74 protein-coding genes, 1 pseudogene and 1 riboswitch are annotated in these 80960 nt (G+C 67.7%); of the genes and pseudogenes, 42 read left to right on the forward strand and 33 right to left on the reverse strand.

The annotated features are described in order from the left end of the window. Positions 1–157: 157 nt before the first annotated feature. On the forward strand, positions 158–1285 hold the full coding sequence (locus tag Q4P07_RS02750; protein WP_303373363.1) for an NADH:flavin oxidoreductase/NADH oxidase: 1128 nt from the start codon (positions 158–160) through the stop codon (positions 1283–1285). A 70-nt stretch (positions 1286–1355) separates the two neighbouring features. After that, the gene (gene pulA / locus Q4P07_RS02755) at positions 1356–4082 is read left to right on the forward strand and encodes a pullulanase-type alpha-1,6-glucosidase (protein ID WP_303373364.1); all 2727 of its coding nucleotides are present in this window, start codon (positions 1356–1358) and stop codon (positions 4080–4082) included. A 15-nt stretch (positions 4083–4097) separates the two neighbouring features. On the opposite strand, the gene Q4P07_RS02760 is transcribed toward pulA, so the two are convergent. Both Q4P07_RS02760 and Q4P07_RS02765 read right to left on the reverse strand, forming a co-directional pair. Further along, complete coding sequence (locus Q4P07_RS02760; protein ID WP_303373365.1) at positions 4098–4664, reverse strand: helix-turn-helix transcriptional regulator; 567 nt, start codon at positions 4662–4664, stop codon at positions 4098–4100. Positions 4665–4685: 21 nt separating this feature from the next. Beyond that, positions 4686–5885 (reverse strand): AI-2E family transporter, encoded by a 1200-nt coding sequence (locus Q4P07_RS02765; RefSeq protein ID WP_303373366.1) that lies wholly within the window; start codon positions 5883–5885, stop codon positions 4686–4688. 211 nt (positions 5886–6096) lie between these two features. On the opposite strand from Q4P07_RS02765, the gene rplM reads away from it, so the two are divergent. The 3 genes from rplM (at position 6097) to glmM (ending at position 8558) form a co-directional block, all read left to right on the forward strand. Next, entirely contained in the window at positions 6097–6540 is a 444-nt protein-coding gene (gene rplM, locus Q4P07_RS02770; RefSeq protein WP_303373367.1) for a 50S ribosomal protein L13, read from the forward strand. Between the two features lie 15 nt (positions 6541–6555). Beyond that, entirely contained in the window at positions 6556–7056 is a 501-nt protein-coding gene (gene rpsI / locus Q4P07_RS02775) for a 30S ribosomal protein S9 (RefSeq protein WP_303373368.1), read from the forward strand. A 155-nt stretch (positions 7057–7211) separates the two neighbouring features. Next, positions 7212–8558 (forward strand): phosphoglucosamine mutase, encoded by a 1347-nt coding sequence (glmM, locus tag Q4P07_RS02780; protein ID WP_303373369.1) that lies wholly within the window; start codon positions 7212–7214, stop codon positions 8556–8558. Positions 8559–8628: 70 nt separating this feature from the next. Here the strand turns inward: glmM and Q4P07_RS02785 are convergent, their stop codons facing one another. From Q4P07_RS02785 to glpX, 4 genes are all read right to left on the reverse strand, one after another. After that, complete coding sequence (locus Q4P07_RS02785) at positions 8629–9663, reverse strand: MauE/DoxX family redox-associated membrane protein (protein WP_303373370.1); 1035 nt, start codon at positions 9661–9663, stop codon at positions 8629–8631. 41 nt (positions 9664–9704) lie between these two features. After that, positions 9705–10238, reverse strand: a complete 534-nt coding sequence (locus tag Q4P07_RS02790; protein ID WP_303373371.1) for a carbonic anhydrase — start codon at positions 10236–10238, stop codon at positions 9705–9707. Positions 10239–10324: 86 nt separating this feature from the next. Continuing rightward, on the reverse strand, positions 10325–11260 hold the full coding sequence (locus Q4P07_RS02795) for a carbohydrate kinase (protein ID WP_303373372.1): 936 nt from the start codon (positions 11258–11260) through the stop codon (positions 10325–10327). A 19-nt stretch (positions 11261–11279) separates the two neighbouring features. Then, positions 11280–12311 (reverse strand): class II fructose-bisphosphatase, encoded by a 1032-nt coding sequence (gene glpX / locus Q4P07_RS02800; RefSeq protein ID WP_303373373.1) that lies wholly within the window; start codon positions 12309–12311, stop codon positions 11280–11282. A 92-nt stretch (positions 12312–12403) separates the two neighbouring features. On the opposite strand from glpX, the gene Q4P07_RS02805 reads away from it, so the two are divergent. After that, complete coding sequence (locus Q4P07_RS02805; protein WP_303373374.1) at positions 12404–13015, forward strand: DUF4245 family protein; 612 nt, start codon at positions 12404–12406, stop codon at positions 13013–13015. 24 nt (positions 13016–13039) lie between these two features. Here the strand turns inward: Q4P07_RS02805 and Q4P07_RS14335 are convergent, their stop codons facing one another. Both Q4P07_RS14335 and xseA read right to left on the reverse strand, forming a co-directional pair. Further along, a complete protein-coding gene (locus tag Q4P07_RS14335) occupies positions 13040–13414 on the reverse strand; it encodes an exodeoxyribonuclease VII small subunit (RefSeq protein ID WP_368660240.1) in 375 nt (124 codons plus the stop codon). A 63-nt stretch (positions 13415–13477) separates the two neighbouring features. Beyond that, positions 13478–14707, reverse strand: a complete 1230-nt coding sequence (xseA, locus tag Q4P07_RS02815; protein ID WP_303373432.1) for an exodeoxyribonuclease VII large subunit — start codon at positions 14705–14707, stop codon at positions 13478–13480. A 24-nt stretch (positions 14708–14731) separates the two neighbouring features. Here xseA and Q4P07_RS02820 point away from each other — a divergent pair, with 24 nt between their 5' ends. The 6 genes from Q4P07_RS02820 to Q4P07_RS02845 all read left to right on the forward strand — a co-directional run bounded on the left by Q4P07_RS02820 (position 14732) and on the right by Q4P07_RS02845 (position 20680). Next, positions 14732–15493: an alpha/beta fold hydrolase gene (locus Q4P07_RS02820; protein ID WP_303373375.1), complete on the forward strand. Its 762-nt coding sequence runs from the start codon at positions 14732–14734 to the stop codon at positions 15491–15493. 32 nt (positions 15494–15525) lie between these two features. Continuing rightward, positions 15526–16554 (forward strand): 4-hydroxy-3-methylbut-2-enyl diphosphate reductase, encoded by a 1029-nt coding sequence (locus Q4P07_RS02825; RefSeq protein WP_303373433.1) that lies wholly within the window; start codon positions 15526–15528, stop codon positions 16552–16554. Positions 16555–16764: 210 nt separating this feature from the next. Continuing rightward, on the forward strand, positions 16765–17595 hold the full coding sequence (locus Q4P07_RS02830) for a transporter substrate-binding domain-containing protein (RefSeq protein ID WP_303373376.1): 831 nt from the start codon (positions 16765–16767) through the stop codon (positions 17593–17595). A gap of 12 nt (positions 17596–17607) precedes the next feature. Further along, on the forward strand, positions 17608–18276 hold the full coding sequence (locus tag Q4P07_RS02835; protein WP_303373377.1) for an amino acid ABC transporter permease: 669 nt from the start codon (positions 17608–17610) through the stop codon (positions 18274–18276). Then, the gene (locus Q4P07_RS02840) at positions 18273–19013 is read left to right on the forward strand and encodes an amino acid ABC transporter ATP-binding protein (protein ID WP_303373378.1); all 741 of its coding nucleotides are present in this window, start codon (positions 18273–18275) and stop codon (positions 19011–19013) included. Before Q4P07_RS02835 ends, Q4P07_RS02840 begins: the two co-directional genes overlap by 4 nt. A gap of 143 nt (positions 19014–19156) precedes the next feature. Continuing rightward, positions 19157–20680: a nucleobase:cation symporter-2 family protein gene (locus Q4P07_RS02845; RefSeq protein ID WP_303373379.1), complete on the forward strand. Its 1524-nt coding sequence runs from the start codon at positions 19157–19159 to the stop codon at positions 20678–20680. Positions 20681–20742: 62 nt separating this feature from the next. On the opposite strand, the gene Q4P07_RS02850 is transcribed toward Q4P07_RS02845, so the two are convergent. Then, positions 20743–21978, reverse strand: coding sequence for a DNA recombination protein RmuC (locus Q4P07_RS02850; RefSeq protein ID WP_303373380.1), 1236 nt, complete (start codon positions 21976–21978; stop codon positions 20743–20745). 232 nt (positions 21979–22210) lie between these two features. Here Q4P07_RS02850 and ychF point away from each other — a divergent pair, with 232 nt between their 5' ends. The 4 genes and pseudogenes from ychF to Q4P07_RS02870 all read left to right on the forward strand — a co-directional run bounded on the left by ychF (position 22211) and on the right by Q4P07_RS02870 (position 25427). Beyond that, positions 22211–23296, forward strand: coding sequence for a redox-regulated ATPase YchF (gene ychF, locus Q4P07_RS02855; RefSeq protein ID WP_303373381.1), 1086 nt, complete (start codon positions 22211–22213; stop codon positions 23294–23296). A 168-nt stretch (positions 23297–23464) separates the two neighbouring features. Continuing rightward, a pseudogene (locus tag Q4P07_RS02860) lies at positions 23465–23623 on the forward strand (transcriptional regulator); the annotation flags it as partial. Continuing rightward, entirely contained in the window at positions 23620–23877 is a 258-nt protein-coding gene (locus tag Q4P07_RS02865) for a GNAT family N-acetyltransferase (protein WP_303373382.1), read from the forward strand. The pseudogene Q4P07_RS02860 and the gene Q4P07_RS02865, both read left to right, overlap by 4 nt. A gap of 896 nt (positions 23878–24773) precedes the next feature. Further along, positions 24774–25427, forward strand: coding sequence for an SDR family oxidoreductase (locus Q4P07_RS02870; RefSeq protein ID WP_303373383.1), 654 nt, complete (start codon positions 24774–24776; stop codon positions 25425–25427). Positions 25428–25448: 21 nt separating this feature from the next. Here the strand turns inward: Q4P07_RS02870 and Q4P07_RS02875 are convergent, their stop codons facing one another. Next, on the reverse strand, positions 25449–25784 hold the full coding sequence (locus tag Q4P07_RS02875; protein WP_303373384.1) for a YdeI family protein: 336 nt from the start codon (positions 25782–25784) through the stop codon (positions 25449–25451). A 59-nt stretch (positions 25785–25843) separates the two neighbouring features. Between Q4P07_RS02875 and Q4P07_RS02880 the strand changes: the two genes are divergently transcribed. Together Q4P07_RS02880 and Q4P07_RS02885 are read left to right on the forward strand one after the other, a co-directional pair. Further along, on the forward strand, positions 25844–26461 hold the full coding sequence (locus Q4P07_RS02880; protein ID WP_303373385.1) for a bifunctional 2-polyprenyl-6-hydroxyphenol methylase/3-demethylubiquinol 3-O-methyltransferase UbiG: 618 nt from the start codon (positions 25844–25846) through the stop codon (positions 26459–26461). A gap of 62 nt (positions 26462–26523) precedes the next feature. Then, positions 26524–27225, forward strand: coding sequence for a hypothetical protein (locus Q4P07_RS02885; protein ID WP_303373386.1), 702 nt, complete (start codon positions 26524–26526; stop codon positions 27223–27225). Here Q4P07_RS02885 and Q4P07_RS02890 read toward each other — a convergent pair. After that, the gene (locus Q4P07_RS02890; RefSeq protein WP_303373387.1) at positions 27216–28460 is read right to left on the reverse strand and encodes an MFS transporter; all 1245 of its coding nucleotides are present in this window, start codon (positions 28458–28460) and stop codon (positions 27216–27218) included. The two genes, Q4P07_RS02885 and Q4P07_RS02890, sit on opposite strands and share 10 nt — an antisense overlap. Before the next feature lie 31 nt (positions 28461–28491). After that, positions 28492–28554, forward strand: a riboswitch (guanidine-III (ykkC-III) riboswitch). Between the two features lie 12 nt (positions 28555–28566). Between Q4P07_RS02890 and Q4P07_RS02895 the strand changes: the two genes are divergently transcribed. After that, positions 28567–28881: a multidrug efflux SMR transporter gene (locus tag Q4P07_RS02895; protein WP_303373388.1), complete on the forward strand. Its 315-nt coding sequence runs from the start codon at positions 28567–28569 to the stop codon at positions 28879–28881. A 28-nt stretch (positions 28882–28909) separates the two neighbouring features. Here the strand turns inward: Q4P07_RS02895 and Q4P07_RS02900 are convergent, their stop codons facing one another. After that, complete coding sequence (locus Q4P07_RS02900; RefSeq protein ID WP_303373389.1) at positions 28910–31129, reverse strand: NADP-dependent isocitrate dehydrogenase; 2220 nt, start codon at positions 31127–31129, stop codon at positions 28910–28912. A gap of 123 nt (positions 31130–31252) precedes the next feature. On the opposite strand from Q4P07_RS02900, the gene Q4P07_RS02905 reads away from it, so the two are divergent. Then, positions 31253–32164 (forward strand): universal stress protein, encoded by a 912-nt coding sequence (locus Q4P07_RS02905; RefSeq protein ID WP_303373390.1) that lies wholly within the window; start codon positions 31253–31255, stop codon positions 32162–32164. An 18-nt stretch (positions 32165–32182) separates the two neighbouring features. Here Q4P07_RS02905 and Q4P07_RS02910 read toward each other — a convergent pair whose 3' ends face one another. From Q4P07_RS02910 to Q4P07_RS02940, 7 genes are all read right to left on the reverse strand, one after another. After that, positions 32183–33769, reverse strand: a complete 1587-nt coding sequence (locus tag Q4P07_RS02910) for a cation:proton antiporter (protein WP_303373391.1) — start codon at positions 33767–33769, stop codon at positions 32183–32185. A 67-nt stretch (positions 33770–33836) separates the two neighbouring features. Continuing rightward, a complete protein-coding gene (locus Q4P07_RS02915) occupies positions 33837–34541 on the reverse strand; it encodes a type 1 glutamine amidotransferase (RefSeq protein WP_303373392.1) in 705 nt (234 codons plus the stop codon). Positions 34542–34597: 56 nt separating this feature from the next. Beyond that, positions 34598–35773, reverse strand: coding sequence for an ABC transporter ATP-binding protein (locus Q4P07_RS02920; protein ID WP_303373393.1), 1176 nt, complete (start codon positions 35771–35773; stop codon positions 34598–34600). 3 nt (positions 35774–35776) lie between these two features. Then, positions 35777–36910 carry an ABC transporter ATP-binding protein gene (locus tag Q4P07_RS02925; RefSeq protein ID WP_303373394.1) on the reverse strand — a complete coding sequence of 378 codons (1134 nt, stop codon included), beginning with the start codon at positions 36908–36910 and terminating at the stop codon, positions 35777–35779. Positions 36911–36920: 10 nt separating this feature from the next. Continuing rightward, positions 36921–37907 carry an ABC transporter permease gene (locus Q4P07_RS02930; RefSeq protein WP_303373395.1) on the reverse strand — a complete coding sequence of 329 codons (987 nt, stop codon included), beginning with the start codon at positions 37905–37907 and terminating at the stop codon, positions 36921–36923. Between the two features lie 10 nt (positions 37908–37917). Next, a complete protein-coding gene (locus tag Q4P07_RS02935) occupies positions 37918–38925 on the reverse strand; it encodes an ABC transporter permease (protein WP_303373396.1) in 1008 nt (335 codons plus the stop codon). Between the two features lie 195 nt (positions 38926–39120). Continuing rightward, positions 39121–40827, reverse strand: coding sequence for an ABC transporter substrate-binding protein (locus Q4P07_RS02940; protein WP_303373397.1), 1707 nt, complete (start codon positions 40825–40827; stop codon positions 39121–39123). A 181-nt stretch (positions 40828–41008) separates the two neighbouring features. Between Q4P07_RS02940 and Q4P07_RS02945 the strand changes: the two genes are divergently transcribed. From Q4P07_RS02945 to Q4P07_RS02975, 7 genes are read left to right on the forward strand one after another with little or no spacing between them, the layout of a single operon-like run. After that, a complete protein-coding gene (locus Q4P07_RS02945; RefSeq protein ID WP_303373398.1) occupies positions 41009–41434 on the forward strand; it encodes a (deoxy)nucleoside triphosphate pyrophosphohydrolase in 426 nt (141 codons plus the stop codon). Between the two features lie 47 nt (positions 41435–41481). Continuing rightward, positions 41482–43392, forward strand: coding sequence for a translational GTPase TypA (gene typA / locus Q4P07_RS02950; protein WP_303373399.1), 1911 nt, complete (start codon positions 41482–41484; stop codon positions 43390–43392). After that, positions 43389–44282 carry an N-acetyl-1-D-myo-inositol-2-amino-2-deoxy-alpha-D-glucopyranoside deacetylase gene (gene mshB, locus Q4P07_RS02955; RefSeq protein WP_303373400.1) on the forward strand — a complete coding sequence of 298 codons (894 nt, stop codon included), beginning with the start codon at positions 43389–43391 and terminating at the stop codon, positions 44280–44282. Before typA ends, mshB begins: the two co-directional genes overlap by 4 nt. Continuing rightward, complete coding sequence (locus Q4P07_RS02960) at positions 44279–44806, forward strand: flavin reductase family protein (RefSeq protein WP_303373401.1); 528 nt, start codon at positions 44279–44281, stop codon at positions 44804–44806. The genes mshB and Q4P07_RS02960 overlap by 4 nt, the downstream gene beginning before the upstream one ends. 60 nt (positions 44807–44866) lie before the next feature. Next, positions 44867–46660 carry a VanW family protein gene (locus tag Q4P07_RS02965; protein WP_303373402.1) on the forward strand — a complete coding sequence of 598 codons (1794 nt, stop codon included), beginning with the start codon at positions 44867–44869 and terminating at the stop codon, positions 46658–46660. Between the two features lie 44 nt (positions 46661–46704). Then, complete coding sequence (fdxA, locus tag Q4P07_RS02970) at positions 46705–47031, forward strand: ferredoxin (RefSeq protein WP_303373403.1); 327 nt, start codon at positions 46705–46707, stop codon at positions 47029–47031. Between the two features lie 46 nt (positions 47032–47077). Next, positions 47078–48376 carry a citrate synthase gene (locus Q4P07_RS02975; RefSeq protein WP_303373404.1) on the forward strand — a complete coding sequence of 433 codons (1299 nt, stop codon included), beginning with the start codon at positions 47078–47080 and terminating at the stop codon, positions 48374–48376. Between the two features lie 94 nt (positions 48377–48470). Here Q4P07_RS02975 and Q4P07_RS02980 read toward each other — a convergent pair whose 3' ends face one another. Next, the gene (locus Q4P07_RS02980; protein ID WP_303373405.1) at positions 48471–49340 is read right to left on the reverse strand and encodes a hypothetical protein; all 870 of its coding nucleotides are present in this window, start codon (positions 49338–49340) and stop codon (positions 48471–48473) included. A gap of 61 nt (positions 49341–49401) precedes the next feature. On the opposite strand from Q4P07_RS02980, the gene Q4P07_RS02985 reads away from it, so the two are divergent. Genes Q4P07_RS02985 through Q4P07_RS03000 form a run of 4 tightly spaced genes read left to right on the forward strand, consistent with a single transcriptional unit; the run spans position 49402 to position 52465 of the window. Then, entirely contained in the window at positions 49402–50166 is a 765-nt protein-coding gene (locus tag Q4P07_RS02985; RefSeq protein WP_303373406.1) for a TIGR00730 family Rossman fold protein, read from the forward strand. Between the two features lie 18 nt (positions 50167–50184). Beyond that, complete coding sequence (locus Q4P07_RS02990) at positions 50185–50577, forward strand: DivIVA domain-containing protein (protein ID WP_303373407.1); 393 nt, start codon at positions 50185–50187, stop codon at positions 50575–50577. Next, on the forward strand, positions 50574–51215 hold the full coding sequence (locus Q4P07_RS02995; RefSeq protein WP_303373408.1) for a DNA-3-methyladenine glycosylase I: 642 nt from the start codon (positions 50574–50576) through the stop codon (positions 51213–51215). The genes Q4P07_RS02990 and Q4P07_RS02995 overlap by 4 nt, the downstream gene beginning before the upstream one ends. 2 nt (positions 51216–51217) lie before the next feature. Beyond that, positions 51218–52465, forward strand: coding sequence for a hypothetical protein (locus Q4P07_RS03000; RefSeq protein WP_303373409.1), 1248 nt, complete (start codon positions 51218–51220; stop codon positions 52463–52465). A 3-nt stretch (positions 52466–52468) separates the two neighbouring features. Here Q4P07_RS03000 and Q4P07_RS03005 read toward each other — a convergent pair whose 3' ends face one another. Together Q4P07_RS03005 and Q4P07_RS03010 are read right to left on the reverse strand one after the other, a co-directional pair. Next, positions 52469–53284, reverse strand: a complete 816-nt coding sequence (locus Q4P07_RS03005) for an enoyl-CoA hydratase/isomerase family protein (protein ID WP_303373410.1) — start codon at positions 53282–53284, stop codon at positions 52469–52471. Between the two features lie 5 nt (positions 53285–53289). Further along, positions 53290–54168 carry a PaaX family transcriptional regulator C-terminal domain-containing protein gene (locus Q4P07_RS03010; RefSeq protein ID WP_303373411.1) on the reverse strand — a complete coding sequence of 293 codons (879 nt, stop codon included), beginning with the start codon at positions 54166–54168 and terminating at the stop codon, positions 53290–53292. A 211-nt stretch (positions 54169–54379) separates the two neighbouring features. Between Q4P07_RS03010 and Q4P07_RS03015 the strand changes: the two genes are divergently transcribed. Beyond that, positions 54380–54547, forward strand: coding sequence for a DUF3117 domain-containing protein (locus Q4P07_RS03015; RefSeq protein ID WP_303373412.1), 168 nt, complete (start codon positions 54380–54382; stop codon positions 54545–54547). 63 nt (positions 54548–54610) lie between these two features. Here the strand turns inward: Q4P07_RS03015 and Q4P07_RS03020 are convergent, their stop codons facing one another. After that, positions 54611–55243, reverse strand: a complete 633-nt coding sequence (locus tag Q4P07_RS03020; protein WP_303373413.1) for an O-methyltransferase — start codon at positions 55241–55243, stop codon at positions 54611–54613. Positions 55244–55306: 63 nt separating this feature from the next. Here Q4P07_RS03020 and sigE point away from each other — a divergent pair, with 63 nt between their 5' ends. From sigE to Q4P07_RS03035, 3 genes are all read left to right on the forward strand, one after another. Beyond that, entirely contained in the window at positions 55307–55933 is a 627-nt protein-coding gene (gene sigE, locus Q4P07_RS03025; protein WP_303373414.1) for an RNA polymerase sigma factor SigE, read from the forward strand. Positions 55934–56012: 79 nt separating this feature from the next. Next, entirely contained in the window at positions 56013–57161 is a 1149-nt protein-coding gene (locus Q4P07_RS03030; RefSeq protein WP_303373415.1) for a S1C family serine protease, read from the forward strand. 41 nt (positions 57162–57202) lie between these two features. Beyond that, on the forward strand, positions 57203–57592 hold the full coding sequence (locus tag Q4P07_RS03035; RefSeq protein ID WP_303373416.1) for a Sec-independent protein translocase TatB: 390 nt from the start codon (positions 57203–57205) through the stop codon (positions 57590–57592). Between the two features lie 4 nt (positions 57593–57596). Here the strand turns inward: Q4P07_RS03035 and Q4P07_RS03040 are convergent, their stop codons facing one another. The 3 genes from Q4P07_RS03040 to Q4P07_RS03050 all read right to left on the reverse strand — a co-directional run bounded on the left by Q4P07_RS03040 (position 57597) and on the right by Q4P07_RS03050 (position 60699). Beyond that, positions 57597–58739 carry an Mrp/NBP35 family ATP-binding protein gene (locus tag Q4P07_RS03040; RefSeq protein WP_303373417.1) on the reverse strand — a complete coding sequence of 381 codons (1143 nt, stop codon included), beginning with the start codon at positions 58737–58739 and terminating at the stop codon, positions 57597–57599. A 36-nt stretch (positions 58740–58775) separates the two neighbouring features. Beyond that, the gene (locus Q4P07_RS03045) at positions 58776–59267 is read right to left on the reverse strand and encodes a DUF1003 domain-containing protein (protein ID WP_303373434.1); all 492 of its coding nucleotides are present in this window, start codon (positions 59265–59267) and stop codon (positions 58776–58778) included. Positions 59268–59409: 142 nt separating this feature from the next. Next, positions 59410–60699 (reverse strand): CBS domain-containing protein, encoded by a 1290-nt coding sequence (locus tag Q4P07_RS03050; RefSeq protein ID WP_303373418.1) that lies wholly within the window; start codon positions 60697–60699, stop codon positions 59410–59412. A 380-nt stretch (positions 60700–61079) separates the two neighbouring features. Here Q4P07_RS03050 and Q4P07_RS03055 point away from each other — a divergent pair, with 380 nt between their 5' ends. After that, entirely contained in the window at positions 61080–61595 is a 516-nt protein-coding gene (locus Q4P07_RS03055; protein ID WP_303373419.1) for a general stress protein, read from the forward strand. Positions 61596–61634: 39 nt separating this feature from the next. On the opposite strand, the gene Q4P07_RS03060 is transcribed toward Q4P07_RS03055, so the two are convergent. Further along, positions 61635–63173 carry an aminopeptidase P family protein gene (locus Q4P07_RS03060; RefSeq protein WP_303373420.1) on the reverse strand — a complete coding sequence of 513 codons (1539 nt, stop codon included), beginning with the start codon at positions 63171–63173 and terminating at the stop codon, positions 61635–61637. Positions 63174–63236: 63 nt separating this feature from the next. On the opposite strand from Q4P07_RS03060, the gene Q4P07_RS03065 reads away from it, so the two are divergent. Further along, on the forward strand, positions 63237–64751 hold the full coding sequence (locus Q4P07_RS03065) for a threonine/serine exporter ThrE family protein (RefSeq protein ID WP_303373421.1): 1515 nt from the start codon (positions 63237–63239) through the stop codon (positions 64749–64751). Between the two features lie 52 nt (positions 64752–64803). On the opposite strand, the gene Q4P07_RS03070 is transcribed toward Q4P07_RS03065, so the two are convergent. Continuing rightward, positions 64804–65493, reverse strand: a complete 690-nt coding sequence (locus Q4P07_RS03070; protein WP_303373422.1) for a hypothetical protein — start codon at positions 65491–65493, stop codon at positions 64804–64806. Positions 65494–65586: 93 nt separating this feature from the next. Here Q4P07_RS03070 and Q4P07_RS03075 point away from each other — a divergent pair, with 93 nt between their 5' ends. Further along, the gene (locus tag Q4P07_RS03075; protein WP_303373423.1) at positions 65587–66459 is read left to right on the forward strand and encodes a PHP domain-containing protein; all 873 of its coding nucleotides are present in this window, start codon (positions 65587–65589) and stop codon (positions 66457–66459) included. 37 nt (positions 66460–66496) lie between these two features. On the opposite strand, the gene Q4P07_RS03080 is transcribed toward Q4P07_RS03075, so the two are convergent. The 4 genes from Q4P07_RS03080 to Q4P07_RS03095 all read right to left on the reverse strand — a co-directional run bounded on the left by Q4P07_RS03080 (position 66497) and on the right by Q4P07_RS03095 (position 69635). Then, on the reverse strand, positions 66497–67993 hold the full coding sequence (locus tag Q4P07_RS03080; protein ID WP_368660241.1) for a DEAD/DEAH box helicase: 1497 nt from the start codon (positions 67991–67993) through the stop codon (positions 66497–66499). 253 nt (positions 67994–68246) lie between these two features. Continuing rightward, entirely contained in the window at positions 68247–68519 is a 273-nt protein-coding gene (locus Q4P07_RS03085; RefSeq protein WP_303373424.1) for a GlsB/YeaQ/YmgE family stress response membrane protein, read from the reverse strand. A 178-nt stretch (positions 68520–68697) separates the two neighbouring features. Next, entirely contained in the window at positions 68698–68925 is a 228-nt protein-coding gene (locus tag Q4P07_RS03090; protein ID WP_303373425.1) for a DUF3107 domain-containing protein, read from the reverse strand. Positions 68926–68963: 38 nt separating this feature from the next. Continuing rightward, on the reverse strand, positions 68964–69635 hold the full coding sequence (locus Q4P07_RS03095) for a TetR/AcrR family transcriptional regulator (protein WP_303373426.1): 672 nt from the start codon (positions 69633–69635) through the stop codon (positions 68964–68966). A gap of 113 nt (positions 69636–69748) precedes the next feature. On the opposite strand from Q4P07_RS03095, the gene Q4P07_RS03100 reads away from it, so the two are divergent. Beyond that, positions 69749–72979, forward strand: coding sequence for an ATP-dependent DNA helicase (locus tag Q4P07_RS03100; protein ID WP_303373427.1), 3231 nt, complete (start codon positions 69749–69751; stop codon positions 72977–72979). Continuing rightward, positions 72976–76341, forward strand: a complete 3366-nt coding sequence (locus tag Q4P07_RS03105) for an ATP-dependent DNA helicase (RefSeq protein ID WP_303373428.1) — start codon at positions 72976–72978, stop codon at positions 76339–76341. Before Q4P07_RS03100 ends, Q4P07_RS03105 begins: the two co-directional genes overlap by 4 nt. Before the next feature lie 11 nt (positions 76342–76352). On the opposite strand, the gene Q4P07_RS03110 is transcribed toward Q4P07_RS03105, so the two are convergent. Further along, the gene (locus Q4P07_RS03110; RefSeq protein WP_303373429.1) at positions 76353–77999 is read right to left on the reverse strand and encodes a phosphotransferase; all 1647 of its coding nucleotides are present in this window, start codon (positions 77997–77999) and stop codon (positions 76353–76355) included. A gap of 93 nt (positions 78000–78092) precedes the next feature. On the opposite strand from Q4P07_RS03110, the gene nudC reads away from it, so the two are divergent. Together nudC and Q4P07_RS03120 are read left to right on the forward strand one after the other, a co-directional pair. Beyond that, on the forward strand, positions 78093–79049 hold the full coding sequence (gene nudC, locus Q4P07_RS03115) for an NAD(+) diphosphatase (RefSeq protein WP_303373430.1): 957 nt from the start codon (positions 78093–78095) through the stop codon (positions 79047–79049). Further along, positions 79046–80960 (forward strand): ATP-dependent helicase (locus Q4P07_RS03120; protein WP_303373431.1); only part of this gene is annotated, 1915 nt, incomplete at its 3' end. The genes nudC and Q4P07_RS03120, both read left to right, overlap by 4 nt.

Consider the following 80960-nt stretch of genomic DNA (forward strand, 5'->3'; position numbering starts at 1 on the left):
GATGGTACTGCACTGGAGACGGTGTGGGAGAGTAGGACACCGCCGGACCTCACTTCGCAAAGGCCCTTGACTGGGATTACTGGTCAAGGGCCTTTGTCATGCCCCGTACTTCTGGGGGTGCGCTAAGAAGGTAGGGCGGCCGTGGCAGACTAGGCAGATGTCTGCTTCGGTGTTTGATCCCATCACGATTGGTGCGTTGACCCTGCCTGGCCGGGTGTGGGTGTCGCCGATGTGTCAGTACTCGTGCCGGCCGAGTGAGCCGGGTTATGTCACTGACTGGCATCTGGTGCACCTCATGTCCTTCGCGGTAGGCGGGGCGCCGTTGATCTTTACCGAGGCCACCGCGGTCAAGGGCAAGGGCAGGATCTCGCCCTGGGACGCCGGCCTCTGGCAGAATCTGCAGATCTCAGCGTGGCATCGGATCATCGAGCACGTCCACGAGCTCGGCTCCAAGATGGGGGTTCAACTCTCACACGCTGGGCGCAAGGGATCGGTCTTCGCGCCCTTTCACGAGGAGAGCGGCTCAGTGCCCAGGGAGACGGGTGGGTGGACGACGGTTGGGCCCTCGGCAGCACCCTTCGGAAGCTATGCCCCACCCCGACGCCTCTCGGTGGAGAAGATCGCGGAGATCGTGCAGGCTTTCGTCGCTGCCGCCCATCGCGCGGTGCTGGCCGGTTTCGACGTGGTGGAGATCCACGCCGCCCATGGCTATCTGCTTGCGCAGTTCCTCAGCCCTCTGGTCAATGATCGCGATGATGAGTACGGCGGCTCTGACGCGGGCCGAGCTCGGATGCTGTTCGAGGTCACCGAGGCGGTGCGAAAGATCCTGCCCGCACGAATTCCGCTGTTGGTGCGGGTCTCTGCCACCGACTGGTCGGAGCAGGCTCCCGGGGGGGTGGAGGGTGACCTGGCCCGGACGATCGAGGTCGCGAAGGGGCTTCAGGAGCGGGGCGCAGACCTCGTTGACGTCTCGACGGGAGGCAACCTTCCCTCTCCCAAGATCCTGGTCGGTCCTGGCTATCAGGTCCGGTTCGCCGAGGCTATTCGCCGGGAGATCTCCATACCGGTCAGCACCGTCGGGATGATCACCACCCCTGGTCAGGCGCAGGAGATCCTCGCGGCGGGTCGCGCGGACGTCGTGATGCTTGCCAGGGCTGCGCTCGCAGATCCGCACTGGTGGCATCGGGCTGCCCATCAGCTCGGACACGAGCTGGCCTGGCCGCCGCAGTACTCCCGGATCCTGGACCGCCACGTCTATGCCGCGGGCTCAGACCTCGGCGCGTAGCCGCCGGCAGTCTTCGACATCACCGTGAGGCCTCCCGGCGTGGTCGCGGAGGACAGGCAAGGATGGGCAGATGCTCGCGCCGCACTCAGTCGACCTTGTCGCCGCCCGGGCACATTGGGTGCGTCGTGGTCTGATCGCCATCCCTGGCACGGCCCTTCCCCGTGGGGTCGCGGTGGCGGATCTAAGGTGGCGGTTGGAGCACTCCGTCGAGGGTGGGCTCGAGATCCGCGAGGAGCCGGGACCCGGTTTCGATCTCGAGACGGATCTCCTCGGGCTTCCGGAGGACGTGCTGGAGTCGGCGAGGCACCTGGCCGGCTGCCTTGCGCTGAGGCTGCCTGACGCCGGCGCCGCGTGCGCCGAAGAACTGCTCCGTGGCCCGATCGCGCTGGTGGCCCGCCACTGCGCCGGCGGTGGCGATGGTGGGGGCGTCCGAGCGCCGAACGGGCGGGTCCTGCTGGCGACCTCCCTGCAGATCCCGTACGTCCTGGACGACATCTACGGTGCCGAGGCCGTCACGCGTGACTACGGAGTCAGCTGGGCTGGAAGTCACTCCGGCCCCAGGCCGGGACGGGTGCCCATCCTCACGGTCTGGGCACCAACTGCTCGCCAGGTCACTCTGCTGCTGTGGGATGGTGTCCCTCCGATCGGGCACACCCGCGCCTGGTCGCCACGGGGCGTGCCGGCGCGCTATCCGATGAACCGCGATCCCGACGGCGCCTGGTCGATCATCGGCGAGCCGGGGTGGCGGGACCGGTGCTATCAGTTCGAAGTCACCGTCTACGTGCCCGGGCAGGGCCGGGTCGCGACAGTGCGCAGCACGGACCCGTGGTCGGTCGGTCTGGCCATCGACTCCACTCACTCGGTTCTTGTGGACCTCACGGATCCGGCCTGGACCCCTGCGGTATGGCGCTCGGCCGTGGCGCCAAAGCTGCGCCGAGCTGTTGACCAAACCATTTATGAGCTGCACGTTCGCGACTTCTCCCGTGACGACCCGGAGGTGCCGGAGCAGGTTCGCGGCAGTTATCTTGCGTTCGGTGAAGGGGGCAACGGTCGCCGTCATCTGCGGATGCTGGCGGAGGCAGGGCTCAACACCGTGCACCTGCTCCCCGTCTTCGACTTCACGTCGATCGAGGAGGACCCCGCCCTCCAGGAGATGCCCGATCCCGGCTACCTGGCAGCACTCTCGGCACGCGAGCCCGCGGGCGAGCAGCAACAGCAACTGGTCTACGCGGCCTCTAGGCGTGGCGCCTTCAATTGGGGCTATGACCCGTGGCACTTCATGACGCCCGAGGGGTCATACGCGCGCCCCGCCGCAGCCGCTCACGGGGGGCAACGGGTCGCGCAATGCCGCGAGATGATCGGCGCCTTGCACGCGACCGGCCTGCGCGTCGTCCTCGATCAGGTCTATAACCACACCACCGACTCAGCCTTGTTCCGCTCCTCGGTCCTGGACCGCATCGTGCCTGGCTACTACCACCGGCTCGGTCCGTCGGGTGGCGTCGAGACTTCCACCTGTTGCCAGAACCTAGCGACCGAGCACCTGATGACCGAGAAGTTGATGGTGGATTCCTGCGTGCTCTGGGTGCGGCACTACCGCGTCGATGGCTTCCGGTTCGATCTCATGGGCCACCACAGCCGACACAACCTCGAACGGGTCCGGGCGGCCCTCGACGAGCTGAGACCGGAGACCGACGGCGTCGATGGCCGTGCGGTCACTCTTTACGGTGAGGGCTGGAACTTTGGCGAGGTCGCCGGCAATGCGCGTTTCTTCCAGGCGGTGCAGGGCCAGCTCGACGGCACCGGGATCGGGACCTTCAACGACCGGCTCAGGGACGCCGTTCGCGGCGGGAGCGTCCAGGACGACGATCCGCGCGACGAGGGCGGGTTCGCGACCGGGGGAGCCGACCCTCTTCATACCGATCAGCTCCAGGTCGGACTCGCCGGCGGGCTGTCCGATATCGCCTTCCGATCTGCGGTGGATGGGCGCCCAGTCACCGGTCACAGCGTGCCCTACGGCGGATCACCTACGGGCTACGCCACCGAGCCCGACGAGGTCGTCAACTACGTCGACGCCCACGACAACGAAACGTTGTGGGACACGCTCGTGCTCAAGCTCGCCCCGGACACGCCGATGGCAGCGCGCATCCGTCGCAACACCCTCGCCCTGGCCACCGTCACCCTCTCGCAGGGCATTTCGTTCTGGCACGCTGGCGCGGAACTGCTGCGGAGCAAGAGTCTGGACCGCAACAGCTATGCCTCGGGGGACTGGTTCAACCATCTTGACTACACCCAGCGTGACAACGGGTTCGCCCGCGGTCTGCCGCCGAAGCCGGACAACGGTCGTCGCTGGTCCGCGATGGTTCCGCTCCTGTCGGACCCAACCCTGCGCCCTTCCCCGGCTGACATCGGCCTGGCGAGCGGCTGCGCCCTCGACCTGCTGCGACTGCGTCGGGACCTCCCGCTGCTGCGGCTCGGGCGCGCCGAGCAGATCTTGTCCAAAGTCACGTTCCCGTGCTCGGGGACCTCAGGCGGGCGCCGCGACGTCGTCGTCATGCTCATCGACGACGCGTCCGACCAGCAGATCGACCCTGACCATTCGGGGGTGCTCGTGGTCCTCAACGCCTCGACAGACAGCGTCAGGCAGGAGGTGCCAGGGCTGGCCGGCCAGTCCTGGACGCTCAGCGACGTGCAGCAGGAGGGGGTTGACCCGGTCACTCGAGACACTCGCTGGGACCGGGCCGCCGGCACGGTGACCGTGCCGGGTCTGACCGCTGCCGTTTTGGTGCGCTACCGCTGAAGGTCGCGGGAGGACTCAGCGTCGGGGGCGACGGTCCACCGGGAGCGCGCACGTGTAGACGACGACCCGCTTGGCCTGGGGGTTGCCCTGCCCCACGCGGCGGTAGCGGTCCATGACCTCCATCAGCTCGGCCCGCATCGCGGTGGCCTGCTCGGCCGTGACCTGCACCGCGTGGTCCTCGAGCCCGCAGACCTCGCGCCAGGTCTGATCCCACCGGTCCCGCTCGTGAACCCACGCCTGGGCGCGCTCGCCGAAGTGGGCGAGGTAGTCCATCGCCAACCAGTCGGCGGCCAGCGCGTCGTCGTCGTCGAGCGGCGCGTCGTCGGAGAAGCCGGACCTGGTGACGCGGTCAGGTGTCACGGCGGCGCGCCATACCCGTCGCCGGCCGGTGCCAGCACCGGTGTCCTCGACCAGGCCCACTGCCTCCAGGCGACGCAGGTGGTATGACGTGGCGCCCGTGTGGGTGGACAGCGCCACCGCGAGCTCGGTCCCGGTGGCATCGCCGTGCACCCGCAGCTCAGCCAGCAGACGGCTGCGCAAAGGGTGGGCGAGCATGCGCAGCGCCCCGGACTCGGTGCTCACCTGATCACATCCTCACGATGCTCATGCCCTCTTCGACTCCGAAGAGGTCGACAGCGCAGAGTCTCGCGTGTCTTCGGCTCGGGCAGTCTCTGGATTAGAGGCGAGGAAGGCGTTGAGCCAGCGCGCCTGCGGGTCGGCATCGACGAGGATCGCCTTGACGAGCAAGGTGGCCGGCAGCGCAAGGAGTGCTCCGATGGGTCCGAGGACCCAGGCCCACACGATCAACGACAGGAAGGTCACGGTGGGCCCGACACCGACGGCGTCGCCGGTGAACTTGGGCTGGATGATCGTCTGGATGCCGAAATTGAGGACGGTGTAGGCGATGAGCGTGAACAACGCATTCATCGGTCCGTTGGCCAACAGGGCCATGAGGGTCGGTGGGACCAGGCCGATGACGAAGCCGACATTGGGGATGTAGTTGGTGATGAAGGCGAGCACGCCCCACGCCAGTGCCAGGGGAACGCCGAGCCAGATCAGCGCGACCACGTCCAGGACCGCGACGATGAGGCCGAAGATCGTGGTGACGACCCAGTAGCGGCGGACGCCCTGGCCGAACGCGGTCAGCGCGGTCGCGAGGCGCGGATGCTGCTCGCGGACCAGCTGCAGCCGGCGCGTAGCGCTCAGGGAGTCGACCATGAGGAAAAAGAGCACGATGGCGGCGGTGCCGAGCAGACCGAGGATGCCGCCCACATTGCCCAGGATGCCGCCCAACGCACCGATGATGGCCTGCGGGTTGAGCGCGTCGCGGAGCTGGCTGATGATCGCGTCTTCCTTGATCCCGAAGCGGGACAACAGATCTAGTCCTTGGTTGTAAAGACTTTCGAACTCGGCCTGATAGGCGGGCAGTTCCTGCACCATCTGCGCGATCGACCACCCCAGTGCCCAGAAGAAGGCGACCAGGAAGGCGAAGACCGCAGTGCCGGTGATGAAGGCGGCCAGGGGTCCCGGAAGGCCCTTGCGAGACAGGGCCACCTGCAGGGGCGCCGCGGCCACCACGAGGTTCAGCGCCAGAAAGACCGGCCCGATGTAGTTTCGTAACTCGTGCAAGCCAAGCAAGACGGCGAAGGCCAGCGCGAGACCGAGGAGCACGAGGATCGCGCGCGGGGTTCGGGCCGGTGTGGCGCCACTTGGTGACGCGGTCGCGACGTCGGTCCGGGGGCTGGGGCTCGCTGGTGCGCGACGCTGGGCTCGGCGGTGGCGCAGGCGTGGGATGACGGGCATGCAGGCTCCCCTTGGATCGGACTCATCGGTGCTCGACAAGGCTAGAGCATCGCCTTCCTATGCACAATCATTGTGCATGAGGCGGGCCAACGAGCGGGCGCACACTCCTCCATACCGTCTCTGACCTGCACTGATCTCAGATTTGGGAGCGTGCTGCGGCCTCGGTAAACTAGAACAGTTGCCTACCCATCCACCTACGAAGGTTTGCATCGTGCGTACGTACACCCCTAAGCCCGGCGATATCACTCGCGCCTGGCACGTCATCGACGCGACGGACATCGTCCTCGGCCGACTGGCGTCCCAGACTGCGATCCTCCTGCGCGGCAAGCACAAGACCATCTATGCCCCGCACATGGACACCGGTGATTTCGTCATCATCATCAACGCCGAGAAGGTCGCCCTCACCGGCGCCAAGCTCGAGAAGAAGAAGGCCTACCGCCACTCCGGTTACCCGGGTGGTCTGCGAGCCACCAGTTATGAGGAGCTGCTCGAGAAGCACCCCACCCGTGCGGTGGAGAAGGCCATCACGGGCATGCTCCCCAAGAACTCGCTCGGTCGCGCGCAGCTGCGCAAGTTGAAGGTCTACGCGGGTGGAGATCACCCGCACGCTGCTCAGCAGCCTGTCCCGTTCGAGATCTCCCAGGTCGCGCAGTAAGGAAGGTTCGCGCAGATGACTGACACCAACACCGACGTGGAGACCGTGGAGTTCGACGAGAACTCCGTCTCCGAATACACCACCGAGTCCGAGACCCCGGTCGAGGCGGCCGCACGGCCGACCGCGTCCGCCCCAGGTGCCGCCACCGGTCGCCGCAAGCAGGCCGTGGCCCGCGTGCGCATCGTCCCCGGCACCGGCGAGTGGAAGATCAACGGCCGCACCCTGGAGGACTACTTCCCCAACCGGGTGCACCAGCAGATCTGCAACGAGCCGTTGACGGTCCTCGAGCTGGACGGCGCGTATGACGTGCTTGTCCGCGTGCACGGCGGCGGTCCTTCCGGCCAGGCCGGTGCGATCCGCCTGGGCGTGGCCCGCTCGCTCAACGGGATCGACCCGGAGCTGAACCGCCCCAGCCTGAAGAAGGCTGGCCTGCTGACCCGCGATGCTCGCGTCCCGGAGCGCAAGAAGGCCGGTCTGAAGAAGGCACGTAAGGCGCCGCAGTACAGCAAGCGCTGATCGGTTGACGGTCGGCTCGACCGCGAAGGCCTGGTGGGTGCTGCCCGCCGGGCCTTCGTCGTCCCAGGGTGTGGAGCACGAGCGGCGGGCCCGCCTCGTAGGCGCCGGTGAGGCATAATCACGGTGGCCCTATCGGCAGGACGAGGAGAAGTGAGATGGCACGACTTTTTGGCACCGACGGGGTGCGAGGCCTCGCGAACAAGGACATCACCGCCGAGCTGGCGTTGAACTTGAGTGTGGCGGTGGCGCATGAGCTCCAGGGGCAGGGCAAGTTCGGTGGGCACCGGGCTACGGCCGTGGTCGGTCGTGACCCCCGTGCCTCTGGGGAGTTCCTCTCGGCGGCGGTGATGGCCGGCCTGGCTTCCGCGGGCGTCGACGTGCTCGATGCTGGGGTGCTGCCGACGCCGGCCATTGCCTATCTGACCCGGCGGATGAACGCCGAGATGGGGGCCATGCTCTCGGCTTCGCACAACGAGATGCCTGACAACGGCCTCAAGTTCTTCGCTCGCGGCGGGCACAAGTTGGCCGACGAGATCGAGGACCGGATTTCTGGCCGGGTCGGCAATGACTGGGACCGTCCCACCGGCGCAGCGGTCGGCCGCATCCGCCCCTTCTCGCGCGGGGCAGAGTTCTACATCGACCACTTGCTCCGGGCGGTGCCCGGAAGGCTCGATGGTCTGCGGATCGTTATCGACGCCGCCCATGGCGCGGCGTCCGTGGTCGGCCCGGAAGCGTTCCGTCGTGCGGGAGCCACCGTCGACGTCATCGGCGGTGCCCCGGACGGGCTCAACATCAACGAGGACGCGGGCTCGACCCACCTGGGCAACCTGCAGGAGGCCGTGCGGCTCCGTGGCGCCGACATGGGGGTGGCCTTCGACGGCGACGCCGACCGCTGCCTGGCGGTCGATGCGCAGGGGGAGCAGGTCGACGGAGACCAGATCATGGCGATCCTCGCGGTAGCGCTGCACGAGACCGGCAAGCTCAATAACGACACTTTGGTCGCCACCGTGATGAGCAACCTCGGCCTGATCAAGGCGATGGAGCGTGAGGGGATCCACGTCGTGCAGACCGCGGTGGGTGACCGTTACGTACTTGAGGAGATGCGAGGCCACGACTTCTCACTCGGTGGTGAGCAGTCCGGTCACGTCATCATGCTCGACCACGGCACCACCGGCGACGGCGTGCTGACCGCGCTGGCCCTGGCGGCGCGTGTCGTATCCTCTGGCACGCCCCTCAGTGACCTGGCCGGGGTCATGGCGCGCCTCCCGCAGGTGTTGATCAATGTCACCGGCGTGGACAAGCATCGCGTCGAGTCCGATGAGGTCCTCGCAGCTGAGCTCGCCAGGGTCACTGCTGAGCTCGGCGCTGAAGGACGGGTGCTCCTGCGCAAGTCCGGGACCGAGGCGCTGGTGCGTGTCATGGTCGAGGCGGACACGGAGTCGCGCGCCCTCGGGTATGCCGACCACCTCGCTGAAGTCGTCGCTCAACGTCTGGCGCTCTGAGCGAGCCCGGTCACTGGCACCAGGCGGACTGGCGGTTCTGAGAGTCGTTGATCTCACGCCTTTTGCGGGCTCAAAGCGTGCTTGTCGCTGCGCTCTCCTGCGCCTGGGAGGCCTCCTGCAACTGCTCTTCGATCTGGTCGAGGAGATCCTCGACGGCCTCGAGCCCGTCGACCGGGCCACCGGCCAGCAGTCCGTCCGCGCCGAGCACGACTGCGCTGGGGCTGGAGCCCGCCGCCAAGGCCTGGTAGGCCCGGGCGCCTGGATCCCACCAGACGTCCGCCAGCCCGTCCAACTGGGGAGCGCTGAAGGGCGAGTCGGTGGCGAAGATCAGGTGGACGCGAAGCTGGGGGAGTCGTTCCCGCCACGCGGGCAGGCGGTCGATGCTGGACAGGGTCGTCCCGCACCAGCAGTTCACCAGCACCAGAAGCTGCGCACCGGTGCGGGCAAGATGGCGCAGGTTGACGACCTTGTTGTCCCTGTCCAGCAGCACGGCGTCGGGGATACTCACCCGGACGTAGTCGTCTTCGTCCAACTCCATCGCCTCGTCGATCTGCGGGGAGTGCTGTCGTCGGCTGGTCGGGGTGGATCCACTGGAGCCGAGGATCATCACCGCGACCGCGGCCAGAGCCAGCGCGAGCACCGACCACAGGAGGTCGTTGCGGGTAAAGTCCAGGACGAGCGCCCCCGCGGCCGGTCCGAGCACCGCCAGCGTGGCCGCCACGACGGCCAGGGCCACGAGCAGGGTGTTGCGCGCCACCGTGCGACCGTTGATCCGGTGGTCACCAATCTGCCCGAAGCAACCGCAGGTGGGGCGAGGGTCAAAGCCCATCGCCCGGACGACTACCACCCAAAATCCGATGAAGAGCGCGAGCGCGAGAAGCGCGCCGGCACGGTAGGTGGCCAGCCACGGGGTGAGGAGGAGCGCCGCTGTCACGAACTCGCCGGCGATGAGCAGGCGCGCCGCCCCGCGGGACTGCAGGAATGCTGGGAGGCGGAGCATCCGCATGACGGCGTGGGTCGAGTCCAGGCTCTGGGATTTGGCTATCCCGCTGAGGATCAGGACGGCCGCCAACGTGAGGGGCGCGAGCGCAAGAGCAGTGGGCATGATGCCCAGAATACGTGACGTGTCAGGTCAGTCGGACGTCCTCAGATGACCTGAGTCAGGAGACCGTTGTCGACGTCGTACATGAACCCGCCGGCCTGGGCGCGGCCGGCGATCAACGGGTGGCTGGTCACGCGGCGGACATCCTCCATCAAGGTCGCACGCTGGTCGGCCACCACGTGGAAGTGCTGCCACCATGCGGGCTGGCCGGAGAGTTCGGACACCTTCTCGCGGAGCTGGTTCTCCGTCATCTGGGACATCGCGCACTTGGTGTGCGGGACGACCAGGATCCTGCTCACGTTCAGGAGGTGCACGCCCAGCACCAACGCCTCCAGCGCTGCCTCAGTGACGCGGCCACCAGGGTTGCGGAAGATCTTCGCGTCACCATGAGTCAGACCGATCATGTGCAGCGGCTCGATCCGTGAGTCCATGCAGGTCACGATGGCGACCCCGGCTTTGGCGATGCCGTCGAAGCCGGACAGATCGTGGTGCGCGGCGTAGTTGACATTGGCCTGGAGCAGATCGGCAAACTCGGCGCCCTGCGGGGTGGACTCGGGTGCGGTGCTGGACGTGGTCATCTCAACTTCCTCAGGGAGGGGGGCCAGGCTCCTGGTAGTGGTCCAGGACGCGGCAGGTGATGAGGCCAGGGTAGACCTGTGCCCGGTCAGGCTAGTTCGGCCCTCGTGGGTGCTGCTGCCCCGGCACGGCCGACCGTGTAGGCGGCGGTGGCGCAGGCTCGCTGCAGCGCCGGCGCGATGTCTTCCAGGTCGGCTCGCTGCAGACGCTCCCGGGCCTGTGGTGAGCCGAGGAGTTCCGCGTCCAGCAGCCCGGACAGCAGCCCTGCCATAAAGGAGTCACCCGCCCCGACGGTGTCCACGACCGACACCGTGGTCGGCTCCAGCTCGATGGTTACCGCTGCTCTGCTCAGGTGCACCACCGCGCCTTTTTCACCGCGGGTCACGATGACGAGCTCGGGACCGAGCCGCCCCCAGAGGTAGACGACGTCTGCCACCCCGGCATCGCCATACAGCCACTCCACGTCCTCCAGGCTGGCCTTGACCACGTCGCTGCGGCCGATGCAGTCCTCGATCCGCCCACGGCTGTCCTCTGGTCGGCCCATGATCGTGGGCCGGCAGTTGGGATCGTAGGAGACGGTCGCGCAAGCGCGCGCCTGGGCCATCAGATCGACGATGACGCTGCCTCCGGGCTCCAGGGTGGCGGCGATCGAGCCCGTGTGGAGATGGCCGATCCCGCGCAGGTCTTGCGGCCCGACCTCCCAGGCCAGGTCGAAGTCGTAGGTGGCGATGCCGTCGGCATCCAGGTGCGCTGTCGCCGTCGAGGTGCTCGGGGCCTGGGTGGACCCGGGCGTCAGCACGACGTCGGCATCGAGCAGGTGCTCTCGCACCCGCACCCCGAGCTCGTCCTGCGCGAGGTAGGCCGTGAGGCGGCTGTCGTGGTCCAGCGCGGCCAGCCCGATGGCGACATTGGCGGGGGAGCCGCCGACGTGCGAGGTCGGCTCGCCCTCCCCGTGCGGCACGACGATATCGACGAGCACCTCACCGATCGTCAGGACGGAATGCTGCTCGCTGGGGTGCGTCATGCCAAGGCTCCTGGGCGCCTCAGTGCTGGCCTTCGGGGGAGAGCGCGTCAGCGATCTGCGCCACTTTGTCGAGGCGGTGGTGGGAGGTGATCTCACGGATCGTGCCGGACTTGGAGCGCATGACCAAGGAGTTGGTGACAGCCGTGCCCGAGCCATAGCGCACGCCGCGCAACAGCTCACCGGTGGTGATGCCAGTCGCCACGAAGAAGCAGTTGTCGCCGGTGACCAAGTCGTCGGTGGACAACACCCGATCCAGGTCGTGCCCCGCATCGATCGCGCGCTGCCGCTCGTCGTCATCCTTGGGCCACAGCTTGCCTTGGATCACGCCGCCCATCGCCTTCATGGCACACGCCGTGATGATCCCCTCGGGGGTGCCGCCGATGCCGATGAGCATGTCGACGGAGGACTCTTCGCGCGCCGCCGCGATAGCGCCAGCGATATCACCGTCAGTGATGAAACGCAGCCGCGCCCCCGCCGCGCGCACTTCCTCGGTGTAGGCCTGGTGCCGCGGGCGGTCCAGCATGATGACCGTGAGGTCCTCGATGTAACGCTTCTTGGCGCGCGCGATGCGGCGGAGGTTCTCTTTGATCGGGAGGCGGATGTCCACCCGGTCGGCGACGTCCTGACCCACAACCAACTTGTCCATGTAGAACACGGCGGAAGGGTCATACATGGTGCCGCGCTCCGAGACCGCCATCACGGCGATGGAGTTGTCCATGCCCTTGGCAGTCGGGGTGGTGCCATCGATGGGGTCAACCGCCACGTCCACCTGCGGACCGGTGCCGTCACCGACCTGCTCGCCGTTGTAGAGCATCGGCGCTTCGTCCTTCTCGCCTTCGCCGATGACGACGATGCCGTCCATCGACACCTGGGAGATGACCTTGCGCATCGCCTCGACAGCAGCATTGTCCGCGAGGTTCTTGTCTCCACGACCGACCCAACGGCCAGCGGCCAACGCAGCAGCCTCGGTGACGCGGACGAGTTCCATCGCCAAGTTGCGATCGGGGATGACCTGCTCGGTGCTGGGGCGGGTGGGCCTGTCCGTGGCCATGCGGGACTCCTTGGTTCGCAGGTAGAAGCGATTGACGGTCAGCCTAGCGGTCAACGGAACAGGGAGGTCGGAAGGGATGCGACGATAGAGCGGTGACAAGCGCATCTTCGGACCGCATCCCCCCGCCCTCCGCGCCGGAGCCGGTGGAGGACAAGAGGAGCAAGCGGCTGGCCTCCTACACGGTGCGCAACATGGTCTTCTCCGTTCTCGCCGTCCTGGCCCTCGTTCTCGCGTGGTGGGCGCTGACCTTCAACCCGGCGGAATCCCAGCGTCGCCCACCGGAGGTGACGCAATCGGCGACCTATGCCGTGGACGAGGCACCCTGGCCCGTGTGGGTTCCGGAGCCAGGGGAGAGTTGGACGCCCACTGTCGTCTGGTATGAGCCTTTCGAAGGAGCCCAGACGTGGCACATCTCCTACGTTTCCCCAGACGGTGAGTATGTGGCGCTCCACCAGGCTGCCGACGTCACGTCCGCATGGAAGGGCGAAGTGCTCAAGGGAGCCGAAGAGGTCGGCACGCTGACCATGAGCGGCCCGGACGGCGCGCAGACCTGGACGGAGTGGAAGGGTGCACCGCAGAGCAACGCCGAACGCGGCTACGTCCTGGGTCCGCAGGCTACGGGTGGCACGACCGTCGTGCTGCACGGCACGGCATCGCAGAGTGAGTTCGAGGAGTTCTTGGCGACGGTGCTCGCCCGCGACTGAGCGGCACCTCCTGCCCCCGCCCCCTCAGTCCTCGATGTCGCTGGAGCCCTTCTCCTGCCCAGCTGACCCGGCCGAGTCAGCAACGTCGGCGTCCGAGTCTCCATTGAAGTCCCCGTCCACGTCGTTGACCAAATCGCTGGCTGGGTCCTCCTCACCCACCGCACGCTCGTCTACCTCCGATTTGGCGCTCACCCGGTCCAAGCGTTGCTGCGCGACGTCGAGTTTGTCCTGGCAGTGCCGGGCGAGTTCCTCGCCTCTCTCCCACAGGAGCATAGATTCCTCGAGCGGCACCTTTCCAGATTCGATCCGCGCCACGACGGACACCAGTTCATCGCGTGCGGCCTCATAGCTCAGGTCAGTGACCGGAGTCGGCTGGTCGGTGGGGCTGGTCTGGCTCATCCGGCCAGCCTAACGGCCAGCTCTCTTCGAGCCGGGTCGCCGGCACGGGGAGCGGCTGAACGCTCAGGCGGAGACGGGGCGGACCGCAAAGTCGCCGCGCGCCACGGTGACGCGCAACAGTTCGGTGGTCTCGACGTCCGCACGGTCCCGCACGATGGCGCCATCGGCGTGCCGGATCACGGCGTAGCCGCGCTCCAGCGTGTGCGCAGGAGAGACGGCGCGCAGGTGGCGAAGGAGACCGTCAGTCCGATCCACCTCACGGAGCACGAGGTCAGCGAGCCGGTCCCGCCCTCGGCGGGACAGGTCGTGCACGTCAGCGCGGTGCTGCGCGACGATCCCGGCGCGGTCGGCCATGACAGGGCGACTCATCAGCGCCTGGAGGCGCTCCCGCTCCCTACCGATGCGGCGCGTCAGCGCGACCCGTGCGCGCTGGCCAGCCGTGGCCAGCCCACGGAGCTCGGCGGCGATCTCCGGCACGATGGCAGCAGCCGCGTGGGTAGGGGTGGAGGCGCGCAGATCTGCGACGAAGTCGATCAACGGGTTGTCGGTTTCGTGCCCTATCGCTGAGACCACCGGGGTCTGGGTCGCCGCGACCGCTCGCACGAGGGTTTCGTTACTGAACGGCAGCAGATCCTCAAAGGCGCCACCTCCGCGGGCGATGACGATGACCTCGACGTGCGGGAGGGCATCGAGCTCGCGAAGGGCGCCGGTGACACCCCGGACGGTGTCGGCTCCCTGCACCGCGACCGCCCTGATCTCAAAGGCTGCGGCTGGCCAACGTCGGCGGACGCCGGCGAGCACGTCGCGCTCGGCCGCAGTGTTGCGACCGACGATGAGGCCGATGCACCGCGGCAAGAAGGGCAGCGGGCGTTTGCGGGCAGGGTCAAAGAGACCCTCGCTGCGCAGCACAGACTTTAGGTGCTCCAACCGCGCGAGGAGCTCACCGACGCCGACGTGGCGCATCTGGCGGGCCTCGAGCTGGAGACTGCCCCGCTTGGTCCAGAAGGTGGGTTTGGCGTGCACGACCACCCGCGCCCCCGGCGCCGGCGGGCTGGGCATCGCGTCCAGGGCGCCGACCGGGATCGCCACCGACAGCGACATGTCGACGTCGGTGTCGCGCAGCGTCAAGAATGCGGTGGTCAGCCCCGGTCGGCGGTTGAGCTGGACGATCTGGCCTTCGACCCACAGCGGTGACATCTTGGCGACATAGTCGCTCATCTTCATCGAGAGCGTACGCACGGGCCAGGGCGAGGACGCCGTGGTGTCCCGAGCGGTGGGCGGCAACGAGGGCATGGTCACCGCACTAGCCTAGGCACGGTGAACGACAGCCCTGTGCTACCGCGCCTCGTGCTGGTCCACGGGACGCGGATGAACAGCGCACAGTGGGACCCTTATCGCACCTTGATGCACGATGCCGAGGTGGTGGCGATAGACCTGCCTGGGCACGGCGTCAGGGTCGGCGAAGAGTTCACCACAGACGGGGCGGTCGCCGCGATCTCGGCTGCGGTGGACGGGCGGGCACCCGACCAGCCGGTTGTCCTCGCCGGACACAGCCTCGGCGGCTACATGGCGAGCGTGTATGCCGCGCGCCATCCGGACGTCCTCGACGTGCTCGTGCTGATCGGCGCCACCGCAGACCCGGTCGGACCGCTGACCGCCGTCTACCGGGGGTTCGCCGCGATCCTGCCCCGCGTTGGCCCCGAGCGCATGGCGCGCGTGGCCAATGCCGTCATGCGTGGCCTAGGAGCCAAGGGCCAGGCGGCTGACGTGCTGCCGGACGGTTCGGCCTATGCGGCTCTTCCGGCCGCCTGGGAGGCGGTGATCGCAGACTGTGGACCCGGCCTGCTGCAGGGGGTGCGGTGCCCGGTCTTCCTGGTCAACGGTCAGTGGGACCAGATGCGGGTGCACGTGCGTCGGTATGCCGCCCTCACGCCATACCCGAGGGTGGTGACCGTCCCGCATGCCACCCATCTGATGCCCAGCACCCACGCGCCCCAGGTCGCGGCGCTCCTGCAGGAGGCAGTCGGCCTCGCTTCCTTCAGGGGCCGTCCAGCCCCGCGGCCTACGATGGAGGGGTGACCACGACAACTCCTGACCACCGTCCGACCGAGATGAGTGCACCCGCTCCCGGCCAGCCGGGAGCCAAAAGAGTGCTGTTGGCAGCGCCTCGCGGCTACTGCGCCGGGGTCGACCGCGCTGTCATCACCGTCGAGAAGGCGCTCGAGTTGTACGGCCCGCCGGTCTACGTACGCAAGGAGATTGTGCACAACAAGCATGTCGTGGTGACCCTGGAGAAGCGTGGCGCGATCTTCGTCGACGAGACTGATGAGGTGCCCGAGGGGGCCCGCGTCATCTTCTCCGCGCACGGGGTGAGTCCGGCGGTGCACGAGGAGGCCCGTGTGCTCAACTTGCGGACCATCGATGCGACCTGCCCGCTGGTGACCAAGGTGCACCGCGAGGCGGTCCGCTTCGCGGACGACGATTACGACATCCTGCTCGTCGGCCACGAGGGCCATGAAGAGGTCGAGGGCACGACGGGTGAAGCGCCGGAGCACATCACCCTCGTCGAGAGCCCGGCCGACGTCGAGAAGGTCCAGGTGCGGGACCCGGCGAAGGTCGTGTGGCTCTCGCAGACCACGCTGTCCGTCGATGAGACCATGGAGACTGTCCGCCGGCTGCGGGAGAAGTTCCCGCTGTTGCAGGACCCGCCCAGCGACGACATCTGCTATGCCACTCAGAACCGCCAGGTAGCCGTGAAGAAGATGGCCGCCGAGTGCGACCTGATGATCGTGGTCGGATCGCAGAATTCCTCCAACTCCAAGCGCCTGGTCGAAGTCGCACTGGAGTACGGCACTCGCGAAGGGCACCTCGTGGATTACGCCGACGAGATCGACGCGGCCTGGCTCGACGGGGTGACCACGGTCGGGGTGACGAGCGGGGCGAGCGTGCCGGAGGTGCTGGTGCGGGACGTGCTCGACTGGCTCGCCGAGCGCGGTTTTGAGGACGTCCAGGCCGTCACGGCCGCCGAGGAGTCCATCATCTTCTCCTTGCCCAGCGAGCTCCGACGAGACCTCAAGGCTGCGGGGCACGACACCAAGGTGCGCTACGACCCGGGCTCGGTGCCGGCCGCCCTCCACTGAGGCGCACCGGAGCGCCACATGGTCACGATGTGGTCAAGTCACGGTTAGATAACGATCCTGTCTCGCACCTCGATGGACGGCGTCAAACCCAACGCGTGCCCGCGCGTAGCACACGAGCCTGGGTAGGGGTCGCTGCCGCTTGATCTCCGTTCGGGGCGTGCCTAAGTTCGGCTGGACAGTGAAACCCACATCTCTTTGGGAGGCACGACCATGCTGACAACGAACCACCGCACCCGCCTCATCGCCGTCATCGCGGCGGCCGGGCTCGCCCTGACTGCGTGCGGCGGCGGCGACGCTGACGCTGATGCCGACGGCCTTGGCCTGATCGACGACGACACCCTGGTCGTGGCCATGAGCGGGGAGTTTCAGCCGTTCAGCTACCGCGACGGGAATGACCTGACCGGCTTCGACCACGACATCGGCGCTGCCGTTGCCAAGGAGATGGGGCTGGAGTACAAGACCGAGACCGGCGCGTTCGATACTCTGATCGGTGGGCTCAAGGCGCATCGGTACGACGTCTTGATCGCCTCGATGACGCCCACCCCGGAGCGATCCGAGCAGGTCGTCTTCACTGACGGCTATTACACCTCAGGCGCGCAGGCCTTCGTGGCGGAGGGCGTGGAGTGCAGCGCGCCGCAGGACCTGGACTCCCCTTCGATCGGGGTCGCGGCGGGCACGACCTACAACGATTTCCTCGCGGACGAGGACTGGGTCGGCGAAATTCGCACCTTCTCCTCCGACATCACCGCGTTGCAGGACGTCGCCACCGGCCGGCTGGACCTCGGGATGACCGATCGTCTCGTGGGGCTGCACCAGATCAACGAGGCGGGGCTGCCCCTCGTGCAGTGCGGAGACCCGCTCTACACCGAGGAGCCGGCCTTTGCGGTCAACCTCGACCAGGGTGCACTCAAGGATGAGCTCAACGTCGCGCTGGCCGCGATCAAGGCGGACGGCACTTACGCGGAGATCAGCCAGAAGTACTTCGGCGTCGACATTTCGGGTAAGGCCGACGCCGACGATGAAGCTGCGACGACGGACTAGGGCAGGTCGGCCGTGAGCGACTTCCTGGCCATCTTTACCCAGTACGCACCTTTGTTCCTCGAGGCGTCCTGGGTGACGCTGCGGCTCAGCGCCGCAGCCATCGTCATGGCGATGTTCCTCGGCTCTCTCATCGCCGCGATGGCGATGGGCCGGGTCCGGGCGCTGCGCTGGATCGCCACCGCGTATATCGGTCTGGTCCGCGGGACCCCGCTGATCACCCAGATCTTCATCATCTACTTCGGCCTGGTGGCCATCGTGGCGCTGCCCGCGTTCTGGGCTGGCGCACTGGCCCTGGCGTTCCACAACTCCGCCTATATCGCCGAGATCATCAGGTCTGGCTTCCAGGCCGTGCCCAGCGGTCTGACCGAGGCGGCCCGGTCTTTAGGTATGTCACGGACCAAAACCCTCAAGCGGGTGCAGGCGCCGCTGGCCCTGCGCACCACCTTGCCGGTGCTCGGCAACCAATACATCATCGCGATCAAGGACTCCTCGCTGGTGTCATTCATCGGAATGACCGAGCTTTTTCAGACCTCCCGCAATGTGGCGTCCTCCACCTATCAGGAATTGACGGCATACATCATCGTGGCTCTCTACTACCTGGTCATCGTGCTGGCTCTCACCGCAGTGGTGAACTGGCTCGAACACCGTCTTAGCGCGCACCGGAGGCCGGCGACATCATGAGCGAACCCATCGTGGAAATGCGCGACATCGTCAAGCGCTTCGGCAGCACCGTCGTCCTGGACGGCGTCGACCTGGAGGTCGACGAAGGCGAGGTGGTGACCCTGATCGGTCCCTCGGGTGCAGGCAAGAGCACGCTCTTGCGCTGCGTGAACGGGCTGGAGCGGATCTCGGAAGGCTCGATCAAGGTCGCGGGCGAGGAGTTGCGGTATGACGAGCGACACCTCAACCGCGTCCGCTCGAGGATCGGGATGGTCTTCCAGGCGTTCAACCTCTTCCCGCACGTCACCGTCCAGGAAAATGTCTCGATGGCCCAGCGTGAGGTGCTGGGCCGCGGCAAGGCAGAGGCCCGCGAGCGCACCCAGCAGTTGTTGGAGCGGGTCGGGCTGGGCGCGAAGGCGAGCAGCTATCCCGGGAACCTATCCGGTGGCCAGCAGCAACGGGTGGCGATCGCGCGGGCACTGGCCATGGACCCCGCGGTGATGCTCTTCGACGAGCCCACTTCCGCCCTTGACCCTGAACTCGTGGGGGAGGTGCTTCAGGTCATGCGGCAGCTCGCCGACGAGGGAATGACGATGATGGTCGTCACCCACGAGATGAAGTTTGCCCGGCAGGCGGCTGACCGGGTCGTTCTCCTCGCCGATGGAGGAATCGCCGAGCAAGGCCCACCCGCGCAGGTCCTGGACGATCCCAGCACGGATCGAGGACGTGCCTTCATGGGCCTGCTGGCCGAGAGCTGACGCTGGGCGGCAGCATCCGGAGGGCGCGAGGAAGATAATCGTAGGGAGGGCTTGACATCAGCCCGGCTCACCGCCACACTTCTGGCTAGCGGAAGTTCCCTTCCGCATCGTGAAAGATTTACGCAAAGATGCGAAGGAGAACCATGGCAGACGCACGTGCCGACGTCACGCTTGCCGGGACGCACCCGGTCGACGAGGTCCTACCCCTTACTCAGATGACGGTCTTCGGACTGCAGCACGTCCTGTCGATGTATGCGGGCGTGGTCGCCGTCCCGCTCATCGTGGGTGGTGCGCTGGGCCTGGACCTGAAGGACATGACCTATCTGGTCTCGGCTGCACTCTTCCTGGCCGGGCTCGCCACGCTCCTGCAGAGCATCGGCGTGTGGAAGATCGGTGCCCGCCAGCCGATCGTGCAGGGCACCTCCTTCGTCGCAGTCACCTCGATGATTGCCATCGGCCAGGCCGCTGGTGGAGGAGTCGACGGGATGCGCGCCATCTCTGGCGCGATCATCGTGGCTGGCGTGATCTGCTTCTTCCTCGCGCCGGTCTTCACCATGCTGCTGCGTTACTTCCCAGAGGTGGTGACGGGCACCGTCATCACGGTGATCGGCCTGGCGCTGCTGCCGGTCGGCATCAACTGGTCCGCTGGAGGCGTCGGGTCCGATGACTACGGCTCGATGAAGAACATCGGGATGGCTGGCGCCACCCTGCTGATCATCGTGCTCGTCTACCGCTTCCTGCCCGGCTTCTTCTCCCGGATCGCGATTCTGCTTGGTCTGTTGCTCGGCACGCTGCTGGCGATCCCCTTCGGGATGGTCGACTTCAGCCGACTGACCGGCGCGGGCTTCTTCCAACTCACCACGCCGTTCCACTTCGGCCTGCCGACCTTCCAGCTCAGCTCGATCATCGCAATGACCATCGTGATGCTCGTGATCATGACCGAGACGGTTGCCGACATCCTCGCCATCGGTGAGGTCATCGACAAGCCGGCTGACCGCGACACGGTCACGGGCGGCGTGCGCGCCGACATGCTCTCCAGCGCGGTCGCCGGAGTCTTCAACGTCTTCCCCATCAGCGCCTTCGCGCAGAATGTCGGCCTGGTGGCCATCACCGGGATCCGCAGCCGCTTCGTGGTCGCCGTCGGCGGTGTCATCCTGATCATCCTGGGCCTGGTCCCGGTCTTGGGGGCCGCCGTGGCTGCCGTCCCGCTGTCTGTCCTCGGTGGCGCTGGCATCGCGCTGTTTGGCACCGTCGCTGCCAGTGGCATCCGGACCTTGGCGAGCGTCGACTACGACGGCAACTCCAACCTGGTCATCGTGGCGGTCTCCATCGCGATGGGCATCATCCCGATCGCCGTCCCGACCTTCTGGGATGCGTTCCCCGAGTGGTTCGGCACGATCTTCCACTCTGGCATCACCTCCGCGGCGATCGCCGCCGTCGTGCTCAACGCGGTCTTCAACGTGTGGGGCAACAAGGAGGTTGACCGGGAAGGCCCGATCTTTGCCGAGGCACCGCCGCAGGGCGCGATCAACGTGCGCGATGAGGAGCGCATGGTGGGGCGTCGCTTCGACAGTGCCGACGGTGGACAGGGACGGGACGTCAACTTCCGCTCACGCCACTCGCACATCGAGCACCCTGACGAGAACGGCGACGGCCACCAGGGCTGAGGCAGCCCCGCCTACCCTGCTGCTCGCCCCGCACGTGCCGGCTGACCCACCGCCATGGTGGATCAGCCGGCGCGTGCGTCGTTCGGCGATGGCCTGGCGTCGTCAGCGTCGAGCACGGTCCCGTGCTCGATGGTCGGCAACGGTGAGCGCTGAGGGGTGAGAGAGTCCAGCTCCTCACCCAGGAGCTCGGCGCTGGTCAGCGGCCGTGGGGTGACGTCGAGGCCAGGCGTCGGGTCGAGGCGGTCCTGGGCGAGGCCGAGCTCTTCCATGCGGCGCGCCGTCACCAAGACCCTCGACTCGATGCTACCCACCAGCTGGTTGTAAGAATCAACCGAGCGGCGCAGCGCACCGCCCATCGAGCTCAGGTGTCGCCCCACTGTGCCGAGCCGCTGATGCAGCTCCGAGCCGAGTCGGAGCAGCTCAGCGGCGTTGGTCGAGAGGCTGTCCTGCTGCCAGGTCAACGCGGTGGCCCGGAGCATCGCCAGCAGAGTGCCGGGAGAGGTCAGCACCACCTTGCGGGACTGCGCATCGTCGTAGAGATCTGGCTCCGCTCGAAGGGCGGCGGCGAGGACGGCGTCACTGGGGACGAAGCAGATAACCAGCTCGGGGCAGGCATCAAAGGCGCTCCAGTAGTCCTTGCTCGCCAACCCCTCGACGTGGCCACGCAGTGCCGTTGCGTGTGCGCGCAACAGCTGGCCAACCTCGTGCGGGGGCAGATCATCACTCTGTGCCCGAAGGAAGGACGTCAGCGGCGCCTTGCTGTCGATGACCAGGCTCTTGCCGCCGGGGAGGTGGACCACCGCGTCGGGGCGCACTCGGACGTCGTGCCTGCTCACCCCGCTCACCTGCTCGTCGAAGTCACAGTGCTCGAGCATGCCGGGATGCTCGAGCACCCGGCGCAGCTGCACCTCGCCCCAGGTGCCGCGCACGCCGGAGGAGTTGAGGGCGCCGGAGAGCGCGGCCGTCTGGCGGTGCAGGGCCCGGGTCTGCTCGGCGACGTCAGCGAGCTGGACCCCGACCTCGCCGAACTGCTGCACCCGGTCACGCTCGAGCGTGCGCACCTGTTCCTCGACCCGGCGCAGGGTCTGGCCTAGCGGTGCTAGCTGCTGGGCCGCTTGCCGGTCCTCGTCCACAGTGTCGAGGAGGGCCTGCACCTGTTGCTCCAGCCCGTCTCGCTGCGCTTCTGACCGGGCTAGGTCGGCGGCCGCCGCCGAGCGCGCGAGCACCCAGCCCAGCGAGATCCCACCGAGGGTCGTGATCAGTGCGAGGGCTGCCGCCTGCCACCAAAGAAGCTCCATCACCGCAGCGTGCCAGCACACTCTGACACACCCTGGGGCACCCTCCTGCGCTGCTCGTGCTCGATCCCGTGCACCATCATGCCGCCCAAGCGATTGCACGCGGCGGGAGGCGGGCGGCCCAACCAGACCGGACGGGCGGTGTGGCCAGACCGGACGGGCGATGGTGTCCGCAGGAGAGTGACCTGCGCCCGAGGCGAGAAGCACTCCATACCGCCATTAGACTGTTGACCTCGTGGCACTCACCATCGGAATCGTCGGTCTCCCCAATGTCGGCAAGTCGACTCTTTTCAACGCGCTGACCAAGAACTCTGTGCTCGCTGCGAACTATCCGTTCGCGACGATCGAGCCCAACATCGGCGTGGTCCCGCTGCGCGACGTGCGCCTAGGTCGGCTGGCGGAGATCTTCGGCAGCACCAAGATCCTGCCCGCGACCGTGAGCTTCGTGGACATCGCCGGGATCGTGCGCGGCGCCAGCGAGGGGGAGGGGCTGGGCAACAAGTTCCTCGCCACCATCCGTGAGGCGGACGCGATCTGCCAGGTGGTGCGATCCTTCCGCGACGACGACGTGATCCACGTCGAGGGGAAGGTCAGCCCGCACGACGATATCGAGACCGTTAACACCGAGCTGGTGCTCGCAGATCTGCAGACGCTGGAGAACGCGGTGCCGCGGATGGAGAAGGACCTCAAGGCCAAGAAGATCGACAAGGCGCTGCTGGACACCGCTCTGGCTGCCCAAGCAGTGCTGGAGGCGGGGGACACCTTGTATGCAGCGGGCGCGGCAGCGGGTGTGGACCCGACCCTGGTCAAGAATCTCGGACTCCTGACGACAAAGCCCTTCCTCTACGTCTTCAACCTCGACGAGGATGGGCTGACTGACGTGGCGCTGCACGAGGAGCTAGCGGCATTGGTCGCACCGGCCGAGGCGATCTATCTCAACGCAAAGCTCGAGTCCGACCTGGCCGACCTCGACGAGGAAGAGGCACGTGAGCTGCTGGAGTCGGTCGGCGTCGACGAGCCCGGCCTGGATCAGCTGGCCCGGATCGGCTTCCACACGCTCGGCCTGCAGACCTACCTGACGGCTGGCCCCAAGGAGTCCCGTGCCTGGACGATCCGCAAGGGGTGGACCGCACCACAGGCGGCCGGGGTGATCCATACCGACTTCGAGCGCGGCTTCATCAAGGCCGAGGTTGTCTCCTTCGCCGACCTGGACGGGCTCGGATCGATGGCCGAGGCTAAGGCCGCCGGCAAGGTGCGGATCGAGGGCAAGGAGTACGTCATGGCCGACGGGGACGTGGTGGAGTTTCGATTTAACGTCTAGCGTTAATGATGCGCTCCGTTACACTCGCCTCGTGATCAGATCGTTCGGCAGCTCGGAAGCTCGGGCTGATTCATGCGGCGATGAGTGTCGAGGATCTCCGGATCCCTCCGGGGAACCGCATGGAGCGAGTCATCGGTGATCGCCGCGGACAGCACAGCATCCGAGTGAAAGCGGGGCATCCCCGCTGATACGGCGATCCGCTTGGCGCGATACTTCGGGACGTCCGAGGAACTCTGGATGAACCTGCAGTCGAACTACGAGCTGCGGCTCGAGCGCCGGGTGCTGCGTGACACGGTTGCCGCGATCACTCCGTTACAGGTCGCGTGAATGCCCGAGAGGTCGGGGAGGGCGAACTCCTGGTAGCGTTCGCCGACGTGATCGTCGGTTGGCCCAACCCCTCGACCGCACACATCGGTCTGTTGATGACAGATGGCGCGCGAGTGGGGCGAGGCCTCGGACGCGCGTTGCACACGGCCGTGGTGGAGAAACTCATCGCTGTCGACGACACTGTTCCGGATTCGGACACCGTCGCGTTCGTATGCACGATCGCCAACGGCGCTGCTTCACCAGCGGCGACGTAACCCATCTTTATCCAGAAGGGTTCCGCCAAAAATAGGTACCTACCGTACAACCGGGCAGTAACGGGCCCACGCAAGTTCTCCTGGGATCGGTGGCGGGAAGTCCTCATTTAGGCAATCGTCTGGAGTAAGTTAAATCCAAGCCCCTGATGCAGAAAGACTCGAAGGCTATGCACCACCCCACCCGAGCAATCCTTGCCACCGTAGCTATCGCCGCATTCACACTTCCGTTGACCGCCTGCGACAGGTGGAGTTCCAAGTGCGACACGAAGAGCACGTGCTCAATCACGATCCAAGGCGATCAATTCCACAACTTCCCACGGCCCTATGACAGCGACCACGGATTGCGCTCGGTGGACCGTATCCGCCTAGTGTCGGCAGTGACGAACGGCGAGGCGCACTTCCAGGCCGGCGGGGTAGAACCAACCTGCACCCAAGGCAGTAGCTTCACGATCGTCGACACGACGATCACCTGTGACGTAGTAGGAGATGACCGGGTCGAACTGACGACAGTTCGCCAGGATAGATAGCTACCCTGTGGCTCAGCCTCTTGCAGGAAGTTCTTCGCTTCCACGGGGAGCGAACTCCGGCTTCGAATCCCATGGAGTCGTACATGCCAGCGAACTCGAAGGCTGCTCTGCCATCGTTAGACGGGCAGTCTCTGGCGAAGTCGTGCATCGCGGCGACGCCTTTCATCACGATCGAAAGCGTCGAACTGCGTCCAGAGTTCGGCCACGGCCGGCTCCCATTGATCGATTGTTGCCGTCATGGCACTCCTTATACCGGGTGGCCAAGCCTCCTCGAACAGCGTTGAAGCGTGTGAGTTGTGCGTCGCCGTCGCAGGACAGCAAACCGACTCGCGCTGGGCCTCCTGCCCGCACGTGACCTAGGGTTCATCCATGACGAATCTTCAGGGTGCGGTTGTTTTGGTCGTTGGCGCGACCGGCGGGCTCGGCTCGCGCATCGCCGCTCTGCTGGAGCAGAACGGCGCCATCGTTGCCCGATCGTCCAAGTCTGCTGGGCACGATCTGCGCGCCCCCTCTGTGATTGCGGAGGTGCTTGATGCCACGAAGGCGGAGCACGGACGTCTTGACGGCCTCGTGGTCGCGTCGGGGGTGGTCGCCTTCGGCGCCGCATCAGATCTTGCCCCCGTCACGGTCGACGAACTCTTCGCGGTGAACGCGACCAGCGCGATCCAACTCATCGCCCAGAGCGAGCCCTACCTCGCGGCCTCGGCGGTTGCTGGCCGAGAGCCCTTTGTCGTCACTCTGAGCGGCGTGGTCGCTGAGACACCCGTCGCCGGTCTGGCAGCCTATTCCGCGTCGAAAGCGGCGCTCGCCGCCTTCGTTGTCGCAGCGGCGCGCGAGTATCGACGCAACGGCATCCGCATCGTGGATGCTCGCCCAGGCCACACTGCCACCTCGCTGTCAGAGCATCCGATCGCCGGCTCAGCGCCGCGATTCGCAGCGGCGCTGGACCCAGACGTCGTGGCAGCGCGGATCATCACCGCGATCGTCGATGGGGAGAAGGATCTGCCCAGCACCGCCTTCTAGGCGAGGCCGAGGTGCCGAGACTCACCACCCGAGGGCATGCAGGCCCGCCTCGGTCATCCTCCCCTCCGCCATGAGCCGCTCCGCGATGACGACGTTGCGAGCCGAAGACGTGCCGCCTTGGCGCCGCGGGGTGAACTTCTGAAGATACGAGGTGCGGTCGTACGCACGACGAGTGCTCTCGCTCCACCCGTACGCGATGCCGGCCTCAAGGAGGTCGTGAAAAGCCACGGATGGGCGGTCACTGGAGGCCTTCTCAAGGCGTACCCACGTCCCCGGATGGCGAGCATGGTGCTGCGCGATCCACTCCCACAATTCCGGTACGGTCGCGAAGGCGATCACGTCGAATTCGTCTGACATGACGTCATCATGTCTGGAGACACCGACACCAGTTCCGCGGCTCTGGTTAGGGTTGTCTCGTGGCGACTGATGAAGTCCGGGACGCGTACGGCGCACGAGCAGAAGACGTTGCAGGGCTGCTCGGCACCGAGGTGTCTGCCACAGACCCTGACCGCGCCGTCATCGAGCCGTGGGCCGACACGGTCAAAGGCCGGATCTTGGACGTGGGCTCGGGCACCGGCCGCTGGGCCGGCCACCTGGCGAGTCTGGGCCACGAGGTCGAGGGGCTGGAGCCTGTCGAACGGTTCGTCAATATCGCGCGCAAGGCCTACCCGACCGTGGGATTCCGGCTCGGCGCCATCGAGGATCTCACTGACTCAGATGAGCGTTGGGCAGGCATCCTTGCCTGGTACTCACTCATTCATCTGGGTCCAGACGACCTTCCGCACGCACTGGCAACTCTCCGTTCGTTGCTGAAGGACGACGGCACCATGCTCATGTCCTTCCTCTCAGGCTCGAGCACCGAGTCGTTTGAGCACCCAGTGGCGACCGCATTTCGATGGCCGTTGCCGGAGATGGCCGCTGCCCTGGACCAAGCGGGATTCGTGGTGATTGCCGAACAATGGGACGGACGGACTCCGCACGCCCTCATGCTGGTGCGAGCAGGCCCGCAGCGACCCCTTCGCGCAGGGCGGTGACCTTGATAGCCTCCGCTTCCCAGATCGATGGTCCCAGCTCCGACGTCCAGCCCCGTCGGCGGATGATCGCCTGGGCGCCCGGGACTGACACCCTGATCGCGGTGGGCACGCTCCTTGGGTTCTGGGGTTGCTATTGGGCCGGGGCAGCCATCAACGAGTGGTTCCTTCTAGTCGGTGTCGTGGTCCTGGGCACAGCCATCCCCGCGCTGACCGTGCTACGGCAACGAGGAGAAGGCCTGAGAGGTCTCGGCATCCGACGCCGGTTCCTTTTCCTGTCGCTCGTCATCTCGGCGGTGCTCGGGGCGGGATCTGCCTACCAGCTGATCTACCTGGCTGCGGAGCAAGGCGTGCCGGTCGTGCCGCATCTCATGGCGAACCTCGTGGTCTTGTGGGAGCCATTCTTCGTCTTTGGCTGGTTGTTCCTCCGCTGGGAGCGCGCTTTCGGTTGGCTGCCGGCGATCCTGCTGTCCGGAATCGGCTTTGCGCTGCAGCACGTCGGTTCGGTGCCGTTAGAGGTTGCGCTCGGCTTCGGCATGTTTGCGGTGCTGTTTGGGATCCTGTTCGCGCTAGTGCGAAACCTCGCGATCCTGTGGCCGCTGTTTTATCCCGTCGCGAGTGGCATCGGGACGCTGCAAGCGGGCTTCGTGATGGGCTGGTCGGACGTTGTCTTGGGCCTCGTGCTGCTCGTGGTGCAGGTCGCGGTGCTCGCAGTGCTGAGTAAGAGCGCCCGCCCGAGGAGTGCCCACCGAGCACGTCAAGACTGAGGTCGGTCGACCAGTTCGTCGTCGACGAAGACAGGGCGTGCGACGCGCAGGCCGATGAGGGCGAGTGCGACGCCGCTGGCCATGAGCAGGGAGAGCACGATCGTCCACCCCCCGGTCGCGCCATAGATCATGCCGACCACCATCGGGCCGATGGCCGCCATGATGTAGCCGACCGGCTGCACGAACCCGGACAGTCGAGCAGTCACCTGCGCGTCCCTGGTGCGCGCCGTGATCAGCGCGATCGTCGTCGGGAAGGCAAAGCCAGCCAGCCCGAGGAGGACCGCCCACAGCCACGGCAGCGTGGCGGGCGCGAGGAGGAGACCCAGGTAGCCGCTGACGCTCAGTGCGCCCATGGTCACCAGCCAGGGGCCAAGGTTGTCGGACCGGTCGATCACCGTCGGCATGACCAGCCCGCCGACGATCCCCAAGCTCGTGAGCAGCGCAACCAGCGCCCCAGCGTGCACTGCGGACAGTCCGGCGTCGCGGTAGATCTGCGGCAGCCAGCCGAACTGCACGTAGGCGTTCATCGACTGGATCCCGAAGAGCAGCATGAGGGCGACCGCGGTCGGGGAGGCGACCAGTCGTCCGACCTGCGTGGGTCGGGCGCGGGAGAGCCCTCGGCGGGAACGGCGCTCGCCACCCAGCATCGGCACCCAGGGCAAGAGCGCGATGAGCGCCACCACTCCCCATACCCCCAATGCCGCTCGCCACCCGTAGGACGACGCGTCGCCGATCGGCGCTGCCAACAGCGAGCCGAGGGCACCGCCCAGGGTCAGCCCCGCGCCATAGAAAGTCATCAGGAGCACACCGCCATCGCGGCTGTGCAGTTTGATCCAGGCGGGGACGAGGACGTTGCAGACCGCCATCCCGGCGAGCGCCAGCGCAGTGAGGACCAGGAACAGCCCGACTGAACCGGTCAGGACCCGCAAAGAGAGTCCAAGGATGAGGGCGACGATCGACAGCACGATCCCGGCAGTCAGACCGATACGCCGAGCGAGCCCGACCGCCAACAGGCCGAAGGCCCCGAAGCACAGCCCTGGCAGTGCGGTGACGACGCCGGCCGTCGCCCCACCCATGCCGAGCGCGGACCGCAGCTCCTCCAGGACCGGGCCGAGGGAAGATGCGCCCGGGCGCAGGTTGACCGACAAGATGATGATGGCCAGCACCGCGAGCCACGGAGCGACGACGTGCGAAGGATTCCGAGTGCTACCGGGATCCGACGGGCGAGTGCTCACCCAGGAGGTTTATCACGCTTGCTAGCATCGTGGCGAACCCCCCAGGTTTCCGGACGAGGGTGGTCGTACCCGGCGAGCGACAAGACGACCTCGGAAGGGGTATGTCATGTCCTGGCTGATCCTGGTGGTCTCCGCGCTCTTCGAGGCGGTCTGGGCGACCGCGCTCTCACGGCTCACCTCCTGGACCGACTTCGGTGCTATCGCTCTGCTCGTCGGCGGTATGACCGTCTCGCTCGCCGGGCTCGCCTGGGCGATGCGCGAGATCCCGGTGGGGACCGCGTATGCCGTGTGGGTCGGGATCGGGGCGGCCACCACCGCAGGTTATGCCTGGCACAGTGGGGCGCAACCGTTCAGCATCGTCCAGGCTTTCCTCATCCTGGGCATCGTCGCCTGCGTGATCGGGCTGCGCCTCACCCAGTGAGTGGGAGCCCGATCATGCAGACGGCTGGTCAGCCGCGCAGTGCGTCGATCACCGCATTGAGGGTGGCCGAGGGACGCATCACGGCATTCGTCTTGGCCTCGTCGGGGTGGTAGTAGCCGCCAAGGTCGACGGGGGAGCCCTGCGCGTCGAGCAGTTCCTGGGAGATCTGGGACTCCTTCTGCGCCAGTTCTTCTGCGACAGGGGCAAAACGCTGGGCCAATTCCGGGTCCTGCGTCTGCTGCGCCAGCTCCTGGGCCCAGTAGAGCGCCAGATAGAAGTGACTGCCGCGATTGTCGATCTGACCGAGCTTGCGGGCTGGGGAGCGGTCCTGCGAAAGCACCCGCTCGGTCGCCCGGTCCAGGGCGTCACCCAGGACGGCGGCCTTGGCGTTGTCGTCGGTGGTCGCCAGGTGGCGCAGCGACTCAGCGATCGCCAGGAACTCACCCAGGCTGTCCCACCGCAGGTAGTTCTCCGACTGCAGCTGCTTGACGTGCTTGGGCGCCGAGCCGCCGGCACCGGTCTCGAACAGGCCGCCACCGTTCATCAACGGGACCACCGAGAGCATCTTGGCGCTGGTGCCCAGCTCGAGGATCGGGAAGAGGTCGGTGTTGTAGTCGCGCAGGACGTTGCCGGTCACCGAGATGGTGTCCAGGCCCTTGCGGATGCGTTCCACCGACACCCTCGCGGCGTCGATGGGGGACATGATCTGCAGGTCCAGTCCGTCGGTGTCGTGATCCTTGAGGTAGGTCGTGACCTTGGCGATGAGGTTGGCGTCGTGGGCGCGGTGCTCGTCGAGCCAGAAGATGGCAGGGTCTGCGGTGGCGCGGGCGCGGGTCACTGCCAGCTTGACCCAGTCGCGGACGGGCTTGTCCTGGGTCTGGCAGGCGCGCCAGATGTCACCCGCCTTCACCTCGTGGGACATGAGCACGGTTCCGGAGGAGTCGACGACCTCGACGGTGCCGTCTGCCCCGATCTCAAACGTCTTGTCGTGGGAGCCGTACTCCTCCGCCTTCTTGGCCATCAGCCCCACGTTGGGCACGGAGCCCATCGTGGTCGGGTCGTAGGCGCCGTGCGCCTTGCAGTCGTCGATGACAGCCTGGTAGATGCCAGCGTAGGCAGAGTCTGGGATCACCGCTAGCGTGTCGGACTCCTCGCCCTGGGGGCCCCAGAGCTTGCCGCCGTTGCGGATCATCGCCGGCATGGATGCGTCGACGATGACGTCGCTGGGGACGTGCAGGTTGGTGATGCCCTTGTCCGAGTCGACCATCGACAGGCGGGGCTGCGCGGACAGTCGGGCCGCGATGGCGCTGCGAATCTGCCCAGCGTCCTCACCGACCGCGTCGAGCCCATCGAGGATCCTGCCGAGGCCGTCGTTGGCCGAGAGGCCCGCAGCGGCGAGCTCGTCGCCATACCGCTGGAAGACCGCGGCGAAGAAAGTCTCGACGGCGTGACCGAAGATGATGGGGTCGGAGACCTTCATCATGGTGGCCTTCAAGTGCAGGCTGTAGAGGACGTTCTCGGCTGCGGCCGCGTCGATCTGCTCGGTGAGGAAGTCGCGCAGTGCCGCGACGTCCATGAAGGTCGCGTCCACGACCTCGCCCTCCAGCACCGCCAGACCGTCCTTGAGCACCGTGGTGGTGCCGTCGGCGGCGACGAGCCGGATGCTCAAGGTGTCATCCTGCTCAAGGATGACCGACTGCTCGTTGGTAGCGAAGTCGTGGGCACCCATCGTGGCCACGCGGGTGCGGCTGTCCGGGGACCAGGCGGCCATCGAGTGTGGGCGGCTCTTGGCGTAGTTCTTCACCGCAGCGGGGGCTCGACGGTCGGAGTTGCCCTCCCGCAGGACCGGGTTCACGGCCGAGCCTTTGACCTTGTCGTAGCGGTCTCGAACGTCATGCTCCTCATCGGTGGCCGGCGCCTCGGGGTAGTCAGGGAGGGCGTAGCCCTGTGCCTGGAGCTCGGCGATCGCGGCCTTCAGCTGGGGGACCGAGGCCGAGATGTTCGGCAGCTTGATGATGTTGGCCTCAGGCGAGGTCGCCAGCGTTCCCAGCTCAGTGAGTGCGTCGTCGACCCGCTGCTCCGGGGTGAGGTGGTCGGGGAAGAGGGTCAGGATGCGGTTGGCCAGCGAGATGTCCCGGGTCGCCACCTCTATCCCGGCGGCGCCAGCGAAGGCCTCCAGGATCGGCTTGAGCGAGTAGGTGGCGAACAGCGGAGCCTCGTCGGTACGGGTATAGATGATCGTAGACATCCGGGGCAGAACTCCTGTGTCGCTGGGGTGGGTAGACAGCCCCACGCTACTCGACGGAGGTTAGGATGATCCCGACGGATCCTTTGCGCGACCTGCGCAGACGATTGGCTGCTGGGAGGCATGATGGCGACGCACGCTGGTCCGATCGTGGTGGGGGCCGATGGCGGCCTCACCGACAGTTCCGCGGTCCGCTGGGCCGCTGTGCTTGCCCAACGCACCGGTCTGCCCCTGATCGTGGTCCACGCGAGCGAGCCAGAAGCGCTCGCTGCCCGGGCAGCAGTGGCTGGCGCCACCGACATCACCCTCTTGCTGGAGGCGGAGGAAGAAGGCAACCAGCAGTTGTCCGAGCAGGTCGACGCGATGGGTAACAACCTGGGCATCGACGTCACCTATGTCACCAGGCGAGGGTCTGCGGGCAAGGCGCTCCTGGAGTATCAGCACGAAGCCTCCGTCATCGTCGTCGGCACCGGACGCAAGGGCTTGATCTCCGAATTCGTCCTGGGGACGACCTCGCTCGCGGTCGCTGCGCATGCCCACTGCCCCGTCGCGGTGATCAACCCGGAGGTCAAGGTCGAGGCCCTGACCCACCACCGCATCGGGGTGGGGATCGACGGCAGCCGTGACAGTCAGGCGGCGGCCACGGCCGCCCTGCAGTTCGCCGAGACCGTCGACGCCGGCGTCGTCGCGGTCAGCACGTGGTACATCGAAACTGTCGACGGCTATCTGGTCACCGAGCCGGACAGCCCCGAGTGGCATCAGCTCCAGGAGAGCAAGCGCTCGACCCTGGAGCGTGCGCTCGCGCCTGCTCGAGAGGCCCACCCGCAGGTTCCGGTAGAGCTTGAGGTCCGCCGCGGGCCGGTGATCGGCACGCTGCTAGAGATGTCCAAGGACTGGGACCTAGTGGTCGTGGGCAGTCGGGGGCTCGGTGGGATTCAGGGCCGTCTGCTCGGCTCGGTCAGCCAGCGGCTGATGCGGGCCGCGAGCGTGCCCGTCCTGGTCTGCACGTTGCCGAAAGATGTCGCCGTCGACGCCTAGCGGCAGGGTCACCGATCCTTAGTCGCGGTCGGCGAGCGCCTCGGCCGCCTGCTCGGCGATCTTCAGGCCGGCGCCTTCGTAAAGGTGGATGATGACGTCGGCCCCCATCTGCTGGTACTCCCGCGCGTCGTCGTCGTACTGCGCCACGACGGCGACCACACCCACGTAGTTGCTTTTGCTGAGCTCGGCGAGCGCCAACCGGTTGGCGCCATGGAAGGGCATGGCCAGGACGACGATATCGACCTGTCCCGTCGACTCCAGACGTGCCCAGAAGTCATCGTCCGCGGCGTCCGCCTCGACGATGTCCATCCCTTCTGCGCGCAGGTCCGCGACCCGAGAGGGCAGGTTCTCCACGCCGAGCACCGGGAGCCCGTAGACCCCTGACAGCTCGACGTAGGCGGCCTTGCCGATCCGTCCCATCCCCATGACGATGGCTCGTGCCGTGCCGAAAGAAAACGGCTTCTCGTGCTCGTGGACGTCGTCCGACGGATGCATCCGCATCCTGCGTCGCGCCCACGCCAGGATCGCGTCGGAGTTGATGTTGACGACGGCGGCGACGACGAAGCTGCCGGCGACCGCGACCGACATCACTACGAGCCAGTCTTCCTCGAGCAGCGACGCCGAGACGGCGACGGCTGCGACGATGAGACCGAACTCAGAGAAGTTGCCGAGGATCAGGCCGGCCTTGACCGAGGTCCGCCGTCGCAGCTTGTGGCGGTCCAGCAGCCAGATGTAGATGATGACCTGCACCGGCAGGAGCAGCAGCAACGTCAGGCCGAGCATGACGGCATCCAGAGTCGGCCATCCTCCGAAGCCGATCGAGATGAAGAAGCCGACGAGCAGCAGATCCTTGAGCAGGAACAACTGGTGGCTCAGCTCACTGGCAGCCTTGTCGCCGGCGAGGATCATGCCCATGACGAGTGCGCCCAGGTCGCCCTCCAGCCCAACTGCCTCGAACGCCGCATACCCGGGTCCGAGCGCGAGAGCCAGGCCGAAGAGGCCCTGCATCTCTCCGTGGGGGACGTGGTCCCACAGTCGTCGGCTCACCCAGCCGAGCGGTGCCAGCGCCGCCAGCAGCGGGACCGCCCAGAGGCTGGGCACTTGTCCGCCAGCCGCGCTCATGAAGATGACGGCGGCGAGGTCCTGCATGACCAGGATGCCAATGGCGGTCCGGCCGTAGAAGGACTGCAGCTCGGCGTGCTCCTCGAGCACCTTGATCACGAACACCGTTGAGGAGAACGACAGCGCGAAGCCGATCAGAGCCAGAGAGCCAAGCCCGAGCCCCGCGACGAGGGGGTAGCCGATCAGCGCGAGCACCCACAGGAAACCGGTCCCGACGGCGACGGACAGCGCGAGGTGGCCGGCGGTGGTGACCCAGACTTCGCGCGCGAGCAGGCTGCGGACGTCCAGCTTCAGTCCGATGCCGAAGAGCAGGAGCGCGACACCGAGGTCGGCGATGGAGTCGAGGAAGGGGAGCTCTTGGACCCCGAACCCGTTGAGCACGAAACCGATGGCGAGGAAGCCGAGCAGTGCCGGCAGCCGCATCAGGGACATGACAAGGCCGGCCGCGAAGGTGGCCGCGAGGAAGAAGGCCACGTCGCTCATCATCGGAAGGGGTCTCCTCTCGATCGCGGCGTAGGTGCTGGTGGGTTGATCCTCCCACCTCCGCGCCTCAGTCGGACCGGGCGATCCTGGCGAATCTGCGGATCAATGATTCCCAGCTGCGGTGCAGCTCGTGCCGCCGGTGCTCAAGCTCGGCGATGACCTTGGCTTCATGCTCGGGATCAGGACCTGGTTGCCAACGGGCGACGATGTCTGCATCGACCTCGGGGTGGAACTGCACACCCCAGGCCCGAGGGCCGAAGCGCGCGGCCTGGACGGTCCCGTCCGGGGATTGCGCCAGGCGTACCGCCCGCGGTGGCAGGGTGGTTACGACGTCGTTGTTCCAGTGCAGCACGGTGGCGTGACGGGGGAGCGCGGACAGAAGGGTGTCGCTCCGTGCGGCCTGGTCCGGACCGAAAGGGGCCAGTGCTTGGAACGGGCCGTGGCTGTTGCGTTCCACCTGCCCACCGAGGGCGACCGCAGCCAGCTGGTGGCCTAGGCACACCCCCAGGAACGGCCAGCCCCCAGCGACCGTGATCGCGATCAGTGCCTTGGTCGGGACCAGCCAACGGTGCTGAGCGTCGTCGTTGGCACCCATGCTGCCACCGAGCACGATCAGGGCGATGTGGTCGCCGAGTGAGGCGGGCAGGGCCCGTCCACGGTGGGCCTGGAGCACGTCGCAATCGATCCCGGCACGATGCAGCCAAGGCTCGATCATTCCGACCGGGCAGTCGTCCTCGTGCTGGACCACGAGCACGCGCGGTCGGGTTGGCATAGGGGCAGAGTACCCAGGACCACGCCCGGCGCACCTGTCGGGAGGTCCGAGGACCCTCAGCCCGTCGCGTCGGTGACTCCCTTGGCGCCGAGTGCGGCGTCGTCGCTGCCCGACTGGACCAGTGTCTGGTCGGTGACGTCCTGGGCGACGACCTCGCGCGGCTTCAGCTCGCCGCTGGCAATCTGCTCTGCCCAGTGGCAGGCGACCCGATGCGTGGCTGGAGTGCCCTCGACCTGGAGGAGTCGCAGCTCGGGGCGCTCGGTGTCGCAGCGCGTCTCCTGCCGCCATGGGCAGCGGGTGTGGAAACGGCACCCGGACGGCGGGTTGGCGGGGGAGGGCAGGTCTCCGGGCAGCAGGATCTGCTCCCGCGTGTCCTCGATGATGGGGTCAGGGACGGGCACTGCCGACAGCAGTGCTCGCGTGTAAGGGTGCAACGGCTGCGCGTAGAGGTCGTCGGCGGCGGCCTCCTCGACGAGGGCGCCGAGATACATGACCCCAATCCGGTCGCTGATGTGGCGCACGACGGCGAGGTCGTGCGCAATGACCAAGTATGTGAGCCCGAACTCGTTCTGCAGGTCCTCAAGCAGGTTGATGACCTGTGCCTGAACCGAGACGTCGAGGGCGCTGACCGGCTCGTCGGCGACGATCAGCTGCGGATCGACGGAGAGGGCGCGCGCGATCCCTACGCGCTGTCGCTGACCGCCGGAGAACTCGTGCGGATACTTGGTCAACGCGTTCTTGGGCAGGCCGACAGCGTGGAGAAGCTCCACCAGTCGGGTGTGGGCGGCCTTGGCGTCCTTGGCGAGCCCGTGCGCCCGCATCCCCTCCAGGAGGAGCTGCTCGACGGTCTGGCGGGGGTCGAGGCTGCCGAGGGGGTCCTGGAAGACCATCTGCATGTGGCGGCGCTGGGTGCGCAGCTTCTCACCCTTGAGGGAGGCCAGGTCGAGGCCGCCAAAATGCACCTCGCCCTCGGTGACGTCCTCGAGCTGGAGCAGGGCGCGACCAAAAGTCGACTTGCCGCAGCCGGACTCGCCGACCAGGCCATAGGTCTCTCCCCGGTTGATCTGCAAGCTCATGCCGTCCACGGCATAGACATAGCCGACCGTCCGGTCGAAAATCACGCCCTTCTTGATCGGGAAGTGCACCTTCAGGTCCACGACGTCGACGAGGACCTCGCTCTCGCGCTGGCCGGGCGGCTCTGCGGCGGGGGTCGGCTGAGTGACGGTACTCATACCTCAGGCCTCCTCGGTGGTGTCAATATGGCTGTCGTCTCGGTTGCGGCCGCTGCTGTCGTTGAGCGGGTTGGACTCCAGCGGGTGGTGGCAGCGCAGCAAGCGGTCTGGGCCGAGCTCGAGACGGTCGGTGACCAGCTCCGGAGGCTGCTCGAAGCACACGTCGGTGGCCGAGGCGCAGCGTGGCGCGAAGGCGCACCCCTGCGCCCAGTCGATGTTGTCGGCGACCGAGCCGGGCACCGGCGTGAGGCGCCGGCCGCGTTCCTCGGTCAGCCTCGGGATGGAGGACAGCAGCCCGCCGGTGTAGGGGTGTCGCGGGGTGGCGAAGAGGTCGTGCCGCTGCGCGCGCTCGACGACCTTCCCGGCATACAGCACGTTCACCTCGTCACACAGCCCGGCGATCACGCCGAGATCATGGGTGATCATGACCAACGCGGTGCCCGAGTCCTGGACGAGCTCGCGCAGCAATGCCAGGATCTGGGCCTGGATGGTCACGTCCAGCGCGGTCGTCGGCTCGTCGGCGATGAGCAGCCTCGGCTCGCAGGCCAGCGCCATCGCGATCAACGCGCGCTGCCGCATCCCGCCGGAGAGCTGGTGGGCATACTCGCGCAGCCGACGTTGTGGGTCGGGGATGCCGACCTTGTTGAGCAACTCGACCGACCTCTCCATGGCTGGTCCACGCTTCATTCCCTTGTGCCGTTCGAGCACCTCTGCCACCTGGATGCCTAGCGGCACCACGGGGTTGAGGGAGGACAGCGGGTCCTGGAAGATCATCGCGACATCGCTGCCGCGGCGGTCCCGCATCTGGGTGTCGCTGAGCGTGAGCAGATCCTGGCCGTCGAAGGTCACGCTTCCGGTCACGGTGTTGCCGCGGGAGGGCAGCAGCCGCATGATCGCCAGCGAGGTGACCGACTTGCCGCAGCCGGACTCGCCGACCAGGCCGACCGTCTGACCGGGGGCCACGTCGAAGTTGACGTGGTCGACGGCGGTGAAAGCCTTGTCGCCCCGCCCGAAGGTGACGGTGAGATCCTGGACGGACAGCAGGGGGGCGGTGCGCCCGACAGTGGCAGTCCCGCTCGTGCTGCGCTGGCCGGTCGAGTCCTGCGGGTATGACGTGGTGCTGGGTTGCTCGGTCATCCTTGCCTCCTCAGCGACGTGACTTGGGATCGAGGGCCTCGCGCAGCGACTCGCCCATCAAGGTGAAGCCGAGCGCGACGATGATGATGCAGATCGCGGGGTACACCGCGACTTCGGGATGGGTGTTGAAGTAGACCTGAGCGCGTCCCAGCATCTGGCCCCATTCGGGCAGGGTGTCGTCGGGGTTGCCCAACCCGAGGAAGGACAGCGCTGCAGCGTCGATGATCGCGACCGCCAGGACGAGCGTGGCCTGGACGATGACTGGCCCCAGGGAGTTGGGCAGCATGTGCCGGAAGACGATGGCTGGTCGGCGGACGCCGAGCGCCCGCGCGGCGAGCACATGGTCGCTGTGGCGTTGGGCCATCATCGACCCGCGCAGCAGCCGGGCGAAGATCGGGATCTGGATGATGCCGATAGCGGCGATCACCGTCCACTGGCTCGGCTTGGAAAACATCGCGGCGATCGAGAAGGCCATCAGCAGCGACGGGATCGAGAGCAGGACGTCCACGATGCGCATGACACCGGCGTCCACCCAACCGCCGATACCGCCGGCCAGAGTCCCGAGGAAGAGGCCACCGCTCAGGCCCAGCAAGGTCGCGACCACACCGACGATGAGCGTCTGCCGGGAGCCGGCGATGAGGCGCGACAACATGTCGCGTCCAGCGTCGTCGGCGCCCAGGGGAAAGCCGGGCTGCGGTCCCGGGATCGGGTTGCTGGGGCTGCGCTGGTCGATGAGGAGGCGCGCAGCCGGGTCGTGCGGCGTGATCCACTGGGAGGTGAGCGCCACCACGACGAAAACGGCCACGATGGCGAGGCCGATCAGAAACACAGGGTCGCGGCGCAACCGTTGCCAGGCGCTGCGCCAGAGGCTGATGCCCTCCTCGGAGGACAGGGATCCAGCCTGCGCGAGCTCGTCGATCCGGCGCTTCTTGCGGTCGCCCAGGGCGCCCACCGTGGCCAGTGATCCCTGCGATGGACCGGAGGTCGGTTGCGACATAGGTGACTCCTCAGGTCCGGACACGGGGGTCGATGACGGCGTAGGCGATGTCGACCAATAGGTTGACGAAGATGTAGATGAGCGCGGCCATCATGATCAGCACCTGGAGGACCGGGTAGTCGCGCAGGGTGAACCCGATGGCGAGGGCCTCACCGATGCCCTGGAAGGCGAAGACCTTCTCGGTCAGGATGGCGCCTGCGAGCAGGGCTCCTGTCTGCAGGCCGATGATCGTCACGACCGGGATGAGAGCGTTGCGCATGATGTGCCGGGTGCGCACCACTCGGGTGGTGAGCCCCTTGGAGCGGGCGGTCCGCACGTAATCTTCGTCGAGGACCTCTATGACGGCTGCGCGGGTGATCCGGAAGATGATCGCGAACGGGATCGACGACAGCGCGAGCGCCGGCAGGATGAGGTGCTTGAAGGCGTCCCACGCAGCATCCCACTCCCTGGTGATGATGCCGTCCACAACGTAGAACCCGGTGATATGGGTCGCGTCGATCCCGACGCTCGACCGTCCTGACGGCGGCAGAATGTGGTATTTCACCGCGAAGTAGTACTTCAGGACGTAGGCCAGGAAGAAGACCGGGACGGCAACTCCGACCAGGGAGAAGATCACGCTGCCGGTGTCCAAGAATCCTCCGGCGCGACGCGCTGCGACATATCCCAGAGGGACCGCGACGAAGACTGCCAGCATGAGGGCCAGCGCGCTCAGCTCCAGCGTCGCCGGAAAACGCTCCAGGAAAACGGAGAAGGCGTCGTGGCCGCGGTAGACGCCGTTGGAGACGCCAAAGTCGCCGGTCGCCGCGCGCTTGAGGAACTTCCAGTACTGGACATAGAGCGGCTGATCCAGTCCCATCGCCTTGGCCAGTCGGGCCGCAGACTCAGGGGTCGCGCGTTCGCCCAGGAGGGCGCCGATGGCGCCGCCGGGAAGCGAGCGCAACCACGCAAACAGCAGCAGGCTGAGCACAAAAAGTGCCAGCACCGCCTGGAAGAGGCGGCGGACGATGAATCTCAGCACTGAGTCCTCCGGTGGGCGAGCAAGGGAATCTGGCGTGATTCCCGGACGGCTGGTGACAGGGTATGTCGTCGGCGCGGGGGATGGATGACACCGCGCTCATGAGTCGGCGGGCCGGACCGCTCGGTCCGACCCGCCGACTCATGGTGCGTGCTGGCCTGCAGGGTCAAGTGACCCGACCGTCCAGCACGCCATCAATCACTCCGTGAGCGTGATGGTCGAGAAGTCCTCGGCCGTCAGCGGGCTGGGGACCAGCCCCTTCACGTTGCCGCCGACCACGATGGCGGGCGGGCTGTGTGACAGCGGCAGACCGGGCAGCCACTCCTCGCTCATGATCTTGGCGTTGAGGTCCTCGTACAGCGCGATGCGCTTGGCCTCGTCCGGCTCGGCGTCCGCAGCCGTGATCGCCTTCTGCATCTCGTCGTTCCAGTCGTAGGCGACGGTGCCGAACTGGTTGGTGTCGCCGCAGAAGAAGGCGCAGAGGAAGTTGTCCGCCGAGTTGAGGTCACCGGTCCAACCCAGGAAGTAGGCAGGAGCCTTGGACGTGGTGGCGTCGGCGATGTAGCCGCCGTTCCACGGCTTGGTGATCGCGTTGACCGTGATGCCGGCCGCTTCCCAGTCCGCCTTCACCGCGTCGAAGATGCGCTGCGGGTCCGGCATGTAGGGGCGAGTGACTTCGGTCGGGTACCAGAGGTCGATCTTCAGGTCGGACTTGCCGGCCTCCTCCAGCAGCGCCTTCGTCTTCTCGACGTCGTAGTCGTAGGCAGCGATGTCGGCGTTCCAGCCGCTCACGGTGTCCGGCATGAACTGCGTCGCCACCGACGCACCCTTGGGCAGCTGGGTCTTGACCAACTGGTCGCGGTTGATGGCGTGGTAGAGGGCCGCGCGGACGAGCGGGTCCTCGAGCTGGGGGTCGGCGACCGGGTTCAACGCCAGGTAGAGGATGTTGAACGGATCGCGGATCAGCACCTGCTGACCGGCGTCGGTGAGAGCCTGCCAGTCGATCGGGTTGGGCAGGTCATAGCCGTTGATGGTGCCTGCCTCCAGCTCCTGACGGCGGGCGTTCTCGTCCGGGATGATCTTGAAGACCAGGGTGGCAACGCCAGCCTTGTCACCCCAGAAGTCGTCGTTGCGGTTCAACGTCACGGTGCCGCCAGCGTTGTCATAGGAATCGAAGACGAACGGGCCGGTGCCGGTCGGGTGCTCGCTGGCGTACTCGGGGTAGACGAACGCCTCGCCGTCGAGCTTGATGTCGTTGGCCTTGTACTTATCCATCGCGGTCGGCGACTGGATGCCGTAGGAAGCCTGGGACAGCACCATCGGGAACTTACCCGTGGTGCGCGTGACCTTGACCTGGGCGTTCAGCGCTTCGGTCGCGGTGCACGACTCGAAGAGCGTGTCGTCGCCGAAGCCGAAGTCGTTGCCGTAGTAGTACGCCGCTGCCTCGCTCTGGCCAGCCTCGTTCTGGTCGGCCCAACGGTCGAAGTTGGCGCAGACCGCCTCCGCGTCGAGGTCGGTCCCATCGTGGAACTTGACACCCTCCTGGAGCTTGAAGTCCCAGGTCAGGCCGTCCTCGCTCGGGGTCCACTCGGTGGCGAGCTCTGGGACGGCCTCCGTGCCGCCCGCCTCGATCCCGATCAGGTTCTGGAAGACCTGGCGGCTGATGCGGAAGGTTTCACCATCGCTGGCGTAGAAGGGGTCGAAGGTCGCGGGAGCACCTGCCGCGCCGAAGACGAAGGTGGCATCGCTGGCGCCGTCACCAGCGGCGCCCGCGTCTTGGGATCCGGTGGCCTTGTCGCCACTGTCGCCGTCGCTGGGAGTCTCACGGTCCGATTGAGCACAGGACGTGAGGAGCAGGGCCAGCGCGGCGGTACTCGCCAACGCTGCGACCGAGCGGTTCTTCATCGTGCCTCCTACTAGGGTCTTCCGGACACGACAGTGACCGGTTCTTGCCGACCTCACCACATCAGTGGGTCCTTTGGGAAGGATGTGCGGCCATTCGTAACGTGACCGTGACCTGTGTCGGGCCCTTGCCTCTTGCTCTGATCATTGGCTTCACCACTACCCGACGGGATTAGATGAGGGTATGGAGAGCACGTCGCGCGTCATCGTCGCGGCCGTCGCGATCGTCGACGACCTGGACCGGCCGAGCCGGTTCCTCGCCGCACGTCGCACCGAGCCGCCGGCGCTCGCCGGCTGCTGGGAATTTCCCGGCGGCAAGGCAGAGGTGGGGGAGACCTCCAGGGAGGCCGCCGTGCGCGAGGTCCGCGAGGAGCTAGGTATGTCGGTGCGACTGGGTGCTCGAATCGGTGGGGACTGGCCGCTCGGCGACACCCATACCCTCCATCTCTACTGGGCGGTGGCGTTGCCGGGGGAGCCAGCGCCACGGCCCCTGGAGGACCATGACGACCTGCGGTGGCTGACCGGCTCAGACGTCGACGACATCCCCTGGTTGGCCAACGACCTCCCGATGGTCGCCCACCTCGCCAGGCTGCTCCATACCCCTGGATGAGCCGTCCGTGCACGGAGCAGCCTGGAAATGCTGCGAGAATATGACCTATGCCCTTCACTGACACCGGCTCTGGCGTGCGCGCAGACATCCGTAACGTCGCGATCGTCGCCCACGTCGATCACGGCAAGACCACCCTGGTGGACGCCATGCTCACCCAGGGCGGCGCGTTCGCCGCGATGCGCGGCGAGCATGAGGTCCGGGTCATGGATTCCGGTGACCTGGAGCGCGAGAAGGGGATCACGATCCTCGCCAAGAACACCGCCATCCGCTACACGGGGGCGGCGGCACCCCAGGGCGGGATGACGATCAACATCATCGACACGCCAGGTCACGCAGACTTCGGTGGCGAGGTCGAGCGGGGGTTGTCGATGGTTGACGGAGTCGTCCTGCTCGTGGATGCGAGCGAGGGACCCCTGCCGCAGACTCGTTTCGTGCTGCGCAAGGCCCTGGCCGCACAGCTGCCCGTCGTCCTGTGCATCAACAAGGTGGACCGCCCTGACAGCCGCATCGCCGAGGTCGTCGACGAGGTCTATGCCCTCTTCATGGACCTGCTCGACGACACTGACCCGGCGACCGTGGAGCGGGCCCTCGATTTTCCCGTGGTCTACGCCTCCGCCAAGGCCGGCCGCGCCTCGCTGACTGCGCCTGCCAACGGTCAGATGCCTGACAGCCCAGACCTGGAGCCGCTGTTCGCGACCATCCTGGAGACGGTCCCAGCGCCGACCTACACGCCGGGTGCACCGCTGCAGGCGCACGTGACCAACCTCGACTCCAGCCAGTTCTTGGGTCGTCTGGCGCTGTGCCGGGTGCATGAAGGCGTGATCCGCAAGGGCCAGCAGGTGGCCTGGTGCCACCACGACGGCAGCATCGACAAGGTGAAGATCACCGAGTTGCTGCTGACGGATGGACTGGACCGTTTGCCCGCAGACGAGGCAGGCCCCGGGGACATCATCGCGATCGCTGGCATCCCGGAGATCACCATCGGCGAGACCCTCGCGGACGTCGACAACCCGGTGCCGCTGCCCCTGATCACCGTCGATGAGCCGGCGATCTCGATGACGATCGGCACCAACACCAGCCCACTGGCCGGCCGGCTCAAGGGCACCAAGGTCACCGCTCGATTGGTCAAGGACCGTCTCGACAAGGAGCTTGTGGGCAACGTTTCACTGCGGATCCTGCCGACCGAGCGCCCGGACACGTGGGAGGTGCAGGGTCGCGGAGAGCTGGCGCTGGCGATCCTGGTGGAGCAGATGCGCCGCGAGGGCTATGAGCTGACGGTCGGCAAGCCGCAGGTCGTCACGAGGGAGATCGACGGCAAGCTGCACGAGCCGGTTGAGCGACTGACCATCGACAGCCCCGAAGAGCACCTCGGCACGATCACCCAGCTCATGGCCGCGCGCAAGGGGCGCATGGAGCAGATGACCAACCACGGCAGCGGTTGGGTCCGGATGGAGTATGTCGTTCCTGCCCGCGGGCTGATCGGCTTCCGGACCGAGTTCCTCACCGAGACCCGTGGCACCGGCATCGCCAACCACGTCTTCGAGGGCTACGCCCCGTGGTTCGGGGAGATCCGCACGCGCCAGTCTGGCTCTCTGGTCTCGGACCGCGCGGGCGTCGCGACGACCTACGCGATGTTCAACCTCCAGGAGCGCGGGACCATGTTCCTGCCGCCCACCACGGAGGTCTACGAGGGCATGGTCGTCGGGGAGAACTCCCGAGTCGAGGACATGGACGTCAACATCACCAAGGAACGCAAGCTGACCAACGTCCGGGCTGCGAGCGCGGACGTCCTGGAGCGGCTTATCCCGCCGCGCGTCCTGTCCCTGGAGCAGTCGCTGGAGTTCTGCCGCGAAGACGAGTGCGTAGAGGTGACCCCCGAGGCGGTCCGCGTCCGCAAGGTCGTCCTCGACGGCAACCTCCGGGCCCGGTCGGCGGCGAAGGCCCGGAACCACCCATGACAGGGTCGTCGGAGGTCGGGAGCGCTGCTCGGCGTGACCTGCGCGACGGCATCCCCGCCGACCTTCGACGACCGCTGCGCCTGCTCGCCGTGCACGCGCACCCCGACGACGAGACGCTCGCTACCGGGCTGACCCTGGCCCACCATGCTTCTGCCGGCGACGAGGTGCACGTGCTTACCTGCACCCTCGGTGAGGAGGGTGAGGTCATCACGCCGGAGCTCTCCGGCCTGGAGGGGACTGAGGAGCTGGGCCCGCACCGCGCTCTCGAGGTTGCGCGCGCGACCTCGATCCTGGGAGTGACCCACCACTGGCTCGGCGGTGACCCGCCACGCTGGCGCGACTCGGGAATGGCGGGGTCGGCGGCGGCGGCGCACCCGCGCGCCTTCGTCAACGCCGACGTCCAGCAGGCGGCCCAGATGATGGCTGAGCAGATCCGGGCGCTCCGCCCCGACGTCGTGGTGACCTACGACCCCGAGGGCGGCTACGGGCATCCCGACCATATCCACACGCACCGCGTGACAATGGCGGCCGTGGGCTTGCTGTCGGCCCCGGAGCGGCCCGTGACCTATGTGGTGCTCATCCCGCGCGCGTGGGCCGAGCAGGACCGCGCCTGGCTCGCCGAGCACGTGCCGTCGGGGACCCGCAGCCCGGCCGGGGGAGTGGCCCGAGTACCGGCCCCGGAGGAGCCCTACGCCGTCGGTGTCGTGGACGATGACAAGGTGACCCATGCCGTGCAGGACCCCGCTGCGGCCGTGATCCAGGCGAGCGCCCTGCGAGAGCATGGCACGCAGGTGACGGTGCACGAGGGGTGGTACACGCTGAGCAACGATGTTGCGGCCAGGATCTCCGGCCGCGAAGGGTTCGCGAGGTGGGAGACGGGGCAATGGTGAGCGAGGAGTCAGTGCCACCACCCGTCGAGCCCACCCAGCCGGTCGACTCGGCGCGCTTCCGGCAGGCCATGGGCAGGTTCGCCTCCGGAGTCAGCGTCGTGACGTCTTCTCACCGGGGACACGACGTGGCGCTGACCGTCGACGCCCTCGCCAGTGTCTCCCTGGACCCGGTGCTGCTCCTGGTATGCCTCCACGCGGAGGCGCGGGTGCTCGAGGGGATCGAGGAGGGCGCACCGTTCGGGATCAGTGTGCTGCAGGCCCACCACCGTGGGCTTGCCACCTGGCTCGGGGAGCCCGGTCGTCCGCTGCACGAGCAACTCACCCGCATCCCGCACAACCGCGGGCGGGCCACCGGCGTAGCCCTGATCGATGGAGCGTCGGCCACCTTCGAGTGCCGTACCTTCGCCGTCCATCCGGCCGGCGACCACTCGATCGTGGTCGGTGAGGTCGTCGGTCTGCAGGCGCGTCCAACCGACGAGCCCGCCCTGGTCCACTACCGTGGGGCGCTGGGAGAGTTGCGCTGAGGCTGAGGCTTGGGGGACCTTGGCGTGACACCCCTGCCACCGATCGCGGAAGGACAACTGATGGATGAACGGACTCCGGCCGGCACGGGGCTCCAGGCGGAGGATGAGCGGCGTCCGGGGCAGGAATGGCGTGCCGTTCTGCTGCGCGGACTGGTGGCCGTCCTCGTCCTTGGCGGCGTCTATGTCGGGGGAGCGCTCTACTTCCAGGACCGCCCACCTGCCGGGCTGAGTGTCGCAGGCGTGGAGATCGGCTCCCTCACCCACGACGAGGTCCTCTCCCATCTGCAGCGTCAACTCGCCGATGAAGCGGCTGAGCCGGTCGTGGTCACCGTGCGGACCGACGGCGACCAGGACACTGAGACCGAGATCACGCTAGATCCCGCCGAGGCTGGACTGAGCTACGACCTCGAGCGGTCCATCGACGGAGTCACCGGCTTCAGCCTCGACCCCCGCGTCCTGTGGGCGCACGTGGCGCGGACCGAGCGCCAGCTACCCCTCCTGGGCGCCGTCGATAGCAGTGCCCTGACGACTGCGGTGCAGGCGGCCGCGAAGGACTATGACACCGAGGCGGTCGAGGGAGACGTTTCCCTCGAGGACGGCAAGGTCGAGGTCGTCGACGCTGCAGAAGGACGCCAGCTGGACGTGGCGGCCACGGTGGAGACCATCGCGGCGGCCTGGCCTGACCAGAAGAAGGTCGAGGGGACCGCGATCACCATCGGCCCCGTGCTGACGCAGGCGAAGATCCAGCAGTTCACCGCAGAGGAGGTGGAGCCAGTGCTCGCGGCACCGCTGAAAGTCACCGCCAAGCGGGGCAGCGGCGATAAAGCGAAGACCTCGGTGGCGCAGGTCCAGCCGCGAGAGATCGCAGCAATGCTGTCGATCGATCAGGACAAGGACCACAGTCTGAGCCTGAAGCTGGATGAGAAGGCGATGCTGGGCAGGCTGCGCCAGGACCTGGGACAACTCGAACGCGGCCCGGTCGATGCGACCGTCCGCCTGGTCTCGGGCAAGGTCGAGGTGGTGCCGGCCCGGACCGGGGCGAGCCTGGACGAGCCGGCGATCATGGAGTCAGTCCGTAAGGCGATCCGCGCCGAGGGCAAGGAGCGCAACTTCACCACGAAACTGAAGGTCCTCGAGCCGCAGATCCCCACCTCGGTGTCCAAGGAGTGGAAGTTCGCCAAGATGGGGTCCTTCTCTTCGGTCTTCCCCACGGGACGTGACAACGAGGCCCGCACCCACAACCTGCACACGGGCATCGAGCACGTCAACGGCACCGTCGTCATGCCCGGTGAGCAGTTCTCGTTGGGGGCGGTGCTGTCGCCAATCACCGAAGCCGAGGGTTATCAGCAGGCTCCGATCATCATCGAGGGGCGACTGGTGATGGGCATTGGCGGTGGCCTCTCGCAGGTGTCGACGACAGTCTTCAACACGGCGTGGTTCTCCGGCGTCCAGCTCGACGCGCACACCCCGCATTCCTTCTATATCCCGCGCTATCCCGCGGGGCGCGAGGCGACGATCGCCATCCCTGGCCTCGACAACCTGTGGACCAACGACACGAGCAACCCGATCGTCATCCGATCCTGGATCACGGGGGACCAGATCTTCATGGAGTTCCTCGGTCAGCGGCAGTACCAGGTCGAGACGGTGGAGGGCCCTCGCACCGAGGTGCAGGAGCCCGATCGGATCGTCGATGACTCACCCTCATGCGTCCCACAGCAACCCTCGCCCGGTTTCGTCATCTCTGTCTCGCGCACCCTGAGCCAGGACGGGGTGGTGGCGCACCGTGACGACTTCACCACTCGTTATGTGCCCGAGGACGAGGTGGTCTGCACTCACCCTGATGCGGGGTACTGACGACCCGTGCCCTACCTATGCGGCGGACGGATTACCCTGTAGCCATGACGTATGTGATCGCTCAGCCGTGCGTGGACCTCAAGGACAAGTCTTGTGTCGAGGAGTGTCCCGTCGACTGCATCTATGAGGGCGAACGTTCCCTCTACATTCACCCCGACGAGTGCGTCGACTGTGGTGCCTGCGAGCCGGTCTGTCCGGTGGAGGCGATCTACTATGAAGATGATGTCCCGCAAGAGTGGGCGGACTACTACAAGGCGAATGTTGAGTTCTTCGACGACCTTGGCAGTCCTGGTGGGGCAGCCAAGATGGGTCTGATCGCCAAAGATCACCCGTTGATCGCTGCTCTGCCGCCGCAGTCGCACGACGAGTGATCTCCTCCGCCCGCGCCCTTTTGTCGACTTACCCCAGGGAGTACTGATGACTGAATCCACGACGGCCCAGGCGGCGACGCTGCAGCACGGAGAGCATGAGTTGTCCCTGCCGGTGGTGACCGCGACCGAGGGCAACAACGGCCTCGACATCGCTGACCTCATGAAGACGACCGGTGACACGACCCTGGACGTGGGGTATGTCAACACCGCCTCCTGCGAGTCCGCTATCACCTTCATCGACGGCGGCAAGGGCATCCTTCGCTACCGCGGCTATCCGATAGAGCAGCTCGCCGAGCACTCCTCGTTCCTGGAGACGTCCTACCTGCTGATCTACGGCGAGCTCCCCACGGCCTCCCAACTGGAGGAGTTTGACCAGAAACTGCGCCGGCACACGCTGCTGGTTGAGCCGATGAAGAACTTCTTCGACGGCTTCCCCCGTGACGCGCACCCGATGTCGGTTCTCTCTTCCTCGGTGTCCGCGCTGGGGACCTTCTATCAGGACAGCCACGACCCGCATGACCCCGAGCAGGTCGAGATCTCCACGATCCGCCTGCTCGCCAAGCTGCCGACGATCGCGTCCTACGCCTTCCGCAAGAGCCAGGGCAAGTCCTTGCTCTACCCGGACAACAATTACAGCCTGGTCGAGAACTTCCTGTGGATGACCTTCGGTCAGCCCACCGAGGCGTTTGAGCTCGACCCGGAGATCGCGGAGGCGCTGGATCTGCTCTTCGTGCTGCACGCCGACCACGAGCAGAACTGCTCCGCGTCCACGGTGCGGATGGTGGGTTCCTCGGAGGCCAACCTGTTTGCGTCCATCTCCGCGGGCATCCATGCACTCTCTGGGCCGCTGCACGGTGGTGCCAACTCAGCGGTGCTGGCCATGCTCGAGCAGATCAAGGCGGAGGGCGGCGACGTCGCGGACTTCGTGCGCAAGGTCAAAGACAAGGAGGACGGCGTCCGGCTCATGGGCTTTGGACACCGGGTCTACAAGAACTACGACCCCCGCGCCGCCATCGTCAAGAAGACGGCCGACCATTTGCTCGCTAAAGCGGGCGACAACGAGCTGCTCGACCTGGCGATGCAGCTGGAGCAGACGGCGTTGAGCGACGACTACTTCGTCGAGCGCAAGCTCTACCCCAACGTCGACTTCTACACTGGCCTGATCTACGAGTCAATGGGCTTCCCCAGCGACATGTTTACGGTGCTCTTCGCGATCGGCCGCCTCCCGGGCTGGATCGCGCAGTACCGCGAAATGATCAACGACCCCGCCACCAAGATCGGCCGTCCGCGCCAGATCTACATCGGCGAGGCTGCGAGAGACTACGTGGCTACGGACCAGCGCTGAGCCGACGCGACAGGCGCAAGACGCTGAAACGGACAAAGGGCCCCCACCGCACGGTGGGGGCCCTTTGTCGTGGTGTCGGCTGTGGGTGCGCTGCTCAGTTCAGCTCGACCACGACGGTCGTCCTACCTGAGGGCTGTGAGTCTGCGGCATCAGCCGCGGCGTGCTGGGCGGGACGCCAGGTCAGAGGAGACCGGTCACGGTCCCAACGTTGGTCGGCGACCTGGACACTGACGACCTGCTCGGCCTCGGCATGGCTGACCAGCCAGGTCGCGACGGCCCAGGCGTGGTCCCCATCGTCCAGCGCCAAGGTGAGCGTGCCAGCATCCGAGCCCGCGTCCACTATGTCCGCAACCCCAAGCTGTTGCCGGAGCTTGGTGGCAAGGTTTTCTGCGGAGCCGGCGGCGGTCGGCGCGTCCAGGTCGCAGCCCATCTGGGTCGCAGAGCCCTCCTGCCCGGTGAGCACGGAGGCCAGGACGCGACCTTCCCACTCGTGATCGGCATACGCGTCGGGAAAAGCGCTGCGTTGCACTTCCTGCGCCACCACGGTGACCACGCCGTCCTGCCAGCCGGGGACGCGCTCCAGCGCGTCGTAGAAGGCGTTGCTGGCATAGACCGGCTCGGTGACCTGCTCGACGGTGCCCCAGCCCTGGCTCGGACGCTGTTGGAAGAGCCCCTGGCTGTCGGCGTGGCCGTAGCGCAGGTTGCGCAGCTTGCTCTCCTGGATGGCTGTCGTGAGCCCGATGGTGGCGGCGCGCGGTGGCAGACCGCGTTGCACGCTGACCGCGGCGATGGTGGCTGCGTTGGCAGCCTGCTCGGGGGTCAAGGACACTGACTGACCGGCCGCCACGAACACGCACTCGGGGGTGGAGAGCCGATCGACAAGCCACCTGGCGCCGAACACCCCTGCTAGGGCACATGCAGTGATGACGAGCAGGCCCACGAGGAGGCGTCTGGACCTGAGCACAGACCGATTCTAGATGCCCGGGGCCGATGGTCCGGGCACGCCACTGGCGTAGGGTCGGCACGTGACTGCAACTCGAGGGGTGCATGTGAAGGGACCGGTGACGCTGCGCGGGGAACGGGTCCCACAGACGACGACCGACCAACGGCTCCTCGAGGGTCGTGAGCCGACGGAATGGGTGCACACGGACCCGTGGCGGGTGATGCGGATCCAGGCGGAGTTCGTCGAAGGTTTCGGAGCGCTCGCCGAGCTGGGGCCCTCCGTTGCGGTCTTCGGCTCGGCGCGAACCGGACCGGGTCACCCTGCCTACGAGCTTGCTGAGAAGATCGGTGCCGAGCTCGTCCGGGCCGGCTTCGGGGTGATCACCGGGGGAGGGCCGGGGACGATGGAAGGGGCCAACAAGGGTGCGGCTGAGGCGGACGGTACTTCTGTGGGGCTCGGGATCGAGCTGCCCTGGGAGAGCGGCCTCAACCCGTACGTCAACCTAGGGGTCAACTTCCGCTACTTCTTCGTCCGGAAGACCATGTTTGTCAAGTACTCCGAGGGGTTCATCGTGCTGCCGGGCGGCGTCGGCACGCTGGACGAGATGTTCGAAGCGCTGACCCTGATCCAGACCGGGAAGGTCACCAACTTCCCGATCGTGCTGCTCGGGACCAAGTTTTGGGCGCCTCTGCTGGATTGGCTACGCGACACCGTGGTGGCAGAGAAGATGATCTCGCCGCAAGACCTGGACCTGCTCCGGCTCACCGATGACGTGGCCCAGGCCGTCGAGTGGATCGTCGAGGCACACCAGGACCGTAGTGGGGCGGAGTTCTCAAGCGGGCGGTGACGTGCGAGGATTTATGTCGTGATCATTGTCGCGGTCGTTGTCGCGGTCTTCGCGCTCGGTGCGGTCGCGATCTGGGCAATGGCTAGGTTCGACGTCCCTGGCCTGAGCGAGCCGGTGACGACGGAGAGCGCGACGCCACTGCCGCTGGGGTCGATCGGCGCGGGTGACGTCGCAGACGTACGCTTCGATCAGGCGATCCGAGGCTACCGGATGGGGCAGGTCGACCTCGCGCTCTCCCGACTGGCCCAGGAGTTGGCGGACCGGGACCAGGAGATCACGCGATTGCGTCTTCGGACCAGCACCGCGGGCCAGCCGCAAGGTCCTGACCGGCTGGGGGAAGCCACCGTGCGTCATCTACAGTCTCAGGAAGGCGTGGATCACACCCAGCAGACCGGAGGGCAGGACCGATGACCGTCACCGCACCGCACCCCGATCTCGTCGTCGGACCCGATGGGGTCATCCGGTGCGGCTGGCCCGGGATGGGGCACGCCGACTACCGTGACTACCACGACCGAGAATGGGGCAAGCCGGTTCACGGTGAGACGGCGCTGCTCGAGCGGCTCTGCCTCGAAGGTTTCCAGAGTGGATTGTCCTGGCTGACGATCCTGCGCAAGCGGCCTGCCTTCCGCGTCGCCTTCGCCAGCTTCGACGCAGATGCCATCGCTGACTTCTCCGAGGCGGACGTCGAGCGTTTGTTGGCCGATGAGTCCATCGTCCGCAACCGTCGCAAGATCGAGGCCACGATCACCAACGCCCGGGCCACCGTCGCGCTGCGCGAGACCGGTGGCCTCGAAGAGCTGCTGTGGACCCATGCGCCGGAGCCGACACCTCGCCCGCGTCGCTTTGTCGATGTCCCGAGCCAGACGTCTGAGTCGGAGCTGTTGACCAAGCGTCTGCGCAAGGTCGGCTTTGTCCAGCTCGGTCCGACGACGGTCTATGCGGCAATGCAGGCCTGCGGCCTGGTCGACGACCATCTCGTGGGCTGCTTCCGAGCCGGAGCTTCTCGGTCCGGCTCCCGGCTCACCGGTGGGATGCGCGTCAGCTCATGACTGTGGCCGCAGCCCCACTGCGGCGTCTGCTCGACCGGCGGTTCGTGCTGGCTGTCGTCGTGATCTGGACGTTGTGTCGGGCGATCACCACGGTGATCCTGATCTATCTGGCCGACCAGAGCCAGGACCCGGTCGTCTACGACGACTCGGGAGTGCCGCGCTACTTCCAGTTCGCCACGCTCTGGGACGGCGCGTGGTACGAAAGGATCGCCACCGACGGTTATCCGCAGGAACTCCCTCGTGCAGCCGACGGCATGGTCAGGCAGAACCCCTGGGCGTTCTACCCGATCTTCCCCTTCTTGTCGCGAGGTCTCACGGCGCTGACCGGCCTACCTTTCGCCGTCACGGGCACCATCATTGCCACCCTCCTGGGGTATGCCGCAGCGATCGTCGTCGCTGGCCTGCTGCGGGAGAAGGTGGGCCGGGCCGCGGCACTGAGCGCTACGGTGCTGCTTGGCACCTACCCGAGTGCACCTACCTTCCAGGTCGCCTACACCGAGTCCCTGGCGCTGCTGCTCCTGGCCGCAGTCCTCTGGCTGCTCGTCCGACGAGCGTGGTGGGCTGCGGCGGCCGTCGCCCTGCTCACCGGGTTGGCGCGCCCCATCGCGCTGCCCCTGGGCCTGGTTGCGCTCGTCGCGGTCATCGTGCGGTGGCGTCGTCGTCAGGAGCACCCGATCACTCGCGGCGAGTACGCGGGCATGAGCGCTGCGCTCATCGGTTGCGGGCTGGCCGGCCTCATCTGGCCCATGGTCGCCTGGTGGGGGACCGGTGAACGGGCCGCCTATGCGCTGACGATGTCTTCTTGGCGCGGCGGAGAGGAGATCACGCCGTTCCTGCCGACCCTCGAGCGGGTGCAGTGGCTCTGGGGAGAGGTGACCGGCTTGGTCATCCTGGCCGCCGGCCTGGCGCTGCTGCTGGTCGCAGTGCTCGGGCCGTGGGCTAAGGGACTGGGGGTTGAGTTGCGCACCTGGTGCCTCGGCTATGTCCTGTACCTGTTCGCCGCGTTGGATCCGTGGACGAGCATCTTCCGCTACCTGGTGCTGCTCTTCCCGCTGTTCGTGCTCCTGGTGGGCGGAGGCCGAGGCAGAGATCGTGGCTCAAGCGCATCGCCGACCACGGGCCGGCCGCCGCAACCCACCTGGCTGCTGGTGGTGCGCTGCGTCGTCATCGCGCTGATCTTCGTGGTGCTTCAGGCGTGGTGGTCCTGGGAGCTCTTCCGCTTCGTCCCGCCTACCGACGACCCGCCGTGACTCTCAGCGGCCGCTGAAGCGAGGCTTTTCCTTGGCCAGGAAAGCGGCCACTGCGGCGCGGTGGTCCTCGCTGGTGCCGGTCCGGGTCATCTGCTGGTCCTCGTAGTCCAGGGACTCGGTGAGGGGGTGCCCGGCCGAGAAGTTCACTGCGCGACGGACGGCCCCGTAAGCGAGCGTCGGACCGGCAGCCAGGGTGTGCGCGACCTCCGCGACCTTGCCCGCCAGCTCCTCGTCCGGGACGACCTCGGTTGCCAGTCCGAGGGCGAGGCACTCCTGCGCGTCGATGGTGCGCGGGAAGTAGAGCAGCTCCTTGGCCTTGGCAGCGCCCACCAGGCGGGGCAGCGTCCAGGAGGTGCCGGAATCGCACGAGAGCGCGATCCCGGTGAAGGCGAGGTTGAACCCGGCCGACGCCGCGACATACCGAAGATCGGCGGCGAACGCGAAAGCGGCGCCTGCCCCCGCAGCGACCCCGTTCAGAGCGGCGATCACCGGCTTGTCCATGGTGGCCAGCAGCTCGACGACGGGGTTGTAGTGCCGGGCGACCGTGGTCCATAGCTGCTGCGGGTCCTCGGCCAGCAGAGCGACGTGCTCATTGAGGTCCTGACCCACGCAGAAGGCGCGCCCTGTGCCGGTCAGCACGACGCACCGCACGGACTCGTCCGCCGCAGCACCCTGCAGGGCGCCCAGCAGGGCCTCTTTGGTGGCCACGTCCAGCGAGTTCATCGCGTCCGGGCGGTTCAGGGTCACGGTGCACACCCCCTCGGAGTGCGTCACCAGGACGGGGCCCTGCGGGGCGGTGGAAGCATCAGGCTGGCTCATGAGGATCAATCTACGGCGTCCCTATCCACGGCCCAGAGGGTCTGCGTAAGGAACTGCTCAGCAGCCGGGCGCAGGCCAGCCGCGATGTCCAGGAAGCGCTCCCGGGCGTGCTGACCCGGCCATGAGCGGGGGAGCACCTCTGCCGGAAGGCCAGGGTCGGCGAAGAGGAACTTGCGCCACTCGTGCACCAGGTGCGCCCGCACGGGGTAAGCAGCCTTCGGGGGCAGATCACGGACGTCAGCGGGGTGGGGGAGCCCGTCCGCGAAGCTCTGGTATGCCGTGCCGAGAGCATCGAGGTCCCACACCTTTGCGGCGAGGCGGGCTGCGCGGGTGCTGTCACCAGTGAGTTTTCCGGTGCTTTCCAGAGTGCCGACAGTGTGGTTGGCGGCGTCGTCGATGCGGCCGCGGGAGTGACCGTCCAGCGGCCCGACGACTCCTGACCAGGTCGCGCCGTGCTCGGCCAGCACCAGCGCCAGCTCCGGGCTCGGTCTCGGGCTGATCCACGTCGATGCGGCTAGGCGGCCGTAGCCCAGGTAGCCGAGCGAGGCCGCGACGTGGTCACGGCGGCGACGATTGGCGCCGTGGTCGACGACCACGACGTGCCACGAGCCCGGCCAGGGAGCGGGTCCAGAAGCGTAGATCCGGCGGTAGGCGCGGGCTAGCCGGTTCTGGGCCAGCGGCGTCGCGGCATACCCGCGAGCTCCGTCGCGGGCCTCCGCGACGAGCCAACCCTCGCGGACGAGTCGGGACACCGCCGTCCGGGTAGCCGCGGGCTGCACACCGCAGGACTGCGCCAGCGCGACGACCCCGGCGACAGGACCCCACCATCCATGCTCGCGCAGGTGGTCACCGTAGACATCGACGACGGCGGAGCGGGCATGCACGCTCCCAGTATTCCAGCAACCTGATCGCCAGCACGTCGTCGCAGGTCGGCGCCCTGCCCACGCCGTCGCAGGGGTGTCACCGTCGGGCGCGCCCGAAGGTCCTTCGATTAGGCGGGTCGAGGAGCAAGGGGGATAATAGGAAGCAGAATTCATACCCGGCGCACCGGCGCCGGGATGCGGTATCTGGCCGCGTCACAAGGAAGGGCAACCCATGGCAGCAATGAAGCCTCGCACCGGCGACGGCCCCCTGGAAGTCACCAAGGAGGGACGCGGCATCGTCCTGCGGATGCCGCTCGAGGGCGGTGGACGCCTGGTGGTGGAGATGAACGCTACCGAGGCGACCGCACTGGGCGACGCCATCAAGGAGTGCGTGGGCTGAGTCCCCCCTCGCTAAGAAGCCCCCGGATCATCACGCTCCGGGGGCTTCTTCGTGTGTGGTGGGTCAGCGTCGGACGGCCACCAAGAGACCGTCGCCGACGGGCAGGAGCGCCGACAGGAGCCGATCATCCTGGCGCAGCTTCTTACCGAGATCGCGCAGCAGGGTGGTGACGTCGTCACGGGCCGCCGGGTCAGCGACAAGATCCCCGCCGAGCATGTTGTTGACCACCAAGACGCCGCCCTGTCGCAGGAGGCGAAGAGCTTCCTCGACGTAGGCCGGGTAGCTGTCGCGGTCGGCGTCGACGAGCACGAGGTCGTAGGCGCTGTCGGTCAGGCGGCGGAGGACCTGGCCAGCATCCCCACTGATGACCCTTGTGCGCTGTGGGGGGATCCCTGCCTCGGCATAAGCCTCCTTGGCGGCCTGCTGGTGCTCCGGTTCGTTGTCGATCGAGGTCAGGATGCCGTCGTGCGGCATGCCCTGCAGCAACCACAGGCCGGACGTCCCCGAGCCGGTGCCGATCTCCACGACGTGGCGAGCGGCCACCGTGGAGGCCAGGAGACGTAGGGTCGCGCCGGCAGCGGGGGAGATGGGGTCGGTCCCCAGCTCTTCTCCGCGCCGCTGGGCGCTCTCGAGCACCGGATGCGGGGTGATGAAGTCCTCGGCGTAGACGAGCGAGGCCAGCTTGGGGGATGCCATGCCGCCAGCCTATCTGCCAGCCCTACCCAGCCTGTTCTCAGCAGGGACTGCCACGGTAGCCCGATGAGCCCGCAGCGCACGGACCTCGCGGCCAGCACCAGCCCACCAGACGACCAGGTCGCCTGGGTCCCCCCGACGTGGGAGGAGATCGTGCGGCAGCATTCGGCGCGTGTCTACCGTCTCTCCTACCGGCTGACCGGCAACCCCCATGAGGCCGAGGATCTGACCCAGGACGTCTTCGTTCGGGTCTTCCGATCGCTCGATTCCTATCGGCCGGGCACCTTCGAGGGCTGGTTGCACCGCATCACCACCAACCTCTTCCTCGACAAGGTCAGACGCAAGCAACGCATCCGCTTCGACGCGCTGAGCGAGGAGCTCAGCGCCAGACTGCCCCTGCGAGCCTCCGGCACCGACCCCGAGGAGGTCTTCGAAATGACCCACCTCGACGCGGAGATCCAGTCGGCGCTGATGGCGCTCCCTCCGCAGTTCCGGGCGGCCGTGGTGCTCTCCGACATCGAGGGCTATTCCTATGACGAGGTGGCCCAGACCCTCGGCATCAAGATGGGCACGGTGCGGTCCCGCATCCACCGGGGCCGGGCGCTGCTGCGGCAGTCGCTGGCGCACCGGCGTCCAGCGCCTCGTGGGCAGGCAGTGGCCAGCGCCGTTTTCCCACAGCCAGCGCTCGGTTGACCACCCGTCCGAGTTCTGGCAGCGCTTCGTCAGGGAAGCCGTTGGTGGGTGCTGATCGTGACCTTGACACAATCGCCCCATGACGGACCCGACGGCGCTGATCCCGCAGCCGCAACCGCGCACGGAGGTGCGACGACGTCGCGGTGCCCCCATCGTGCTAGCTTCGCTCGTTGCCGGTCTGGTCGGTGGACTCGGGGGCGGGGTCCTCGTGCAGACCGTGGCACCGCAGCCCGTCTCCTCGCGTGCGCAGGCGCCCCCTCTCACGCCGGCGCAGCCGGTGACCAGCGTGCCTGTCGAGGGCACCATTCCTGCCCTTTCTCGGGCGGCCCTGCCCAGCGTGGCACTGATCTCGCTCGGCCCTGGTGGGCGTGACGGTCAAGGCTCGGGCTTCGTCATCCGGGAGGACGGATACGTCCTGACCAACCACCATGTCATCGCGGCGAGCACCTCCGGGGGCGGCATCACCGTCCAGCTTCCCGGCCTGGAGCCGGCCAGCGCGGAGATCGTCGGCTCCGACTCGATCTATGACATCGCGGTGCTGCGGGTCGACCTGTCCGGACTGGTGCCGCTAATGTTCGCGGATTCCGAAGTCGTCGAGGTCGGGCAGACGGTGGTGGCAGTAGGAGCGCCGCTGGGGCTGGACAGCACCGTGACGAGCGGGATCGTCTCCGCCCTCGACCGCCCGGTGGTCACGGGAGGCGTCGCTGATCAGAGTTACATCAGCGCTATCCAGACCGACGCCGCGATCAACCCGGGAAACTCAGGGGGTCCCTTGCTCGACCTGGCTGGTCGGGTCGTCGGGGTCAACTCGGCGATTGCCCAGGTCCCGAGCACCGTAGGGGTTCCTTCCGGGAGTATCGGGCTCGGGTTTGCGATCCCTGCCGAGCAGGCGGAGCGGACCGCGATCCAGATCATCGAGACGGGCAAGAGCCAGCACCCCGTGATGGGCGTGCATATCGACCTCCATTACACGGGCGAGGGTGCACGGGTCCTGCCCGAGTCCCGCGACGGGATCGACCCGGTCCTTCCGGACGGTCCCGCAGACGTGGCTGGGGTTAAGCCGGGAGACATCATCGTGGCCGTCGACGGCAAACGCATCACCGACTCCACTCACCTCCTCGTGGTGCTGCGCTCGCACGCCATCGGCGAGAGCGTCGAGATGGTGCTGCGGGGTGCCGACGGCGCAGAGCGGTCGGTGTCCATGCGGCTAGCTGGGTCGGGGGACTAGGTAGGCTGTGATGGTCGGTCACCGGGCCGACACCGAGCTGCTTGAGGGGCAACAACGTGCTGAATGTCGGTGGTGGTGAGCTTGTCCTGCTCATCCTCGCTGCCCTGATCATCCTCGGACCGAGCCGGCTGCCGCACTATGCTGCGAAGTTGGCGCAGGGGGTCCGCACGCTCCGTGATCTGGCCGATGGAGCCAAGGCCCAGATCAAGACCGAGATGGGCCCCGCTTTCGAGGATGTCGACTGGCGCCAGCTCGACCCACGTCAGTACGACCCTCGCCGCATCGTGCGTGAGGCGTTGGTGAGGCCATCAGCTCCCACGTCGAACTCGTCCACGGTGACCCGTCCGGACGACGACGTGGCCTCTTTCGTCGGACCCCTGATCGTCCACGATCCGAAGTGCCCGACGCCCTTCGACGTCGAAGCGACCTGATCGACTAGCGGCTCATCGTCGGGGTGATGCCGAGCTTGCGGCCGGCCAGGCCCCGGCCCCGCTTCACCAGCTGCCGGGCGATCCCGCGCAGGGCGGTGGCTGAGGGCGAGTCGGGGGCCGCAACGACGACTGGCCGACCTTGGTCCCCGCCCTCACGCAGCGTGACGTCCAGGGGCACCTGGCCCAGTAGCGGCACAGGGGCCCCGATCGAGCGGGACAGTGAGTCTGCGACCGACTGACCGCCGCCGCTGCCGAAGAGCTCCTGCCTCGTGCCGTCCGGAAGCTCGTACCACGACATGTTCTCGATCACGCCCGCCAGCCGCTGATGGGTCTGCATCGAGATCGCGCCCGCACGCTCGGCCACCTCGGCAGCCGCGAGCTGCGGTGTCGTGACCACGATCAGCTCGCTGCCCGGCAGCAACTGGGCGACGCTGATGGCGATGTCGCCGGTGCCTGGCGGCAGGTCGAGCAGAAGGACGTCGAGGTCGCCCCAGTAGACGTCCGCCAGGAACTGCTGCACCGCTCGGTGCAGCATCGGTCCACGCCAGACGACGGGCTGGTTGCTGGGCACGAACATCCCGATGGAGATGACCTTGACCCCACTCGGCTCGGCGACCGGCGGCAGAATCATGTCGTCGAGCTGAGTCGGTGCCTGCGTGATCCCCAGCATGCGGGGCACCGAGAAGCCGTAGATGTCGGCGTCGACGACACCGACGCGCAGTCCTTGCGCCGCCATCGCTACCGCCAGGTTGACCGTCACCGACGACTTTCCGACGCCGCCCTTGCCGGAGGCGATCGCATAGATCGTGGTCAGCGAATCAGGTCGCGCAAAGGGGATCTCGCGTTCGGTCCCACCCCCGCGGAGCTGGCTGCGCAAGGATCCGCGCTGCTCGTCGGTCATCACGCCGAGGTGCACGTCGACTCCGGTGACGCCTTCGACGGCAGACACGGCCGCCGTCACGTCCTTGGTGATGCGGTCCTTGAGCGGGCAGCCGGGAACCGTCAGCAAGACACTGACGCGAACGTGCCCGTCGTCCGTGACATCCACCGACTCCACCATCCCGAGCTCGGTGATCGGCTTGTGGATCTCGGGGTCGTCGACGGTCGCTAGGGCAGCGTGCAGGGCATCGGTGCTGGGAACGGACATGTGTCCATGTTAAGCCGCGGCGGGTCCGCCTCCGATTCACCCCTCTGCGTCACCTCGGCTCGCCTGGCCAGGACCGGCTGACTCGGCGGGAGGGGAGGGTCGCCATCCACGTTCGTCCATGTCCTCCAGCAGGGTGCGGAACTCGGAGCGGATGAAGTCACGGGTAGCGACGTCGCGCATCGCGATTCGTAGGGCGGCGACCTCGCGGGTCAGAAACTCGGTATCTGCCAGATTTCGCTCATTGCTGGACCGGTCCTGCTCCATCTGGACCTTGTCGCGGTCGGCTTGCCGATTCTGCGCGAGCAGGATCAGCGGCGCAGCGTAGGACGCCTGCAAGCTGAGCATGAGCGTGAGGAAGATGAAGGCGTACGGGTCGAACCGCACTGACGTCGGCGCCACGGTGTTCCACAGCAGCCAGACGGCCACGAAGATGGTCATCCACACCAGGAAGCGCGCCGTGCCCATGAACCGCGCGAACCGCTCAGCGAAAGCGCCGAAGATCTCTGGGTCCATCCGGGTGGCAGGCATCCAGCCTGGTGTCTTGACCAGCGGCTGATCGAGGCCGGCGGGGCTGCCGCGTCGGGTCGGCGTCGGTCGTCGTGGGGTCCGTCGACCAGCGCGGACGGTGGTGGCGACCTCGGGTCGGGAGGCGTGCGGACGACGCGTTGGCTCAGACATCGTTCACCTGCTGGAGCAGCGCGGTGCCACGTTCTTCGCGCCAGTCTTCGGGCAGGATGTGATCGAGGACGTCGTCCACGGTCACGGCACCCAGGAGGCGGCCCTCGGCGTCGGTCACGGGCAGCGCGACGAGGTTGTAGGTCGCCAGCGCGCGGGTGATCTCGCCCAGCGACGCTTCCGGCGGCATGGGGTCGATGTCGGGGTCGAGGATCGACCCGACGGACTGGTGCGGCGGCTCACGGAGCAGCCGCTGGATGTGGACGCTGCCGAGCAACCGCCCGGTCGGCGTCTCGTGCGGAGGGCGAGTGACGTAGACCAGGGAGGCCGTGGCGGGGTGCAGTTCCTCGCGGCGGACCATGGCCAGCGCCTCGGCGATCGTTGCCTCCGGCCCCAGGATCACCGGCTCGGGAGTCATGAGACCACCGGCGGTGTTCTCGTCGTAGGTGAGGAGCCGCCGGATGTCGGCGGCCTCGTCCGGCTCCATCAGCTGGAGCAACTGCTCCTGGGTCGCGGTGGGCAGGTCGGACAGCAGGTCCGTAGCGTCGTCCGGCTGCATGACCTCCAGGATGTCGGCGGCTCGCTCGGTCGGCAGATGGGTCAGGATCTCGATCCGGTCGTCGTCACCGAGCTCCTCGAGCACGTCGGCCAAGACCTCGTCGTCCAGGGCATCGGCCACCTCGGCGCGGCGCTTGGGCGTGAGGTCGTGGATAGCCTCCGCCAGGTCCTGTGGCTTGAGGTCCCGATAGGCCTCCAGCAGTGCCGTCGCGGCCTGTGGAGGGCCAGCCAGGTGCAGCCCCCCGACCTGGTCGATGTCCAGGATGACGGTCTCGCCGCGGCGGCGCATGCGCAAGCCGCGCACCGCTGAGCCACCCTCACCCTTGCGCACAAAAAGCTTGGTCAGCCGCCAGTTGCCGCCGCGCTGCTGCTCCATACCTGCGTCCTCGACGACGGCGGGGAGGTGGCCATCTAAGATGGTGACCTGTCGGTCGAAGAGCTCGCCCACCACGAGCGTCTCCCCAGGTCGCTGAGCGAAGCGCCGCATGTTGACCAGCCCAGTCGTGATCACGTGGCCGGCATCGATTGAGGTCACCCGGGTGATCGGGACAAAGACCCGTCGTCTCCCTGGGACCTCCACGACGAGGCCGATCGCGCGCGGCCCCTGCTGCGCCGCGCGACCGGTCAAACTGACCACCACGTCGCGCACTCGGCCGACCTCGTCACCCAACGGATCGAAGACGCTCAGACCGTTGAGGCGGGCGACGAAGACACGCGGAATACTCACCTGCGCAGGATAACCGCACGCGGGTGACACAGGTCACTGCGCAACTGGAATATAGCGGGTCACCAGTACGTATACCATGTATGAGGGCCACGTGGCCCTTATTTTGGAATCTATCTTCCGTCCCAGAAAGGACATCGCAGCCCCATCATGGGTCCGACCATCATTTACGTTCCGTCCGCAGGGCGTTCCTTCCGTCATTCGCTGGCTGAGGATGTCGCCAAGCGACCGGTCCGTCCGCGTCGCCGCTTCTTCCGCCGCTGAACATTCGCCGCCTGCTCCCGCTCTGATCGCTGGCTAGCCCCGACCCCCGTGACATGTTGTCCGGGGGTCTTGTGCTGCCCGGGGTCGTCTGTCGGGCGCCGGCGAGGCAGAATGGGGGCGTGACCGCATCTTCATCATCCTGGGGCCGGACGAGCGCAGGGCCGGGACCCGTTATGGCGCTCGCTTATCCGATGAGCCTGGGCGTGCACGACAAGTACGACGATGCCCAGGCTGCCGTCGACTTCCTCTCCGACCATGAGTTTCCGGTCGAGCACTGCATGATCGTGGGAACCGACCTGAAGCAACTGGAGAAGGTGACCGGCCGTCTCACGACCGGCCGAGTGGCGGTCGGTGGCCTGCTCTCCGGGATCTGGCTGGGACTGTTCGTCGGACTCATCTTTGCGCTGTTCGCGCCTTCTGGCGACGCGTTGGTCGCGGTCATCGGGGCCGTGCTGTTCGGCGCGGTCTTCGGACTCGTCTGGGCGCTTCTGGGATACGCGATGACCCGAGGCAGGCGCGACTTCGTCTCAGTGACGCAGGTCGTGGCCACGAGATATGAGGTGCTGACCGAGCACAACCTCGTGCAGCAGGCTCGCGACCTCCTGGATGGACGCGGAGGGAACGCGCTGACCTGAGTCCGGTGACCGCACTGTCTGGCTCAGGCCCGTCGGCTCTCAGCTCTGGCGGACCCCGCCGGAACGGACCCAGGACTCGACCTCCTCAGCAGTGCGGGGGAGCATCTGGGAGAGGTTGCGGCAGCCGTCGGCGGTGATCACGACGTCGTCCTCGATCCGCACGCCGATCCCGCGCAGCTCCTCCGGGACCAGCAGGTCGTCGGACTTGAAGTAGAGGCCTGGCTCGACGGTCAGCACCATGCCCTCCCGCAGCTCGCCCTCGACATAGTCCTCGCGTAGTGCGAGTGCACAGTCGTGGACGTCGATGCCGAGGTGGTGGCTGGTGCCGTGCACCATCCAGCGCCGGTGGAACTGTCCTTCCTCGGCATCCAGAGTCTGCTCCAGCGTGACGCCGTCCGGCAGCAGGCCCCACGCAAGCAGGTGCTCGGCGATCACCTTAATCGCGGCGGCGTGGATGTCCTTGAACCGGTTGCCCGGGCGCGCAGCCGCGAGCCCGGCTTCCTGGGCAGCCAAGACGGCGTCGTAGACCTGGCGCTGGGCCGGCGTGAACGTCCCGTCCACCGGGAGGGTGCGCGTCACGTCGGCAGTGAACAACGAGTCGGTCTCCACGCCAGCGTCCACCAGGAGCAGGTCGCCGCGAGACAGCTCGCCAGTGTTGCGGTTCCAGTGCAAGGTGGTGGCGTGCTCCCCGGCGGCGCAGATGGAGTCGTAGCCGACGCCGTTGCCGGTATGCCGCGCGTGCAAGCCGAAGACGCCCTCGACCCACCTCTCGCCCCGGCCGCGACGCACCGCCTCGGGAAGCTGCTCGACCACGGCATCAAAGGCGGTGGCGGTGGCGGCCACCGCCTCCTCCATCTGTCGCACTTCCCAGTCGTCCTTGACCAGTCGAAGCGTCGACAGCGCACGAGAGAAGGCCTCGTCGGCGAGCTGGACCGCAGTGGTGGCTTGCTCGTCCTGGGTCAGACCGACCTGCCCACGGACCTGGTCCACCAGCATGGTGACCTCACGGTCCGCTTCGCGGACCATTCGCACGGAGAGGCCACCGGGTCCAGCGTCCTTGCCGATCGCGTCAGCGAACTGGTCCAGATGGCGGGTGGCCAGCCCTAGCTCAGCGGCGGCGGACGAGAGCGTCGGCCGGCTGCCCACCCAGAACTCACCGACACGGGAGTCGGCAAAGAACTCCTCGGAATCGCGGTCGGCGAGCGGCAGGAAGTAGAGCACCGCCTCATGGCCGGCGGGGGTGCCGTCCGCGGCGATCACCGGCTCCAGGACGAGGACACTGTCGGGCTCGCGATCCACTCCCAGACCCGTGAGGTGGGCGAAGGCGCTGTGCGGACGGAAGACGTAGTCGGTGTCGTTGCTGCGGATCTTCAGACCGCCCGCAGGAACGACCAGCCGCTCCCCTGGGAAGGCGGCCGAGACCGCCTCCCGGCGGGTTGCGGCATACCTCGCCGCCTCGGTGAGCTCTGGCAGCTCAGTGCTGCGCGGCGCCCAGTGGCTACCCATGAAGGTGCGGAAGGCCGCCCCGGTCGGACGGCTGCGGTGGTCGGCCTTGTGTTGCTTCTCGCTGACGTTCACCCCTCCATCGTAGGTGGACTCCACCACCACGTGCCGGTCAGGTTCGCCGCTTAGGATTGGGCGGTGAGTGACCAATTGACCGGCCCGGTCGAGCAGGGTGAAGTGACTGGGCCCCAGCAGCTGGTGCCCCGGCAGATCACTGCGGCACCGCGGGCGACCCGGCTGTGGCGTGACCGGGCGGCTCAGGTCGTGCGCAGTGACTCGCCGCCCACGGTGGCGCTGGGGACGCGGACCGGGGGCGATGAGTCGGTCACCCAGCGCCAAGCACGATCTGTCATCGACCTGGCGCTTCGGGTCGGTGAGGCGATGCTGTCCACCGGCGCCTCCGCGGCAGATGTGGTCGCCACCGTGCTTCGGCTCTTCCACTCCTACGGCGTCACGTCCTCGCATGTGGACATCACTTTTACCTCGATCAGCATCTCGATCCACCGGGGGATGGACGAGGACCCGCTCTCGGTGATGAGGGTCATCCCCGGACGATCTCTGGATTACACCCGGCTGGAGGCGGTGCTGAGGCTCGTCGACGAGGTCGTCGGGGCCGCTCAACGTGGCACGGGGTCGTTGGACGTCGAGACGGCCAGGGAGCGTCTGGCGGCCCTGGTGACGGCTCCCCACCCTTATCGGCGCTGGGTCGTGACCTTCGGCAGTGCGCTCATGGGTATGGGGATCGTCATGCTCTTCGGCGCGGGCCCCGGCATGTGGGCGCTCGCCGCACTCTCGGCATTGGTGGTCGACCGCGTGCAGCGGTTGCTCTACCGGGCCGGGGTGGCCGCCTTTTTCGCCCAGGTCGTCAGCGCGGCGGTGCCCGCGATCGTCGCATTGGGGTTGTTCCGGGCACAGCAGCAAGGCTGGGACGTGCCTGGGGTCGAACGGCCCTCCCTCGTCGTGATCTCGGGGATCGTCATCCTCCTGGCCGGGCTTGGCCTGATGGGGGCGACCCAGGACGCCCTGGACGGTTACTACGTGACCGCCGGCGCTCGTGGGCTGGAGGTCGTCCTGATGACGCTAGGCATCGGGGTCGGGGTGGCGCTGGTGATGGGCGTCGCCAAGTGGATGGGCACCTCCATGGAGGTCAACGACGCGACGGTGCTGGGCGGCAGTCTGTTGCTCAACCTGATCGGGGCCCTGTTGATCGCCATCGGCTTCTGCCTGACCACCTACGCCGGCCTGCGCACGACGGTGCTCGCGGCCCTGATCGGCGGTCTTGGCTGGGTGATCTTCGAGGGTGGGCTCCAGCTCGGGCTCGGCTCGCCCGCGTCAGCGGCGGCGGCGGCGGTGCCGGTGGGAGCCCTCGCGCATGCTGCCTACAGCCGACTACGAGTCCCTGAGCAAGCGGTGGCTGCCGCGAGCATCGTGGCCCTCCTGCCCGGTCTGGCGGTCTACCGCGCCATCAACCTGATCCTCGAGAACAACCCTGCACTGGTGGGCATGGCCGTGCTGCAGTTCGTCACGGCCGTGTCAATCGGTCTTGGCCTGGCCGCCGGACTGTCCATCGGTGGCTTCCTGGCCCGGCGAAGGTTCGGGCTGGATCTGGCCTCCCAACGCGCCAGGCGTCGAGCCCAGGGCAGCACCCTTTAACCGTCGGTGCTCTCGCCGGCTAGGCAGACGAACGGCCGCCGGTGGTCCTGGCTCAGTCCTTCCACGTCCAGGACGTGAGCACCGCGTCGAGCAGCGGCGCGGTCTTCTTCGCCTCGCTCTCCAACGACGAGAGCGTCGCGACGTAGAGCGTCCCGTCGTGACTGACCCAGCGCTGGGTCTGGACGAGCTTCTTGCCGGAGACCTCGCGGGTGATGATGTAGCCGGGCGCCTTGTTGCCATCGACCTCGATCGGATCGAGCAGCTCGTAGCTGCCCTTCTTGCCAGCCAGCTCCTTGGCGGTCGCCTCCACTGCTGAGGTCAGGTTCTTTACGTACTTCTCCTGAGTCACCAAGATGTTGGTGAAGAAGCCGTCGACCTGCTCCGGCACCTTGGCCGCCACCTGCACCCCTGGCGTGTCGACCAGGTCGATCGCATCGACCCAGCCCTGGGGCAGCTCGACCTCGAACGCACCGTCGGAGGCAGAAAGGACGGTGGGAGCCGCCGTCGAGGAGGAGCCCTCGGTGCTGGGTGCCGCAGTGGTCGGGGCGGCGTCTGCAGTGCTCGGCGCTACGTCGGCGGACGTCATGGTCGCGCTGTCTTCAGACTGCGTGCTGGTCGTCGGGCCCTCGTTTGTCGGCTCCTCCTGTGCGCAACCGGCAAGCACGGTCGCGGAGATGACTGCACCGACGGCAGCAGTGACGACTGGCCGACGGAGCAACGACAGGGACTGCGACAACGACATAGAACTCCTCAGGTCGGGACGGCCGGCAGATCCGGCTCGTCACGTGTTCGAGGGTTAAGTATGCCGTGTCCGGACACCGCATACCGTGTCCTCATGGTCACCCTCGCGCCAGCTGCACGCATCGATCTTCATACGCACTCGTGGTGCAGCGACGGGACCGAGGCGCCCGGCGTGGTCGTGGCGCAGGCGGCGAAGGCCGGTCTGGACGTGATCGGGCTCACCGATCACGACGTCGTGAGCGGGTGGGCGCAAGCCGATGCGGCGGGTCGGGAGCAGGGTGTCCTGGTGGTGCCGGGCATCGAGGTGTCCTGCAACTGGCGGGGGATCTCCGTGCACCTGCTCGCCTATCTGCCCGATCCCCATGACGAGCCCCTGCTCGCTGAGCTGAGCGCCAGCCGGTCGAGCCGAGACACGAGGCTGCAGCGGATGGTCAAGCTGCTCGCGGCCGACGGCTACCCGATCACCTACGACGAGGTGCTGGAGATGGCCGCAGCGCAAGCCTCGCTCGGACGACCGCACATCGCTGACGTGCTCGTGCGGCACGGCGTCTTCCCAAGCCGGGACGAGGCCTTTGCCGACGTGCTTTCCTCTGACAGCCGCTACTACGTCGCCCACCATGCCCCCGACCCCGTGCACGCCACGGAGATGATCGTCGCCGCCGGAGGAGTGCCGGTGATCGCGCACCCGTTCGCCAGCAAGAGGGGAAAGGTGGTCAGTGATGACCTCCTCGCAGACATGGCCGATGCGGGGATGGTAGGCGTCGAGGTAGACCATCGTGACCACGGCCCCTCGGAGCGTGCCCATGCGGCCGCACTCGCGGATCGGCTCAGGCTCGTACAGACCGGCTCGAGCGACTACCACGGCGCGGGCAAACCGAACCGGCTCGGGGAGAATACGACGCGAATCGCGTCGCTGGAGGCGATCCTGGAGCGGGCGACCGGGACGGGTCTGCTGGGCGCACACTGACACCGGGCGGTCGCTGGTGCCGGTCCGGGCGGTCGGTCTACTCGGAGGCGGCGGCCCCGCCGGTCTTGGTGATCCTGCGACGACGACGGCGCGGGGCGCTGTCGGTGCGACGCTCGGCATGCCCGTGGCTCTCGGTGCGATGGTCTCCCTCGCCCCGGCCCCGACGTGGCTCGCTCGAACGCTCGCTGCGACCGGCGTCCCGGGAGCGGTCGCTGCGATGGCCGTCACGCTGTCCCTGACCGCTCTTGCGCAGGCTCGGTCCACCGAGGTCCTCAAGGCGCTCCGCGCCCAGGCCCTGCTGGGTGCGTGCCGACTTGGGCAGCGTGCCGCGGGTCCCCTCGGGGATGTCGAGATCGTCGTAGAAGTGCGGGCTTGCCGAGTAGGTCTCGACCGGCTCGGGGATCCCGAGGTCCAGCGCCTTGTTGATGAGGCTCCAGCGGGGCATGTCGTCCCAGTCGACGAAAGTGACCGCGATGCCGTCGGCGCCCGCGCGGCCGGTCCGGCCGGTGCGGTGCAGGTACGTCTTCTCGTCCTCGGGGCACTGGTAGTTCACCACGTGCGTGACATTCTCGACGTCGATGCCGCGAGCAGCCACGTCGGTGGCGACGAGCACGTCGACCTTCTCGTTGCGGAAGGCGCGCAACGCCTGCTCGCGTGCCCCCTGGCCCAGATCCCCGTGGATGGCCGCCGCCGCGAACCCGCGGTCGGCCAGGTCGTCCGCGACCTTAGCCGCGGTCCGCTTGGTGCGGGTGAAGATGATGCTGCGTCCACGACCCTCCGCCTGGAGTAGCCGAGCGAGCATCTCCACCTTGTCCATGGCGTGCGCCCGGTAGACGAGCTGCCTGGTGTTGGCGACCGTGGCGTGGCCATCATCGCTCATGGCGCGGATGTGCGTGGGCTGCGTCATGTACTGACGGGCCAGCGCGACGACCGCACCCGGCATGGTTGCGGAGAACAGCATGGTGTGACGCCCGGCCGGCGTAAGTGCGAGCAACTTTTCGACGTCAGGCAGGAATCCGAGGTCGAGCATCTCGTCGGCCTCGTCGAGGACTACTGTCCGGACGTGCCCGAGATCGAGGTGACCTTTGGCCGCCAGATCGAGCAACCGTCCCGGAGTCCCGACGACGACCTCGACACCGCGTGCGAGCTGCTCGATCTGCGGCTCGTAGGCACGACCACCGTAGATGGTGGCGACCCGGATGCCGCGGTAACGGGCCGCGTTGGACAGGTCTGCGGCGACCTGGACAGCGAGCTCACGAGTGGGAGCGACCGCAAGAGCCTGCGGCGCGCCCGGGCGCGGCAGCTCGCCGAACCCGGTGTCGTTGGGGGCGAGGACATGCTCGAGGATCGGCAGCCCGAAGCCGAGCGTCTTGCCGGTGCCGGTCTTGGCCTGCCCGATGATGTCGTGGCGGCTGAGCGCCACAGGGAGGGTCATGGACTGGATCGGAAAGGGGTGAGTGATGCCGCCGTCGGCCAGCGCCCGCACGATGTCGGGGTGAATGCCAAAGTCGGCAAAGGTGGGATTTTCTTGCACTGTTGATCTCACGATCGTCTCGAAGGAACCGAGGCAGCGATATGTCGTGCCCCGGGCTCTCGGGCCGATCGGAAAATATCCGTCAAGATGGCCAGGCGACGCGCCCGACCAGCAGCAACCGCGTTGAGCGCGCGGCCGACCGGTCACCGGTGAACAGGTCAATCCTACCGGACAGTTGGTGCTTCGCTGGCCCAGGACAGCGCGACGGCGCGCCCCCATGCAGGGAGCGCGCCGTCGTGAGACTGGCGGAAGGTCAGTTCACGCGCTTGTTCTTGCCCGTGACCAGGCCGTAGACAACGACCGCCACGATGGCGAAGATGGTGCCGAGGATGAGGCCGGAGGGGCTCCACTGACCGCCGGAGCGACCGAGGAACTCCGCGCCGACGTAAGCGCCGACGAGGGAGCCGACGGCACCCAGGATGACGGTCATCAGAGTCGAGATGTTCTGCCGGCCCGGAAGGATCAGGCGGGCGAGCGGCCCGACGATACAACCGATCACCAGTGCGATGAGAAGAGTAGTAAGCATGTGATGCCCTTTCGAAGTCAGTCCAGCAGGAGACTGTTCCTGCTGCCTGGCGCCGCCCCTGCGGAACGGCACCGTAGTCTGTAACGGCAGTCACAGTAGTGGCATTCCAGCCGGTGTGCGAACCGTAGCGCGCACGGCGCACTAAACGGAGCCCCGACGTCCGGGCGGTGGAGTCGGCTCAGTGGATGCCGAAGCCGACCGCGCTCTTCTCCTGGACGCCGATCTCGACATACGCCAGCGAGGCCGCGGCGATGATCACGGTGGCGCCCTTCTCGTCCTCAAACTCCAGCAAGCTGCCCCCGGAGGAGAGCACGTCCGTCACGGTGGCTCTGATGTGCTCGGGGGTCTGGCTGGACTCGAAGACCACTTCACGAGCGATGTCGCGGATACCGATACGAACCTGCACGGGGGTGCCTCCTTGATGGCGGGTGCTCTAGGAGGAGGTTAGCCCGACTGGCTGGACCTCCGGGACACCACCTCGGCTGCCGACCCGGTGCCGAGCGGCGGCATATAGCCGATCCCGCGCCAGGCCAGCGTCATGACGAGGTTCGCAGCCTGCTGCCGGGGGACCGCCGAGCCGCTCTCATACCAATGCCTTGCGGCGGCTTGGACCTGGTTGACGAGCCCGATCCCGAGCAGGACGCACTCCTCCCAGGTCAGATCGGTCTGTTCTTGAAGCACCCGTCCCACCGCGGCCGCGCAGCCGTGCTGGGCCTCGTCCAGCACCGCCGCCACTGCCGGCTCGCTGCCCATGTCGGAGGCCAGGATTAAGGGATAGCCCGAGTCGGGACGGTCGATGAACTCGAAGAAGGCGTCGATGGTTGCCGCGATCCGCTCCGCGTTGTCGGACGTGGAGGCCAACGCCGCCTCGACGGTGCTGATGATGGTGTCGCGAGCCTGGTGGGCTAGGGCCAGATAGAGATCTAACTTGCTGTCGAAGTGCTGGTAGAGGACCGGTTTGGACACGCCGGCGCGGTTGGCGATGTCGTCCATCGCCGTCGCGTGGTAGCCATTCTCGGAAAACGCCGTCAACGCCGCCTTGAGCAGGAGCGCCCGTCGTTCGCCGTGAGGCAGTCGGACGCGGCTTGCGGGTGGTGCGAGGTCCTGGCCGGTCACGTCATCTCCTCGTCGTCCGCCTCCGGGCATCTTAGAGCCCAGGGCCACACCCGGACGACCGGCCCCGACGGGCACCTGACAGGTGTGTCGTCGGGCGATGGTGTGATGGACGTATGTCGATCGCCGCCGAGGTCCGTTCCGCGCCCAGCAGGCGATGGCTCAAGGACGCCGAGCAGGACGAGGTCATCGGTCACCACGAGGGGGTGCTCCTCGTCCTCGGCGCACCCGGCAGCGGCAAGACCTCCACGGTGGTCCGGCACGTGCAGCGGCGCATCCTCGACGACGGTCTGCCGCCCGATGCCTGTCTGGCCCTGGCGCCCACCAGGGCGGCTGCGGCGCGGCTCCGGACCGCGATTGGCCGCGGACTGGGGAAGACCTTTGCCGAGCCGCTCGCCAGGACTCCCAGCTCGCTGGCGTTCGCCGTCCTGCGGCTGGCTGCGGCGAGCGCGGGAGAGCCGCTGCCGAGGCTGTTGTCAGGAGCCGAGCAGGATGTGATCCTGCGGGAGTTGCTGGCCGGTCACCAGGAGCAGGGGACCGGGCCGCAGTGGCCGGCACATCTGGGTGCCGCGCTGCCGACCGCGGGCTTTCGCGCGCAGTTGCGCGACCTGCTCATGCGGGCTGTCGAGCACGGGTTGGAGCCGCATGACCTCATCCGCCTCGCGCACGAGCACGGTCGGCCGGAGTGGGTGCCTGCGGCAGCGGTGCTGGAAGAGTATGACCAGGTCACGGCACTGTCGGAGCCCGGCAGTTTCGACCCGGCGTGGATCTGCACGGCGGCCGCTGATCAGCTCGAGGACGACCCGGCACTGCTGGACACCGTGCGCGCGCGGCTGCGCCTCGTCGTGGTCGACGATGCGCAGGAGCTCACCGCCTCCGCCGCACGGCTGGTGCGCGTGCTCTCTGCCCGCGGCGTCCCGGTCCTGTTGGTCGGGGACCCAGACGTCACGGTGCTCGGTTTCCGTGGTGCGGTGCCTGGACTCTTCGTCGAGTTGGCGCAGGATCTGCACGGCGACGGTCCCGTCCGGACGGTCACGCTGCGCACCCGCTATCGAGGCAGCACCGAGTTGGTGCACGCCTCGGCACGGGTCGCCGAACGCATCGGCGTCGTGCACGGCACCGCGCACCGCCGTCCGTTCACGCTCGCTGCCTCGGCGGCCCGCACTGGTCCGGCGCCGATGGATCGCGCTGGCCAACCCCGCCTCTCAGCGGACCCCGGCAGCGTGGAGGTGGCGGTGGCGCGCAGCCACGGGCAGGAGGCCGCCTATGTGACGCAGTGGATACGTAAGGCGCACTTACTCGGTGGCGTGCCCTGGGACGAGATCGCAGTGATCGCCCGCTCCGGAGGGCAGCAGGAGACCCTGCGACGGACCCTCAGCGCTGGTGGCGTGCCGGTCCGCGCGGACCGCTCGGGCACTCCGTTGGGGCAGGATCCGGCGGTGACCCCGCTACTCGTCGCTTTCGACGTCGTGACGCGCAGCAGCGGGGATGACTGGAAACTCAGCGGTGAGGACGCGGTAACCCTCCTGACGAGCGCCCTGGGCGGGGTGGATCCCGTCCAACTGCGCCGACTGCGGCGCTGGGCCCGGACCCAGGAGCTGACGGCTGGCGGGTCGCGCACTGCGGACGAGGTCTTGGCCGCACTCGTGCGCGATGACGACCTCGCACTCACTGCCGCCCCAGACCTGCCCGCCGGCCTGGCGCCGGTGGTGCGTGTGGGGACGGTGCTCCGCAGCGGGCGGGCGTGCTTCGGGCGCACCTCCCCGGGATCCGCGCAGGACATCCTCTGGGCTCTGTGGGAGACCAGCGGTCTGGCTCGCTTGTGGGAGAGCCAGGCACTGGGCGGTGGCGCCCTCGGCGCGCGCGCGGACCGTGACCTGGACTCGGTCCTGGTCCTGTTCGGCGCTGCGGCAAGTTATGTCGAGCGCCTCCCTGGCCGGAGCGCCCGCAGCTTCCTCGAGCACGTTCGCAGCGCGGAGGTGGCCGCAGACACCCTGGTGGTCGGGGCGCGCGCCGACAGTGCGGTGGAGGTGCTGACTCCGCAGGCGGCAGCGGGTCAACAGTGGCGCTTGGTCGCCGTCGTCGGGGTCCAGGAAGGCGTGTGGCCCGATCTCCGGCTCCGCGACACGCTCCTGGGCGCGGAGGCGCTCGTCGCGGCGGTGCGTGGCCAGGCGGTCGCCGGTCCGGAGGCAGTGCGCTCAGCCCAGGCCCAGGTGCGCGCAGACGAGTTGCGTCAGTTCCACCTAGCGCTCAGCCGCCCATCGCAGAGCTTGCTGGTCACTGCTGTCGCCAGCACCGCGGAGCAGCCATCGGGCTTCCTCGACCTCATCGACCCGGGGCATCGGGAGCGCCCAGCGGTCGAGGTCCCGCCGCCTCTCACCTTGCGTGGTCTGGTCGGGCAGCTTCGCCGGGAGGCGGTCCTGCACCAGCGTGAGAGTCGCTTTGCTGCCCGCGATGCTGCCATCGAGACCCTGCTCGTCCTGGCTGACGCGCAGGTCGTGGGAGCTGATCCTCAGCGCTGGTGGGACGTGCGTGATGTGTCCACCCAGCGTGACCTCGTCGAGAGCGGCCCGGTCCGCGTCTCGCCCTCTCGTCTCCAGACCTATCTGGACTGCCCGTTGCGGTGGTTCCTGACCAGCCGTGGGGCGGACACCGGGGGAGCAGACATCGCGCAGATCGGCACCCTTGTCCATAACATCGTCGCGGAGCAGCCAGAGGCCACCGAGGAGGTCCTGACGGCCGAGATTGATCGACGATGGTCAGAGCTCGGTCTCCGGCCCAGCTGGGTCGTGGACAAGCAGCAGGCCAAGGCCCAGGACATGGTCCGACGCTATGTCGCCTACGTCCGCGAGAGCTCCAGCGAAGGGCGAGCGCTCGTCGGGACCGAGATCGAGCTCAGGGCACGGATCGTTGCGGACGACGCCGAAATGCCGCCGGTAGACCTCGTCGGTCGGGTCGACCGACTCGAGCGTGACGCGGAGGGCCGCCTCGTGATCCTCGACCTCAAGACGAGCAAGAACAAGCCCACCAAGGACGAGATCGACACCCACGCCCAGCTGGGGTCCTACCAGGTCGCCGTCGAGTCTGGAGCCTTCGACTCGGTCGCGCCGCAGGCCCGCAGCGGGGGCGCTTACCTCATCAACCTCGGGACCGTGGGAGGGTCGATCACCCAGGCGCAACCGCCGGTCGCGGATGCGCAGGACCCGCGGTGGGCCCACCGCATGCTGCTGCAAGCTGGCGCCGAGATGGCCGGGCATCGGTTCGCCGCCAAGGACCTCGGGCGCCGGTGCCGGACCTGCCCGGCACGCTTCAGCTGTCCGCTCCAGCCCGAAGGACAAGGCCGATGATCGATCTGTCAGAAGGCCAGGTACTGCCCGTGGTTGACGCGCGTTACTCCCCGGCGCAACTCGCTGGGCTCCTGGGGACCCATCTGCCCACGCCTGAGCAGACAGCCATCATCGGGGCGCCACTGCTACCGACCGTGGTGGTCGCGGGCGCCGGCTCGGGAAAGACCGAGACCATGGCCGCACGGGTCGTCTGGCTCATCGCAAACGGCTTTGTCCTCCCGCAGGACGTGCTCGGGCTGACCTTCACCCGGAAGGCCGCGCTTGAGTTGTCGGCACGGCTAGCCGACAAACTCGGGCTTCTCCGGGCAGCAGGCATCTGGACCGCACCGTCGGAGGTCGACGGGGCTGGGACCGAGCACACCGGTCGGCTCTCGGCGGCGCAGATGGGTCAGGTCGATGCTTTCGACCTGCCTACTGTCTCGACCTACCACGCTTACGCCGGACGCCTGGTCGCTGAGCATGGGTTGCGGCTAGGGATCGAGCCGGACGCCCGGCTGCTCTCGGAAGCAGCGTGTTGGCAACTGGCTCATGAAGTGGTGATTTCTTACGGCGGAGACATGGAGGCGATGGACCGGGCCGAGTCGACAGTCGTGCGGGCCGTCCTCGGCCTTGCCGGCGAGCTCGGGGAGCACCTGGTCGAGCCCGACGAGGCCGCCCGGTGGATCCGCGAGATCGCGGACCGGTTGCGCTTCCTCCCCGGTGCCGCCGGTAAGAAACCCAAGGTCATCGCACGTGACCTGGCCAACACCCTGGACATGCAGGCGCTCGTCTACCCCATCGTCGAGGCCTACCGGAGAGCCAAGACCGCCCAGGGCGCCCTCGACTTCGGGGATCAGATGGCGCTGGCTGCGCGGCTGGCACGTGACGTTCCCGAGGTCGCCAAGGCCGAGCGCATTCGCTACCGAGCGGTGCTGCTGGACGAGTTCCAGGACACCTCCGAGGCACAGATGGTCCTGATGACCTCCCTGTTCGCGGGTGCTGACCTGCCCGTGACCGCGGTCGGCGACCCGCACCAGTCGATCTACGGGTGGCGCGGGGCGAGCGCGACGACGCTGACCAGGTTTCCGATGGAGTTCGCCGTCGGCGGGCAGGCAGCGAAGGTGCTCCACCTGTCGACGTCCTGGCGCAACGACGAGGCGGTCCTTGCCGCCGCCAACGCGGTCGCCGCGCCCTTGCGTGAAACCACCCGGATCCCCGTGCGCACCCTGCACGCGCGACCAGGTGCAGGCGACGGGGTGGTGGAGGTCGCTCGCCTTTGCGACCATGTCACGGAGGCTGAGCACGTCGCAGCCTGGGTCAAGGAGCACTGGGGCAGGGCTGGTGGGCGCACGGCGGCGGTGCTGTGTAGGGCACGCGCGCAATTCCCGACCGTCGTCGACGCGCTGCGTCGGCAGGGTCTTCCGGTAGAGGTGGTGGGATTGGGTGGGCTGCTGGATACCCCTGAGGTCCTGGACCTCGTGGCCCTCCTGTGGGTGGTCCAAGAGCCCACCCGTGGGGATCAGGTGATGCGCCTGCTCACCGGACCGGTCTGTCGACTCGGTGCGGCGGATGTAGACGTGCTCTGGTCCTGGGCGCGACAGCAAGGCCGTTGGCCGCAGGACCAGCGGCTCCCACAGGGCACGGATCAGAACGAGCCGGGGCGTGAGCACGCGCCAGTCCTGGCGGAGGCGGTCGACTCACCGCCGCCGCCGGGGTGGGTCGATGCGCACGCGGGCCATCTGAGCCCTGAAGCGACGGCGCGCGTGGCCTGGTTGTCCGGCGTGCTCCACCGAGTCCGTGCGCTGGCACGCCTACCCCTGCCGGACCTCGTGCTGGAGGCAGAGCGTCTCCTCGAGCTCGACCTCGAAGTCGCTGCCGACCCGGACCTGCACCCAACCTGGGGGCGCGCCCAGCTGGATGCTTTGACCGATGTCGCGGCAGGATTTGCCGCCGGCGCGGATCGGGCCAGTCTTGGTGGCTTCCTCGACTGGCTTGATGCGGCCCGTGAGCACGAACGTGGCCTCGAGGGCGCAGAGATCCCCGAGCTTGCCGAGATCAGCGTCGATGCGTCAGCTGTCCAGGTCCTGACCGTGCACGCCGCAAAAGGGCTCGAGTGGGACGTCGTCGCGGTGCCCGGCCTGGTCGAAGGGACCTTCCCCTCCGGGACTGTCAGAGCGACTCATGACGGCACGGCGTGGCGGGTGGGTGATCGCAAGGACAAGGCGTGGTTGGCCGGGATCGGCAACCTTCCGACTCCGCTGCGAGGAGACCGGGAGGGCCGTCCCACACTGCCGTGGTCCTCTGTCCCTGACACCGGAGTGCTGGACGCCGAGTTCGCTCGACTTGTGCTCGACGGTGGCACCTACGCCGTCCAGGAAGAGCGCCGCCTCGCTTATGTCGCCTTCACCCGCGCTCGGCATCGTATGTTGCTGACGGCACCGGTCTGGTCGACCGGGAAGACGCCCCGCGTGACATCCAGGTTCCTCCTCGACGTGCGCAGCGATGCGCAGGCGGGTGAGGGGACGGTCGTGCGGGAATGGGCACCGATGCCGGACCCCGACGATCCCAGCGACAACGTCAACCCTCGGGCAGCGCAAGAGGCTTCGGCGCCCTGGCCGGTCGATCCCCAGGCGCGTCGCCGTGTCGTCCGCGACGTCGCGACCGCCCTCATGTCGTCCGGCAGTGTGGCCCGGATCGGACCCCCGGAGGCCGCTGGCCCGTCGGGAGAGCTCGCCGCGCTGCTCTTGGCCGAGCGCGCCGAGCAGCGCCTACGGTCCCCGCAACCGGACCTGCCGGAGCACCTCTCGACGTCTGCGGTCGTCGCCTTGGCACAGGACCCTCGGGCGTTCCGCGCGCGGCTTCGACGTCCGCTGCCCACCGCACCGGCTCCGCACGCGCGCCTCGGCACGGCTTTCCATGCCTGGGTGGAGCAGCATTTCGCCCAGGCCGCGCTCGTGGACGTCCACGAGATCCTCGATCCCGATACTGAATCTGATCCCGGTGAACAACTCGAGTTGCTCCAGCAGCATTTCCTCGCCAGTGAATGGGCTGACCGTCGACCTGTAGCAGTCGAGGTTGGCGTGGAGACCGCGGTGGGGAAACGGAGCATCCGCGGCCGTCTTGACGCGGTCTTCACTGATCCCGATGGCGGAGTCACCATCCTGGACTGGAAGACCGGTCGCCCCGGGACCCTCGAGCAGCAACGTCTGCGGGCCCTGCAGCTGGCGGTCTATCGGATCGCCTACGCCAGACTGACAGGGCGCGATCCTGAGCAGGTCCGCGCCGCCTTCTTCTTCGCAGCCACCGGAGAGACGGTTCGTCCACAACTCCCCAATGAGGCCGAGCTCGAAGACCTGTTGGACGAACTGTCAGCGACGAGTTGAATTGCTGCAGGTCAGGCTCGTTCTGACTGGTCCTCATCCGGACCGCCGGGTTGGACCACATCCTCGTCGTCCGCGGCCGTTGGCGTCACGTGCTGGTGCTCAGAGGTGAGCTCGGGCATGCCGTAGAGCTCATGCAGCCGCTCATCGTCGTCGAGGTCCTCGACCTCCGTGCTGGCCTCGTCGTCGGGGCGGACCGGGTGCTTCTCACCGACGGCTTCGAGGTCGCGGTGAGACTGCACCACCGGCACCTCGATCGTCGGGTCTGGATCGAGGTGCCGGTCCGGCAGCGGCCCGCCGTCGTCCGTCTCGGCCCGGACTTCTGGCTTGTCGACATCGCCATTCAGCCAGATCTCGTCCTCCTCAAACCCGAACCCGGGCCCGGGGTCAGCCTGGTCTGCTCTTTCCCGATAAGGGAGGGTCGATGACGGCGAGACGTCGTCTACCGCGCCGTCAGTGTGCCCTTCGTCGGAGGGGTTGTCGCGCACGTCGTCGTCCTGGGGTGAGTCGCCGAGGTCAACGCCTTCATCAGCCACCCCCTCGTCGTCCCAGTCACCCGTGTTGTCCGACGACGCGAAGGCCGAATCTGGATCCGCGGCAGTCGGGGTGTCCGGTCCTGCTGAGTCGCCCTGGTCCTCCTCGACGTCAGGATCCCGGCCGACAACCGTGGTGGCGTCGGTCGGCATACCGGCCCTGATCCGCGCGGTGCCCGGCACCAGCGAGTCGTCGTCCTCGGTCAGCCGGTCCATCCGACGCAACGCCTCCACCGACTTGCGCACGGACTCCTCTGCGCCGTCGGCGACGGATTGTGCTAACCCGCGGAGAGCGCGGGTCTCGGCGATGAGACGGGCGCGCGCGTGGAGGTAAGGATCCGGACGCTGCGTCCGTGCCAGGGAGTAGCTGTCAAGGATTGCTTCCCAGGCCTGAGGCGTCGTCTGCGCAGAGAGTCCGGCCAGATCGGTGGCCGGGTCAGCGACGCTGGCGTCCTCCCAGTTGAGGACCGCCACGACCCGCCCGCTCGACGCATCCTGCTCGTCAGTGAAGGCCACGAGCACACTGCTGCCGCGCATGCTCCCGTGCACCGGTGTCGTGGCGAACTGCCACAGGGGGGCGGCGTCGAAGGCCTCCTCCCATCGGGCGAGCAGCCCGGTGGGCACGCGCCCGGTCTCGGCGGCCCGGTCGACGACGGCGATCAGGCGTTTGCGGTATCCCGCGGCGTCGAAGACGGGGACGTCCTGTTCCTCGAAGACTCCACGCGGGATGTTGTGGACGGCGGCTATCGCGCGTCCCACGGCGCTGGCGAGGCCTGGGCCAGCAGGCAGACGACCGAAGTCGAGCGAGGACCCTTCCACGTAGGGGTACACGACGGCATAACCGTCCTTGCCGACCGCGGCGTAGCCAGCGGCGGCAGGAACCTTGTAGGGGACGTGCCGCGACAGTTGCCGCACCAGCTCCTCGTTGCGTTGGAGCCTGGCCCCAGCGACCGGGTTGCGGGGCGCGTGCACCACCCACGACCTCCCCGTGGCGTCCTCCACCAGTGCGCGCTGCACTTCCAGGTCGTCGAGCTCGTCGCCGGTGGGGCCGATCCCGGAAACGGAAACCGGCGTCATCCCAGGGACGGCAGCACAGGCCAGTGCGGCCAGGGCCAGATCACTACGCATCACCCCTCCACCGTAGGCGGTGGGGGTGGCTGTGCCAGGGAGGCGTACCGGCACGTCACCGGAGCGTCGGTGCGGGGACCTACAGTGGCGTGCGTGAGTGGAGCCGATGAGACCCTGCTGGATCTCGCCCTGTCGGGGGTGACGATCGATCGTGCCGCGAGCGAGCGCGCAGAAGAAGGTGTCGCCCGCGCTGCTGCGGATCCGCGGACCCGCGTCCTCGTGCTGCGGGACGGCCTCGCCCAGGTACGCCTCGAGGACGGGCATCCGTCTGCGAGCCTTGTCTTCCGGGGGGTTCGGCCGGAGGACCTCCAGGCGCCCCCGCGGTTCCTGGGCCGGCACGACGGCGTCGCCTATCTCGCGGTGGACGATCCCGACGGGCAGGACCATGCCAGCGGTGCGGGCCCCGATGCGGCCGGTGCGCACTGGCGCTCCCTGCGTGACCTCGGAGCCGACCTGAGCGACAGCGACGCCGGTCTGCTGACGACCGCGACGGCGTTGCACGGATGGCATCGCACCTCGCGCCACTGCACCCGATGTGGTGCCCCGACCGAGGTGGTGGACGGCGGTTGGGTGCGCCGCTGCCCGCAGGACGGCTCCGAGCACTATCCACGGACCGATCCCGCAGTCATCATGGCGATCGTCGACGAGCACGACCGGATCCTCCTCGGCACGGGACTGCCTTGGCCCGAGGGTCGGGTCTCGGTCCTGGCCGGATTTGTCGAGGCCGGCGAATCGCTCGAGGCCGCCGTCGCCCGCGAGGTGTATGAGGAGGTCGGTGTCGCGGTCACCGATCTGACCTACCGCGGCAACCAGCCGTGGCCCTTCCCGGCCTCGCTCATGTTCGGCTTCCGCGGGCGCGCGCTGAGCACCGAGCTGACCATCGATCCGGCCGAGATCAGGTATGCCGCGTGGTTCACGCGCGAGGAGCTTGCAGCCAAGGTCTGGGACGGGACGCTCACCCTGCCCTCACGACTCTCTATCGCGCGGGCGCTCATCGAGGAGTGGTTCGGCGGACCGGTGAGAGAGCCGGAACGGACCCATCCGACGTGAGCCTGCTCCCACCTGACCCGGACCGTGTCCTAGAGGGACTCGACCCCGAGCAGCGAGAGGTGGCGGCGCATCCGGTCGGTCCGATGGCGGTGCTTGCCGGCGCCGGCACCGGCAAGACCCGCGCCATCACGCACCGGATCGCCTACGGCGTCGCCAGCGGTGCCTACCACCCGACGCGGGTCCTAGCCGTCACCTTCACCGCCCGCGCGGCAGGGGAGATGCGGACCCGGCTGCGCAGCCTTGGTGTCCCCGGCGTGCAGGCTCGGACCTTTCACGCCGCCGCCCTGCGCCAGTTGCAGTTCTTCTGGCCCCAGGCCGTGGGTGGCGCGGCCCCGGAGGTCGTCGCGCAGAAGGTGCCCGCGGTGGTGGAGGCTGCTGGTCGGCTCAGGATCCGGCTTGACCGCGCCAGCCTGCGCGACGTGGCTGCCGAGATCGAGTGGTCCAAGGTCAGCATGCTGACGGCCCAGACTTACCCCGCCGCAGCCCGCGCCGAGGGCAGGACCACCGCCGACCTGGACCCGACCGCCATGGCACGGTTGATCGAGGTCTACGGCGACGTGTGCGGCGAACGTCACGTCATCGACTTCGAGGATGTCCTGCTCCTCACGGCCGGCCTGCTCGATGAGCATCCGCGGATCGCGGCGCAGATCCACCAGCAGTACCGTCACTTCGTCGTGGACGAATACCAGGACGTCAACCCGCTGCAGCAGACGCTGCTGGACCTGTGGGTGGGGGACCGGCACGATGTCTGCGTCGTCGGCGATCCTGCGCAGTCCATCTACTCCTTCACCGGGGCGTCCGCCGACCACCTCCTCGGCTTTTCCGCCGCCCATGCCGGAGCGACGACGGTCCGACTGACCCGCAACTACCGCAGCACCCCGCAGGTCGTCCACCTGGCCAACCTGGTGCTGGCCGGCGGGCGACGGCCCGACGGTCCCGCGGGTCGGGCCCTGGCCCCGCAGCTCACGCTGCATGCGCAACGTGGCGAGGGCCCCACACCGACGCTGACGACTTACCCGGACGACGTGGCGGAGGCTCAGGGGGTCGCGGCGGCCGTGAAGAAGCTCATGGCCGTCGGAGTCGCTGCCAGCGAGATCGCGGTGCTCTACCGCACCAATGCTCAATCGGGGGCGATCGAGACCGCGCTGGCGGACGCGGAGGTGCCCTATCTGCTCCGGGGCGGCGAGCGATTTTTCTCTCGTGCCGAGGTCCGGTCGGCCGTGCTCCTCCTGAGGGGTGCGGTGCGCTCGGACGACGGTTCGCAGACGCTCGGTGAACTGGTGCGTGCGGTGCTGGCCCGCGCCGGGTTGGCGGCGGCCCCCACCCCCCCCCCGCGCGCGGGGGCCCCGCCCCGACCGGGGGGAAGCCACCAGGGCCCCGCGCGGCGCCCCGCGGCGCCCGGGCAGGCGGCCCCCCCGCCCCGAGCCGGCTCCCGGAGGGGGCGATGCGGCCGGGGGGGGCGGTCCCCGCCCCGCCCGGCTGCAGCGGCCGCGACGGGAGGGGGGGGGGGAGGCCGAGGAGACCGCTCTCCCTCACGGCCCGCGGAGCCGCAGCGGCCTGAGGGGGGCAACGGCGGCGGCCCCCACAGCGGGGCTAGGCGCGGCACCGGTCCCCCGCCACCCCCAACGCCGGCGCCGCCTCACCTCCTCCGGCGCCGCCTGCGCGCAGCCCCCCGCGCCGGGAGGAGCGCATCGCCCATGGTCCTCGGCGGAGGCCGGCGCGGGCTGAGGGGCGGCCGCCGCGCCCGCCGAGGGGGCCGGGCCACCTGGAGGCGGGCGGGCGCAAGGGAGCGTCTGCAAACTGCCAGCCGCGAGCGAGGGCGCGCGCGCGGCGCGGCACTGCACGGCACGGCACGGCAGCGCCCGCCCGTGTGCAGGCGGCACGGCTGGCGGCCGCGCGGGAGCGGGGAGC

Source organism: Ornithinimicrobium sp. (assembly GCF_030537745.1).
GTDB lineage: Bacteria > Actinomycetota > Actinomycetes > Actinomycetales > Dermatophilaceae > Ornithinicoccus.

Coding starts and splice junctions, on each gene's coding strand:
- sigE (WP_303373414.1), top strand. CDS start 55,307: ATGAGCCCGCAGCGCACGGACCTCGCGGCCAGCACCAGCCCACCAGAC.
- rpsI (WP_303373368.1), top strand. CDS start 6,556: ATGACTGACACCAACACCGACGTGGAGACCGTGGAGTTCGACGAGAAC.
- fdxA (WP_303373403.1), top strand. CDS start 46,705: ATGACGTATGTGATCGCTCAGCCGTGCGTGGACCTCAAGGACAAGTCT.
- Q4P07_RS03110 (WP_303373429.1), bottom strand. CDS start 77,999: ATGCGTAGTGATCTGGCCCTGGCCGCACTGGCCTGTGCTGCCGTCCCT.
- Q4P07_RS03040 (WP_303373417.1), bottom strand. CDS start 58,739: ATGTCCGTTCCCAGCACCGATGCCCTGCACGCTGCCCTAGCGACCGTC.
- Q4P07_RS02965 (WP_303373402.1), top strand. CDS start 44,867: ATGGATGAACGGACTCCGGCCGGCACGGGGCTCCAGGCGGAGGATGAG.
- glmM (WP_303373369.1), top strand. CDS start 7,212: ATGGCACGACTTTTTGGCACCGACGGGGTGCGAGGCCTCGCGAACAAG.
- Q4P07_RS03020 (WP_303373413.1), bottom strand. CDS start 55,243: ATGGCATCCCCCAAGCTGGCCTCGCTCGTCTACGCCGAGGACTTCATC.
- Q4P07_RS02895 (WP_303373388.1), top strand. CDS start 28,567: ATGTCCTGGCTGATCCTGGTGGTCTCCGCGCTCTTCGAGGCGGTCTGG.
- Q4P07_RS02765 (WP_303373366.1), bottom strand. CDS start 5,885: ATGCCCGTCATCCCACGCCTGCGCCACCGCCGAGCCCAGCGTCGCGCA.
- Q4P07_RS02900 (WP_303373389.1), bottom strand. CDS start 31,129: ATGTCTACGATCATCTATACCCGTACCGACGAGGCTCCGCTGTTCGCC.
- Q4P07_RS02795 (WP_303373372.1), bottom strand. CDS start 11,260: ATGACGCACCCCAGCGAGCAGCATTCCGTCCTGACGATCGGTGAGGTG.
- mshB (WP_303373400.1), top strand. CDS start 43,389: ATGACAGGGTCGTCGGAGGTCGGGAGCGCTGCTCGGCGTGACCTGCGC.
- Q4P07_RS03085 (WP_303373424.1), bottom strand. CDS start 68,519: ATGCTTACTACTCTTCTCATCGCACTGGTGATCGGTTGTATCGTCGGG.
- typA (WP_303373399.1), top strand. CDS start 41,482: ATGCCCTTCACTGACACCGGCTCTGGCGTGCGCGCAGACATCCGTAAC.
- pulA (WP_303373364.1), top strand. CDS start 1,356: ATGCTCGCGCCGCACTCAGTCGACCTTGTCGCCGCCCGGGCACATTGG.
- Q4P07_RS02905 (WP_303373390.1), top strand. CDS start 31,253: ATGGCGACGCACGCTGGTCCGATCGTGGTGGGGGCCGATGGCGGCCTC.
- Q4P07_RS02830 (WP_303373376.1), top strand. CDS start 16,765: ATGCTGACAACGAACCACCGCACCCGCCTCATCGCCGTCATCGCGGCG.
- Q4P07_RS03105 (WP_303373428.1), top strand. CDS start 72,976: ATGATCGATCTGTCAGAAGGCCAGGTACTGCCCGTGGTTGACGCGCGT.
- Q4P07_RS03015 (WP_303373412.1), top strand. CDS start 54,380: ATGGCAGCAATGAAGCCTCGCACCGGCGACGGCCCCCTGGAAGTCACC.
- Q4P07_RS03030 (WP_303373415.1), top strand. CDS start 56,013: ATGACGGACCCGACGGCGCTGATCCCGCAGCCGCAACCGCGCACGGAG.
- Q4P07_RS02790 (WP_303373371.1), bottom strand. CDS start 10,238: ATGACCACGTCCAGCACCGCACCCGAGTCCACCCCGCAGGGCGCCGAG.
- Q4P07_RS14335 (WP_368660240.1), bottom strand. CDS start 13,414: ATGAGCCAGACCAGCCCCACCGACCAGCCGACTCCGGTCACTGACCTG.
- Q4P07_RS02945 (WP_303373398.1), top strand. CDS start 41,009: ATGGAGAGCACGTCGCGCGTCATCGTCGCGGCCGTCGCGATCGTCGAC.
- Q4P07_RS02915 (WP_303373392.1), bottom strand. CDS start 34,541: ATGCCAACCCGACCGCGCGTGCTCGTGGTCCAGCACGAGGACGACTGC.
- Q4P07_RS03100 (WP_303373427.1), top strand. CDS start 69,749: ATGTCGATCGCCGCCGAGGTCCGTTCCGCGCCCAGCAGGCGATGGCTC.
- Q4P07_RS02785 (WP_303373370.1), bottom strand. CDS start 9,663: ATGCCCACTGCTCTTGCGCTCGCGCCCCTCACGTTGGCGGCCGTCCTG.
- Q4P07_RS02920 (WP_303373393.1), bottom strand. CDS start 35,773: ATGAGTACCGTCACTCAGCCGACCCCCGCCGCAGAGCCGCCCGGCCAG.
- xseA (WP_303373432.1), bottom strand. CDS start 14,707: ATGCCCTCGTTGCCGCCCACCGCTCGGGACACCACGGCGTCCTCGCCC.
- Q4P07_RS02840 (WP_303373378.1), top strand. CDS start 18,273: ATGAGCGAACCCATCGTGGAAATGCGCGACATCGTCAAGCGCTTCGGC.
- Q4P07_RS02925 (WP_303373394.1), bottom strand. CDS start 36,910: ATGACCGAGCAACCCAGCACCACGTCATACCCGCAGGACTCGACCGGC.
- glpX (WP_303373373.1), bottom strand. CDS start 12,311: ATGGCCACGGACAGGCCCACCCGCCCCAGCACCGAGCAGGTCATCCCC.
- Q4P07_RS02750 (WP_303373363.1), top strand. CDS start 158: ATGTCTGCTTCGGTGTTTGATCCCATCACGATTGGTGCGTTGACCCTG.
- Q4P07_RS03075 (WP_303373423.1), top strand. CDS start 65,587: ATGGTCACCCTCGCGCCAGCTGCACGCATCGATCTTCATACGCACTCG.
- Q4P07_RS02825 (WP_303373433.1), top strand. CDS start 15,526: ATGAGTGCACCCGCTCCCGGCCAGCCGGGAGCCAAAAGAGTGCTGTTG.
- Q4P07_RS03070 (WP_303373422.1), bottom strand. CDS start 65,493: ATGTCGTTGTCGCAGTCCCTGTCGTTGCTCCGTCGGCCAGTCGTCACT.
- Q4P07_RS03005 (WP_303373410.1), bottom strand. CDS start 53,284: ATGAGCCAGCCTGATGCTTCCACCGCCCCGCAGGGCCCCGTCCTGGTG.
- Q4P07_RS02870 (WP_303373383.1), top strand. CDS start 24,774: ATGACGAATCTTCAGGGTGCGGTTGTTTTGGTCGTTGGCGCGACCGGC.
- Q4P07_RS02850 (WP_303373380.1), bottom strand. CDS start 21,978: ATGGAGCTTCTTTGGTGGCAGGCGGCAGCCCTCGCACTGATCACGACC.
- Q4P07_RS02885 (WP_303373386.1), top strand. CDS start 26,524: ATGATCGCCTGGGCGCCCGGGACTGACACCCTGATCGCGGTGGGCACG.
- Q4P07_RS02845 (WP_303373379.1), top strand. CDS start 19,157: ATGGCAGACGCACGTGCCGACGTCACGCTTGCCGGGACGCACCCGGTC.
- Q4P07_RS02910 (WP_303373391.1), bottom strand. CDS start 33,769: ATGAGCGACGTGGCCTTCTTCCTCGCGGCCACCTTCGCGGCCGGCCTT.
- Q4P07_RS02995 (WP_303373408.1), top strand. CDS start 50,574: ATGACCGTCACCGCACCGCACCCCGATCTCGTCGTCGGACCCGATGGG.
- Q4P07_RS03045 (WP_303373434.1), bottom strand. CDS start 59,267: ATGCCTGCCACCCGGATGGACCCAGAGATCTTCGGCGCTTTCGCTGAG.
- Q4P07_RS02930 (WP_303373395.1), bottom strand. CDS start 37,907: ATGTCGCAACCGACCTCCGGTCCATCGCAGGGATCACTGGCCACGGTG.
- Q4P07_RS02975 (WP_303373404.1), top strand. CDS start 47,078: ATGACTGAATCCACGACGGCCCAGGCGGCGACGCTGCAGCACGGAGAG.
- Q4P07_RS02940 (WP_303373397.1), bottom strand. CDS start 40,827: ATGAAGAACCGCTCGGTCGCAGCGTTGGCGAGTACCGCCGCGCTGGCC.
- Q4P07_RS02875 (WP_303373384.1), bottom strand. CDS start 25,784: ATGTCAGACGAATTCGACGTGATCGCCTTCGCGACCGTACCGGAATTG.